Origin of the sequence: Leclercia sp. 29361, from assembly GCF_011290365.1 — a bacterium.
Taxonomy (GTDB): domain Bacteria; phylum Pseudomonadota; class Gammaproteobacteria; order Enterobacterales; family Enterobacteriaceae; genus Enterobacter; species Enterobacter tamurae.
In genome coordinates this window covers 402,081-517,423 of sequence record NZ_CP049786.1, presented here as the reverse complement: position 1 = coordinate 517,423, position 115,343 = coordinate 402,081, and the positions used below count along the sequence as shown (strand labels likewise).

Here is a 115,343-nt window from a genome sequence, read left to right as displayed (position 1 = left end):
CGCCGGTTTCAATCCAGCCGAGATTGCCGCGCATCACGAAGCGGTGACGATCGTAGAGGGTGCGGATCCAGGCGTTCTGCGCCTGCACTACCACAAAGTCCACATCCGAGCCCCAGGCGGTATTGGAGTAGTCCACCGAATAGCGTTGGGAATCACCCCAGGTCGGCATCAGCCCGCCACGGGAGCGGGTCCGGCTGATCATCACCCCCGGATAGAGCAGCATGGTGGTGTTGGTCACGTTGGCCTGGGTAAAGTGGTCGAGACTCCAGCGCAGGTTAATGGCACGCTGCCAGCCGCTGGAGAGATCCCAGTAGCGCGACACCGCGAGGGTCGTGGAGTCCGCTTCGGTATCGTTCAGATCGGTGCGCTTAAAGCCGCCCTGCACCAGGTAATACTGCTCGAGCGGGTTTTTCAGCAACGGCATTTTATAGCTGAAATCAAGCTGTTGCTCAGGGGCGGAGATACTGGCGTTGGTGGTCAGGCTGTGGCCCCAGGAGTTCATCCACGGCTTTTTCCACGTTGCCTTGACCCGCGGGCCGACGTCGGTGGAGTAACCCACCCCGGTCTCAATGGTGTTCTCGGTACGTGGCGACACCACGCCGTGCAGCGGCAGGACTTTGGTCTGCCGCGCTTTATCAAATTCCGGCGCCACCACCACCGAGTTAAACCAGCCGGTAGCCGACAGGCGGCGGTTGAGCTCGGCCAGATCTTTCGACTGGTAATAGTCGCCCTCTGTGAAGGGGATCAGATTCTGCAGGTACTCGTCGCGGATCTGCGACCCTTCAAAGGTGACGTCGCCAAAGCGGTAGCGTTCCCCGCTGTCGTAATCGATATCCCAGAACGCCTGATGCCGGTCGAGGGAGACGCCGAGCTGGCTTTTATTGAACTGGCTGTCGAAGTAGCCTTTGCGCAGCGCCACTTTCGTCAGATCTTTTTTGAAGCCGTCATAGTCGCTGTGATTGAGCACGGTGCCGTTCTTCGGGCGCGTACTCAACAGATCAAGGTAGTCATGATCCGTGCGCGCGCCGCCGCGCAGCACCACATCGGTACCGCCGATCAGCACCGGCTCACCCGGCTTGACGCGGGCAATCAGCACCTGCCGACCTTTGGCCGGAGGTGGACGCAGTTCGAAGTCGATAGTCGGTTCGTAGTAGCCGAGCGCTTTTAAACCGCCGCGGATAGCATCATCCACGCGGGCGCGGAAGCGACGGTCTGGCGTCACTTCGTCGCTCTCGATCGTGGAGAGCTGTGCGCGGACGTTTTTTTGCAGCGCGCCGGATAACCCCTCAACCTGCAGACGAACATTCGCCGCGTCGGCGATTCCGCTTGTCAGCAAGAGACTGACAAAACATAACTGGCGGATTTTTGGCACGTTTTCTCCTGAATATCCTTGTTTCCACCCCTGGAAGCAGATGAAGTGCCGCTCCGCAGCAGATCACGGCATAAAGCCCAAAACCCAATTTACGGGTTGAAAAATGGTTAAACACCCTAATATTTCTTATGTTTAAATCTAGACTCATTCACCGCATTTATTGTGTTCAATTAAACGCGTCGTGACAACCTTAACCCAAACATCACCTGCCCGGAGGTCACACCGTGAGTTTATTCGATAAAAAGCACCTTGTTGCTCAGGCGGAGGCATTGCCGGGACGTAACACCCCGATGCCCGTCGCCACCCTGCACGCCGTGAACGGTCACTCAATGACCAACGTCCCGGACGGCATGGCCATCGCCCTGTTCGCAATGGGCTGCTTCTGGGGCGTGGAGCGCCTGTTCTGGCAGCTGCCGGGCGTCTATAGCACCGCGGCGGGCTACACCGGCGGCTATACCCCTAACCCAACCTATCGCGAAGTCTGCTCCGGCCAGACCGGTCATGCCGAGGCGGTGCGCGTGGTGTATGACCCGAACGTCATCAGCTACGAACAGCTGTTACAGGTGTTCTGGGAAAATCACGATCCGGCGCAAGGTATGCGTCAGGGCAATGACCACGGCACCCAGTACCGCTCGGCGATCTATCCGCTGACCCCGGAACAGGATACCGCGGCCCGCGACAGCCTGGCACGCTTCCAGCAGGCGATGCTCGCTGCCAACGACGACCGTCAGGTGACCACCGAGATCGCCACCGCACTGCCGTTCTACTACGCGGAAGACGATCACCAGCAGTACCTGCACAAAAATCCGTACGGCTACTGCGGCATCGGTGGTATTGGCGTTTGCCTGCCGCCGCAGCTGGCATAACAATAAACCGGTTCTGCCTGTTTGCGGGCAGAACTGGCTCAAAAAGTGATCTCTGGCGACTTTACAGTTCGTTACGCTATACTAGCCGCTGAAATAACCGGCCTACCGCTTCGGACCGGTGTTCATAAACGCTACAACCCTGTATGACCAACTTCCCTCCGAGGATCTGGCGAGAAGCCGGATAAGATATGTTAAACAGTATTTTAGTAATACTTTGTCTGATAGCCGTCAGTGCATTTTTCTCAATTTCAGAAATTTCTCTGGCCGCATCCCGTAAAATCAAACTCAAACTGCTCGCCGATGATGGCGATATCAATGCTCAACGCGTGCTGAAAATGCAGGAAAACCCGGGGATGTTCTTCACCGTGGTGCAAATCGGCCTCAACGCGGTCGCCATTCTTGGCGGTATCGTCGGTGATGCGGCGTTTTCACCGGTGTTTTATAGCGTCTTCTCCCGCTACTTCTCCCCCGAACTCTCCGACCAGCTGAGCTTTATTCTCTCCTTCTCCCTGGTGACTGGCCTGTTCATTCTGTTTGCCGATTTGACCCCGAAACGCATCGGTATGATTGCGCCCGAAGCCGTGGCTTTGCGCATCATCAACCCGATGCGCTTCTGCCTGTATGTGTTCCGCCCGCTGGTGTGGTTCTTCAACGGCCTGGCGAACACTATCTTCCGCCTGTTCAAGCTGCCGATGGTGCGTAAAGACGACATCACCTCTGATGATGTCTACGCGGTGTTCGAAGCGGGTGCGCTGGCGGGTGTGCTGCGTAAGCAGGAGCATGAGCTGATCGAGAACGTGTTTGAACTGGAGTCGCGTACCGTGCCGTCGTCAATGACCGGCCGTGAGAACGTGATCTGGTTTGATCTGCACGAAGACGAGCAGAGTCTGAAGAACAAGGTGGCGGAACATCCGCACTCCAAGTTCCTGGTCTGTAATGAGGATATCGACCACATCATCGGTTACGTGGACTCCAAAGACCTGCTGAACCGCGTGCTGGCGAACCAGAGTCTGGCCCTGAACAGCGGCGTGCAGATCCGCAATACGCTGATTGTTCCGGATACCCTGACGCTCTCTGAAGCGCTGGAAAGTTTCAAAACCGCCGGGGAAGACTTCGCGGTGATCATGAACGAATACGCGCTGGTGGTAGGGATCATCACCCTCAATGACGTAATGACTACCCTGATGGGCGATCTGGTGGGTCAGGGTCTGGAAGAGCAGATTGTGGCCCGCGATGAGAACTCATGGCTGGTGGACGGCGGTACGCCGATTGACGACGTCATGCGCGTGCTGGATATCGACGAGTTCCCGCAGTCCGGCAACTACGAGACCATTGGCGGCTTTATGATGTTTATGCTGCGTAAGATCCCGAAACGCACCGACTCGGTGAAGTTCTCGGGCTACAAGTTCGAAGTGGTGGATATCGACAACTACCGCATCGACCAGCTGCTGGTGACGCGCATCGACAACAAGCCGACCGTGCTGGTGCCGAAACTGCCGGACGCCGAAGAGAACGCTTCGGCCTAAGCCAGAAACATCAACGGCTCCCTCTGGGAGCCGTTTTTTTTACAGCTTTATTACTGCATAGCACGTTGGTTAAGCCATCTCAGTTTGCAGACGCATAACCTGACGGTTGACTTCGGACATCACAGAAAAGTGCTGTTTATCCTTCACTTTCGGGACAAGGATTTTGCCCTTATCAAACTCAAAAGCGCCAACATCCTTGATATACAACCGTCCACGGAACAGGATTTTTACGTATTTCGCCACCTGAAGCGGATTGTAGCGTTGAAAAATTTTCATTCTATTATCTCCTGCGAATCATACGCTCTTGCGGCACCACAATCGGGCCGACTCTCTGGAGCGCAAATTTATTGCCCAATGACTATAGTCCAGAAAAACAGTGATACCCAGTCTGCATAAGTTTATTTACCTTTTGATGACAAATAATCAGAATATTCTTTGCAATGGTAACTTTCGGACAGTATAAGCCTTCGTTTTTGTGCAGATATGTGCGTTCCCCCTCACTCTGGCACCGGGATTGCGGGTAAATCGCCGCGATCGCACATATGATTAAAACGTCAGACCAAGTGGTCGGATCACCTGCTAAAAAAATAAGGAAACACCATGACCCTACGTAACATTCTGGCAACCGCCTGCCTGATGCTGCCACTGATGGCTTCCGCACACAGTTTTGAGAAGGGACAACGTGTGCCGCCGGTGGGCATCGCCGACCGGGGAGAATTGATCCTCGACAATAATGAGTTTAGCTACAAAAAATGGAATAGCGCGCAGCTCCCAGGCAAAGTGCGAGTTGTGCTGCATATTGCCGGTCGCTCATCGGCAAAAGAGAAAAACGCAACCTTAATTGAAGCGATCAAGTCGGCAAATTTACCTAAAGATCGCTACCAGACCACCACCATTGTGAACACCGATGATGCGATTCCGGGCTCCGCCATGTTTGTGCGTAGCAGCCTCGAGAGCAATAAAAAGCTCTATCCGTGGTCACAGATTATCGTCGACAGTAACGGCACGGCGCGCGGCGCATGGCAGCTGAAAGAGGAAAGTTCGGCGATTGCAGTGCTGGATAAAGAGGGTCGCATTCAGTGGGCGAAAGACGGGGCGCTGACCCAGGAAGAGGTGCAGCAGGTAACTACCCTGCTGCATAAGCTCGTCGGTCAGTAAAGCGAGACCCGGAAGCCGGGATTGAGGAAGGACTCACGCGGGGTATAGTCGAGCGGCTTGCCCTGCCAGTCGTGAACGTGCGCCCCCGCAGCGGCGGCAACGGCATGACCTGCCGCCGTATCCCAGACGTTGGTTGGCCCGAAACGGGGATAGAGTTGCGCCTGCCCTTCCGCCACCAGGCAGAACTTCAGCGAGGAGCCGATCGACGTCGTCTGATGCTCACCCAGCTGATGCAGGTACTCCTGCAGTTCGTTATCCGCGTGCGAGCGGCTGATCACCACCAGCGGTGGCCGGGCATCACGCACCTGAATCTGCTTGCGCACGCCGCACTCATCTTTCCACGCTTTGCCGTCGGCAGCGCTGTACATCACCTTCAGTACCGGGGCATAGACCACACCCAGCACCGCTTTGCCTTTCTCAATCAGGGCAATGTTCACGGTGAATTCACCATTACGTTTGATGAACTCCTTGGTGCCGTCCAGCGGGTCGACCAGCCAGTAACGCTGCCAGTGCTGGCGCTCTTCCCAGGGCTGAGGATCTTCTTCGGACAGCACCGGAATATCAGGCGTCAGCGCCTGCAAGCCCTGGAGGATCACCCCGTGCGCCGCGAGATCGGCGGCGGTCACCGGTGAGTCATCGATTTTTTGGATCACGTCCATCGGGATTTTGCCATCATAGACCTGCATAATGGCATCGCCCGCATCCCGTGCGAGCTGACAAATTTTATCTAACATTCTCCACCTCTTTGTTAACACAGTGGGTTTAACTCTTTGTTTTATTTATATCGCATTGTGAATAAATCCGCTATCTGTGAAGCAATTCCGGTTTCAGGGCACTTTTTTCTGGCAGGATTCACAATTCTGTAAGCAAAAAAATATAGATACATATTCTTTTGTGGCCTGGTTCAAAAAAAGGACTCCTCTGATGATTAAGTTTAGCGCAACGCTCCTGGCGACGCTGATTGCGGCGAGCGTACAGGCAGCGACGGTCGATCTCCGCATTCTGGAAACCACCGACCTGCACAGCAATATGATGGACTTCGACTACTACAAAGATGCGCCGACGGAAAAATTCGGCCTGGTGCGCACTGCCAGCCTGATTAATGCCGCTCGTAGCGAAGTGAAAAACAGCGTCCTGGTCGATAACGGAGACTTAATTCAGGGTAGTCCGCTTGGCGATTACATGGCGGCGAAAGGTCTGAAAAAGGGCGATATCCATCCGGTTTATAAGGCGCTGAACACCCTGGATTACGCGGTAGGTAACCTCGGTAACCACGAATTCAACTACGGGCTGGATTATCTGCACATGGCGCTCTCTGGGGCCAAATTCCCGTACGTTAACGCTAATATCATCGACGTTAAGACCAACAAACCGCTGTTTACGCCTTATCTGATCAAAGAGACCACCGTAGTCGATCAGGATGGAAAACCGCAGACCCTGAAGATCGGCTATATCGGCTTTGTGCCGCCGCAGATCATGACCTGGGATAAAGCCAACCTGAGCGGCAAAGTGACGGTTAACGACATTACCGAAACCGCCCGTCAGTATGTGCCGGAGATGCGCGAGAAAGGCGCCGATCTGGTGGTGGTGGTGGCGCACTCCGGTCTCTCTGCCGATCCGTATCAGGCGATGGCGGAAAACTCGGTCTATTACCTCAGCGAAGTGAAAGGCGTCGACGCCATTCTCTTCGGTCACGCCCACGCGGTGTTCCCGGGCAAAGATTTCGCCAATATCAAAGGGGCGGACATTGCCAAAGGGACGCTGAACGGCGTGCCGGCGGTGATGCCGGGCATGTGGGGCGATCACCTGGGGGTGGTCGATCTGGTGCTGAATAATGACGGCGGTAAATGGCAGGTGACGGAGTCGAAGGCCGAAGCGCGGCCGATTTACGATCTGGCCGCCAAAAAAGCGCTGGTGGGCGAGGATAAAAAGATCGTCGAGGTGCTGAAGCACGACCACGACGCCACCCGCGAGTTTGTCAGCAAACCGATCGGCAACGCTTCCGACAACATGTACAGCTACCTGTCGCTGGTGCAGGACGATCCTACCGTGCAGGTGGTGAACCTGGCGCAGAAAGCCTACGTGGAACGCTATATTCAGGGCGACCCGGACCTGGCGAAACTGCCGGTGCTCTCCGCCGCCGCGCCGTTTAAGGTGGGCGGACGCAAGAACGATCCGGCCAGCTATGTCGAAGTGGAGAAAGGCCAGCTGACCTTCCGTAACGCCGCCGATCTCTATCTCTATCCGAACACCCTGGTGGTGGTTAAAGCCACCGGCCAGGAGGTGAAGGAGTGGCTGGAGTGCTCAGCCGGGCAGTTCAACCAGATCGATACCAACAGCACTCAACCGCAGGCGCTGATCAACTGGGACGGGTTCCGCACCTATAACTTCGACGTCATCGACGGCGTGGAATACCAGATTGATGTCTCCCAGCCAGCGAAATATGACGGCGAGTGCCAGGTGGTGAATGCCCAGGCGGAGCGCATCAAGAACCTGACCTTCAACGGCAAGCCGATCGATCCAAAAGCGACCTTCCTGGTAGCCACCAATAACTACCGCGCCTACGGCGGCAAGTTTGCCGGGACCGGTGACAGTCACATCGCCTTCGCCTCCCCGGACGAGAACCGCTCGGTGCTGGCGGCGTGGATCGGTGAGCAGTCGAAAAAGGCAGGTGAAATCCACCCGGCAGCGGATAACAACTGGCGCCTGGCGCCGATCCACAGCAACGTGAAGCTGGATATTCGCTTTGAAACCGCGCCATCCGAAAAAGCGGCGGCGTTTATCAAAGAGAAAGCGCAGTATCCGATGCAGCAGGTAGCCACCGATGAGATCGGATTTGCGATTTATCAGGTGGATTTAAGCAAGTAGCAGCAAGTGCGGTTTTGTAGGCCGGGTAAGGCGCAGCCGCCACCCGGCAATTAAGCCGCACGCTCCCCCCGATTACTCATCACCTGCGGTAAATTCAGCTCAATCCAGTCGGCCAGCGCCGCCACCTTCTCGCTCACCTCTTCCCCCAGCGGCGTCAGGCTGTACTCCACGTGCGGAGGCACCACCGGGTACGACACGCGATTGATAAAGCCATCCTGTTCCAGAGCCTGCAGCGACTGGGCCAGCATCTTCTCGCTCACCCCGCCCATCTTGCGCCGCAGATCGCTAAAGCGATGGGTGCCCTGACGCAGTGCCACCAGGATCAGCACGCCCCAGCGGCTGGTGACATGCTTAAGCACATCCCGGGAAGGGCACTGCTCGGCAAAGAGATTGCCGTCGCGCAACTGCTCGCTGAGGGTTGGATTGGTCATTTAATACTTACCTTTTTGTACGTACTTACTAAAAGTTAGTTTGGGTGGTAGTGTGCCACAACATTCACACGAGACGAAGGATATTCATCATGATCGCGATTACCGGCGCTACCGGCCAGCTTGGCCAACTCGTTATTGAACAGCTGCTGAAAACCGTTCCGGCCAGCCAGCTGGTCGCCATTGTGCGTAACCCGGCGAAAGCTGACGCGCTGAGCCAGCAAGGGGTGATCGTCCGTCAGGCCGATTACACCGACCAGGCCGCCCTTACCGCCGCACTCGCGGGCGTGGATAAACTGCTGCTGATCTCCTCCAGTGAAGTGGGCCAGCGCGCGCCGCAGCATCAGAACGTGATTAACGCGGCAAAGGCGGCGGGGGTGAAATTTATCGCCTACACCAGCCTGCTGCATGCCGACACCTCACCGCTGGGGCTGCACGTGGAGCACGTCGACACCGAAAAAGCGCTGGCACAATCCGGCATTCCTTACGCCCTGCTGCGTAACGGCTGGTATACCGAAAACTACCTTGCCAGCGCCCCACCAGCGCTGGAGCACGGGGTATTCATCGGCTCTGCGGGTGAGGGCAAAATCGCCTCTGCTACTCGCGCCGACTATGCCGCCGCCGCGGCCCGGGTTATCAGCGAAGAGGGTCATGCCGGGAAAGTGTATGAGCTGGCGGGTGACCAGGCGTGGACGTTAAGCGACCTGGCTGCCGAACTCAGCCGCCAGAGCGGGAAAAACGTGGCGTACCAGAACCTGAGCGAGGCCGATTTTGCCGCCGCGCTGAAGGGCGTGGGCTTGCCGGCGGCCCTGGCGGATATGCTGGCCGACTCCGATGTGGGTGCCTCGAAAGGCGGTCTGTTTGATGACAGCCGCACCCTGAGCGCGCTGCTGGGTCGCCCGACCACGACGCTGGCCGAGAGCGTGAAAGGCATCCTGTAATTGTTAAAATGTGGTTAATTATTGTGGCATCCCCGCGGGTCATCTCTGATAATGAAATCTGACCCGCGAGGAGGCTCACCGTGCAAGGCGTACCCGAACAGTTCTTCGATGAGAGAGACAGCGCGCGCTTTCGCCATCTGGCGCAGCTGCCGGGCGTAGAGCTGTATCACGCCCATATCTCACGCTACGCCTTTGAGCCGCACACCCACGAGGCCTTCGGTATCGGCGCTATTGAAGCCGGTGCCGAGCGCTTTCGCTATCGCGGGACCCAGTACGTGGCCCCCGTCCATTCCGTTGTCACCATGAATCCCGATGAGCTGCATACCGGCGAGGCCGAGACCGCCGACGGCTGGCGCTACCGGATGATCTACCTCGAGCCAGATCTGCTGGAAGAGGTCACAGGCATTCGTCACTGGTGGTTTAGCGACGTGACCCGCCACGATCCGCTCCGTTCGCAGCAGATTGGTCAGCTGATCTATGGCCTGTGGCACACCGACGATCCGCTGGCGCAAAAAGGTCTGCTGCTGGATCTGATTGATACCTTCCAGCCGCTGGCGCGTCATGCTCCGGTATTGCCTGAAGGGGCGCATCGCTTCGAGCGCGTGCGCGACTATCTGCATGACAACTATATGCACTCCCTGACGCTTGATGAGCTGGCGCAGGTGGTGTCCCTCAGCCCGTACCATTTTCAGCGCCAGTTCAAGGCCCACTTTCACGTCACGCCCCATCAGATGCTGATGGCGATCCGCCTGTGGCGCGCCAAAGCCTTTCTTACGCAGGGCCTGCCAGCGGCAGAGGTGGCCGCCGCAACGGGTCTGACCGATCAGTCGCACCTGACCCGGGCGTTTACCCGTCGGTACGGCATCACTCCCGTGCGCTACCAGAAACAGGTCGCGAAGCGCTAATGCGCAATCTCATACAATACGCCCCCCTTCTGCCCTTCTACACTGCCAGCAGGTTTAGCGAAAATGGATACGAAAATGGTTAGCGGCGTGGTGTATGCCCTGCTTGCAGGGTTAATGTGGGGGCTGATTTTTGTCGGCCCGCTGATTGTGCCGGAGTACCCGGCGGCGTTGCAGTCGATGGGGCGCTATCTGGCGCTGGGGCTAATCGCCCTGCCGATCGCCTGGCTGGGCCGGGCGCGGTTACGCCAGCTTTCGCGCCAGGACTGGCTGACCGCCCTCGCGCTGACCATGATGGGCAACCTGATCTATTACATCTGCCTGGCGAGCGCCATCCAGCGCACCGGGGCACCCGTCTCGACGATGATCATCGGCACGCTGCCGGTGGTGATCCCGATGTTCGCCAATCTGCTCTACAGTCAGCGCGATGGCAAACTGGCATGGTCAAAGATGGTGCCCGGCCTGGTGGCGATTGCGCTGGGGCTGGCCTGCGTCAACATTGCCGAGCTGCGTCACGGCGTGGCCGGGGGCAGCGGCTGGCGCTATGTCTCGGGGATCCTGCTGGCGTCGGTGTCGGTGGTCTGCTGGGCGTGGTATGCCCTGCGTAATGCCCGCTGGCTGCGGGAAAATCCGGACAAACATCCGATGATGTGGGCCACCGCTCAGGCGTTGGTGACGCTGCCGGTGTCGCTGCTGGGCTATCTCGCCGCCTGCGCCTGGCTGAATGTGCAGCAGCCGGACTTTGCCCTGCCGCTGGGGCCACGGCCCTGGGTCTTTCTCGGGCTGATGGTGGTGATTGCTGTCTGCTGCTCGTGGGTGGGTGCGCTGTGCTGGAACGTCGCCAGCCAGAAATTACCGACGGTGATTTTAGGGCCGTTGATCGTTTTCGAAACCCTGGCCGGGCTGTTGTATACCTTTTTGATGCGCCAGAGCCTGCCGCCGCTGTTAACCGGGACGGGGATTGTGTTGCTGGTGGTGGGAGTGGTGATCGCGGTAAGTGCGAAGCCGGAAAAACCGGCAGTAGTGCCGGTTTCGTAGTTCCGTAGGCCGGGTAAGGCGAAGCCGCCACCCGGCATCTGTCAGCATTTGTAGGCCGGGTAAGCGTTAGCGCCACCCGGCATCTGTCAGAAGGTTTCCCAGTTAGCGTCCGTGGTCGCCAGCACCGGTTTTGCTTTTGCAGTATAGGTTTTCACGGGCGCCGCTTTGGCTGCCTGGCCGTGGACGATCTTAAACACCGCCACCGCCTCGTTCAGACGTGCCGCCTGCTCTTCCAGCGCCGCCGCTGCCGCTGCGGACTCCTCAACCAGCGAGGCGTTCTGCTGGGTCACACGATCCATCTCGGCGACCGCCTGGCCTACCTGATCAATCCCGCGGCTCTGCTCATCCGAGGCGGAAGCGATTTCGCCCATGATGTCGGTCACGCGGGTCACGGCGCTGACGATTTCCGCCATCGTCGCTCCGGCTTCATTCACCAGCGCGGAGCCCGCACTGACGCGCGCGCCGGAGTCGTCGATCAGGCCTTTGATCTCTTTCGCGGCCTGGGCGCTGCGCTGGGCCAGAGTACGTACTTCCCCGGCAACTACCGCAAACCCACGCCCCTGCTCGCCGGCACGTGCCGCTTCTACCGCCGCGTTCAGCGCCAGAATGTTGGTCTGGAAGGCAATGCCGTCAATCACGTTGGTGATCTGGGCAATCTTGCTGGAGCTGGTAGCGATCTCGTCCATGGTGCGCACTACGCCTTCAACCACGTTACCGCCTTTCTTCGCGGTAGAGGAAGCGTCCAGGGCCAGGCGTGACGCCTGACGAGCGTTATCGGCGTTCTGCTTCACGGTGGCCGTTAACTGCTCCATGCTGGCCGCCGTCTCTTCCAGAGAGGCCGCCTGCTGCTCGGTACGGGAAGAGAGATCGTTGCTGCCTGCGGAGATTTCACCGGCACCGGTGTAAATGGTATCCGCCCCATCGCGGACCACGCCTACGGTATTGGCCAGCGCCTTTTGCATCTCGTCAACATTGCGTGCCAGCATCGCCATTTCGTTCTGGCCGTGGGCATTGACCGGCTGGGTCAGGTCGCCGGCGGCAATAGCGCGAATATGGGCAATGACCTCATGCAGCGGCTTCAGCAGCACGTTGCGCATGGCGATCCAGCTGGCGACAATCACCGCCACCACAATCACCATAATGGATGAGAGGATCCACAGGATACGCTGGTAGTCATTCTCGTTATCGGTGATGCCCGCGCGGGTCAACTTCGCCTGCGCCTCACGCCATTCGCGGTATACCGCCTGCATCGCCACCTGCTTCTTCTCGGCATTCTGCTTGAACATATCGTCCAGCTTGCCCTCGGCCAGCAGCTCGTTCATTTTCGCCAGCGTGGTGTGGTAAGCGCGATACTGCTCTTCCAGCCGCTCCGCCAGCTTCTCATCCATGCCCGGTGTTTCCGGCAGGGCATAATATTTGTCGTAATGGCCCTGCGCCTCGGCCAACAGCGCTTTTGCGGCAGTGACCAGCTCACCCAGCTGCGTGCCGTTGATCTCGGTCGCCGTGCTGCTTTGCAGACGGAGCATGCCGCGGTTAAGGGTAACGCGCGCCTGGTTCAGGCTGATCCACGCGTCGGTAAACTCTGCCACGTTCTGGCTGGACAGCTGGGAGACGGTGAAATTGTCCTTATCATTATTCAGGGCATTGATAAAAACTGTCGCGGCGATGATTTGCATCAGTCCGAGCACCAGCAGTACCGAGACTAACAGGGTGATTACTTTAATCCGTTTAAACATTCTTAACCTTATGTGCAGGACATTGTCTGTGGAGGACATATCGGCAAAGCAGGCGTGTTATTTAACGTTTCGTGGTCTAACCACCCTGTTTTTCGGAAATAATTAAATCCTTTCAGCAAGTTAAAACATAAGAAAGTTTTTAGAATGGCCCGCTTTTTTACCCTCTGCTCCTAAAGGGTTATATCCTCGCCTTAAAGATGCATTTAAAATACATCTTATCAAATAACGATGAGGTAACGACCATGGCCTTCCGCGACCAACCTTTAGGCGAGCTGGCGCTCTCCATCCCACGCGCTTCTGCGCTGTTTCGTAAATACGATATGGATTACTGCTGCGGCGGTAAGCAAACCCTGGCGCGTGCGGCATCGCGTAAGGAACTGGATCTGGACCTCATCGAAGCTGAACTGGCGAAACTGGCTGAGCAGCCGCTGGAAAAAGACTGGCGCAGCGTGGCGCTGGGCGAAATCATCAATCACATTATCGTCCGCTACCATGACCGTCACCGCGAACAGCTGCCGGAACTAATCCTGCAGGCGACCAAAGTTGAACGCGTCCATGCGGAAAAAGCCTCTGTTCCGCGCGGCCTGGCGAAAAATCTGACCATGCTGCACGAAGAGCTATCCAGCCACATGATGAAAGAGGAGCAGATCCTGTTCCCGATGATTAAACAGGGGATGGGTAGTCAGGCGATGGGGCCTATCAGCGTGATGGAAAGCGAGCATGACGACGCGGGTGAACTGGTGGAGGTGATCAAACATATCACCAATAACGTCACCCCACCGGCGGATGCCTGCACCACCTGGCGCGCGATGTATAACGGGATTAACGAGATGATCGACGATCTGATGGAGCACATCAGCCTCGAGAATAACGTGCTGTTCCCGCGGGCGCTGGCCGGGGAATAAAAAAGCCGCTGCGGCCTGATGCCCTCACCCCGCCCCTCTCCCACAGGGAGAGGGAGAACACATAAAAAACGGCAACCGACGTTGCCGTTTTGCTTTTATCTTACGCCTGCCATTCTTTTCTTACCGATAAACAGCCAGCCCAGCCCCAGCGCAATAAACCACAGCGGCGTGACGATCAGCGCCTGACGGGTATCCTCTTCCAGGGTCAGCAGTACCAGCACAAACACGAAGAACGCCATGCAGACCCAGCACATCAGCTTGCCCAGCGGCATCTTGTAGATCGATTTTTCATGCAGGTGTGGACGCTTTTTGCGGTACACCAGGTACGAGCACAGGATGATGGTCCAGACGAACATGAAGAGGATCGCCGAGACGGTGGTGATCATGGTGAACGCACCAATCACGCTTGGATTCACGTAGAGCATCACCACGCCGCCCAGCAGGCAGATACAGGAGAAGGTCAGCCCTTTCGCCGGTACCGCACGCTTTGACAGCTTGGCGAACGCGCTCGGGGCCACGCCTTCCTGCGCCAGGCCGAACAGCATACGGCTGGTGGAGAACACGCCGCTGTTGGCCGACGAGGCTGCAGAGGTCAGCACCACGAAGTTAATCAGGCTCGCCGCAGCCGGCAGGCCAACCAGCACGAACAGTTCAACGAACGGGCTCTTGGTCGGTACGACGGAGCTCCACGGCGTGACGGACATAATAATGATCAACGCAAACACATAGAACATGATGATACGGACCGGAATGGAGTTGATCGCCCGCGGCAGGGATTTCTCCGGATCTTTGGTTTCTGCGGCAGTAGTACCTACCAGCTCAATCCCCACGAAGGCGAAGACTGCAATCTGGAAGCCGGCAAAGAATCCGCTCAGCCCTTTCGGGAACCAGCCGCCGTCATTCCACAGGTGGGAGAACGAGGCTTCAACGCCGGTCGGGGAGGTAAAGTGCGTCATTACCATCACCAGGCCGACCACAATCAGACCAACGATCGCGACGATTTTGATCATCGCGAACCAGAACTCCATCTCACCGAACATCTTCACGGTGGCGAGGTTCAGGCTCAGCAGCAGGACAATCACCGCCAGCGAGGCAACCCAGTCCGACAGCCCGGGGAACCAGAACTGCGCATAGGCGGTGATGGCAACCACGTCGGCCATCCCGGTGACTACCCAGCAGAACCAGTAGGTCCAGCCGGTGAAATACCCCGCCCACGGCCCGAGCAGGTCGGAGGCAAAGTCGCTGAAGGATTTGTATTCGAGATTCGAGAGCAGCAATTCTCCCATTGCACGCATCACGAAAAAGAGCATGAAGCCGATGATCATATAGACAAATATGATCGACGGCCCGGCAAGACTGATGGTTTTGCCTGACCCCATAAACAGCCCGGTGCCGATAGCACCGCCAATGGCGATAAGCTGAATATGACGGTTTGTAAGATTGCGCCGTAGCGACTGTTCAGACGATGCCTCTTCGTCGGCAACGACTTTTACCTGATCTACCATGTGATGTTTTCCTGTTGTTACTGCCTGTGTTGTTTAGGCTCTTCTGGCCCTTTATTACGTCGAAAAGCGACGGTCCGATTAAGGACTCATCGATATTAGGTAAGAATCGGCGGGATGAATACTCTGATTTAAATATTATGTTAATAATATGTTGAAAATTAGTGTCATGTCACTTAAGCAACGCAAAACAGCTCACAAAAATACACTTAATGCGATCATTTGCAAGATAATCTGTTGATTGGCGCGTAACTATAGGTTTTTTAACTGATTTCCCCTCCCCGGTCGGGGAGAGGAAAGAGAGCGGGATTACAGAATTTCCAGCAGCTCGACTTCAAACACCAGGGTGCTGAATGGCGGGATGGACGCGCCTGCGCCACGCTCGCCGTAGGCCAGGTTCTGAGGAATAGTCAGTTCCCATTTGGAGCCTACCGGCATCAGGGTCAGGGCTTCGATCCAGCCTGGGATCACGCCGTTGACCGGGAATTCAGCCGGTTCGCCGCGGGCAACGGAGCTGTCGAACACGGTGCCGTCGATCAGTTTACCGGTGTAGTGCACGCGAACGTGGTCGGTACGCGCCGGGATTGCGCCGTCACCCTGGTTGATCACGCGGAATTGCAGGCCGGTTTCGGTGCTGTTCACGCCTTCGCGCTCACGGTTCTCTTCGAGGAATTTCTCGCCTGCCGCAGCCATCTCTTCAAAACGCGCGCGACGCACGGAGTCAGCACGTTCGTGGATTTCGCGCAGCGCGCGGTGAACCACATCTACCGGAACAGCCGGGTGCTTACCTTCCAGTGCATCGGCGATACCCGCCACCAGCGCTTCTGGTAACAGACCCTGCAGACCTGATTCGCTCAGCTGCTGTCCTACCTGCAAACCAATACCGTAGCTTGCCTGCGCTTCGATTGTGTCAAAAGTCGGGGTGGTCATGGGATTTCCTTCCATCACATTTAAAGTAGCGGGCAGCATAACAGCCACCTTCCATCCGGTAAAACTTTGTCTTATGGAAAGATGACAAATTGCGATGAAACGGAAACAATAGAGACTATCTGGATTTTTCCCGAATGTGTGTCACGGAAGCCGGGTTTGCTACGCTCATCAGGCAGTTAGCGAACTATACTTCTCGGGACAGGAAAAAAGACGCGGAGCAGGAGGAGAGCCATGCCCGGGCCATTTGAACTAAAACCTACCCTGACGAAAATCTGGCATGCGCCAGACAACTTTCGCATCATGGACCCGCTGCCGCCCCTGCACCGCAGAGGCATTATCATCGGTGCGCTGATGGTTATCGTTGGTTTTCTGCTGCCAGGCGCTGAAGACAGCGCGACAACGCCTGTCCGGCGGGATGCCGAACTGGATTTCCGCTCGCAGACGCAGCCGCAACATGATACCCAGCCGATGCAGACGCAGCTGGTTTCCCCGACAAACGATCCGGGCCAGATGGCGCCGGTTGAGCCGGAGCCGATTCAGGAAGAGCAACCGCAGGAGCAGGCCGCCGCGCCTGTACAGTCGCAGCCGGTGCCGGGTATCGAACAGCAGTGGCGCTCTTACCGGGTAGAGTCCGGCAAAACCATGGCGCAGCTGTTCCGCGATCACAACCTGCCGCCGACGGATGTCTATGCGATGGCACAGGTTGAAGGTGCCGGTAAACCGCTGAGTAATCTGCAAAACGGTCAGATGGTGCAGATCCGCCAGAATGCGAGCGGCGTGGTGACCGGGCTGACCATTGACAGCGGCAATGGCCAGCAGGTGCTGTTTACCCGTCAGGCGGACGGCAGCTTCGTTCGCGCGAAATAGCCCTTTGCCCGGTGGCGTGATGCTTACCGGGCCTGTTTTCCACTCACTTTATTGACCCACCAGATCCCCGAGCAGACCAGCACCAGCGCCACGGCATATTTGATCTCGAGGATATTCTCCCCAAGGAAAATGGCGGAAAGCACGGTGCCGGCCACCGGCACTAAAAAGTTGAAGGGCGCAATCATGCTGACGCGGTTGTACTTCAGCAGCAAACTCCACAGCGCGAACGCCACCGACGAGAGCAGGGTCAGATAACCCAGGATTGCCGCCGCTTTGACGCTGGGGAGTGCCAGTGTCCCGCCGGTCATGTAGCCGCCCACCACCAGCATTACCCCACCGATCGCCAGCTGCCAGCCGGTCATCACCATCGGATCGACCGTCTGGGAAATACGTTTGCCGTACAACGTGGCGGCAGAGAGGATAAACGCCGCCAGCACCACAAAACCGTCACCGTTCCAGACAAAGTGGAAGTCCTGCAAGCCGCTGTTAAAGTTGACAATCATCACCCCGGCAAAACCGAGAATACATCCGAGAGCTTTGTTATAGCTGATCCTGTCGTTCTGATAGATGAAGTGCGCCAGCATGACGCTGAAGAAGGTGGCGGTGGCGTTCATGATCGACCCTTTGGCACCCGTCGTGTAAGCAAGGCCGATATAAAAGAAGGTGTACTGGATCGCCGTCTGCGTCAGGCCGAGGACCGTTAGCTGGCCAAACTGCCGTGGGCTGAGCCGACCAATCGGCTTGCGCTGGGCAAGGGCTAACAGCAGCAACAGCATGCCGGCAAACACAAAGCGATAACCGGCAAAGACCACTTTTGAGGGAATGTCGTTGGTGGCGATCTGAAAGAGTTCGTAGCCGCTCTTAATCGCGGGATAGGAGCTGCCCCATAACAAACAGCACAGCGTCGCGCAGGCGAAAACGATGTTTTTACGGGCAAAAATCGGCGTGGGGAGAACGGAGTCCATAGCAAATCTCGAAGATAAAATGGCGTTTCATTTTATTATCAGAGAATGCAACGGGAATAGCTACCCTGAAAGGCAAAAGGTGGGACAGGTCTCATTAAAAAGCAAAACGCCGGCACAAGGCCGGCGCTTCGACGTGGTGACGAGTAATTACTTACTCAGCAACAACGTTAACAACCAGTTTAGCGAAGACTTCGCTGTGAACCTGGAAGTCCACTTCGTGCTCACCGGTGGTACGCAGAACGCCGTTCGGCATACGAACTTCGCTCTTAGCCACTTTAACGCCAGCTGCAGTTACTGCATCAGCGATATCGCGGGTACCGATGGAACCGAACAGTTTACCTTCGTCGCCTGATTTAGACGCGATAGTAACGGTGCCCAGTGCGTTGATTTCTTCAGCGCGAGCGTTAGCAGCCGCCAGAACGTCAGCCAGTTTGGCTTCCAGTTCAGCACGACGTGCTTCGAAAAACTCTACGTTTTTCTTGGTAGCAGGAACAGCTTTACCCTGTGGAACCAGGAAGTTACGAGCGTAGCCCGCTTTAACGTTTACCTGATCACCCAGGCTGCCCAGGTTTGCTACTTTATCAAGCAGAATAACTTGCATTACCTTATCCTCTTAAAGTCGTATTAATGGACCGTGCCCGATTACTGATGACGATCAGTGTACGGCAGCAGGGACAGGTAGCGAGCGCGTTTGATAGCGCGAGCCAGCTGACGCTGGTATTTTGCACGAGTACCGGTGATACGGCTTGGGACAATCTTACCGCTTTCGGTGATGTAGTTTTTCAGCGTTGCGATATCTTTATAGTCGATCTCTTGAACGCCTTCCGCGGTGAAACGGCAGAACTTGCGACGACGGAAATAACGTGCCATATGGCTAGTCTCCAGAATCTATCAAATCAATCTGCTCGGCATGCAGAACCATTTTGCTCAGGCCGTTCTTTGCCTTGTGGCAAGAAATGAACCCCTGAACGATTACTGCGCTACCGACCGTTATACTGTGAGTAATGGCCTGGTTTTCGTGTCCGCTAATAATAACGGGCATTTGGCACCACGCCTGCCGGTGAAACCCGGCTTCCTCCTGCACTGAACGATGCTCAAGCACGAACTGGCAGTGAGGAATTCCTGATGGGCTGACCTTACGAAGGGGGGTCCTGCACACGGTACCGGACAACACCAGACGGTTGGTCATCAGAAATTACTCTTCAGAATCCCCAGCATCAGAATCATCTGCGGTTTCGTTTGCGAAATCATCGCGACGCTCACGGCGCTCGTCTTTCGCTTTAACCATCGGAGATGCTTCGGTCACTGCGTTTTTGGTACGCATAACCATGCTGCGGATAACGGCATCGTTGAAGCGGAAGTTAGTTTCCAGCTCATCGATCGCTTCCTGCGGCGCTTCAACGTTCAGCAGAACGTAGTGAGCTTTGTGCAGTTTGTTGATCGGATAAGCCAGCTGACGGCGGCCCCAGTCTTCCAGACGGTGGATCGTGCCTTCTGCTGCAGTGATTGCACCAGTGTAGCGCTCGATCATACCCGGAACCTGTTCGCTCTGGTCAGGATGGACCATAAAAACGATTTCGTAATGACGCATCGAATTGCTCCTTACGGATTATTCAGCCTCCTGTCTGGGTCAGCCGAGGCCCGGGGAGGCAAGGAACGTGTTAAAGGTCGGCCGAAAAATTGACGCGCCATAATACTTGCCCCCCCCTGGAAACTCAAGCGCATTGCATAAATAATTCGCACAAAGCGTAAAGCGCGTCTAAGTGGGTGATTTACCATTGCTCAGGGTCGATCGTGGCGTTTTTTTGAACAACAGCATCAGAAATGGTCGCCAATACCCGCCAGATAAGGGGTTACACTTTAATCAGACCCCTTCTGAGGACCAAACCCGAAGTGATTATCGTCGCACCGTAGTTTGTCGTGGAGCGCATATCATGAAAAAGATAAACCTTGCCATTCTGGCTGCGCTTTTGCTCAGTGCAAACGCGACAGCAGCGATTCAGGTTGACGGCCGACAGGCCAGAAATATGGATGACGTACAAAGTCTGGGCGTCATCTATATCAACCACAACTTCGCCACGGAAAGTGAAGCGACTGAAGCCATTAATGCAGAAGCCGATGCGCGGGATGCCCGCTACTATCACGTCATGCTCACCCGTGAACCGGGCAGCAACGGCAATATGCACGTCAGTGCAGATATCTACCGGTAATAATGCTTTGACGCTAGCACCAGGAAAGCCAACAACGAAAATATGTCATAGTCGAATTAGCCCCCTGCCCGGGGGCTTTTTTTATTTTTGCCCGTAATAGGCATTCGGGCCATGCTTGCGCATAAAGTGCTTGTTCATCAGGTAGCTGTCTATCGGTTGCAGGCGTGGGTTGATACCGCGGGCAATCCACGCCATTCTCGCCACCTCTTCCATCACCACGGCGTTATGCACCGCATCCTGGGCATCTTTACCCCAGGCAAAGGGGCCATGCTGGTAGACCACGATCCCTGGCGTGTGCAGCGGTTCACCCTCTCCCAACGTGTCGATGATCACCTTGCCGGTATTGAGCTCATACTCGCCCTGCACCTCCTCTTCGCTGAGCGCCCGCGTACAGGGGATATCACCAAAAAAGTAGTCTGCATGGGTGGTGCCCAGCGCCGGGATCGCCAGCCCCGCCTGTGCCCAGGCCGTGGCATGGGTGGAGTGGGTATGCACCACGCCGCCAAGGGAGGGATAACGCCGGTAGAGCGCCAGATGGGTGGCGGTATCGGACGAAGGCCGCCACTGGCCCTCCACCACCTTGCCGTCGAGATCCACTACCACCATATCTTCCACCCGCATGGTCTCATAGGCTACCCCGCTGGGTTTGATCGCCACCAGTCCGCGGCTCCGGTCTATTGCACTGACGTTTCCCCAGGTAAAGGTGACCAGGCCGTAACGTGGCAAATCCATGTTTGCTTCAAAGACCTGCTGTTTAAGCTGCTGCATTTTCGCCTCCCTTCAGCCCCGCCCGCGCCATCCGCGCCAGCACCCAGTCGCGGGCTTTCGCCACTTCGAGCAGCGGATCCTCTGCGGTTTCGCTCCACATCTCAATCAGGTAAGGCCCGCAGTACCCGCTGTGATTGAGGGTGGCGAAACAGGCTTCGAAATCCACCACGCCCGTGCCGAACGGCACGTTCTTGAATACCCCAGGCCGGGTGTCTTTGACGTGTACCGCCACGATATGGCCGATCCCCGCCTGCAGCTCCATAGGCACATCGTTATCCCACGCAGAGAGGTTGCCGATATCGGGATAGAGCTGGAACCACGGATTATTGAGGTAGTGGGCATAACCCAGCGCCTTGCTGATGGAGTTCATCAGCGGGTAGTCCATGATCTCCATCGCCAGCGTCACCTGGGCGCGGCTCGCCATCTCCACGCTCGCTTTCAGCCCCTCACGAAAGCGCCGCCGCGTTTCGTTGTTGGCCTGCTGGTAGTAAACGTCATAGCCCGCCAGCTGGATAACGCGGATCCCCACGTCCTGAGCAAAACGAATCGCTTTACGCATGATCGCCAGCCCCTGGGCTCGCACGGCGTCATCTTCACTGCCGAGCGGAAAGCGACGATGGGCGCTCAGGCACATAGAGGGGACACGCACTCCGGTTTCGGCCACCGCATTCACCAGCGCCAGGCGCTGCTCGCGGCTCCAGTCGAGGCGGGAGAGGCGCGCATCCGTCTCATCCACCGACATTTCGACGAAATCGAACCCCAGAGACTGAGCGAGTTTCAGCCGTTCGAGCCAGCACTCCCCGGCGGGGAGTGCCTTCTCATAGATGCCAAGCGGCACCTGCTTGCTTAACATAGCCGCTCCTTATCCCCACAGCTGGGCGATGGAACGTTTGAACTGGCGCGCCGCTTCCACCGGCGAGGCGGCATCACGAATACTGCGACCGGCAATAAAGACGTGAATCGGAATACCCGCGAACAGCGGCAGATCCTCCAGCGCCAGGCCGCCGGTGACGGTGACCTTAAAGCCCATCTCCGCCAGACGCTTAACGGCACTGATATCCGCGTCACCCCAGGCCACGCCTGCGGCCTGCGCATCGCGGCTGCGGTGATAGACCACCTGCTGAATGCCAGCCTCACGCCACTCTTCCGCCTGTTTCCAGGTCCAGAAGCCGGTAAGTTCGATCTGCACGTCGCCGTTAAACTCTTTCGCCACGTCCAGCGCGCCTTTCGCGGTGTTGATATCCGCGCAGCAGATCACTGTCACCCAGTCGGCGTTGGCTTCGAAGCACATCCGCGACAGGATTTTGCCCGCATCGGCAATCTTGGCATCTGCCAGCACAATTTTGTGGGGATAGAGCGCCTTCAGATCGCGTACGGCGCGCACGCCCTCCCCGACGCAGAGGATGGTGCCCACTTCGATGATGTCCACCTCTTCGGCGATCAGGCGGGTGGTTTCGTAAGCGTGGGCCAGAGCCTGGTTATCCAGCGCAACCTGCAACATTGGTAATGACATTTCAGTTCCCTCTTAGCGTGCCGCCGCAGTGGCGTTATCGATTAAATCCAGCACGTCCTGCTCGGTACGACAGGCGCGTAAACGGTCGAAATTGGCTTCGTCTTCAAACAGATTGACGATCTGCATGATGCCCACCTCCTGATGCGTGTTGGCATCAACGGCCGCCATAGTGATCAGAATATCGACCGGGTCGTTATCCTCATGGTTAAACACCAGCGGCGTTTTCAGGGTGACCAGTGCGAACCCTGTCTTTTTAACCCCCTCCTCCGGGCGGCCATGCGGCATCGCCAGCCCCGGCGCAATCACAAAGTACGGCCCAAATTGCTCAACGCCATCGAGAATGGCCTGGTAATAGCGCGGCTCAACCACATCAGCGTTAACCAGCAGATCAACGCTCAGCTTTACCGCCTCCTGCCAGGTGCTGGCCTCGGCCTGTAACAGGACGGAGTGGTTGTCTGCCAGCGAATCACGGAGTTTCATAGCGCCTCCTTACTTCACGTCTTGCGGGAAGTGTTCTTTGATCACATCCAGCAGTTTTGGGCCAAAATCCGCAGGCGACAGCATGTTGCGCACGCCCACCACATATTTATTGCCTGTGACGCTAATTTCCCCGGCGATATGGGTCGAGGCGATGATGATGTCCGCGCCGTTCAGTTCACTTTTGTATTCACCCACCGCGCAGCTGTTCACCGTGTGGTCAATGTTTGACTGGGTTAAAAACTGGTCCACTTTCATTTTCATGATCATGGAGCTTCCTTGTCCGTTGCCACATACAGCCAGAATACGTACGGTCATAGTCAAAACTCCTTAGTGAGCAGAAACTTCTGCTGTTTGTTTTTCCGCATCTTCTTCCGCCCGCAGCGAACGGCCAGCGAAGAACATATAAGCCAGGGCAATAAAAATAATGACGGCCATAAAGACAATGCCGAGGGAGGCGAAGCCCTGCATCATTGGCGGGGCCAGAATTGACCAGTCCGCCATGCCCATCCAGGCGCTCATGCCGGTGAGCTTGACCGCCCACACGCAACCGAAGATCTCAATCATCCCCATTACCAGGCAGATCTTGAGCGCCGCGCGCCAGCCGCCAAAATGGTTGGCAAAGACGCCAATGGTGGCGTTAGAGAAGAACATCGGGATAAAGCCAGGAATGATGAGGATGGAAGAGCCACAGCCCACCAGGATGCCCACCGCAATCAGCTGGCCGATGGTGCCCCACATAAAGCCCCAGACCACGGCGTTCGGCGCAAAGCTATAGATAGCCGCACAGTCGATCGCCAGCACCGCGCCGGGGATCAGACGCTGCGAGATGCCGTTGAAGGCTTCGGAGAGCTCGGCCACGAACATGCGTACGCCCTGGGTAATGATGAAAATCGCCACCGCGAAGGAGAAACCGGTTTGCAGGATGTAGATGGTCCAGTGAGTTTTCCCGGCCATCGCCTGAATCACATCGGTACCAAACGAGAGCAGAATCGCACCGAAGAAAATAGTCATCACGATCGCCGTCGAGACGATATTGTCGTGGAAAATATTGAGCCAGCCCGGCAGCTTGAGATCCTCCACGCTCTCCTCTTTCTTGCCGAGGTACGGCGCGACTTTATAGGCGATCCAGGAGGCGAACTGCTGCTGGTGGCCGATGGAGAAACCGCAACCGTCGGTCACGTCCTGGGTCGGCTTGAACATCATGTTGGAGGTGATCCCCCAGTAGAGCGACACCAGCACTGCCGTACAGATAATGGTGGTCCACATGGGATAACCGTAGATAAAGAAGAAGACGGCAATCAGCCCGGCCTGCTGGAACATGATGTGGCCGGTCAGCATGATGGTACGAATACCAGTAATACGGCGCAGCAGGACGTAAATGATGTTCAGCGCCAGCGCCAACAGCACGGCATATCCCACCCAGCTGTAGGCGTCGCCCATCCGTTCGATGGTCGCCATCATTGAAGCGTAGGTATCTGATATTGCGCCGTTAATGCCGTAAACCTCGGACATTTTGGCGACGACGGGTTTAAAGGTGCTGGTTAAAATGCCGGACCCCGCCTGGAGGAGCATGAAACCGATGATGGTTTTGATGGTGCCTTTGATAATGACGCTGACGCTCTTGCGTAGCAGGATGTAGCCCAGACACGTCACGATACCCAGCAGCAGCGGGGCATTAGTCATTACCTGATTAAAAAAGACGGTAAAGACGCTGTAGAGGATCTCCATAACACTCTCCGATAAAGGCAGTACGCTGCGTAATGCTCGTACAACAGGCCCCCACTCTAGTAATCACAAATAATCACCACAAGATTGTATTTGATTATTTGTGACGCATCACGCAAATTATTTCCCCTCATACTGTAATGACTTTTATTTCAATCTTTGAAATACCAATATAATTTTATATTTCAATAATTTGCAAAATAATTAGGTAACAATCATCAGCATTTATCACATCTGCAATGCGCTTTTAAAGGAAGCAAGGCTTCAAAATGTGCGTTGCAATGCTGATTTATTGGTGACAATATAAATCATATTGAATCATTAATTGATTATTTATGAGAATAAGAGGGAGTCTGGTAATGAGTAAAGTGCACACTATCACCCGAGAATCATGGATCCTCAGCACCTTCCCGGAATGGGGAACCTGGCTGAACGAAGAGATTGAACAAGAGCAGGTTGCGCCTGGCACCTTTGCCATGTGGTGGCTGGGCTGCACCGGAATCTGGTTGAAATCTCAAGGCGGCGCCAATGTCTGTGTCGATTTCTGGTGCGGGACCGGTAAGCAAAGCCACGGTAATCCGCTGATGAAGAAAGGGCATCAGATGCAGCGTATGGCGGGGGTGCAGAAGCTGCAGCCAAACCTACGCACCACGCCGTTTGTCCTCGATCCGTTCGGCATTCGTCAGATCGATGCCGTGCTGGCGACCCACGATCATAACGATCACATTGATGTGAATGTCGCCGCCGCCGTCATGCAAAACTGCGCGCCAGATGTGCCCTTTATCGGTCCGCAAACCTGCGTGGATATCTGGATGGGCTGGGGCGTGCCGAAAGAGCGCTGCATTGTAGTTAAGCCAGGCGATGTGGTGAAAATCAAAGATATTGAAATCCACGCCCTGGATGCATTTGACCGTACGGCGTTGATTACCCTGCCGGCAGACCAGAAGGCAGCTGGTGTGCTGCCGGACGGCATGGATGAGCGGGCGGTAAACTATCTGTTCAAAACCCCGGGCGGAACGCTGTACCACAGCGGCGACTCACATTACTCCAACTACTATGCCAAACATGGCAACGAGCATCATATCGACGTGGCGCTGGGATCTTATGGCGAGAACCCGCGCGGCATCACCGATAAGATGACCAGCGCCGATATTCTGCGCATGGCAGAAGCGCTCAATACCCAGGTGGTGATCCCGTTCCACCATGATATCTGGTCAAACTTCCAGGCCGATCCGCAGGAGATCCGCGTCCTGTGGGAGATGAAAAAAGATCGTCTGAAATATGGCTTTAAGCCGTTTATCTGGCAGGTGGGCGGCAAGTTTACCTGGCCGCTGGATAAAGACAATTTTGAGTATCACTACCCGCGCGGCTTTGACGACTGCTTTACCATTGAGCCAGATCTGCCGTTCAAATCATTCCTGTAATTACCTCTTTATCGCCAGGCGCAGCGCCTGGCGGTTCCATCTTTTACTTAGTAATTTCAGGCTATTTCAAATATCATCTTTTGAAATCAATTTATTTCGGAATAGCTCATGACAGAAGCACAGCGGCATCAAATTTTACTGGAACTCCTGGCACAAACGGGGTTTGTCACCGTGGAACAGGTGATTGCCCGGCTGGGCGTCTCACCCGCCACCGCGCGCCGGGATATCAATAAACTTGATGAGAGCGGGAAGCTGAAAAAAGTCCGTAACGGTGCCGAAGCCATTAGCCAACAGCGCCCGCGCTGGTCACCGATGAATATCCATCAGGCGCAGAATCACGACGAGAAAGTGCGCATAGCCCGGGCCGCCTCCCAGCTGGTAAATCCTGGTGAAAGCGTGGTGATCAACTGTGGTTCGACCGCCTTCCTGCTAGGCCGCGAAATGTGCGGCAAGCCGGTGCAGATCATTACCAACTACCTGCCGCTGGCCATCTACCTCATCGATCAAGAGCACGAAAGCGTGGTGATCATGGGCGGGCAGTACAACAAGAGCCAGTCCATCACCTTAAGCCCGCAGGACAGCGAGAACACGCTGTATGCCGGACACTGGATGTTTACCAGCGGGAAAGGGCTCACCGCCGAGGGGCTGTATAAGACCGATATGCTGACGGCGATGGCGGAGCAGAACATGCTGAACGTGGTCGGCAAGCTGGTGGTGCTGGTCGACAGCAGTAAAGTTGGCGAGCGTGCGGGTATGTTGTTTAGCCGCGCCGAGCAGATAGACCTGGTGATCACCGGTAAAGGTGCGGACCCACAGATCCTCCAGAAACTGGAAGATCAGGGGGTGAAGATCCTGCGCGTTTAAAGGTGCTGACGGAAAAACGCCACCGTGGCATCGAGGGCGGTCGGCGTGATGCGATGTTTGACTCCCGCCTCCCACAGGCAGGTCAGGTTCTTATCCAGCCCTTCCTGCTGCAGGGCCTGCTGCAAACGGAAGGTCTCCGCGGCGGGCACGACGTCATCCGCCTCCCCGTGCCACAGCAGCAGCGGCCGGTCGGCCAGACGGGGTAGCGCGGTTGTCACCTCCCAGTCGGCAAGCGGAGAGACCATCGCGTCAAATGTCTCAGGTTGCAGCGGCGGAAACAGCGTGCGGGCCAGGGAGGTAAAGTAGCCCGAGCCCATCAGGCTTGCCACGCATTTCACCTCCGGATGGCGCGCCATAATACCCAGCGCGGTCATCCCGCCCATCGAGGCACCGGCCACCGCAAGCCGTTCATCCGCCACCAGCCCGGCCTGATACAACCCATCCCTTAGCGCAGCAAACTCCGTGAGGTTGCCATGCAGGATTGGCCAGAACTGCCCCAGACGAGCCTGCTCATCCCCTGCAAAGCGTGCGCCATGATCCGGTGCATCCGGCATCACCACCCGAAAACCGGCCTGCGCCAGCGCTACCGCAAAATAGCTGTAGACCAGCTTTGATGAAGTAAAACCATGATAAAAAATAATAACCGGCAGCGGTTGAGATCGTTTTCCTGCCGGAACGGCGTGTACACTTTCATGGTCGCCAAAGTGCCGTATTTCAAGTTCAATCATCAAAAGGCCTCATGCTAAAGGGTGATTTAAAATGTTGAGAACTGGATTACGCTTTCGCACAATTTTCATTCGAAATTTACGCCACAGCTAACAATTTGGGAACATTCCCCCAATCCTAAATCAACAGAGTTCTACACTATGGCTATCAGGAAACGAGATATGGTTATGCGAAGGTTTGCTGCTTTATTGCTGATGCTGGTATTGGGCGGATGTAGCGTCCTGGAAGGCACGCCACAGCCTGCACCTCCGGTTGCCGACCACCCACAAGAAATTCGCCGTAATCAGACGGAAGGATTACAGCGGATGGGTACCGTCACCGCACTTGAGCGAGGCTCTCCCGCCGATGTGGAAGATGCCATTAAAGCAAAAGCCGTCGCCGCGAAAGCAGATTATTACGTCATCATCCTTATCGATGAAACTATCGTGACAGGACAATGGTACTCGCAGGCCATTTTATACCGTAAATAACGAGCGGTATTTAAACGACATTTACACTGCTTTGCGTCCATAGACGTTTTCCTGTCCACAATAAACTCCATGCCTGCGGCAATGGAAATGAGTTTATTAGCGAAGGATTGCCCGGCGGATACCGGGGACACGTAAAATGGAGCTGACGATGAAACGATCTCTTGCTTTGACCTCACTGTTACTCTCAGCCGGTCTGGTGAGTACTGCCGCACAGTCAGCCGAATTTGCCAGCGCTGATTGCGTGACGGGTTTGAATGAAATTGGACTGATTTCCGTGAATGATATCTCAGGGAGTCCGCAGGATGTGGAGCGCATGATTGCGCTAAAAGCAGATGAACAGGGAGCATCCTGGTATCGCATTATTACCATGCAGGAAGATAGCCATGTCAATCGCTGGCGGGTACAAGCCATTCTCTACGCCTGAAAAGCGCCCATAAAAAGCCACTAAAAAAGAGTGGCTTTTTAATATTTACAATTCTATTATCCTTGTCGCTACTACCTCGAGACAATACCGTAACATTTTGTTACATAAAGCTAATAAATGTTATCCCCGCTCTGCCGTTGAAAAGCGTTACCTTTTTAGCAATGAGCAATTTATGATCAACTTTTTTCGCCGTGCAGGTCTGGGCACCAAGCTATCGCTGCTTACCGGCTTGAGTGTTGCCACACTCTTTCTGCTGTTCACTTTTCTCCTGAGCTATAACACCAGTCAAAAACTCGAATCGCTGGCCATAGAAGATCTGCATAACCAGTCTACCGGCGTGGTAGATATGGTGCAGATGTTTAATACCAGCCTCACCGAAGAGGTAGAGAGCTATACCCGCCTGTTCACCACTTTTTTGCCGCAACCGCTGACCATTGACGCTAGCCAGACCCGCACCATTAACGGTCAGAACGTCCCGCTGCTGAAAGGCGGTGAGACGGAACTCCATGAGAACAACACCACGCCCGATGATTTTCTGAATCGTACCGGGGCCATCGCTACGCTGTTTGTCCGCAGCGGCGACGACTTTGTCCGCGTGGCAACCTCCCTGCGTAAAGAGAACGGCGACCGGGCCATCGGTACGGTACTGGATCACGCCAGCCCGGCCTGGGCGGTGGTCAGCAAAGGTGAGGTCTATCGCGGCCTCGCCCTGCTGTTCGGCAAACGCTATATCACCCAGTATCAACCGGTTAAGGATGCGGGCGGACAGGTGATCGCCATCATCTTCGTCGGGGTCGACATTACCCACTCGTGGAACGTCATGCGCGAGAAGATCCTCAGCCGCCGTCTGGGCGAGAGCGGCCACTTCTTTGTGCTGGACCGCAGTCATGGCAAAAATCACGGCCAGTACCTGTTCCATAGCGCAGAAGAGGGGCAGTTGCCGAAATGGGAGAACGACGTTCAGCAGCAGTTGCTGGCGGATAAATCCGGCACCCTGGAGCGCCAGAGCGCCGACGGTCGTACGCTGATTATGGCCTGGACACCGCTTCCGGGCTGGAACTGGACGATAGTGGGCGAGGTGGATAAATCCGTCCTGCTGGCCGACGTTACCAGCCTGCGCGATCGCTTCCTGCTGGCTGGCGTCGTCCTGTCCGCACTTTTCGCCATGCTGTTCGCATTTATTATCCGCCGCTGGCTTTCACGTCCGCTGCGCGATGTGATTGGTCTGGCAGAACAGTATGCCGCAGGCGATCTGCGCAACACCCTGCCTGCTACCCGTCAGGATGAGGTGGGTCAGCTGATCAATGCCATCAACGGCATTGGCGGCGGGCTGCAAAAAATCGTGCTGCAGGTGCGTGAAGCCGCAGGGGATATTCATCAGGGAACCAACGCCCTGGCGGCGGATACCGGTGAGATCTCTGAGCAGATCAACAAGCAGGCCAGCAGCGTGGAAGAGACCTCCGCCAGTATGGAGCAGTTGGCGGCCAGCGTGCAGCAGAATGCAGCCAATATGGAGCAGACCCAGCAGCTGGTAGGCGAAACCTCACGGGCAGTGCATCAGGGCGGGGAGACCGTCAGCAATGCTGTCGCTACCATGGATGATATTCGCGAAGCATCGAAACGTATCGAAGCCATTACGCGGGTGATTGAAGGTATCGCTTTCCAGACCAATATCCTGGCCCTGAACGCCGCCGTAGAAGCCGCCCGGGCGGGCGAGCACGGTAAAGGCTTTGCCGTGGTGGCTCAGGAAGTGCGCGCCCTGGCAGCGCGTAGCGCCAACGCGGTGAAGGAGATTGAGCAGCTGATTGGCGATACGCTCAGCAAGGTGAGCGAGGGCCACGCCCTGTCGGAGCAGACCCGGCATGCGATGGAGAGCATCATCGAGCACATCGACAATATCAACCAGCTGGTCACGGAGATTAACCATGCCTCCCGCGAGCAGTCGGCAGGTATCGGTCAGGTGAACCTGGCGATGACGCATATCGGCGAAGCGTCGCACATCAACGCCGATCGCGTCTCACGCAGCGAACAGACGGCACAGGTTCTGCGTGGAAAGGGTTCCCACCTGACCGATCTGGTCAGCCTGTTCCGCCTGTAAGAGTCAGGCTACACCGCCCGTGGCGCGCAGCAGCAGGTCGTCCTGGACCTGCTCGCTGAGCAGGGATCCTCCACGAGCGTCAAGCATTTCACGACACCAGGCCTGCGCCACCGGCGGTGACGCATGGCGCAACATCTGTGCCCCCGCGCCCAGCAGGAAGATCTGCCGGGCGATCTCCCTGCCCTGCGCCTCCTGGGGTTTACGCAGCTTCTGCTGTAACTGGCGCCAGCTGCGATCGAAGTGCCGATCCTGCCCCTTCACGCCGGCAAAATCCTCGGCCAGCAGATCCATCACCGCAGGCTGCTTCGCCAGCACCCGCAGCACGTCCAGCCCCATAATATTGCCCGAGCCTTCCCAGATGCTGTTGACCGGCATCTCCCGGTAGATACGCGGCAGCTCGCTCTCTTCGCAATAGCCGATACCACCCAACACCTCCATCGCTTCCGCGACGAACGGGATCCCGGCTTTACAAATCGCCAGTTTCGCGGCCGGGGTAAACAGCCGTGCCCACAGGGCGTCGTGCTCGTTATCCCGGCGATCCCAGGCCCGCGCCAGGCGGAACAGGAGCGCCGTTTGTCCCTCCAGCTGCAGCGCCATGCGACTTAACACATCGCGCATCAGCGGCTGATCGATCAGATTTTTGCCAAAGGTTTGCCGCTGGTGAGCATGATACAACGCCACCGAGAAGGCCCGGCGCATCAGGCCGTGACTGCCGAGCGCGCAGTCGAAGCGGGTCAGGCCGCCCATCTTCAGGATCTGGCGCACACCTTCCCCCTCTTCGCCCAGCAGCCAGCCGGTGGCCTCGAGAAACTCAGCTTCGCTGCTGGCGTTGGAGCGGTTGCCCAGCTTGTCTTTCAGACGCTCCAGATGGACGGCATTGCGCAGGCCGTCAGGCAGAAAACGGGGAACGAAGAAGCACGACAGGCCGCCCTTCGCCTGCGCCAGCACCAGATGCGCATCGCTTTGCGGCACCGAGAAAAACCACTTATGGCCCACCAGCCGGTAGCTGCCGTCGCCGCAGCGCTCTGCCCTGGTGGTGTTGCTGAGAACATCCGATCCGCCCTGCTTCTCCGTCATCCCCATGCCAATCAGCAGGCCGCGCTTCTGGTTGCCCGGCGTCAGATGGGAGTCATATCGGTCGCTAAGGAGCGGCGTCAGCCAGTCATGGAACATGCGCGGTAGCGCCTGCTGCAGCAGCGGCGTGGCGGCATGGGTCATGGTGATCGGGCAAAGCGTGCCGGCCTCCACCTGCGCATGCAGGATAAAACGCGCCGCGCGGGCCACGAAGGCTCCTTTTCGCGCCTCCTCTTCCCACGCCAGGTTATGCACCCGGTTAGCGCACAGCCCCTGCATCAGCAGGTGCCACGCGGGATGAAAACGCACATCGTCCAGCCGGGCACCGCTGGCGTCAAAGCGCAGCAGCTCGGGCGGATTGGCGTTCGCAAGGCGGCCCAGTTCCAGCGATTCTGCCGTACCCAGCTGCTGGCCAATACTGGCGAGCAGCTCTGCGTCCCAGTCAGCGCCTTCACGGCTGACCGCTTCACACAGGGCACGATCGGAAAGAAAAAGGTTGCTGTTGGTGAGTGGCGCAGGCTGATTAAAAACCGTGTGCGTCTGCCAGTGCATAATGTATCCCTCCTTCTATGGCAATGAGGTAATTATGGACAGACCGGGCAGACGCTGCACGGAAGCGGGCGCAAAATTTCGCCATCTCCAGGCGTGAATCTGGTCACAGATTGGGCGAATAATAAATTTCATATCGGCTTTTATAGTGAATAATTTATTCTTAACCTCATGGAGAGAATAACGATGCAATCCACTCAGCGGGCGCCGGATGCCCACAAGCGTGCATTAGTTGCAGGCTCAATCGGTAACTTTATCGAATGGTACGAATTTGCGGTGTACGGTTTTCTGGCCACCGTGATTGCAAAAAACTTTTTCCAGCTCAGCGGTGAGGCGGGGCTGACCAGCCTGATCCTCACCTACGCCTCGTTTGCTATCGCCTTTTTCTTCCGTCCATTAGGCGCCATCGTCTTCGGGCGGATCGGGGATCGTATCGGGCGTAAGCCCACCCTTATCATCGTATTGGTGATGATGACCCTGGCCACGGCGGCGATTGGTCTGGTACCGGTGTATGCCAGCATTGGTATTGCCGCCCCGCTGATCATCACCGGCCTGCGGATCCTGCAGGGGCTGTTCGCGGGTGGTGAGTATGGCGGCGCGGTATCGCTGATGACCGAGTTCGCCCCACGCGGCAAACGCGGGCTGTACGGCGCCTGGCAGTCCTTTACCGTTGCGCTGGGGCTGCTGGCCGGCGCGGGGATCGTGGCATTGCTCTCGGCCCTGCTGACGCCAGAAGCCCTGCATGACTGGGGCTGGCGCATCCCGTTCTTTATCGCCCTGCCGCTGGGGGCGGTCGCCCTGTGGCTGCGGGTGAGCATGGAAGAGACGCCGAGCTTCGTGAAGCAGCAAACCAAACCGGTAGTGGCGAAAGCCCGCACCAGCGACACGCTGAAAGCTATCGTGATGGGGATCGGCCGGGTGATGGTCTGGTCTGCCGCAGGTTATACCTATCTGGTGATCATGCCCGCCTACCTGCAGTCGGCCCTGCACACCGGCTTTAACCAGGCGCTACTGATAGCGGTGATCTCCAATATCGGTTTTGCGCTGACCATCATTCCCTCCGGGATGTTGAGCGATCGCATCGGCCGCCGCACGGTGATGGTGATTGCCGCCGTTCTGCTGCTGATCCTCGCCCTGCCGCTACTGAAAATCCTGCAGGCGGAGTCCAGCACCCTGGCAGTGAAAGCGATAGTGGTGCTGATTGCAGGTGGCCTGGTGGGGATGCTGGCAGGGCCAGGACCGGCCATGCTGTCAGAGATGTTCCCGACGCGGGTGCGCTATACCGGGCTGGGGCTGGCCTATTCGCTGTCGAATGCCATCTTCTCGGGCTGTGCGGGCTTAATTATTACCGGGCTGATAAAAGAGACGGGGAATCTGGATATTCCGGCCTATTACGTGATGGCGACGGCGGTGGTGAGTATTTTTGCGCTGATGACGTTAAGAAAGGATGACCATTTGCGGTCGCTGGAGGAGTGAGGTATGTGCCGGGTGGCGCTGCGCTTACCCGGCCTACGGTCCGTGCTTTTGTAGGCCGGGTAAGGCGAAGCCGCCACCCGGCACAACAGACTATCCTCTCTGGCGCACCGCTTCGAACAGGCAGATGCCGGTTGCCACGGAGACGTTCAGGGACGAGACGCTGCCCGCCATCGGAATGCTGATCAGCTCGTCGCAGTGCTCGCGGGTCAGACGGCGCATACCTTCACCTTCCGCGCCCATCACCAGTGCCAGACGGCCGGTCATTTTGCTCTGGAACAGAGTGTGATCTGCTTCACCGGCGGTGCCGACGATCCAGATATTCTCTTCCTGCAGTTGACGCATGGTGCGCGCCAGGTTGGTCACGCGGATCAGCGGCACGTTTTCCGCTGCGCCGCAGGCCACTTTTTTGGCCGTGGCGTTGAGCTGTGCAGAGCGATCTTTCGGCACGATCACCGCGTGAACACCCGCTGCATCGGCGCTACGCAGGCAGGCACCGAGGTTGTGCGGATCGGTCACGCCGTCGAGGATCAGGAAGAACGGGTTATCCAGGGTGGCGATGAGATCCGGCAGATCGTTTTCCTGATACTGGCGACCCGGCTTGACGCGGGCGATGATCCCCTGGTGCACCGCACCTTCGCTTTTCTCATCCAGATACTGGCGGTTCGCCAGCTGGATCACCACACCCTGCGCTTCCAGGGCGTGGATCAGCGGCATCAGGCGTTTGTCTTCACGCCCTTTCAGAATAAAGACTTCCTGAAAACGCTCCGGTGCGCGCTCCAGCAGGGCCTGCACCGCGTGGATGCCGTAAATCATTTCACTCATTGATGATTCTCATTAATTACTGTTCTCCTCTCCCGAAAGGGAGAGGATCAAGGTCAGGGAAAATTATTCCGCTACTTTTTTCTTCGCTGCGCGCTTCGCTTTGGTCGCGGCGGCGATTTTCTGGGTTTTGTCCGACGGCTTTTTCGCTGCTCTGGCTTCTTTCTTCGCGGCCTTCGGCTTCTGTTTTTTCTCGCCACGGAAGGCGCTGTCCGGCTCGAAGTTCACCTTCTTACCGGTCTGACGACGCTTGCCGCTGGTTTTGCCAGGCGCCCCTTTCTTCGCATGGTCGCGTGCGGTTTTACCCACGTTGCGCGGCGCACGTTCGCTGGAGATCAGGCTGAAATCGATCTTACGCTCGTCCATGTTGACCGCTTCAACCTTCACTTCCACGCGATCGCCCAGACGGTAAGTCTGGCCGCTGGATTCGCCGGTCAGACGCTGCCCAACCTGATCGTAACGGTAGTAGTCGTTATCCAGGGAGGAGACATGCACCAGGCCATCAATAAAGAGTTCATCAAGACGGACAAAGAAGCCAAAACCGGTGACGCTGGCAATCACGCCTTTAAACACGTTCCCGACCTGATCCAGCATGAAGTCACACTTCAGCCAGTCAGCGACGTCACGCGTGGCTTCATCCGCCCGGCGTTCCGCCATCGAACAGTGCTGGCCCAGCTGCAGCATCTCTTCCATGGAGTAGTGGTAACCCCCGGTTTCCGTGGTGTTGCCTTTATGACCCTGCTCCTGCGCCAGCAGATATTTAATAGCGCGGTGCAGGGAGAGGTCCGGGTAACGACGGATCGGCGAGGTAAAGTGGGCATAAGACTGCAATGCCAGGCCAAAGTGACCGCGGTTTTCCGGATCGTAAATCGCCTGCTTCATGGAGCGCAGCAGCATGGTTTGCAGCATTTCGGCGTCAGGGCGATCGGCGATGGATTCCAGCAGCTCGGCGTAATCGCGTGGCTCCGGCTTGTTACCGCCCGGCAGTTCAAGGCCCAGCTCCGCCAGTACGGTACGGAACGAGGTAATGGCTTCGGTGGTCGGTTTGTCGTGAATACGGAACAGCGCTGGCTCTTTGGCTTTCTCAACGAAGCGTGCCGCCGAGATGTTGGCCAGGATCATGCACTCTTCAATCAGCTTGTGGGCATCGTTACGCTGGGTCTGTTCGATCCGCTCGATGCGGCGCTCGGCGTTGAAGATGAACTTCGCCTCTTCGCTCTCAAAGGAGATCCCGCCGCGCTCTTCACGCGCCTGATCCAGCACTTTATAGAGGTTATGCAACTCTTCGATGTGCTTCACCAGCGGCGCATACTGTTCACGCAGATCCTGGTCACCCTGCAGCATGTGCCACACTTTGGTGTAGGTCAGGCGAGCATGTGAACTCATCACCGCTTCATAGAATTTGTAGCCGGTTAAACGCCCTTTGGTGGAGATGGTCATTTCACACACCATGCACAGACGGTCAACCTGCGGGTTGAGGGAGCACAAACCGTTGGAGAGCACTTCCGGCAGCATCGGCACGACCTGGGACGGGAAGTAGACCGAAGTGCCACGGTTGCGGGCTTCACCATCCAGCGGGGTACCTGTGCGGACGTAATAGCTCACATCCGCAATGGCCACCCACAGACGCCAGCCGCCGCCGCGTTTTTTCTCGCAGTAAACGGCGTCATCAAAGTCACGGGCGTCTTCGCCATCGATGGTGACCAGCGGCAGGCTACGCAGATCCACACGGCCCGCTTTCGCCGACTCCGGGACCTGCTCTTTCAGGCCTTCAACCTGCTCTTCAACCGCTTTTGGCCAGACGTACGGGATTTCGTGGGTGCGCAGCGCCATGTCCACGGCCATGCCGGTGCCCATGTTATCGCCCAGCACTTCGACAATCTTACCGATCGCTTTGGTACGGCGGGTCGGACGCTGGGTCAGTTCAACGACCACCACAAAGCCCATCCGCGCGCCCATCACCTCTTCCGGTGGAATAAGGATATCAAAGCTCAGACGGCTGTCGTCCGGCACCACAAAACCGACGCCGGCGTCGGTGAAGTAGCGGCCCACGATCTGGCTGGTTTTTGGCACCAGCACGCGTACCACGCGCGCCTCACGACGACCTTTACGGTCGGCACCCAGCGGCTGGGCCAGGATCTGGTCGCCGTGAATGCACATCTTCATCTGTTCAGAGGAGAGATAGAGATCGTCCTTACGGCCTTCGACGCGCAGGAAGCCGAAACCATCCCGGTGACCAATCACCATGCCTTTCAGCAGGTCGAGGCGTTCTGGCAGGGCATAGCACTGGCGGCGGGTAAAGACCAGTTGTCCGTCGCGCTCCATGGCGCGCAGACGACGGCGAAGGGCTTCAATTTGCTCTTCGCCTTCAATGTTTAATTCAACGGCAAGTTCTTCACGATTAGCGGGTTTTTCGCGTTTGGTTAAGTGTTCAATGATGAACTCGCGGCTTGGGATAGGATTAGCGTATTTTTCAGCTTCGCGTTCCTGGAAAGGATCTTGTGACATAGCGGTTCCTCCGTTGTCATCTCCGGTGGAAATTTTCTTCATTCCACCAGCAATAATTTATACAGCGGTTGATTCTCTTCAACCAAATCGGCCAGCGTGTAGTTATCCAGCTCCATGAGAAAACTTTGCACGGCCTTTGAAAGCGCCTGTTTCAGACGACAGGCGGGCGTAATGTGGCAGAACGCGCTGCTACAGTTCACCAGAGTTAATGGCTCCAGTTCGCGTACCACATCACCAACACGAATACTCTGTGCCGGTTTACCGAGGCGAATGCCGCCATTTTTCCCGCGGACGGCAGCAACGTATCCGGCACGGCTAAGTTGATTGATTATTTTGACCATATGATTACGGGACACGCCGTACACCTCTGTCACCTCAGAGATACTGGTCATCTTCCCTTCAGGTAACGACGCCATGTAGATCAGCGCGCGTAATCCGTAATCGGTGAAACTTGTTAACTGCACATCAACCTCAGGAAAAGGGTAAATCGCGGTATATCCGCAGAGATATTCATTAATGATGATAAACCAGCCAGATAGTTGGCGGCTAATTTATTTGAACTGAAAGGCGGGAAGGAGAAAGAAAAGGCCGGATGCGCGTTGCTTATCCGGCCTACGATGGAGGTCTGTAGGCCCGGCAAGCTCAGCGCCGCCGGGCAAAACCATCATTATGCGTCGAACGGGTCGCGCAGAATCATCGTTTCACTACGGTCCGGGCCGGTAGAGATAATATCAATCGGCACACCGGTCAGTTCTTCAATGCGCTGGATATAATCCAGTGCCGCCTGTGGCAGGCCGCTACGCTCTTTCACACCGAAGGTGGTTTCAGACCAGCCTGGCATGGTTTCGTAGATCGGCTCGATGCCCTGCCAGTCGTCAGCTGCCAGCGGAGTGGTAGTCACTTCGCGGCCATCCGGCATACGGTAGGCAACACAGATTTTCACTTCTTTCAGGCCGTCCAGGACGTCCAGTTTGGTCAGGCAGAAGCCAGACAGGGAGTTGATCTGCACCGCACGGCGCACAGCAACTGCATCAAGCCAGCCGGTACGACGACGACGACCGGTGGTCGCGCCAAACTCGTTACCCTGCTTGCAGAGGAACTCGCCGGTTTCATCAAACAGCTCGGTCGGGAACGGACCTGCACCCACGCGAGTGGAGTAAGCTTTGATGATACCCAGAACGTAATCCACATAACGTGGGCCCAGGCCAGAGCCGGTTGCCACGCCACCTGCGGTGGTGTTAGAGGAGGTGACGTACGGATAGGTACCGTGGTCGATATCCAGCAGCGTACCCTGCGCACCTTCAAACATGACGAAATCGCCACGCTTGCGCGCCTGGTCCAGCAGATCGGACACATCAACAACCATACCGGTCAGGATGTCGGCAACGGCCATTACATCGTCCAGTACTTTCTGGTAGTCAACCGCGTCAACTTTGTAGAAGTTCACCAGCTGGAAGTTGTGATATTCCATCACTTCTTTCAGTTTTTCAGCAAAGGTAGCTTTGTCGAACAGATCGCCAACGCGCAGACCGCGACGGGCAACTTTATCTTCGTAAGCCGGGCCGATACCACGACCGGTAGTACCGATCGCTTTCGCGCCGCGCGCTTTTTCACGTGCCAGGTCCAGCGCAACGTGGTAGTCGAGGATCAGCGGGCAGGCTTCAGAGAGCAGCAGACGTTCGCGAACCGGGATGCCACGGTCTTCCAGGCCTTTCATCTCTTTCATCAGCGCAGCAGGAGACAGCACAACACCGTTACCGATGATGCTGGTCACATTGTCACGAAGAATGCCTGATGGAATAAGATGGAGGACGGTTTTTTCACCGTTGATTACGAGAGTATGGCCCGCGTTGTGACCACCCTGATAGCGTACAACAAATTTAGCACGTTCAGTCAGAAGATCGACGATCTTCCCTTTACCTTCGTCACCCCATTGGGTGCCCAGTACGACGACGTTGTTACCCATTTTCAAAATCACCGATTGCTTAAAAATGGATTCTACCATCGGTTTTGATGATGTTCAGCTTTTTTTGTATACAAATTTCGTCGAACTTGCCGGGTTCATCACCAATTAATCGATTACCTCAATATGTTGTGTGAAGAGCCGTTTTTCATCACAAGCGATGCGGCGCTATCAGCGATTACACTGGTTGGAATGACAAACGCCTTTATAGCATCTTCAGAATTTGGGCCCCAGAGTCACAAAAAAATGGCGCCCCGAGAGGCGCCATTGTCGTCTTCAAGCCGTAAAATTAGCGGCTTGTCGCCGGTGATTTCATGTAGCGGAAGAAATCGCTATCCGGGCTGAGCACCATCACATCCTGATTGCTCTGGAAGCTGCTTTCATAGGCACGCAGACTACGGATAAAGGCATAGAAGTCTGGATCCTGGCTGAACGCGTCGGCGAACAGTTTCGCGGCTTCGGCATCACCTTCACCACGCTGGATACGACCCTGACGCTCAGCTTCTGCCAACGTTTTAGTCACTTCATAGTCTGCGGTTGCACGCAGCTTCTCAGCCTCTTCCTGACCCTGTGAACGATGGCGACGGGCTACCGCTTCACGCTCAGCGCGCATACGGTTGTAAATCGCTTCGGACACTTCGGTCGGCAGGTTGATCTGCTTAATACGTACATCAACCACTTCGATACCTAACGCAGCCATACTGTTCGGGTTGATCACCGGCACTTTGCCGTTGGTTTCAGCCTGAACACGTTCAGCCGCTTTGGCGATCGCGTCGTCAGCCGCTGGCGTGGTCACTTCATCTTCCGTGCCCGCAGAGCCGGAGTTCAGGGCATCACGTACTTCCAGGGTCAGACGACCACGGGAGTCGGTAACGATGTCTTTCACATCCAGACGACCAATTTCAGAACGCAGACGGTCAGAGAACTTACGTTTCAGCAGCACTTCGGCCTGGGAGACGTCACCGCCGCCGGTCGCCAGGTAGTAACGACTGAAATCGCTGATGCGCCACTTGATGTAAGAGTCGACAATCAGGTCTTTCTTCTCTTTGGTCACGAAGCGATCGGCCTGGTTATCCATGGTCTGGATACGGGCATCCAGGGTTTTAACCGATTCGATCATCGGGATCTTAAAGTGCAGACCCGGCTCGTAAACCAGCGGTTTGTTTTCGCTGTCACGCAGAACTTTGCCAAAACGCAGGGTAATACCGCGCTCGCCCTCTTTAACTACAAAAATAGAGGTATAAAGCACGACCAGCACGATGATGATGATCGCAATAACTGACTTACGCATCGTTATTCCCCCTGACGCTGGTTGTCGTTACGCTGCGCGTTGGCGCGGCGTTGGTCCATGATGTCACCATCGCTTGAAGAAGAGGTGGTATTGGCTCTGGTGTTACCAGTCGACGCTGGCGGCAGACGCAACAGCTCATTCGCTCCGCTGTTATTGGCCTTTGCACCACTCGCATTTCCGCCTTTCAGCATCTGATCCAGCGGCAGAACCATCAGGTTGCCATTTTTGCTGTCATTCACCAGCACCTTACGGGTGTGGCTCAGCACTTTTTCCATGGTCTCGATATAGAGACGCTCACGGGTAATTTCCGGTGCGGCTTTATATTCAGGCAGCAGTCTCGCAAAACGCGCCACTTCACCCTGAGCTTCGAGAACGGTCTGAGTCTTATAGGCGCGCGCTTCTTCGAGAATACGCTGTGCCTGACCGTTTGCACGCGGCTGGACTTCGTTGATGTACGCTTCCGCTTCACGGATGTACTGCTGTTCGTTTTCACGGGCAGCAATCGCATCATCAAATGCCGCTTTCACCTCTTCCGGCGGACGAGCAGCCTGGAAGTTGACGTCCAGCAGGGTGATACCCATGTTGTACGGACGAATGGTCTCTTCCAGCTCGCGCTGGGTATCGCTACGAATAACGGTACGACCTTCGGTCAGAATGCGGTCCATGGTGTATTTGCCGATTACGCCGCGCAGGGCGCTGTCGGTAGCCTGACGCAGACTGTCGTCCGCGCTGGTCACGCTAAACAGGTAGTGCTGCGGATCGGTGACACGGTACTGCACGTTCATCTCAACGCGGACGACGTTCTCATCGGACGTCAGCATTACGCCGGACGCCGCCAGTTCACGTACCGACTCAACGTTAACGGCGCGCACGTTATCAACGAAGGTAGGTTTCCAGTTCAGGCCTGGCTCAACCAGATGGCTGAACTTACCAAAACGGGTGACAACACCGCGCTCGGCTTCTTTGATGGTGTAGAACCCGCTGGCAGCCCAGATAATTACCGCTGCAGCCGCAACAATAGTCACCACGCGACCGCCCATATGAGGACGCGGCCCCTGGCCAGTACCGCCGCCAGTGCCTTTACCACCGCCAAGACCGCCCAGCTTTTTACTCAGCTTGCGGAAGATATCATCCAGATCGGGTGGCCCCTGCTCGCGACCACCTTTGTTGCCATTTCCCCCGGAGTTGCCGCCTTGATTATTGCTGCTCCCCCACGGGTCGCGGTCTTGTCCGTTATTACCGGGCTGATTCCACGCCATGTATGTGCTCCATATTTGTTATGCGGTGATATACCTTCAAACGCCTGGCATGCCGGAGCATCCATTGCGATTCGGGTATCCCAAAGGGCAAAAACCTTCAGGCATCTCCTATCCGGTCAGACGACGTAGTCGACCAGCGCAGGTTCTTGTTTACAGAGGCGACGCCAGTCAACGATCGGCATACGCACTTGCAACCCCACGCTGCCGTCATCCTCCATCCACTCTTTTTCTATCGCCTGAAGCTGATAAAAACGGCTGCGCAGTCGGCCTTCCTCGGGGGGTAGACGCAGCGTGTGCTGAGCCACTTCACCGGAAAGACGTTCTGTTAAGGCCTGGAAAAGCAGTGGTACACCAACACCGGTCTGGGCAGAAAGCCAGACCCGAATCGGTATGTTCTCTTCATCCCTGTCGATACGCGGCTCAAAGCCATCCAGCATATCGATTTTGTTCATCACCAGCAGCGTTGGGATCTCGTGCGCATCAATCTCTTCCAGCACGATATTCACTGCATCGATGTTTTCCTGCAGGCGGACATCCGCAGCGTCAATGACGTGCAACAGCAGCGTCGCCTGACGGGTCTCCTGCAGGGTGGCTTTAAATGCGGCCACCAGGTCGTGCGGCAGATGACGGATAAACCCAACGGTATCCGCCAGCACGGTTTCACCGACGTCCGTCACATCAATACGGCGCAGCGTCGGATCCAGGGTCGCAAACAGCTGGTCTGCGGCATACACCTGGGCCTCAGTGATCTGGTTAAACAGGGTGGATTTACCGGCGTTGGTATAACCGACCAGCGACACCGTTGGAATGTCTGCTTTCTGTCGGGAGCGGCGCCCCTGCTCACGTTGCTTCTCAACTTTTTCAAGTCGTGAGAGGATCTGGGTTATACGGACACGCAGCAAGCGACGGTCGGTTTCGAGCTGAGTTTCACCCGGGCCACGCAAACCAATCCCGCCTTTCTGTCTTTCAAGGTGTGTCCAGCCGCGCACCAGGCGCGTTGCCAGATGGCGCAACTGCGCCAGCTCGACCTGCAGTTTCCCTTCATGGGTACGTGCACGTTGAGCAAAAATGTCCAGAATCAAACCCGTTCGATCGATAACGCGACATTCGCACAGACGTTCCAGGTTGCGTTCCTGGGCCGGTGTCAGGGCGTGATCAAAAAGCACGACTGATGCGCCAGTCGCTTTAACGGCATCCGCAATCTCTACTGCTTTACCTTCACCAACAAAATACTTTGGGTGCGGCGCTTTACGGCTACCGGTAATCACCTGCATTGCTTCGACACCGGCGGAAGAGACCAGAGCTTCAAACTCCTGGAGATCTTCCATATCTTTGTCTTGCGAAAAATAGATGTGTACCAGCACCGCCTGCTCACCGGCATCATAACGGTCAAACAAGCGTAAACCTCTCAAAAAAGATCAGCGGGGAACGCAGAAAATCTGGCTCCCCGATATGGAAATAACAGCCAGTAACCTTATTCGGTTTCTTCACTGTCCTGCGCAGGCGCAGAAGAACCCTGCGCGTTGCTGCCATGATGGTAGTTACTGGAACCGCCGCCAGCGTTATTGCTGTGATGAGATACTGGACGAGACGGAACAACAGTAGAAATCGCGTGCTTGTAGACCATCTGGCTGACCGTGTTTTTCAACAGGATCACGAACTGATCGAAAGACTCAATTTGACCTTGCAGCTTAATACCATTCACCAAATAAATAGAAACTGGAACACGTTCACGACGCAGTGCGTTCAAGAACGGATCTTGTAAAGATTGCCCCTTAGCCATTCTATCTTTTCCTTATATGCTTGTTTTGTACTTAGAACCTTGCGATTCTGAAAAATTGCGCACGATACGACTTAATTGTACACATTCAGTCTGCGATATCACCAACAACCTGTAATAGATCATGTAACGCCTGTTGGGGCTTTTCACTGTCTAACCAGTGAATACCATCCCAACCGCGCAACCAGGTCATCTGGCGTTTCGCCAACTGTCTCGTGGCGCAAATACCTCGATAAACCATTTCATCATGTGAAATTTCACCTTCAATGTATGACCACATCTGGCGATAACCCACACAACGAATGGAAGGCATGTCCGTATGCAAATCTCCACGGGCAAATAGCGCCCGCACTTCTGCTTCAAAATCTGAAGCTAACATCTGATGAAAACGCTGCTCAATTCGCTGATGGAGCAGTTCACGGCTCGCCGGGGCGATGGCGAACTGATGCACCTGATACGGGAGAGCCTCTCCTGACGTTTGCGTCAGTTCCGTTAAAGTTTTACCCGAAATGAAAAAAACTTCCAGTGCCCGGGAAAGCCTTTGCGGATCATTTGGATGAATACGTGCTGCGGCAACCGGATCGATCTCAGCCAGTTGCTCATGCAGCGCACCCCATCCCTGCTCTGCCGCCTGTTGCTCAATCTTTGCTCTAACCGCAGGGTCTGCCGATGGCAACGGCGATAACCCTTCCAGTAAGGCTTTGAAATAGAGCATGGTTCCACCCACTAACAGGGGAATACGCCCTGCTGCGGTGATCTCTGCCATCTGCGCCAGCGCATCGCGACGAAAATCTGCCGCCGAATAGGCCTGCGCCGGGTCAAGAATATCCAGTAATCGGTGCGGTGCCGCGCGTAACTCGTCTGCGTTAGGCTTTGCCGTACCAATATCCATCCCCTGATAAATAAGGGCGGAATCAACGCTAATCAACTCTACTGGCAAAACTTTACGTAACTCAATGGCTAACGCGGTTTTACCGGAGGCCGTTGGCCCCATCAAAAATATCGCCTTAGGCAGGCTGGTATTACTCAAGTCACTCATTTTTCAGGGCGTTCTTAGCCGTTTGTAGATCTACAGGTTGCAATAAACCACCCGGCGGCGCTTTTACCAGCTGCGGGCAGAGGCGTTCGACCTCCGCCAGCACCGTAATCGCCTGCGCCATACTCCACGTCGAATGTTCGCTGGCCAACTGGCGGGCGATCCACTGCGCGGTGTTGGCGGCATCAAACGTCGTCTGTTGCGCCAGGTAGCCTATCAGTTCAGGAATCAAGTTTTGTAAATTTTGTTGGCGTAAGGGTAAAGGCACCGCCCGAAGCGTGACATGGTGCGCTTCGGTTACTACCTCGATGCCCATTTCAGCCAGCGCCGTTTGATAACGCTGGATGATCTGCGTCTCTTGCGCCGAGATTTTTATCCGCACCGGGATCAGCAGCGGCTGGGCGCAGGCCTGCTGTGGACCAGGTGCAAGCTGCGCCTGTTTTAACCAGCGCTCGGCTACCGGCAGGGACAACAGCGCCAGCTGGCCGTCACGCTCCAGCAGGGCCGCATCCGGTGATACGATGGTCAGTACCCGACCAAAACTCTGGCTATGCCCTACCAGCGTAGAGGTTGCAGGTGCGACATCTTCTGTTTTCTGGGCAGGCGCCGGGGTATCGAGCAAGGTGCGATAGACCGCCCCTGCCTGCTTCTGGTAGCCCGGCTGGGCATGGGGATAACTGGCGCCAGACGCGCGAGGGGCTGAGCCGCCGGATGCAAAGCGCGGAGCGGCAGGTTCACGGGCGACAGCCGGTTCAGCAAACTGGTTTTTGCCCGCCGCAACGCGGTTTTCCGGAATCGGCCGCGGGGCAGGCTCCACGTTACTCAACGGCAGGGTAGGATCGGCCTGCTGCTGCAATACGCTCAGCACGCCCTGGTAGATAAAGTCATGCACCAGCCGCGACTGATGAAAACGCACTTCATGCTTCGCCGGATGGACATTCACATCCACCTGATGCGGGTCGATCTCCAGATACAGCACAAAAGCGGGCTGCTCTCCGGCACCGAGTTTATCCTCGCACGCCTGGCGGATGGCATGGTTGATCAGGCGGTCGCGCATCATGCGCCCGTTCACGTAGCAATACTGGATCTCCGCAAACGCCGCACTGCTGGCTTTTGGATCGGCCACCCAGCCGCGCAGAGTCAGATCGCCATGCTGCCACTCAATAGCCAGCGCCTGTTCCAGAAACGGCGTACCGCAAATGGTGCCCAGCCGACGCTCTTTCTGCCCGCCCTGCGCCACGGCGCGGTACTGGCGCATCATCTTGCCGTTATGGCTCAGGTTGATGGTGACATCGAAACGCGCCAGCGCGATGCGGCGAATAATCTCGTCGATATGACCGAATTCGGTTTTCTCGGTGCGCATAAACTTGCGCCGTGCGGGGGTGTTGTAGAACAGGTCCAGCACTTCCAGCGTGGTGCCCACCGGATGAGCTGCGGGTTTGACCGTCACGTCCATATCCCGGCCTTCGGCGTAGGCCTGCCAGGCTTCCGGCTGTTCTGCGGTGCGGGAGGTGAGCGTTAAGCGGGAGACGGAGCTGATACTGGCCAGCGCTTCGCCGCGAAAACCGAGGCTGATAATGGCTTCGAGGTCGTCGAGGGAGGCGATTTTGCTGGTGGCGTGACGAGCCAGCGCCAGGGCCAGCTCCTCTTTTTTGATACCGCAGCCGTTATCACGGATGCGGATGAGTTTCGCGCCGCCGCGTTCAATATCAATGTCGATGCGGGTCGCGCCCGCATCAAGACTGTTTTCCACCAGCTCTTTCACGACCGACGCAGGGCGTTCTACCACCTCACCGGCGGCGATTTGGTTCGCAAGCTGCGGCGGCAGAACCTGAATCGGCATGAAATCTCCTTAGTTGGTCGAGGTCGACTCGCCCGGTAATACGGCGCTGGCGGTCTGCCCCGCGCCACCCTGCGGTGCAGACTGGAGCGGATGCGAATCAAAATACTTGCGCAGGCCTTTATAAATCGCCTCGGCAATCTGCTGCTGGTAGCTGTCGCTGCCCAGCAGGCGCTCTTCACCGTGATTACTGATAAAGCCCGTTTCCACCAGAATGGACGGGATATCCGGCGAACGCAGCACGCCCAGGCTGGCATGTTCCGGGCGGCGTTTGTGCAGAGAACCGACACTTTGCAGCTGATTCAGGACGTTAGTCGCCACATCATACCCGACACGCTGGGAATGGCCGAACTGTAAATCCAGTACCGCCTGGCTCAGGTAGGGATCCGACTGGCTGTTCGCCAGTACGTCGCCTGCCCCGCCTAACAGCTCGGATTGCTTTTCATGTTCCTCAAGCCAGTTTGCCATTTCGCTGTTAGCACGACGGTTGGAAAGCACCCATACGGATGCTCCCGTCGCGTTGCGGTTGGGAGCCGCATCGGCATGCACAGAGACGAGGAAGTTAGCGTTCTGCTGGCGCGCCACGTCAGACCGGCCCATGACCGAGATAAAATAATCGCCGTCGCGGGTTAACACGCCTTTAAACATCGGGTCGTCATTCAGTAAGGTCCGCAGCTTACGGGCGATGGCGATGGTCACGTTCTTCTCACGCGTCCCGCCCGGCCCGATGGCGCCAGGATCATCGCCACCGTGTCCGGCATCAATCGCAATAATGACTTTGTCGCCGGTTGTCTGGCGCGCCTGGGCTGCCGGACGCGTCACCGTGTTGCTACTGGTAACGCTGGTAATCCGATCGCTGCCGGTTTTAAACGGATTGCGGGCCGGCTCTGACGGGCGCTGTGCCACAACAGGCGCTTCCACCCGCTTCGCTACTACCGGCGGTGGCGGCGGAGGCGGCGGTGCATCGGCATTGATGGTGAAGATCACCATATAGTTGGCGCCGTTCTGCTGCTTCACCGCCCGGGTCTTACCGTTCTGCGTTAAATCGACCACCAGACGCAGGGACTGATCGTCTTTCGGCGTACCGGAACGAATGCGGTGCACCAGGTTATTGCCGCTGAACTGCAGCGGTAATCCTTTGATAACGCCGGTCTGTTTAATATCCAGCGCGACGCTGCGCTTATCGTCCTGCGAAAACGCATACTCTGGATCGCCCATAAAGCTGAAGGTGATCCTGGCCTGATTGTCGCCGTTTGAGACCTGAATATCGGACAGCGTTGCCGCCCCGGCCTGGGCACAAAACAGCACCGTTGCAGCCATCAACCAACTTTTAACGCGATTAATCATCCCGTTATCTCTTCTTTTAACCGGCTAACCGCGCCAGTATGGAGTTACCTGATGCGGAGACAGCAGTGACGCGGGCTTCACGCCCTTGCGCCTGATACTCCAGGTGAATTTCAACATCCGGGTCAGGCAAGACGCCTGTTCCCTGCTGCGGCCACTCTACGAGGCAAATAGCATCGTTGGCGAAATAGTCACGGATCCCCATAAATTCCAGCTCTTCAGGGTCGGCAAGGCGATAGAGATCGAAGTGGTACACCATCAGGTTGTCGAGCGTGTAGGGCTCAACCAGCGTATAGGTCGGGCTTTTCACGTTTCCCTGATGCCCCAGCGCCTGTAAGAAGCCCCGGCTAAAGGTGGTCTTACCCGCGCCAAGGTCGCCATACAGATAAATGACGGTTGCGCCCTCGCAGGCCTGCGCCACGCGCTGGCCGAGATCTAAAGTTGCCTGTTCGTCGGGTAAAGGGATCACTCGATTAATCATTTTCTACGTCAATTATTTCCGGGTTAACAACACGCCGCAGCGTGTCAAAAAGATCGGTTGCCAGCATACCGCGCGTGCCATACTGGTCAGCCAGCCGATCGGCGGCTGCACCGTGGGCGACGCAGCCTGCGCAGGCTGCATCATAAAGCGCCAGTTTCTGTCCGAGCAACGCCCCGATAATACCGGAAAGCACATCGCCCATACCGCCGCTCGCCATGCCGGCATTGCCGACATCAATGATACCTGCAAAGCCGCCCTCGCTGGCGACGATGGTGCCAGCGCCTTTCAGCACCACCACACCACCGTAACGTTTTACCAGACGCTGGGCAGAATGTAAGCGATCACTTTCAATTTCTGCAACGCTGCAGTTAAGCAGGCGCGCGGCCTCACCGGGGTGCGGCGTCAGGATGCGATTGTGACGTTTATCCGGATTGATTGCCAGAAGGTTCAGCGCGTCAGCGTCCCACAGCATGGCGTGCCGAAAGCTCTCAACCTTACGTAACGCCTCTTTACCCCACGGCTCCTGACCCAGACCGGGGCCAATCACCGCCACATCGGCCCACTGCAGGCTCTCGTCCAGCGCCTCGGCTGTCAGTTCGTGCACCATCAGCTCAGGCCGGGCGGTGACAATGGGGGCTATATTTTCGCGGCGGGTCAGGACGCGCACCAGCCCTGCTCCCGTCCGTAACGCCGCTTCGCCGGCCATGCGGATAGCACCTGCGGTGCCGTGGTCGCCGCCGATAATCACCAGACGCCCGTGATCGCCTTTATGAGAGGTGGGACGGCGCGGTGGAAGCCAGTGTGCCAGCTGCGCGGCATCAAAGCGACTGAGTGCCGTCTCTTGCCCGGCGAGCCAGCCCTCCAGCCCGAGGGCGTTATGGTGCAACGCCCCGACGACATCACGCGCTTTCCCGGTCAGCAGGCCGGGTTTAAGAGCGATAAAGGTCACCGTATGGTCGGCGTGGATCACTTCACCGGGCGTGGTGCCGGTCTGCGCGTTCAGCCCGGAGGGGACATCCAGCGAGACGACGGGGGCCGGATGCTGGTTGGCCTGCGTGATTAATCTGGCAACCTGATTGCGTGGCGCGCTGCGTAAACCGGTTCCCAGCAGACCATCGACTATCAGATCGACGCCTTCGGGCCAGACCGACTTCGCGGCATGGATAACGCCTGCCGCCTCCAGCCAGGTTTCCCGCGCTTTTGTCGCCTCTTCGGGGAGGGGTTTATCGCTCTCCAGCGCCAGCAGCGTGACGGTAATGCCTGCGGCGAGCGCCAGTCGGGCCACCACATAGCCATCGCCGCCGTTGTTGCCATGGCCGCACAGGATCAACCAGTGTTTGCTCTGCGGGTAAGCCGTGCGGGCAACGGCAAAAGCCGCCTCGCCTGCGCGCTGCATCAGCTCATAAAGGGTCATGCCGATGCTGTCTGCCGCCTCTTTTTCGATGCGACGTAGCGCCTCCGCTGGCCAGACAGAGTGTGGTATACTTGCGGGGTTTTTCTTCACAGTATGGTCCGTCATGTCACAGCCCCTCGATCTCAATCAGTTAGCGCAAAACATTAAACAGTGGGGCGCTGAGCTTGGTTTTCAACACGTGGGTATCACCGATACCGATCTCTCTGCCAGTGAGCCAAAACTCCAGGCATGGCTGGATAATCAATACCACGGCGAAATGGAGTGGATGGCGCGTCACGGCATGATGCGCGCCCGTCCGCATGAACTGTTGCCGGGAACCCTGCGCGTGATCAGCGTGCGTATGAATTATCTTCCCGCCCGGGCAGCCTTTGCCAGTACGCTGAAAGACCCCACGCTGGGGTACGTCAGCCGTTATGCCCTCGGACGTGATTATCATAAACTGCTGCGTAACCGACTCAAAAAGCTCGGGGAAATGATCCAGCAGCAGTGCGCCACGCTGAATTTTAGACCCTTTGTCGATTCCGCGCCTGTTCTTGAACGCCCGTTGGCTGAAAAAGCAGGGCTTGGCTGGACAGGTAAGCACTCACTTATCCTCAGCCGCGATGCTGGCTCCTTCTTCTTCCTCGGTGAATTACTGATTGACCTCCCTTTACCGGTGGATAAACCGGTCGAAGACGGCTGCGGACGCTGTGTGGCCTGCATGACCATCTGCCCCACCGGGGCCATCGTTGAGCCTTACACCGTCGATGCCCGCCGCTGCATCTCCTACCTGACCATCGAACTTGAAGGGGCCATCCCGGAAGAGTTTCGGCCGTTAATTGGCAACCGCATATACGGCTGCGATGACTGCCAGCTGATCTGCCCGTGGAACCGTTATTCACAGTTAACGGAGGAGGACGACTTCAGCCCGCGTAAGGCTCTGCACGCGCCGCCGCTTCTGGAGCTGTTTGCCTGGAGCGAAGCCTGGTTTCTGAAGGTGACGGAGGGATCGGCTATTCGCCGCATCGGGCATCTGCGCTGGCTGCGAAATATTGCGGTCGCGCTGGGAAATGCCCCCTGGGACGAAGCCAATATTCAGGCCCTGGAAAGTCGCAGAGGTGAGCACCCACTTCTTGATGAGCACATAGAGTGGGCGGTTGCGCAGCAAATCGCCAAACGAAACGCCTGCGCTGTAGAGGTACAATTACCGCAGAAAATCAGGCTGGTACGGGTGGTCGAAAAAGGGCTACCACGCGATGCATGATGTTTCCACAGGCTGTGAATAAAATTTAAAAGCCAGAGTTAGTCCGGGCCCGGCTGCAGGTCAAGTGATCGGCTTAACATTTTGAAATGAAATTTTCTTTATTATTTTCAACGCATTATAAAGTTACTATTCATCAGGCGAAGTATTTGGCTATTCGCTGAAAAATGGCAAAGCTGTGGATAAGTCTGTTAAGAAGAGTTTGTCAGAAATGAAACAAATCATCCCCGGCGGGGCTTGCCGCTGTGGATATCTGGAAGAGGAGTAAAAAATTTGGAGCGGGAAACGAGACTCGAACTCGCGACCCCGACCTTGGCAAGGTCGTGCTCTACCAACTGAGCTATTCCCGCTTGGGTGGTGCGTATCTTGCGATACCTTTCAAATTTTGGAGCGGGAAACGAGACTCGAACTCGCGACCCCGACCTTGGCAAGGTCGTGCTCTACCAACTGAGCTATTCCCGCTTAATCTTTGTCTTTCAAGCCGCCACTGCGTTGGCTGCCTTCACTCACCTTAGTCACTTACTCTAGTAAGCTCCCAAGGATTCGTTCAGTTGCCGCCTTGTTGCAACTTGAAATCCTGCGATTGGTGGTCTTACTGCGCAGCGAAAGATTTGGAGCGGGAAACGAGACTCGAACTCGCGACCCCGACCTTGGCAAGGTCGTGCTCTACCAACTGAGCTATTCCCGCAAAATCTGTGCTGTCGTAACGATGAATTCTCTGTCGTTACGGGAGGCGCATTATACGAGAAATCCTTTCTGCTGCAACCCCCCCAAAAGCGATTTTTTATAAATTAAGTTCAAGTGCTGCAATATTCGTCACATTGCGCATTTTTAAATCGTTTTAGCGATTTAGACCCGACAAGCGCTGCCCGCCGGGCCTGCCGCTTACAATTTAATAAAATGTTCGCGGTAGTAAGCCAGCTCCGCCACCGACTCGCGGATATCGTCCATCGCCTGGTGAGTGCCCTGCTTCTTAAAGCCGTCCAGCATCTCCGGCTTCCAGCGACGGGCCAGCTCTTTCAGGGTGCTGACATCGAGATAACGGTAGTGGAAGTACGCTTCCAGCTCCGGCATGTACTTAAACAGGAAACGGCGATCCTGACCGATGCTGTTACCGCAGATCGGTGACTTGCCCTGTGGCACCCACTGCTTGAGGAACTCAATTGTGGCCAGCTCGGCTTCACGATCCCCCAGCGTACTGGCTTTAACACGTTCCACCAGCCCGCTGCCGGTATGGGTGCGCACGTTCCAGTCATCCATCAGCGCCAGCTGCTCGTCGGACTGATGCACGGCAATGGTCGGCCCTTCCGCCAGCACATTCAGGTTCGCGTCGGTCACCAGCGTGGCGATCTCAATAATGCGATCGCGCTCGGGATCCAGTCCGGTCATCTCCAGATCGATCCAAATCAGATTGTTTTCATCTGCACTCATGTTATTTTCCACCCTTCTCGTATAACCGGCCGTGGCAGGTTAACTAGTATTAATTAGTGTGTATCATAGAGGTTTTGCCCAATATGGGCGACCAGGAGCCAGCACGATTGAGTAAAAATAAACTCTCCAAAGGGCAACAGCGCCGCGTGAAAGCCAATCACCAGCGCCGTCTTAAAACCACTTCGGAGAAGGTCGATTACGACGACAACCTGTTTGGCGAACCCGCTGAAGGCGTGGTGATTAGCCGCTTCGGTATGCATGCTGATGTGGAATCGGGCGATGGCGACGTTCACCGCTGCAATATCCGTCGCACCATCCGCTCGCTGGTCACCGGTGACCGCGTGGTCTGGCGTCCGGGTAAAGCCGCTGCAGAAGGCGTGACGGTGAAAGGCATCGTTGAAGCCGTGCATGAGCGCACGTCGGTATTGACGCGCCCCGACTTCTACGACGGCGTAAAACCCATTGCCGCCAACATCAATCAGATCGTGATTGTCTCTGCGATCCTGCCTGAACTGTCACTGAATATTATCGACCGTTATCTCGTCGCCTGTGAAACCCTCGAGGTTGAGCCGCTGATTGTCCTGAACAAAATCGATCTGCTCGACGACGAAGGCATGGACTTCGTTAATGAGCAGATGGATATCTACCGCAAAATTGGCTATCGCGTGCTGATGGTCTCAAGCCGGAAGCAGGATGGCCTGAAGCCGCTCGAAGAGGCATTGACCGATCGCATCAGCATTTTTGCCGGTCAGTCCGGCGTGGGCAAATCCAGCCTGCTGAACAACCTGCTTGGTCTGCCGCAGGAGATCCTGACCAACGATGTCTCTGACAACTCCGGTCTGGGTCAGCACACCACCACCGCCTCGCGCCTGTATCACTTCCCGCATGGCGGCGACGTGATCGACTCCCCTGGGGTGCGTGAATTTGGTCTGTGGCATCTCGAGCCCGATCAAATCTTTAACGGCTTTGTCGAATTCCTCGACTATTTAGGCGCGTGTAAATACCGTGACTGTAAACACGATAACGACCCTGGCTGTGCCATTCGTGCAGCGGTCGAAAGCGGTGAAATTGCGGAAACCCGTTTTGCAAACTATCACCATATTCTCGAAAGCATGGCGCAGGTAAAAACGCGTAAAAGCTTTTCTGAATCTGATGACTGACAACTAAGCTAAGCGTCGCTAAAATCGTCCCCTTTTTTCAGGTTCCGGCTCTCCTGCAGCCGGATCAGGAACGACAAAACAATGGCCTGGAGGCTACCTTGTTAAACTCATTTAAACTTTCGCTTCAATACATTCTGCCGAAACTGTGGCTCACTCGCCTGGCGGGCTGGGGCGCGAGCAAACGAGCGGGCTGGCTGACTAAGCTGGTGATCGATCTGTTCGTGAAATACTACAAGGTCGACATGAAAGAGGCGCAGAAGCCGGATACCGCCAGCTACCGCACCTTCAACGATTTCTTTGTGCGTGCCCTGCGTGATGAAGTGCGTCCGCTGAATACCGACCCGAACGTGCTGGTAATGCCTGCTGACGGCGTGATCAGCCAGCTGGGCGCGATCGAAAACGACAAAATCCTGCAGGCCAAAGGCCATAACTACAGCCTGGAAGCCCTGCTGGCAGGTAACTACCTGATGGCGGACCTGTTCCGCAATGGCTCCTTTGCCACCACCTACCTGTCGCCACGCGACTATCACCGCGTGCATATGCCGTGCAACGGCATTCTGCGGGAGATGATCTACGTTCCGGGCGATCTGTTCTCGGTAAACCATCTGACTGCGCAAAACGTGCCGAACCTTTTTGCCCGTAACGAGCGCGTTATCTGCCTGTTCGATACCGAGTTTGGCCCAATGGCGCAGATTCTGGTGGGTGCCACCATTGTCGGCAGCATTGAGACCGTCTGGGCGGGCACCGTTACGCCACCGCGCGAAGGCGTGATCAAACGCTGGACCTGGCCTGAAGGTGAAAACGAAGGCTCCGTGGCGCTGCTGAAGGGCCAGGAGATGGGCCGCTTCAAGCTCGGCTCCACCGTCATCAACCTGTTTGCCCCGGGTAAAGTGAAGCTGGTTGAGCAGCTCGAAAGCCTGTCGGTCACCAAACTCGGCCAGCCGCTGGCGGTGTCGACGGAAACCTTCGTGACACCGGACGCAGAGCCTGCCCCGCTGTCCGACGAAGAGATTGCCGCCGAACTCGAAGCCAGCCCGCTGGTTGATGACAAAAAAGACGAAAGCTAAGTAAAGGTAAACTGACGTGCGCCTGATTATCACTTTGCTGATGGCCTGGTGCCTCAGTACGGGGGCGTACGCCGCTACGGCCCCCGACAGCAAACAAATCTCACAGGAACTGGAGCAGGCGAAGGCGGCAAAACCCGCCCAGCCGGAAACCGTTGAGGCTCTCGAGGCTGCGCTGAACGCGCTTGAGGAGCGTAAAGGCTCCCTTGAGCGTGCCACGCAGTATCAGCAGGTCATCGATAACTTCCCCAAACTGTCACAAACCCTGCGCGCGCAGCTGAACGATCTGCGTGAAGAGCCGCGCCAGGTCCCTGCGGGCATGACCTCTGACACCCTGAATCAGGAGATCCTCCAGGTCAGCAGCCAGTTACTGGAAAAAACCCGTCAGGCGCAGCAGGAGCAGGAGCGCGCCCGCGACATCGCTGACTCCCTGACCCAACTGCCTCAGCAACAAACCGATGCCCGCCGTCAGCTCAATGAGGTTGAACGCCGGGCCGGGGCGCAAACCGGCAATACCGCCCTCAGCCAGGCTCAAACTCTGGGCATCCAGGCGGAATCCGCGAGGTTAAAAGCGCTGGTGGATGAACTGGAGCTGGCGCAGTTGTCGGCCAACAATCGCCAGGAGCTGGCGCGTATGCGCTCTGAGCTGGCGAAAAAGCAGAGCGAGCAGCTGGATGCTTATCTCCAGGCGCTGCGCAATCAACTCAACAGCCAGCGCCAGCAAGAAGCTGAGCGGGCGCTGGAGAGCACCGAACTGCTGGCAGAGAACAGCGAGAACCTACCCGCCGGGATCGTCGAGCAGTTTAAGGTCAACCGCGAGCTCTCTGCCGCGCTGAACCAGCAGGCCCAGCGTATGGATCTGGTGGCCTCCCAGCAACGCCAGGCGACCAATCAAACCCTGCAGGTGCGTCAGGCGCTGAATACGCTACGCGAACAGTCGCAGTGGCTCGGTTCGTCAAACCTGCTTGGTGAAGCCCTGCGCGCCCAGGTTGCCCGCCTGCCCGAAATGCCAAAACCTCAGCAGCTTGATACTGAAATGGCGCAGCTGCGTGTGCAGCGTCTGCGCTTTGAAGATCAACTCAACAAGCAGCCGCAGCTGCGCCAGATCCATCAGCCCGACGGCAAAGCGCTCACCGCCGAGCAGAACCGCATTCTGGAAGCCCAGCTGCGCACGCAGCGTGAATTACTCAATTCACTGTTGCAGGGCGGCGATACGCTGCTGCTTGAGCTGACCAAACTGAAGGTCTCCAACAGCCAGCTGGAAGATGCGTTAAAAGAGGTTAACGAGGCAACGCACCGCTACCTGTTCTGGACCTCGGACGTGCGGCCGATCTCCTTCTCCTGGCCGATTGATATTGTTCAGGATCTGCGGCGTTTAATTTCGCTGGATACCTTCAGCCAGTTAGGCAAAGCCAGCGTGATGATGCTCACCAGCAAGGAGACGATTTTCCCGCTGCTGGGCGCGCTGATTCTGGTTGGGTTCAGCATTTACTCCCGCCGACACTTCACCCGCTTCCTCGATCGCTCCAGCGCGCGCGTCGGTAAGGTGACCCAGGACCATTTCTGGCTCACGCTGCGCACGGTCTTCTGGTCGATTCTGGTCGCCTCGCCGCTGCCGGTGCTGTGGATGACCCTCGGCTATGGCCTCCGGGAAGCCTGGCCTTATCCGCTGGCGGTGGCCATTGGCTACGGGGTGACGGCCACCGTACCGCTGCTGTGGGTGGTGATGATCTGCGCCACCTTCGCCCGACCGAATGGCCTGTTTGTCGCCCACTTTGGCTGGCCGCGTAACCGCGTGGCGCGGGCGATGCGCTACTACCTGATGAGCATCGGGCTGATTGTGCCGCTGATCATGGCGTTGATCATGTTTGATAACCTCAACGACCGGGAGTTTTCCGGCTCGCTCGGCCGGCTGTGCTTTATCCTGATTTGTGGTGCGCTGGCGGTGGTGACGCTGAGCCTGAAGAAGGCCGGGATCCCGCTCTATCTCGACAAAGAGGGCAGCGGCGATAACATGGTCAACCATATGCTGTGGAATTTGCTGCTCAGCGCCCCGCTGGCGGCGATTCTGGCGGCGGCGGTCGGCTATCTGGCCACCGCCCAGGCGCTGCTGGCGCGTCTTGAAACCTCGGTGGCGATCTGGTTCCTGCTGCTGGTGGTCTACCACGTTATCCGTCGCTGGATGCTGATTCAGCGTCGTCGTCTGGCCTTCGACCGGGCGAAAAACCGCCGGGCCGAAATCCTCGCCCAGCGTGCGCGTGGCGAAGAAGAGCCACCTCACATGCTCAGCACGGAAGGCACGGTAGAAGTCGATGAAACCGAGCTGGATCTGGATGCCATCAGTACCCAGTCCCTGCGTCTGGTCCGCTCCATCCTGATGCTGGTCGCCCTGCTGTCTGTCATTGTGCTGTGGTCGGAAATTCATTCAGCGTTTGGCTTCCTGGAGAACATCACTCTCTGGGATGTGACCTCGACGGTTCAGGGCGTGGAGAGTCTGGAGCCGATTACGCTCGGGGCGGTGCTGATAGCCATTCTGGTGTTCATCATCACCACCCAGCTGATCCGTAACTTCCCGGCGCTGCTGGAGCTGGCCCTGTTACAGCATCTGGATTTAACGCCGGGCACCGGCTACGCCATTACCACCATCACCAAATACTTGCTGATGGTGTTTGGCGGGCTGGTGGGCTTCTCAATGATCGGCATTGAGTGGTCGAAGTTGCAGTGGCTGGTAGCCGCACTCGGGGTCGGGCTCGGTTTTGGCTTGCAGGAGATCTTTGCCAACTTTATCTCGGGTCTGATCATCCTGTTTGAAAAGCCGATCCGTATTGGCGATACCGTAACGATCCGCGATCTGACCGGCAGCATTACGAAGATTAACACCCGCGCCACCACCATCAGCGACTGGGACCGTAAAGAGATCATCGTTCCTAACAAGGCGTTTATCACCGAGCAGTTTATTAACTGGTCGCTGTCGGACTCCGTGACGCGTGTGGTGCTGACCGTTCCGGCCCCGTCGGATGCCAATAGCGAAGAGGTGACGCAAATTCTCTATACCGCGGCCGAGCGCTGTTCGCTGGTGATCAGCACGCCGGAGCCGGAAGTGTTCCTGGTGGATTTACAGCAGGGGATCCAGATTTTCGAACTGCGTATTTACGCGGCCGAGATGGGCCATCGTATGCCGCTGCGCCATGAGATCCACCAGCTGATTCTGGCGGGCTTCCGTGAGCACGGTATCGATATGCCGTTCCCACCGTTCCAGATGCGTCTGGAAACGCTGGACGGGCGTAAGACGGGAAGAACCTTGACGTCGGCGGCGAAGTCGCGCCCGGCGGGGAGTTTGTAATCAGGAGGGGGGCGGTCTGATGCCCTCACCCCAACCCTCTCCCACAGGGAGAGGGAGAACAACCAAACCGTCAGGCGCGGTCTACGGTAAACGCAATCACATCACCCAACTGCTCAGCGCCCAGCGCCAGCATCACCAGACGATCAACCCCCAGCGCCACGCCGGAGCAGTCCGGCAAGCCGGCTTTTAACGCGCCCAGCAGATTGTGGTCGATAGGCTGCTGCGGCAGGCCGCGCGCGGCGCGCTTGCGGTTATCCTGATCGAAACGCTGCTGCTGTTCACGGGCATCCGTCAGTTCGTGGAAACCATTCGCCAGCTCAATACCTTTAAAGTAGACCTCGAAACGCTCCGCCACGCGGTGATCTTCGGTGCTGATCTGGGCCAGTGACGCCTGGCTTGCCGGGAAATGATAGACAAAGGTCGGGCGATCTTTGCCAATCTGCGGCTCAACGCCAAAGGTAAAGAGCAGCTGCAGCAGCGTGTCGCGATCTTCTTCAGTATCGGCAACATTGCTGAGATCCAGTTTTGCCGCCGCTTCACGTAGCTGGGTTTTGTCCGCAGAGAGCGGATCAATCTCCAGATGACGCTGGAAAACCTGCTGATAAGAGAGGGTTTCGGCCTCCGGGCACTCCAGGACCTGCTGCAGCAGATCGTCCACCTCATTCATCAGGCGATACATATCATAGTGCGGGCGGTACCACTCCAGCATGGTGAATTCCGGGTTGTGATGACGCCCCATCTCTTCATTGCGGAAACTGCGGCACAGCTGATATACCGGCCCACATCCCGCCGCCAGCAGGCGCTTCATGTGGTATTCCGGGCTGGTCATCAGGTAGAGATTCATTCCCTGGGAGTGACCAGGACCAACAAAACGGGTTTCAAACGGCACCAGATGAATATCCGTTACCGTTGCCTGGCTCATGCAGGGCGTTTCCACCTCCAGCACACCGCGATCGGCAAAGAAGCGGCGAATCTCCGCCATAATTGCTGCGCGTTTTAACAGATTGGGGATGGATGCGCTCGGCTGCCAGGTGGCCGTTTCGCTCATGAGAATTTCTCCGATTTCAGACAAGGGGACGAAGTCTACTCGTAACCCATGGCGGAGACAAATTTTGCACAGTCAATTTTGTGGTTTTCATAACTCCCAATAATTTCGTGACGTGATTCATCAATTGCAATGATACATCCAGCGAAAGAACCGCAAAAAAATCGAACACGTCAAATTTCCCTTTCTTTCCTGGGGCTATACTGCGTTACCCATAAAGGAGCAGTGGAATCGCTTTCGCATTTGCCCTCCCCGGCCGTGCACTACCTTAGGGTAGGTGAGGTGCGAAATATCAAAAATCTGGAGGAATGTCGTGCATACCTTTCAAGCCGATCTTGCCATTATTGGCGCAGGCGGAGCGGGATTACGCGCAGCGATTGCTGCAGCCCAGGCTAACCCAAACGCTAAAATTGCCCTGATTTCAAAAGTCTACCCGATGCGCAGCCATACGGTCGCCGCTGAAGGGGGGTCCGCTGCCGTCGCGCAGGATCATGACAGCTTTGATTATCACTTTCACGACACCGTAGCCGGTGGTGACTGGCTTTGTGAGCAGGATGTCGTTGATTATTTCGTGCATCATTGCCCGACGGAGATGACCCAGCTTGAGCAGTGGGGTTGCCCGTGGAGTCGCCGTGAAGACGGCAGCGTCAACGTGCGTCGCTTCGGCGGCATGAAGATTGAGCGTACCTGGTTTGCCGCCGATAAGACCGGCTTCCATATGCTCCACACCCTGTTCCAGACCTCGCTGCAGTTCCCCCAGATCCAACGCTTCGACGAACATTTCGTCCTCGACATTCTGGTTGATGACGGCCAGGCCCGCGGTCTGGTGGCGATGAACATGATGGAAGGGACGCTGGTCCAGATCCGCGCCAATGCCGTGGTGATGGCGACCGGCGGTGCCGGACGTGTTTACCGCTATAACACCAATGGCGGCATCGTGACCGGCGACGGGATGGGCATGGCGCTGCAGCACGGCGTTCCGCTGCGTGACATGGAATTCGTCCAGTATCACCCGACCGGCCTGCCGGGTTCCGGCATTCTAATGACGGAAGGCTGCCGCGGTGAAGGCGGGATTCTGGTCAATAAAGATGGCTATCGCTATCTGCAGGATTACGGCATGGGTCCGGAAACCCCGCTGGGTGAGCCGAAGAACAAATATATGGAGCTCGGCCCGCGGGATAAAGTCTCTCAGGCCTTCTGGCATGAGTGGCGCAAAGGTAACACCATCCCCACCCCACGCGGCGATGTGGTCTATCTCGACCTGCGCCACTTGGGCGAGAAGAAACTGCTGGAACGTCTGCCGTTCATCTGTGAACTGGCAAAAGCTTATGTCGGCGTCGATCCGGTTAAAGATCCAATCCCGGTACGTCCAACCGCGCACTACACCATGGGCGGTATCGAAACCGATCAGCAGTGCGAAACCCGTATCAAAGGCCTGTTTGCGGTGGGCGAATGCTCCTCCGTTGGTCTGCATGGCGCTAACCGCCTGGGTTCTAACTCGCTGGCCGAACTGGTGGTGTTTGGCCGTCTCGCGGGTGAGCAGGCGATGGCGCGTGCCGCGACGGCCGGCACCGCTAACGGTGCTGCGCTCGATGCGCAGGTTGCCGATGTTGAGCAGCGCCTGAAAAACCTGGTGAATCAGGAAGGCAGTGAGAACTGGGCGAAGATCCGCGATGAGATGGGGCTGTCCATGGAAGAAGGCTGCGGTATTTACCGTACGCCGGAGCTGATGCAGAAAACCGTCGACAAGCTGGCTGAGCTGCAGGAGCGCTTCAAGCGTGTGCGTGTCACTGACACCTCCAGCGTCTTCAACACCGATCTGCTCTACACCATTGAGCTGGGACACGGACTGAACGTTGCCGAATGTATGGCGCACTCCGCCCTGGCGCGTAAAGAGTCGCGCGGTGCCCATCAGCGGCTGGACGAAGGCTGCACGGAGCGTGACGACGTCAACTTCCTCAAGCATACCCTGGCTTATCGCGACGCGGACGGCACCACCCGTCTGGACTACAGCGACGTGAAGATCACCACGCTGGCACCGGCGAAACGCGTTTACGGTGCAGAAGCGGAAGCAGCCGAGAAGAAGGAGACGACCAATGGCTGAGATGCAAACTCTGAAAGTCGAAGTGGTGCGCTACAACCCGGAAGTGGACAGCGCGCCGCACAGCACCTTCTATGAAGTGCCTTACGATGAGCAGACCTCGCTGCTGGACGCGCTGGGCTACATCAAAGACAACCTGGCGCCGGACCTGAGCTACCGCTGGTCCTGCCGGATGGCGATCTGCGGCTCCTGCGGCATGATGGTCAACAAGGTGCCTAAGCTGGCCTGTAAGACCTTCCTGCGTGAATACCCGAAAGGGATGAAGGTCGAAGCCCTGGCTAACTTCCCGATTGAGCGCGATCTGGTGGTCGACATGACCCACTTTATCGAAAGCCTGGAAGCCATTAAGCCGTACATCATTGGCAACCCGCGTACGCCGGATCAGGGGCCGAACAAGCAGACCCCGGCGCAGATGGCCAAGTATCACCAGTTCTCCGGCTGCATCAACTGTGGCCTGTGCTATGCCGCCTGCCCGCAGTTTGGCCTGAATCCGGAGTTTATCGGCCCGGCCGCCATTACCCTCGCGCATCGCTATAACGAAGACAGCCGCGACCACGGCAAGAAAGAACGTATGGCGCAGCTGAACGGCCAGAACGGCGTCTGGACCTGTACCTTTGTCGGCTACTGCTCGGAAGTCTGTCCGAAGCACGTCGACCCGGCCGCCGCGATCCAACAGGGCAAAGTAGAAAGCTCGAAAGACTTTCTTATCGCCACCCTGAAACCACGCTAAGGAGTGCATGATGACGACTAAACGCAAAGCCTATGTGCGGCCGATGCCGTCCACCTGGTGGAAAAATCTGCCGTTTTATCGCTTCTATATGCTGCGTGAAGGCACGGCGGTTCCGGCGGTATGGTTCAGCATCGAACTGATGTACGGCCTGTTTGCCCTGAAGCACGGTCCGGAAACCTGGGCCGGTTTCGTCGGGTTCCTGCAGAACCCGATTGTGGTGATCCTGAATATCATCGTGCTGGCGGCAGCGCTGTTGCATACCAAAACCTGGTTTGAGCTGGCGCCGAAAGCGGCAAATATTATCGTCAAAAACGAAAAACTGGGGCCAGAGCCGATCATCAAAGGACTTTGGGCGGTGACTGCGGTCGTGACCGTGATAATTCTTGGCGTAGCCCTGTTCTGGTAAGGAGACCACTGTGATTAATCCAACTCCAAAACGTTCTGACGAGCCCGTCTTCTGGGGCCTCTTTGGGGCAGGCGGCATGTGGTGCGCCATTATCGCGCCGGTCATTATTCTGCTGGTAGGCATTATGCTGCCGCTGGGGCTCTACCCCGGCGATGCGCTGAGCTACGAGCGGGTCCTGGCTTTTGCTCACAGCATTATTGGGCGGGTATTCATCTTCCTGATGATTGTTCTGCCGCTGTGGTGTGGTCTGCACCGTATTCATCACGCCATGCACGACCTGAAGATCCACGTCCCTAACGGGAAATGGGTGTTCTACGGTCTGGCTGCCATTCTGAGCGTGGTCACGCTGGTTGCCGTTGTCTTTATGTGATCCTCCCCCGCTCTCCTGCCTGCCGGCGGGAGAGCAAAATTCCAGACAGGTTCTACACTTATCAAAAATCCTGTAAGGAAATGCCTATGCGCATCCTGCCCGTCATCGCCGCCGTTGCCGCTGCATTTCTGGTTGTTGCCTGTAGCGCTCCCACCCCGCCCCAGGGCGTGACTGTCGTCCGGCCCTTCAACGCCCAACAGTTCATGGGCACCTGGTATGAAATCGCCCGTTTTGACCATCGCTTTGAACGTGCCCTGCAAAAGGTAACGGCCAATTACAGCCTGATGAGCGACGGCGGGATCCAGGTTATTAACCGGGGCTACAATCCTGAGCGCGGCATGTGGCAAAAAGTGACGGGGAAGGCGTACTTTACCGGCGCGTCTGACACCGCCGCGCTGAAAGTCTCTTTTATCGGTCCTTTTTATGGCGGCTATAACGTGATTGCGCTGGATAGGGATTACCAGCATGCGCTGGTGTGCGGGCCTAATCGTGACTACCTGTGGATCCTCGCCCGCACACCGACGATTTCAGATGAGATGAAACAGCGGTTACTGGCTTCTGCCACCCGTCAGGGCTTTGATATCAGCCAGCTGGTCTGGATTGAACAGCCCCATTAATGGGTGCTGAGCTTCAACCCAATAATGCCCGCGACAATCAATGCGAGGCTGGCGATACGCGCCAGGCTCGCAGACTCACCCAGCAGTAAAATGCCGGTAATGGCCGCGCCTACTGCACCAATCCCCGTCCACACCGCATAAGCCGTCCCTACAGGCAGCGAACGCATCGCCCACGAGAGCAGCACAATGCTCACTATCATCGCAGAAACGGTAATAATGCTGGGAGTGAGACGCGTAAACCCGTGGGTGTATTTCAGGCCAATGGCCCAAACCACTTCGAGTAAACCGGCAATAAAGAGAATAATCCAGGGCATACAGGCTCCTTAACTTAAACAACAGTTGGGGCCGTCCCCGATGAGAGAAGCGCTTACAGGTCGTCCCGTAAGGCAGGTGAACGATTTATTGTGAAGAGCATGAATTCATTTTTCAACTGCTTTGTTTCAGGCATCACTTCAGCGGCTGAAAGCAAGAAATAGACGTAATTAGCAACGAAATTCCTTCATTTATAACTCATCCGACTTCTTTACTATGAGCTACTTCCTGAAAGCAGGAAGCGACAACACTTTGCCGATTGCGAAAAACAAATGTTCAAAATTCTTTTGATTGACCGGTGTCATTACACCCGCATGGGCCTGGAAATTTGGATCAATCATTCAGGGCTGTTCCCCTCCCCCGTTTTGGTGACGGGCCTCAACAATCTCTTTCTGGCCAGGGAGCATATCCTGCAATGGAAACCGACGCTGGTGATTGCAGATTTGCAGGGGTTTACGTCAGATATTCAGCATATCCAGCAGCTCTCTTCTCTGATGAGCGCCAGTGAAACCGTGCCTTTTGTTTTGCTGCAATCAGATGAGCAACCTGAAACCTCGGCCTTTATGAACACCTTTCCTCTGTGGGCATCGTTGGCCAAAAAGACCTCGCTGGAGGTTCTGGCGCAAACCATTAATGAGGTATTGGCCTCACAGGAAATCAGTGAACCTGCGGTGGTCGCGACGCCATTGCTGACGCGTCAGGAAGAGAAAGTGTTAACGCTATGGATGGACGGGGCCAGCAACCAGAAGATTGCCAGTAAGCTGAGCATTCACGGAAAGACGGTATACACCTACAAGCGCAATATACGGATGAAATTGCACATGGATACGCGGTACTCGCCGTTTTTATCGCTGCCCTGACAGGTAAAACTGAGGGTACGGCGACGTATTCAGCCCCGTACCGCCCAAGATTACTGCTGTGCTTTAGTTGCCGCACCAGAGATCGCGCTACCGCCAGTGGAGATATCCTCACCGACGCCGCGAGTGGTATTACAGGCAGTTAGTACTGACGAAAGCACCAGAACAGAAAAGATCGCTACAAATGTTTTCTTAAGCATAATGTCTTCCTTTTTTAGCCAAAGTTATTGTGTACAGCAACATAAGCATAGCCAGGATCCCGGCGAGTGACGGAAAAGGAAGAATTTTTAGGAAAAGTAGAAAGAATCAGGAGGCGGCGCGCGAAATAGCGTGACCCAGACTTTTAATGTCTTCCCCGACGCCACGGGCTGTGTTGCATCCGGAAAGCAGAGAACTGGCAAGAACCATCAGCAGTAAAATTTTGATTGTGTGCTGCATCGTCCATGAACCTTCTTTAGGGTGATAAGGCGCAGCAGAACACTGCGCCTTCCGTCCCGGAGTGAATTACTTCACGCGAGAAACGTATTCACCAGAGCGGGTATCTACTTTGATGATTTCGCCAGTCTGGACGAACAGTGGAACTTTAACCACTGCACCGGTAGACAGCTTGGCTGGCTTACCGCCAGTACCTGCGGTGTCGCCTTTCAGACCTGGATCGGTTTCAACGATTTCCAGTTCAACGAAGTTTGGTGGGGTCACAGCGATAGGCTGGCCGTTCCACAGGGTTACGATGCACTCCGCCTGATCCAGCAGCCATTTAGCGCTATCACCCACGGCTTTCTCGTCAGCAGACAGCTGCTCAAAAGTGGAGTTGTTCATGAAGTGGTAGAATTCACCGTCGTTGTAGAGGTAGGTCAGGTTCATATCAACAACGTCTGCGCCTTCAGCGGAGTCGGTGGATTTGAAGGTTTTCTCTACACGGGTACCGGTCAGCAGGCGACGCAGCTTAACGCGTGCGAATGCCTGACCTTTACCTGGTTTAACGAATTCGCTGGCTTCAACCGCGTACGGTTCGCCGTCCATCATGATTTTAAGACCGGCACGAAAATCGTTGCTATAGTAAGTCGCCATAAGGCCCTCTGAAATTGTTAACTGGTAGCTAAGCCACAAAATGGCGCATATTGTAACCCTAAACACCCCATCCAGAGAAGATTGGTTATTGCAACTTGCAGATGTAATCACCAGTCCTGATGAACTGCTGCGTCTTTTAAATCTGGACGCTGATGAAAAACTCCTCGCCGGACGTGATGCGAAACGCCTGTTTGCCCTGCGTGTTCCGCGTGCTTTTGTGGCTCGTATGGAAAAAGGTAATCCTGACGATCCGCTTTTAAAACAGGTACTCACCGCGCAGGATGAGTTTATCGCTGCCCCCGGTTTTAGCACCGATCCCCTCGAAGAACAGAACAGCGTAGTACCCGGTTTACTCCACAAGTACCGCAATCGCGCGTTACTGCTGGTTAAGGGTGGCTGCGCGGTAAATTGTCGATATTGCTTCCGACGTCACTTCCCGTACGCCGACAATCAGGGTAACAAGCGCAACTGGCAAGCGGCGCTCGACTATATTGCCGATCATCCTGAGCTGGATGAGATTATCTTTTCCGGCGGCGATCCTTTGATGGCGAAAGATCACGAGCTGGACTGGCTTATCACCCAGCTGGAAGCGATCCCGCATATCAAGCGATTACGCATTCATAGCCGTTTACCGATTGTGATCCCGGCGCGTATTACCGACGCGCTCAGCGCACGGCTGGCGCGAACGTCGCTGCAAATCTTGCTGGTTAACCATATTAATCACGCCAATGAGATAGATGCGGACTTCCGCGCGGCAATGACGCGTCTGCGGCAGGCCGGGGTGACGTTGCTGAATCAGAGTGTGTTGCTGCGCGGGGTGAACGATAACGCCCAAACGCTCGCTAACCTGAGCAACGCGCTTTTCGATGCGGGCGTGATGCCCTATTACGTTCATGTGTTGGACAGAGTTCAGGGTGCAGCACACTTTATGGTCGAAGATGATGAAGCCCGGGCGATTATGCGCGAACTGTTAACCCTGGTTTCTGGTTATATGGTGCCTAAACTGGCGCGTGAGATTGGTGGCGAACCGAGCAAGACACCGCTGGATTTGGGATTGAAGCAGAAATCATAGACGTTGGTGAGTTATTCATTATCACCGGTTGAATGATGCGTGCAGCCGGTGATGAATAATCATCTCAGTGAGTTAAGATTAAAACTAAAACATAATGACATTAATTATAAAAATAATTATTTCAATCAATAATATAAGCACAAGTAAAAAGGCCATCCAGTCAGGGATAGCACGCATATTCATTCGCCCTGGCACAGCTGTCGACGTGTTAGTTGAGTCCGTCTCTCTTATTGCTGGTGAAAGTGGGATTGCCGTCGATAAGCATGACTGATGGGCCAGCGTGCTAGTTTCCTCTGCGTCACTCTTCTCAATAATTTTAATCACCACGTCAGAAGATAACGTGAACCCTTTTCGCCTTACGGTAACGACAATATCCTCCTGCAGCCCGGCTTTTTTTAATGATTTACGCAACAGTGAAATATTCTGATAGAACGTATTATGAGAAACAACAATTCCTTTTGCCCCCCACACATGTTCCAGAAAATCTTCACGAGAAACAACATGCCCCTGTCGTTCAACCAGCAGCTGCAGGCAGCGTGCAGTGGGTATATTAAGCAGGATCGCTTCTTCATTTTTGATAAGTGGGATAAGCTCACTATCATTCACGTTAAAAATAACAGCATCATTAATAATTGCATTTTTAAATATCATATAACTTTTCCAGTCTTCCTTAACTGCATGAAGTTATTATTAATTCCGAGTATTTCTTGCACAGAAATTAAAATATTCGTCCATATGAACAAAAGAGGACCTTATCGATATGAACAGAGAAATAGTAAAATTTCACATATGAAAGTCCGTATTCAGACTGGAGAATAAAGCGCAAGAGCGCTATGCTATGCAACACTTTTTTCCTAAATTTTGGGTTAACATTCATTTAATCGAAGATGTAACGACATCAGAATCTACCATATGAAAACATAATAAATATTTATAATATCAAAGCAAAGCATATATAATTCTACCTCCCCCCCGAATGCATATCAGTTATGAATGTATAGCTGAGCATTTTCTTATTTTATTACCCAAGTAATTGCTCTCTTTTATCGTTCTGTTCTAAGCTCCACGTCTGGCTTTAATGCCTGTAAGACAACTAACAGGAATCAGTTATAGACGTATGGAGGCCGTGTTTCATATCGATATGGACTTTTGTGAAATTTTTATACTCAGCATGCCTCAGCTCTGCAAAAAATACTTTTTCTACAGAAGCGACCATTGCATTGTTTCCGTACATGGAATCCCGTTATTAGTCTGCATACATGAACGTTGACTGAACTGATATCTTTAAATAATGTTGGATATCCACGTTTTCCTTATCATTTAATAAGTGGTATTACATGTTAAAGAATATTTATCGCAAGGAAGCGATCGAATATAAGCGACTCCATTGGAAGGGTAAGGCATTATTACTGGCAGGCATGCCCGCCTGGATAATTACGTCGCTGTCGCTGATGTTCCTTACTGCACTAGTAGCAGCTATGGTTTTTTGTACCTTCACCCAGCGCGTTGATGTTACTGGTGAGGTTATCACGCTACCGCATTCAGTAAATGTCTATGCTCCTCAACAGGGCTTCGTCGTCACGCAATATGTTAAAGTGGGCGATATCGTCACGAAGGGACAAGACTTATATGAAATAGATGTTTCTCGTTCAACATCCACCGGAAACGTGAGCGATGCGCAAATTGAAGTGATTAATGAAAAGATCATCAATGCGAAAAGCATCATTGAAAAGCTCATTTATAATAAAGCAGAAACGACAGCATCACTTGAAGAACAAAGAAAAACAGTCAGCAAATCATTGACAGAAACAAACCAGATGCTGAAAAACACGCAATCTGGTTTAAAGAAAATGCACGACAACCTGACAAGCTATGACAAGTATCTGAAAGACGGCCTGATTACCAAAGATCAGTATAACTATCAGCACTCGCTTTATTTCCAGCAACAAAGTGCATATCAGTCATTAGTTAGTCAGAAAATGCAGTTAGAATCGCAGATCACCCAAATCAATAGCGATCGGGTGACCAAGGCTGCGGATTTTGACAATCAGATATCCAGTCAAAATAATCAAATTAATGATTATAAAAATCAACTTGTTGAAACCAATGCCAGCGGCAATGCTATCATTAAAGCGACCACAGAAGGCAAAATTGAATCTTTAGCTGTCACCAAAGGCCAAATGGTTGATAAGGGTAGCAGTCTGGCGCAAATCAAACCAATTGGTAACGTTGAATATTATCTTGTGTTATGGCTCCCTAATAATACGATCCCTTATGTCAAAATTGGGGATACCATTAATATTCGCTATGATGCGTTCCCGGCAGATAAGTTTGGCCAGTTCCCAGGCAAGGTCTTATCGATATCATCGGTCCCGGCTTCACGCCAGGAGATGTCAGAATACACAAATGCTAACGTTGGAGTTAACCAACAAGAACTTGCTTTATATAAAACGATAGTGAAAATAAAAGACAAAGCATTTAAGTATAATGGCAAAGATCTTCACTTATCGAATGGGTTAAAAGCCCAGGCTATTGTCTTCCTGGAAGAAAGGCCCCTGTATATGTGGATGTTTACTCCTTTCTATAAAATTTATCATAGCCTGAGCGGGCCGATAAATGAATAACGAATTATTTGCAACCATCATCGCAAAGATTAACTTCTCAATGCGTAAAAAAACGCCCGTCATCCTGCAATCTGAAGCGGCAGAATGTGGTATTACTTGTCTGGCCATGGTTTGTGGTTTCTATGGTCTGGATATTGATCTGTTCAACTTCCGTCAACGCTATGGCAGTGCTTCTCACGGCGTATCTTTGCTTTCTTTAAGCAAAACAGCTGAAAACGCTGGATTAAAATGCCGCGCACTTTCGCTTGATTTGGATGAAATAAGGCAACTTAAATTGCCTTGTATTCTTCACTGGGGCATGAACCACTACGTCGTACTTACTAAAGTACGCAAGTCGAGTTTCGTGATAAACGATCCGGCGATGGGAAAACGTATTATTGGCATGCAGGAGATGTCCAATAACTTCACAGGCGTTGCGCTTGAGCTCTGGCCTGACCAAAATTTCCAGCAGGAGAAGGCAAAATCTCGTCTTCGCCTGCTGGATCTCATGCGCAATATTGTTGGTCTGAAATCCGTTTTAGTGAAGATTTTTGCTTTCTCAGTGGTCGTAGAAGCCATCGGATTGCTATTACCTATTGGTACGCAACTGGTGACAGACCATGTCATCATGGCGCACGATCAAAGCCTGCTGTCGGTAATTTGTATTGGTTTGGTGTTCTTTACTCTGTTCCGGACTTTCATCAGCATGTTGCGCGCCTGGACTTCACTGAAATTGAATACATTAACCAATATTCAATGGAAGACGACGCTATTCGAGCATTTGACAAAATTACCGTTGTCATTCTTTGAAAAACGTCACTTAGGGGATATTCAGTCGCGTTTTTCATCGCTTGATACTATTCGCTCAACTTTTACCAATAGCATCGTCACCGGCATCATTGACTCGATCATGACCATTGGCCTGCTTATTATGTTGACGCTATATGGCGGTTGGCTTGTATGGGTCGTTGTGGGCTTTACGCTATGTTACGCCATCATGCGCCTGGCAACATATCGCTTCTATCGCCGTGTTTCAGAAGAGCAGGTCATAAAAGGGGCGCGCTCCAGTTCACACTTTATGGAGTCGCTTTACGGTATTTCGACCATCAAAGCGTTGAATTTGAGAGAAAGACGTTCTCAGCACTGGCTAAATATTAATATCGACGCCTGTAACGCAGGAATTAAGCAAACCCGATTCGATATGATGTTTGGCGGTATCAATACCTTCATCTCATCCATTGATCAGGTTGTTGTGCTTTGGCTCGGTGCCATTATGGTTATTGATAACAGTATGACGCTGGGGATGTTTATGGCGTTTAATGCCTATCGTGGCCAATTCTCACAGCGTGCATCCAGCTTGATTGATCTTGTGATGCAGCTGCGCATGTTGTCACTACATAATGAACGCTTGTCAGAAATCGTGTTCAGCGAACCCGAAAAAGAGTTAGCGACACGTCGGGTCTTTCCGGAGAATGCAGGTGTCAGGCTTGAGGTTAAGAACCTGAGCTACCAATATGATCCCTTCTCTCAGCCCATCTTTTCAAACATGAATATTGTTGTTGAGCCTGGGGAGTCTGTCGCATTAATCGGTCCATCCGGTGTCGGAAAAACCACGCTGTTAAAAGTCATGTGCGGGTTGCTTTCACCCACAACAGGCGACGTGTTGGCCGATCAACTTGATATCCAAAAAATTGGCCTGAACAATTATCGCCTGGGCACCGCCTGCGTTCTGCAAGAAGACAGGCTATTTTCAGGCTCGATCAGCGATAACATCTGCGGTTTTGAAGATAACGCGGAGAGTGACTTTATTATTGAATGTGCCCGTCGTTGCAATATACATGATGAAATCATGAAAATGCCAATGGGCTACGAGACGATGGTCGGTGAGCTGGGATTAGGCATTTCCGGTGGGCAAAAACAGCGCATACTGATTGCCCGCGCGCTTTATCGTAAGCCCAGCATTCTTTTCATGGATGAAGCAACCAGCCATCTGGACCTCAGTAACGAATCCGCCATTAACCAGGCCATTTCCGATCTGAGCATCACCAGAATTATCGTTGCGCATCGGCCATCAACTATCGCATCCGCTGATCGGATTATCGACTTGTCCCAACGCAATATAACGGCTTTAGCGTAAGAGTATAAAGGAGCGCCTCATGCAAGGAACAATGAAAGGTTTCAATACCGCAGTAATTAAAAACGGCGAAGAGTTATTTGCTTTAGCCTTGAAAATCAAAAAGCAAGACGATCGGTGCCAACTTTATTATCTGCAGCCCGTGGTTCTCTTCGATCTGTTGCAAATTCTACTGAGCAGACTCGCAAAAATCACCCAGCGGGCCACAATCGAGGGAGAGAGTTACCAAAGTAACCTGATGGCAAGCAGCGAAGCGCTTGTCACCAATATTCCACAAATCGATATGACTGAACTGCAGCAACCGGATTCAGCAAGACGCATTGCCTCATTAACGTTAAAACCGGGTGATACTCATTTCTCGATAATTGCTGTTTTGCAAAATGAAAGCATCGAAGTATTGACGTTGGATGATACGCAGGTTGGGATGATGCTGGTTGGCATTCAACAAGCCCTGCACAATTCAGGTGATGAAAAGTTATTAACCCATATAAATTCATATCTCGATCATCTCGTTCTGTATGCCACAGACATGACAGGCATACCACGGATTGATTACCAGCAATTTGAATATCCGGAGTGGAAGCACACTCTCTTCTCGCACCATCTGGCGGTGCTGTACTGTTTCGCTACCGAACAAGGAGAGAAGATTCTGTCAGGTGCCGTAATTAAGACCAGCGTTGAGCATCGCTCTGAACGTGAAGTTAGCATTGCCCGCTTACTGGCGGAAAGATGCCCTAAACTCAAAGCTTTTAGCGATAAATACCCAATGACGCAAGTGATGACCCGAGTGATCCCAGCCCCACAGGGCAAAATAGCCTCCCTGGACGATTGTTTATTACCATTGCGTACATTCTGCCAGGAGATGCAAATGAATCAGGGTTCCTCTACCCTTCAGTAGATCATTAATCACATCGACAATATTTAATGCGATAAGGTTGTTTTACCTCGTTCACAAGGTAGAACAACCTTTTTTATCAAAATGATGTCTGAAGAACTCTCAGTTCGGACATTTGTAGACTTGCCCGTTCATTTCGCTATCAGTTGGGACAAAGCTGGACAACAGACCTTCTGTCGGGCTGCTAACGCCATAGATAACGTTCCCGCCCATTGCTGCGGCCTGGTTACGAAGATCGTTAGCGGCTCCACGCATGGAGCCACCTTCAGCACCATGCTGCCCAGAAAGCCAGTTTCCTTGCTTACCGGTTGCGGTCCCTACTAACTGACATTCTGCCCCAGGCTTATCTTCTGAGAAGCGTACTTTCTGGCCATCAGCACTCAGTTCGTTGCTGTGGCTGCAACCCACCAGCAGTAGCGCTGCAACTACTGTTCCTGCCAGATATTTCTTCTGCATGTTTTCCCCATAATCAATGAGCTGGACACCCCAGTCCAGATACCCTTTTATACTAAAAAGACGAGCAAAAGAACATCACAGGATCACCTCTGATCGATAAAGCCCCGAAGTTCAATGCGGGTCGGGTAGGAAAAGGAACTTAAAATGACTTCATCACCACTCTATTCCTCCTGTTACGTTATTCTCGTAATATGAATTGGAATATTTTATGCGATATTATTAGGGCGCTACTAAATAACTAGCAAGGTTAAACAGCATCTTAGTAATTATTCATGCTTTTTTTATACTCCCCTTTAGATAATTCAGTCAACATTGAGCGCTTCACATTCTTTCAACAATAAATCAGATGTAATTCATTAAAGCCACACTCTTTTCCCACGTTAAATTAGCCGTCGGTAATCCTCTCATCTGCACTCTGGCAGAGTTGAGTTGAGCACTGAAAAGTATAAAGTCGCATTCCTTAACCGCCGACTTTTTGCTTTAACGTAAGTAAATACCTTTAAAGACCAGAAAATTTAAAACAAAAGGATTGTTTAAATGAAAAAAAATATTCTCGCAGCATTGATCGCTACTGGCAGCCTGATTGCGTTTAATGCAAGCGCTAATGACGGAACCGTAAACTTTGTTGGCGACATTACCGATGGCGCTTGTACTGTTGACGTACAAAACTCCGGCGCAAAAACCGGTAATGTCACTTTAGGTTCCGTACCAAAATCTGCGTTTACCGGTACCGGTTCTACTGCAGGTGGTAACTCTGGTCTGGCTGCAATTAACGTCTCTCTGTCTGGTTGCCCAACCACCAAAACTAACGCCTATGTGACCTTCGACGGTGACTATTTCGGCGGCAGCAACGATTACCTGCAGCTGACTAGCTATGGCACAACGGGTATTGCGAAAGGTGTTGCTGTAAAACTGCTGGACTCTAGCGGCAACCACCTGAAACTGGGTCAAAGATCAGCGGCCATTCCACTGACTGCTGGTGCTGCTAACGTTGCCTTCAAAGCAACCTATGCTCAGGTTGAAAGCACTATTGCTGCAGGTACTGCAAACGCCGTTGCAACTCTGCTGGTATCTTATTAATGATAAGAGCCTCTCATTTCGGTGAGAGGCTTTCTATTTAAATAGTGGTGCACAATGCGATTAATTTCTCAATTATCAATAATTCTCCCTCTGTTTCTGATCTCCGCTTTCGCTTCTGCGGGAGTCCAGATAGGAACGACACGCATCGTTTTTATCGAAGGGAAAAAAGAAGCCAGTGTCTCCCTCGATAATCTGGACAGTACACCCTATCTTATTAAATCCTGGGCCGAGAACGATAAAATTGCAGGTTCTCATTTCCTGGTGACACCGCCACTGTTCCGTCTGGAAGGTAAGCAAAAAAATGTGGTCCGTATTTTTAAAGTTGATGGTGCACTCCCGGCAGATCGTGAATCACTGTTTTTCTTTAACACGACGGCTATCCCGGCCAGTACGGAAGATACCAGTCGCAATACGCTGCAGATCGCTGTCAGAACGAAGCTTAAACTTATTTTCCGACCAAAGGCATTAAAAGATGATATACCAGTCAATTATGCGGGAAAACTGACCTGGCAAAAGAAGAACAATACTATAACCGTAAGTAATCCATCGCCCTATTACATTAACTTTATGAGTGTAACGGTAAATAACATTCCAGTTGAATTAAAAGAAATGAACTATGTTGCGCCTTTTTCATCGGCAACATACGAATTAAATAACGCTAAGATGGGTAGTGGAAAAATCGAATGGATAGCGATTAACGACTTTGGCGGTCAAAGCAATACCTTTCAGAGTACGTTTTAACTCCAGATAATAATATATTAAAAAATAGAATACACCGGGGTCAAGGGAATGATGACGAAATTTAGACTATCTCCATGTTTTTTAGCTTTACTCGGCATAGGCTTATTAAGCTCTTCAACCGTATCGTTTTCTCGTGAATTTTTCAATCCGGCGTTTCTGACCAACATGAATGGTTCAGACAAGAATCCCGATCTGTCTGTCTTTGAAACCGAGAATTCCCAAGGCCCTGGAAAATACAGGATCGATATCATCATCAATGATGCGACACTTGAAACAACAGATATTGATTTTTTTTCAATAGCTGATAAAAGTGCTGACTATTTGAATGAGAACGATCCAGCAACAAATCTTTATCCTTGTTTTTCAGCACAAAGATTAGCGGGCTATGGTATCCGCACGCGCGCTATTCCCACGCTAAAAACCGACAGCAATGGTTGCGTCATTATTAAATCAATACCTGATGCAACAGTTGATTTTAACTTCAACTTGCAAAAAATCATACTCAGCATCCCGCAAGCCGCCATTTCTACAGTAGCTCGCGGATATGTCGCCCCTGAAAGGTTTGATCAGGGAATTAATGCTTTATTTTTGAATTACCATTATAACGGAAATAATAGTTACTCACGTAATAATGACATAGAAGATCAACAAACGCATAGTGTTAATTTATTACCAGGGTTAAATTTTGGGCCATGGCGCCTGAGAAACTTCACTACCTGGAATAAAAGTGACAGCAATAAAGATAACAGTGGACGTTGGGATACTGTCTATACGTATCTTGAGCGCAATATCATCGCGCTGAGAAGCAACTTAACATTAGGTGAAAGTTCATCTGAATCGGATGTATACGACAGCGTGCCTTTTCGGGGTCTCCAACTCGCTTCAGATGATTTCATGGATCCTGAAAGTACTCAGGGCTATGCCCCTGTTGTACGTGGTATCGCAAAAGGTAACGCGAAAGTCGTTATCAAGCAAAACGGTTACGTTATTTATCAATCTTTTGTACCACCTGGTGCGTTTGAGATCACTGACCTCTATTCCACTGGTGGCAACGGCGACTTGAATGTCACCATTGAAGAAGCCGATGGCAGTCAACAGAATTATGTTGTGGCCTATGCCTCGCTGCCCGTGTTGCGCCGTGAAGGCAACTTAAAATACGGCCTTACAACCGGGCAATATCGTTCATCGGATAGTAGCGTTGACTACACGCCGTTTACTCAGGCAACGGCCAGCTATGGTTTAGCGCTTAACACCACAGCTTATGGCGGTGCCCAGCTGGCATCAAAGTATCAATCCATCGTTATGGGTCTGGGTAAAAACCTGGGTGAATTTGGTGCGGTCTCGCTGGATTTAACGCAGGCCTGGTCAACTAAAAAAGATGAAGATAAAAATTCAGGGCAGTCCCTGCGTGTTCGCTACAGTAAAAACCTGAACGATGTCGGCACCAACATTTCTATTGCGGGTTATCGCTATTCAACAAGTGGCTTTAGCACCCTGTCAGAAGTGATGGAAACCTATCGCGATGACTACCGTATCTATACATCCGATCGCGTTAAAAACCGCACTGAGATTACTGTCAGTCAAAGTCTTGGCGATGATTTAGGCTATGTGAACATCGGCGGCGTGATGGAAGATTACTGGAACGAACGTCGCCGTAACAACACGCTCAATATCGGTTATAGCAACAGCTGGAAAGGAATTACCTACAACCTTAACTATTCGCACAACCGTAGCTCCAACGATAACGCTGGAAATGGGCGCCATTACGCAACCGATAAATTGTTCTCGCTCAATGTGAACGTTCCATTGGAACGTTGGTTATCCAATACCTGGGCGACGTACGGATTAAATACCAGCTCCCCGGGCTCAACCAGCAACAGTGTGGGCATTTCCGGTATTGCGCTTGAAGATCATAACCTGAACTGGAACATGCAGCAGCAGTATGACAACCGTGAATCTGGTAGTGGTAACGCTGGTCTTGATTATAAAGGCACTTATGGGGAGGTTTTCGGCAGCTATAACTACGATAAAAACTGGCAGCGTGTGAACTACGGTGCAAGCGGCAGCATCATCGCACATGCCGATGGTATTACTGCGGGCCAATCTATCAGCGATACCACAGCCTTGGTTAAGGCACCTGGCGCAGAAGGCACCCGGGTCTCTGGTAATACAGGCGTCAAAACTGACTTCCGTGGTTATGCCGTTGTGCCTAACGTCAGCATGTATCGTCAAAACGACGTGGTTCTTGATACCGAAACTATGCCAGATGATGTGGAACTGGATACCACAACGGCAACGGTAATTCCTACCCGCGGCGCTATTGTTCTGGCTGAATATATTGGTAAAAAAGGTATTCGTGCGATGCTGCAGCTGGTTGATGGTCAGAATAATTACATTCCGTTTGGTGCAATCGTGACGAACATGAATGGTGTAAATGCCAGTGAGAATAGCAGTATTGTTAGTGATAACGGTCAAGTCTTTATGACTGGTCTGCCGCAATCCGGTTCACTGATCGTGAAATGGGGCAAAAAGGCGACGCAGGCGTGTAGTGCAGCGTACCAATTCCCGGATACCGATAACAGCATCGGTATTAAACAGACGAAGCTGACCTGTCGCTAATACTTTAAAAGGATTTTGCTATGACGAAATATTTACTCGCTTTTGGGACTGTTTTTTTAGGAATTTGTAGCCAGGAGGTTTTTGCAGATGCAACAGGTTGCATCGTTCTTGATGGAAAAACGTATAACGTTAACCTGACCTCCATGCCAATCGATCCGGATGTAGCTGTAGGAACGGTCCTTTATACGGAGCGCCTTGATACAACAGGGCCAAAAATTACTTGCCCCATTAATTCCTCCCGAGGAAAATACAGCTCGAAAATGCTGGGTAATTTTACCACCGTTACGGGTACTAACACTTACGGTAATATTTATGCAACTGGGATCACTGGCATCGGGATTCAGATTCGTGACCTTATGCAATCGGCCAAAGGCATTCCCTACTCAACCAGTATGACCCCGAATGAATTACTTGGCTGGGGAACTGATAAAAAAACAATAGTCAGTTTTATAAAAACGGGCCCAATAGGTACTGGTAAAAGTAAAACAGGGCAAGCTGCTCAGTTCCAGGTTGATAGCTGGATTCTTGCCAAAATCGCCGTCAACGTTTCATTTAGCTGGATAACAAAAAGTTGCGTCGCCGAGCCAAATTCGCGAATTCAAAATATTCAACTTGGTAAACCTTCAGCTAAATCATTTACGTCGATTGGCAGTACGTCGGATGATAAGTCTTTCTCCGTAAAGCTTAAATGCAAAGAAGATGCTGTACCTGTATATGTTTCCTTTGAACCAAGTACTGGAAGTAGCGGAACAGGCCTATTAAATATTGACTCCAACGTTGATGGTGCAGCTAGCGGCATAGCCGTTGAAATTTTAAATGGCGGGGACAGAACACCATTAGCATTCGATACTGATAAAAAATATCACACTGCTGTTGAACAAACGATAGAGATCCCGCTTATTGCCCGTTATAAAAGAACCGGAACAGTGATTCCTGGTACAGCCAATGCCGCAATGACTTTCACAATCAACCAGTATTAATTTAGCTTGCATTAAGTATAAATAACATTTGGAGCGCTATTGTCGGATCTAATAATAGAATATAATTAACCTCATAAAGCAGAAAACTGCAAACAACCATATAACATTAATATGCTGTATGCATGCTTTATTCTTATGAGTTTATTAATCAACAGAGATTATTATCCGTAATTAAAATTATATATCAACATTCATCCAGGTAATGATTATCTGATGAAAGTAATCGTTTCAACATAGTATAGGAAATTATATGAAAGAGTTATCTGTATTTGAAATGGAATCCATTGCAGGTGCCTACAGCTGGGACTTCTCTTCCGTTGGCTCCGCCCTGGGAAGTATCGTTTCAAACGGATTCGAGTGTGTTACATCCGCACTGGTATTGGGAGCAGCTTCTGCTAACTACGGCAGCATGATCGGGGGTTCTCATGGTGGGGATGGCGGTGGTCTGCTGGGCTTCGGCGTCATCGGTATGGCTATCGGTGGTGCCTGGGGTGTGGCAGTAGGCGCAATCACTGGCGCAATTCAGGGCGCAATGTTGGGCTGGGAAGCCTCATCCAAGGTTGCCATGGATTGTTACGCGGGAATCATCAACGGTACGACTGGTATTTATTAATCGCGTAGTTAAAGAAATACTCGTTAAAGTTAGAAATTAACTAACAAGCTATACGCTTATATTAAGGGAATATGATGAAAGAATTATCTATTGTAGAAATGGAATCCATTGCAGGTGCCTACAGCTGGGACTTCTCTTCCGTTGGCTCCGCCCTGGGAAGTATCGTTTCAAACGGATTCGAGTGTGTTGCATCCGCACTGGTATTGGCAGGAGCTTCTGCTAACTACGGCAGCATGATCGGGGGTTCTCATGGTGGGGATGGCGGCGGTCTGCTGGGCTTCGGTGTCATCGGTATGGCTATCGGTGGTGCCTGGGGTGTGGCAGTAGGCGCTATAACCGGTGCAATTCAGGGCGCAATGTTGGGCTGGGATGCTTCATACAAGGTTGCTATGGATGGTTATGCGGGAATCATCAACGGTACGATTGGTATTTATTAACCGAATGTAAGTTTCAACTATTCTAAGCACACTTTTTAGTGTGCTTTTTTATTCCTGCATATACGCAGAACCAGCAATAAAGGGATCTGATATCTTCAATATTAGAAAGAGATGTAAAAGAAAAACCCCCGATCATTTCTGACCGGGGGTTTATTCATTTCTGCGAGGTGCAGAACAACATGATTACATCATGCCGCCCATGCCACCCATGCCGCCCATACCACCAGCAGCACCTAAATCAGGCGCGTCACCTTTTGGCAGGTCAGTAACCATGCACTCGGTGGTGATCATCAGGCCAGCAACAGAGGCCGCGTACTGCAGAGCAGAACGGGTCACTTTAGTTGGGTCCAGGATACCGAAGTCGATCATGTTGCCGTATTCTTCGGTAGCAGCGTTGTAACCGTAGTTACCTTCGCCAGCTTTCACCATGTTCGCTACAACAGATGGCTCTTCACCAGCGTTGGAAACGATCTGACGCAGTGGAGCTTCCATTGCGCGCAGCGCAACTTTGATACCCACGTTCTGGTCTTCGTTCTGAGCGGTCAGGCCAGTCAGTTTCGCTGCAACGCGAACCAGAGCAACACCACCACCGGCAACCACGCCTTCTTCTACCGCAGCACGGGTCGCGTGCAGGGCATCGTCAACGCGTGCTTTCTTCTCTTTCATCTCAACTTCGGTAGCTGCACCGACTTTGATAACTGCCACGCCGCCTGCCAGTTTCGCTACGCGCTCCTGCAGTTTTTCACGGTCGTAGTCAGAGGTCGCTTCTTCGATCTGCTTACGGATCTGAGTAACACGGCCCTGGATTGCATCTTCTTCACCCACGCCATCGATGATGGTGGTGGTGTCTTTGTTGATAACAACGCGTTTTGCCTGACCCAGATCTTCCAGCGTCGCTTTCTCCAGCTCCATACCGATCTCTTCAGAGATAACGGTACCGCCAGTCAGGGTTGCGATATCCTGCAGCATCGCTTTACGACGATCGCCGAAGCCAGGTGCTTTAACCGCAGCCACTTTCACGATGCCACGCATGGTGTTAACCACCAGGGTCGCCAGCGCTTCGCCTTCAACGTCTTCAGCGATGATAACCAGCGGCTTACCTGCTTTCGCAACGGCTTCCAGCACTGGCAGCATTTCGCGGATGTTGGAGATTTTTTTGTCAGCCAGCAGGATGAACGGGCTTTCCAGCTCAACAGCACCAGTTTCTGGCTTGTTGATGAAGTATGGGGACAGGTAACCGCGGTCGAACTGCATACCTTCAACCACGTCCAGTTCGTCTTCCAGACCAGTACCGTCTTCAACGGTGATCACGCCTTCTTTACCGACTTTATCCATCGCTTCAGCGATCAGTTTACCTACGGTTTCGTCGGAGTTAGCGGAGATGGTACCAACCTGAGCAATGGCTTTAGAGTCAGAGCACGGTACGGACAGTGCTTTCAGCTCTTCAACTGCAGCAATAACCGCTTTGTCGATACCACGTTTCAGATCCATCGGGTTCATACCCGCAGCTACAGCTTTCAGGCCTTCAGTGATGATCGCCTGCGCCAGTACGGTTGCAGTAGTGGTGCCGTCGCCTGCAGCGTCGTTCGCTTTAGAGGCAACTTCTTTCACCATCTGGGCACCCATGTTTTCGAACTTGTCTTCCAGCTCGATTTCACGCGCTACGGAAACGCCATCTTTGGTGATGGTCGGCGCGCCGAAGGATTTGTCCAGAACCACGTTACGGCCTTTCGGGCCCAGGGTCACTTTAACTGCGTCTGCCAGTACGTTTACGCCGCGCAGCATTTTCACACGAGCGTCGTTACCGAATTTTACGTCTTTAGCTGCCATTTTAATCTTTCCCTTAAATTCGTATGTTCAGTGTCGTTCGCGGATTACGCTTCAACAATTGCCAGAATGTCGCTTTCGGACATGATCAACACTTCTTCATTGTCGATCTTCTCGGACTTCACACCGTAGCCATCGTTGAAAATGACGATGTCACCAACTTTAACGTCCAGAGGCTGCACATTTCCGTTTTCCAGAATGCGACCCTTACCGACAGCGATGATTTCGCCACGAGTTGATTTTGCTGCTGCAGAACCGGTCAGAACGATGCCGCCAGCAGATTTGGTTTCAACTTCTTTACGTTTGACGATCACACGATCATGTAACGGACGAATACTCATTGATAGCTCTCCTTTGAGAAAGTCATTATCAGTTATGGGTGACGCCGGGCCGTAAGCGGTTTTCCGGCTAGTGCCCTGAGAGATGGGGATGGGGTTTTACCCCTTCAAGGGGTAGTCGAAAAAAAATTTGTGAAAGTGTTACCATCGCCTCTCTTTTGACAGGGGCAGGACAACGGAATGAGTGGACTCAAACAGGAGCTGGGACTCGCGCAGGGTGTTGGCTTACTTTCAACCTCTTTATTGGGCACGGGGGTATTTGCCGTGCCGGCGCTGGCAGCCCTGGTCGCGGGTGATAACAGCCTCTGGGCATGGCCGGTGCTCATTGTGCTGGTGTTCCCGGTGGCGATTGTATTTGCCATTCTCGGGCGGCACTTCCCGAGTGCCGGTGGGGTAGCGCATTTTGTCGGGATGGCGTTTGGCCCACGCCTGCAGCGCGTCACCGGCTGGTTATTCCTCTCCGTGATCCCGGTGGGCTTGCCTGCCGCCCTGCATATTGCGACAGGTTTTGGCCAGGCGCTGTTTGGCTGGCATGATGCGCAGCTGTTGCTGGCCGAGCTGGGTACGCTGGCGATTGTCTGGTGGGTCGGCTCACGCGGGGCCAGCTCCAGCGCTAACCTGCAAACCCTGGTGGCGGTGCTAATCGTAGCGCTGATTGCCGCCATCTGGTGGGCGGGCGATATTCAGGTCACAGAGATCCCCTTCCCGGCGATAAGCGATATCGACCATTCGCAGCTTTTTGCTGCTCTTTCCGTCATGTTCTGGTGTTTTGTCGGCCTGGAGGCCTTTGCGCACCTGGCATCGGAGTTTAAACAGCCGGAACGCGATTTCCCGCGGGCGTTGATGATCGGCCTGCTGCTGGCGGGCACGGTCTACTGGGCCTGTACCGTACTGGTCCTTCGCTTCACCGCCTATGGGGCCGATATGGCAGCCGCGGCCTCGCTGCCGGGCATTGTGGTGCAGCTGTTTGGTGTGAAGGCGCTGTGGGTCGCCTGCGTCATTGGCTATCTCGCCTGCTTCGCCAGCCTGAATATTTACATCCAGAGCTTTGCCCGACTGGTGTGGTCCCAGGCACTGTATAAACCCGAAAGCCGCCTCGCACGTCTGTCCAGACGTCAGTTACCCCTGAACGCCCTGAATGCGGTGCTGGGCTGCTGCGTGTTAAGCACGCTGGCGATCTACTGGCTGGATATCAATCTCGATGCGCTAATCGTCTATGCCAACGGCATCTTCATCATGATCTATCTGCTGTGCATGCTGGCGGGATGTCGACTGCTGAAAGGCCGCTATAAAGCGCTGGCCGTTGTCGGTGGGGTGCTCTGTTTACTGCTGCTGGCGATGGTGGGATGGAAGAGTCTGTACGCCATTCTGATGCTGGCGGGGCTGTGGCTGTTGTTGCCTAAGCGTGGTGCCATCTGACTGCCGGATGGCGCTGTGCTTATCCGGGCTACGGTTTCGTAGGCCCGGCAAGCGCAGCGCCGCCGGGCAACTCCTGTTAACGATCGTCTTTATGATCCAGACGGTCGCGCTGGTCATCCTTACGCTGATACTCCCCGTCAAACGTCTCTCCGTTACCTGGGCCAGTAGTGAATCCACCCCCCGGCATCCGGTTAAAACGTAAATGCGGCATCAGTTTCAGCGTCAGGAGTTTTTGCACTGGCGGGAAGAGCAGCAGCAAGCCGAGGAAGTCGGTGAAAAACCCAGGAATAATCAGCAAGATACCGCCAATAATCAGCGATACGCTTTTGATCATCTCTGCCGCCGGGCTCTCGCCAGCAGCCATCTTCTGCTGCATTAACAGGAAGTTTTTGAAACCCTGATTGCGCACCAGCGACATGCCAATGACCGAAGTGAAAATCACCAGGATCAGCGTCAGCAGGACGCCAAGCACATGGGCGACCTGAATAAAAATAGAAATCTCTATGTAAACATAGAGAAAGATTGCAGCTAACGGTATCCAGCGCACTGGCTTCTCCTGTGTGGCAGACGCCGTTAAGGCCCCTGTCGGTATCAATTTGCGATTCGCGTCTGTAAGAAATGGAGGCGGTTAGTCAAAATTCAATCGGTTTGCACGGATATTTTTTCTGGAAATATTCAAGCGGTGATTCATTTCACAGATTGATAAATATCATGTAACAGGGTCCATAATAAGTGATCCAGGTTACGGCATTTCGCTATCATCAGCATATCATTCCGGGTATCTGGCCGATTCAGGGGATAATCGTCGGTCAGAAAATAGACATAACCACAGATGTACTGTGTGTTTAGTACAATCAATCGGCAGCTTGAAAAGAAGGTTCACATGTTAAACAACATTCGTATCGAAGAAGACTTGTTGGGTACCAGGGAAGTTCCAGCGGATGCCTACTATGGTGTTCACACTCTGAGAGCGATTGAAAACTTCTACATCAGCAACAGCAAAATCAGCGACATCCCTGAGTTTGTGCGTGGCATGGTGATGGTGAAGAAAGCCGCAGCTATGGCAAACAAAGAGCTGCAAACCATTCCGAAAAGCATCGCCAATACTATTATCGCCGCCTGCGATGAAGTGCTGAACAACGGCAAGTGCATGGATCAATTCCCGGTCGACGTCTATCAGGGCGGCGCGGGTACATCGGTGAACATGAATACCAACGAGGTACTGGCCAACATCGGCCTCGAGCTGATGGGCCACCAGAAAGGTGAGTACCAGTACCTGAACCCGAACGATCACGTCAATAAATGCCAGTCTACCAACGACGCCTACCCGACCGGTTTCCGTATCGCCGTCTACGCCTCGGTGGTGAAGCTGGTGGATGCCATTAACCAGCTGGGCGAAGGCTTCCAGAACAAAGCTGTCGAATTCCAGGATATCCTGAAAATGGGCCGCACCCAGCTGCAGGACGCGGTGCCGATGACCCTCGGCCAGGAGTTCCACGCGTTTAACGTGCTGCTGAACGAAGAAACCCGCAACCTGATGCGCACCTCTGAACTGCTGCTGGAGGTAAACCTCGGCGCAACGGCCATTGGTACACGTCTGAACACCCCGGATGGCTATCAGCAGCTGGCGGTGCAGAAGCTGGCCGAAGTCTCCAACCTGGCGGTTGTACCGGCAGAAGATCTGATCGAAGCGACCTCCGACTGCGGCGCTTACGTGATGGTGCACAGCGCGCTGAAACGTCTGGCGGTGAAGCTCTCCAAAATCTGTAACGACCTGCGCCTGCTCTCTTCAGGTCCACGTGCGGGTCTGAACGAAATCAACCTGCCGGAACTGCAGGCGGGCTCGTCTATCATGCCAGCCAAAGTGAACCCGGTAGTGCCAGAAGTAGTAAACCAGGTGTGCTTCAAAGTCATCGGGAACGACATTACCGTCACCATGGCTTCAGAAGCGGGTCAGCTGCAGCTGAACGTGATGGAGCCGGTGATTGGCCAGGCGATGTTTGAGTCGATTCACATTCTGACCAACGCCTGCTACAACCTGCTGGAGAAATGCATCAACGGCATCACCGCCAACAAAGCGGTATGTGAAAGCTACGTCTATAACTCCATCGGCATCGTCACCTACCTCAACCCGTTCATCGGTCACCACAACGGTGATATCGTCGGTAAAATCTGCGCCGAAACCGGGAAGAGCGTGCGAGAGGTCGTACTTGAGCGTGGCTTGCTGACAGAAGCCGAGCTGGATGATATCTTCTCGGCTCAGAACCTAATGCACCCGGCCTATAAAGCAAAAAGATACACGGATGAAAGTGAACAATAACAGTTCAGGTTAAACTTCATGAAGGCACGTCACTTGACGTGCCTTTTTTGTTTTTAGGCGTTACCAAAACACAACAATTCAATATCAACTTGTTAATAAGCAAGGTAGGCACTCATGTTTGGAGCAGAACTCGTCGTCGTCCTGTTGGCGATATACTTAGGGGCAAGGCTCGGGGGGATTGGCATCGGTTTCGCCGGTGGTCTTGGCGTACTTGTACTTACTCTCTTTTTTCAAATTAAACCCGGCGCTATTCCGTTCGACGTTATTGAGATCATCATGGCGGTTATCGCCGCTATCGCCGCCATGCAGGTTGCGGGGGGTATGGACTACCTGGTGAGCCTGGCGGAGCGTATGCTGCGCCGCCATCCGAAATACATTACCTTCCTTGCGCCGCTGGTCACCTGGTTTATGACCATTCTGGCCGGGACCGGCCATACCGCGTTCTCCACCCTGCCGGTGATTACCGAAGTGGCGAAAGAGCAGGGCATCCGTCCATCCCGTCCGCTCTCCATCGCCGTTGTCGCGTCACAGATTGCCATCACCGCCTCGCCGATTTCCGCGGCGGTGGTGTTCTTTGCCGGTATTCTGGAGCCGATGGGCGTGAGCTACCTGACGCTGCTGTCGATCTGTATTCCGGTCACCCTGATTGCGGTGATGATCACCGCGGTATTCTGTAACTTCCTTGGCGCCGAGCTGAAAGACGATCCGGTCTATCAGGAACGTCTGGCGAAAGGCGAAGTGAAGCTGCGCGGCAGCCAGGCCTTTGTCCTGAAGCCACACGCTAAACGCTCCGTGCTGCTGTTCCTGATCGGGATTATCGCGGTGATGTTCTACGCCACCGCCATCAGCGATACCGTAGGGCTGATTCAGAACCCGGTCCTGCCGCGTAACGAAGCGATCGTGGTGTTCATGCTGACCATCGCCACGCTGATTAGCATCACCTGTAAAATCGACACCAGCGAAGTGCTCAACGCCAGCACCTTTAAATCCGGTATGAGCGCCTGCGTGTGCGTACTGGGTGTGGCCTGGCTGGGCGACACCTTCGTCAAAGCCCATATCACCGATATCCAGACCGTCGCCGGCGATCTGCTGCATAACTATCCGTGGCTGCTGGCGGTGGTGCTGTTCTTTGCCGCGACCCTGCTCTACTCCCAGGCGGCGACCACCAAGGCGCTGATGCCTGCGGCCCTGATGCTGGGCGTCTCTCCGCTGACGGCGATTGCCTCATTTGCTGCGGTTTCCGCGCTGTTCGTGCTGCCAACCTACCCGACCCTGCTGGCTGCGGTTGAGATGGATGACACCGGCTCCACCCGTATCGGTAAGTACGTGTTTAACCACGCCTTCCTGATCCCGGGCGTGATTGCCATTACCCTGTGCGTGGTCCTTGGCTTCATCATCGGCGGGATTGTGCTGTAAACCGCTTTTGGTTGTAAAAAGAGTTAAAGTCGGGCCGCTTAGCGGCCCGATTCATTAATGAGCAGCAGCCGGTCGTGATATAGTGATTTTTTTCGCGATACCGAGGTCGACTTGTGAATACGCCCGACACTGTTGTTGTTCTGTGTACCGCTCCCGATGAAGCTACCGCTCAGGATCTTGCCGCCAAAGTGCTGGCAGATAAGCTCGCAGCCTGCGTGACCATCCTCCCCGGCGCCACCTCCCTCTACTACTGGGAAGGCAAGCTGGAACAGGAGTACGAAGTGCAGATGCTGCTTAAATCCAGCGTGGCCCATCAGCAGGCGCTCCTCGACTGCCTCAAATCCCATCATCCTTACCAGACACCGGAACTGCTGGTTTTGCCAGTGCTCCACGGCGATAACGACTATCTCTCATGGCTCAACGCTTCCTTACGCTGATCCTGCTGCTGTGCAGCACGTCAGTCTTTGCCGGGTTGTTTGATGCACCCGGCCGCTCGAACTTTACGCCTGCCGATCAGGCTTTTGTCTTCGATTTTCAGCAAAACCAACACGAACTGAATCTCAACTGGAATGTGAAGGAGGGATACTACCTCTATCGCAAGCAGATTAGCATCACGCCCGCTCAGGCGCAGGTCGGCGCCCTTCAGCTGCCCGCCGGGGCGGCGCACGAAGATGAATTCTACGGCAAAAGTGAAATCTACCGGGGCCAGCTGTCGGTGCCCGTCGCCGTCGCGCAGGCGGATAAAGGCGCGACCCTGACGGTGACTTATCAAGGCTGTGCCGACGCCGGTCTCTGCTACCCGCCGGAAACCAAAGTTATTCCCCTCAGCGAAGTGAAAGCGGCCGCCGTCCCTGCGGTTTCCCCTCTCCCCTCAGAGGAGAAGGCCAGCGCAGGAGGCGAACTGCCCTTCTCCGCTTTCTGGGCGTTGTTGATCGGCATCGGTATTGCCTTCACGCCGTGCGTGTTGCCCATGTATCCGCTGATCTCCGGCATCGTGCTCGGCGGTCAACAGCGACTCTCCACCGGCCGCGCGCTGCTGCTGGCATTTATCTACATACAGGGGATGGCGCTCACCTATACCGCGCTCGGGCTGGTGGTCGCGGCCGCCGGGCTGCAGTTCCAGGCCGCGCTCCAGCACCCTTACGTGCTTATCGGCCTGTCGGTGGTCTTTATCCTGCTGGCGCTGTCGATGTTTGGCCTGTTCAGCCTTCAGCTGCCCTCCTCCCTGCAAACCCGCTTAACGCTGATGAGCAATCGCCAGCAGGGCGGCTCTGTGGGCGGCGTATTTGCCATGGGGGCCATTGCCGGGCTGATCTGCTCGCCCTGCACCACCGCCCCGCTCAGCGCGATCCTGCTCTATATCGCCCAGAGCGGGAATATGTGGCTCGGCGGCGGCACGCTGTATCTCTACGCCCTCGGGATGGGTCTGCCGCTGATGCTGGTGACGGTATTTGGCAACCGCCTGCTGCCGAAGAGCGGCCCCTGGATGGAGACGGTAAAAACCGCGTTTGGTTTTGTTATTCTGGCGCTGCCGGTGTTCCTGCTTGAACGGGTGATCGGCGATGTCTGGGGCCTTCGTCTGTGGGCGATGCTGGGCGTCGCCTTCTTTGGCTGGGCCTTTATCAGCAGCTTAAACGCCCGCAAGCCGTGGATCCGGGTGGTGCAGATCCTGCTCCTGGCCGCCGCGCTGGTCAGCGTGCGACCGCTGCAGGACTGGGCCTTTGGTGCCCCCGCCGCCCAAAGCCAGGCGCATCTGAATTTCACGCCGATCGAAAATATCGACGCGTTACATCAGGCGCTGGCCAAAGCCGAGGGGAAACCGGTGATGCTCGACCTCTACGCCGACTGGTGCGTCGCCTGCAAAGAGTTCGAAAAATACACCTTCAGCGATCCGCAGGTGCAAAACGCCCTGAAAGATACTGTTCTGCTGCAGGCCAACGTTACGGCGAACGGCCCGCAGGATAAGGCCCTGCTAAAAGCGCTCAATGTGCTCGGTCTGCCCACTATCTTGTTTTTCAACGCACAAGGTGAAGAGCAGCCTGCACAGCGAGTGACAGGTTTTATGGATGCCGCATCGTTCAGTGCGCATTTGCGCGATCGCCAACCGTAAACGACACTTCAGATGGGAAAGTACGAAAGTAAACGGAGGAGAAAACCGTGCAACGTGAAGATGTTCTGGGCGCAACCCTGCAATTGCTTGAAATTCAAGGGATAGCCAGCACCTCGCTGGAGATGGTTGCCGAGCGCGTGAATTATCCTCTGGATGAACTACGTCGTTTCTGGCCCGATAAAGAGGCGCTGCTGTACGATTCTCTGCGCTATCTCAGCCAGCAGGTTGATACCTGGCGCAGACAATTGATGCTCAACACCGAGCTTTCGGCAGAGCAAAAATTACTGGCGCGCTACTCTGCGCTTACCGAATGCGTGCGTAATCATCGCTATCCGGGCTGCCTGTTTATTGCCGCCTGTACCTTTTTCCCGGATCCGGGACACCCGATCCACCAGCTTGCCGACCAGCAAAAACGCGCCTCGCATGACTTTACGCATGAGCTGCTGACCACGCTGGAAGTGGACGATCCGGCGATGGTGGCAAAGCAGATGGATCTGATCATGGAAGGGTGCCTCAGCCGGATGCTGGTGAACCGCAGCCAGGCCGATGTCGATACGGCACAGCGTCTGGCGGAAGATATTCTGCACTTCGCGCAGTGCCGCAAAGGTGGGGCGCTGACTTAAGCCAGCATCCCCGCCCAGGCAGAAATGAAGAGACACAGCGCCATCAGGCGCTGAAAACGCACCATCGCCGCCGCGGTCCGAAACAGCCTGTTCACCGCCTGCCCCAGCCATGCCCAACACAGCAGGCAGGCAACGGAGATCAGCAGAAACCAGAGCGCCATCAGGGCGATATCCCGTAACGCATGCTCTCCCGCCGGGGCAAACAGGCTGACCACCGCCAGCGCCATCATCCAGGTTTTAGGGTTGATCACCTGCAATAACGCCGCCGCGCGCGCGGTAAAGTGGGTATGCGTTGCGCCGGACAGGTTTGCCGCGGGCGCACAAAACAGCTGCCAGCTCATCCAGCTTAACCACAGCACGCCAGCCCAGCTCATCACCTGCCGCACCAGCGGATACTGGCGCAGCACCTCACCCGCCCCGGCTCCCGAAATCAGCACAATGGCGCTGGCCGCCACGCAGGCGCTCACCAGCGCAGGTAGGGTCGCCTTTACCCCATAATGCTGGCTGTTGGTCAGAATAAGGATATTGGTGGGCCCCGGCGTTATCGAGGCAACAAAAGCAAACAACAGAAACGGCATCAGATTCACAGGTGACTCCTTATTATAAGAGCCCTGACAGTGCCGCTATTTTCTGGAAACGTCTGGAAGGTTTGTGCACAACCGACGGTAGTGGGCAGGTGTGATCCGGTAAGCCCGCTGGAACCAGCGGCCTAAATGGCTTTGGTCGGCAAACCCCAGCGCCGCCGCCACGTCCACGGGCAGATCCCCGCGCGCCAGAAACTGCCGCGCTTTCGCCAGCCGCAGCTGAATCAGCCAGGCATGGGGCGCCAGGTGGAACTCGCGCTTGAAGCAGCGGGTGAGCGTGAAGCGATCGGTGCCGGTCTCCCGGGCCATGTCTGAGAGACCAATATTGTCGCCCAGATGGGCATAGAGATAGTCCCGCGCCCGGTGCGCCACTGCCGCGCTCTGCAACTGTGAGGGTAATTTTTTGCGCCAGTGACAGTGGGAGGTGAGCTGCGCCAGCAGATTATCCATCGTGCTTTGCTGGACGATCTTCATCTCGTCATTGTGCAGCGTCGCAAAGGTATCGCCAATGGTGCGCACCAGCTGCGGCTCGCGAGTCAGGGTTTGCTTAAAATGCAGGGAGTAGCTGCCGGGCGTGGAATCATACAGGCCATGCAGGGTGTCAGTGAGCCAGCGCTCGTCGAGATAGAACGTCAGATAGGTGAAGCCGCCCGCAACCGGCGCGTCGCCGTCGTGGATCTCGCCTGGTTCAAGCAGGAACGCATCCCCCGGATGGCTACGGTGGCGCTCCCGGCGGCAATGGAACTGCTGGGTGCCGCTGAGGGTGATCCCCACCAGATAGCTGTCGTGCCAGTGCGGATCGTAGGCGTGCCCTTCAAAGTGCGCCTTAATGGTTTCAATTCCCGTATCTGCATGCTGTCGCAGCTCAAGCCAGTCGTTCACTGTCGCGCCCCCTTTTTCGCTGTCAGCATTGCCCGGGTTTACCTCTGTGTCTGGAAGATTTGTGCAAAATCGCCGCGCAAACCGACAGATTGCCGCAAACTTAAGCAGTTGAACAGCTTTTCCCGAAATAAGGTTGACGACCGTACGTGATTGCGGTTTAATGCGCCCCGTTGCCCGGATAGCTCAGTCGGTAGAGCAGGGGATTGAAAATCCCCGTGTCCTTGGTTCGATTCCGAGTCCGGGCACCAAATTCATACCAACGGACCTCCACGGAGGTCCGTTTTTGCATTCTAAGCCCTCAAAAATCAACACTTCTACAATCCCTTAACTCCACCCAACTCAATCAACTTCAACCCGCATCAAGTCCCTTGTGAGGGTACAACTGAGGGTATAGTCTGATTCGATAAAATTTATACCCCTTTTACTATCAGGAGATACCGCCAATGGCGCTCACTGACGCTAAAATCCGTGCAGCTAAACCGGATGAAAAACCTTATAAACTTGCCGACAGCGGCAACATGTTTTTGCTTGTTCACCCTAACGGTTCCCGCTACTGGCGGCTCCGCTACCGGTTTCTGGGCAAAGAGAAAACGCTCGCTCTGGGTGTTTACCCTGAAGTCTCGTTATCAGAAGCAAGGGAAAAACGCGATGCGGCAAGGAAGCAGATAGCTGAGGGAACTGACCCGTGCGAACAGAAACGTATCAAAAAGTCTGTACCCGAAACAGCTCAGACATTTGAAGGCATCGCAAGACAGTGGCATAAGAGCAATAAAAAATGGTCTGCCTCACATAGTGAGAAGATACTGAAAAGCCTCGAAACTCATGTGTTTCCCTTCATCGGCTCACGCGATATTACCTCACTCAGGACGCCAGATTTGCTTATCCCCGTTAAAGCAGCCGAAGCCAGAGAGATATACGAGATAGCCGCCCGCCTTCAGCAACGTATCACTGCAATCATGCGCTATGCTGCCCAGTCCGGCATCATCAGCTATAACCCCGCTGTCGATATGACTGGTGCATTAACAACAGTGAAACGACAGCACCGCCCCGCCCTGGCCCTCAACCGCATTTCAGAACTCCTTGAACGCCTGGATACATACCGGGGTCAGCCTCTGACACGGCTGGCAACAAAACTCACCCTGCTTATCTTCATCCGTTCCAGTGAACTCCGTTTCGCCAGATGGTCTGAGATCGACTTCGAAAAAGCCATGTGGACGATCCCTCCGGAGCGGAAACCTATTGACGGGGTCAAGTACTCGCATCGTGGCTCCAAAATGCGGACAGAACATCTGGTACCACTCTCTACTCAGGCGCTGGATATTCTGAAGCAGATCCACACTATCAGTGGAGAGCATGAACTGATTTTCACCGGCGACCATAATCCATGGAAACCCATGAGTGAAAATACGGTAAATAACGCACTGCGGCTTATGGGTTACGATACGAAGGTCGAGGTCTGTGGCCACGGCTTCCGGACAATGGCCTGCAGTTCATTGATTGAATCAGGATTATGGTCGAGAGATGCGGTTGAACGTCAGATGAGCCATCAGGAGCGTAATGGCGTACGGGCGGCTTACATTCACAAGGCGGAGTTTCTGGATGAACGAAGACTGATGCTGCAATGGTGGGGGGATTTTATCGACGCAAACATTCACGAGGTTGTTTCTCCTTTTGACTACGCCAGAGTCAATAATCCACTGAGATAATCAGGATTTCACTTATAAGCCCCGTAATCAGCCATCCAGCCTTTACGGTTGGCTGGCTTCACCTTCTGGATTTTTTTTTGTAAAGACTGACGGCAAACCGTACGAAACAGAATCAGATAAATACCCGGCTTTCCATTAACCATTTAACCAATTAAATTAAAACAACAAACATATAATGTTACATTTACAGAATTTTATAATTTAGTAAAATTTGTAAATTGTGCAGTATCTGATATCAATCCAGAGGCTACTGACCATGAAGATCCCCGTTTATCTGAAACATAAACCTGTCATTACTGTCGAAAATTATGATCGTATTGATGGTCCATACGCTGACGACAGTGATGCCAAAGGCCTGTCAGTCGGCATCGCGCAGTGGAATTCCCCCGGCTGGACAGAGTTGTCAGCTAAAGTCTGGCGCAATACCGGAGAAAAATGGTCAAGGCAGTCAGAAGAACTTCCTCTGCACAGGGTGATAGACCTTGCAACCCTAGTCTGTATCGTGATGGATTACAGCAGGAATGGGCGTCTGTCTTCTGATGATGATTTTCCGGTCAGTCGGGCGGGAGATAACCCGGACCTGGAACATCACACGGAACTAATGAAAAAAGAGCTGAAGCAGAATCACAGATATCTGGATGAGAGTCTTAAACGACTTGCTGTCGAATTAAAAAGGGCCGGCTACTGACCGTTGTGGAAGCATCCGGCTGGTTAAACACCTTCCCGGTTGTCATCAAATATTGGTAAGATGTGAGTTTCCCCCACAGGTTAGGAGGTAAAATGACCCCAAGGCTGCCGTTTGCGTTTGCTGTATTTCTGGGCTCATATTTGCCACTTAGTATGATCCTGCTCATTCAGGATTTTGATGACAGTAAATATAAAAGGCATCTTTGCTTTGATTTATTGACATCTGACTCCTGTAACCTGCCGTTTAAGGAACCATTACTGTCCGTCAGTTTATTTCTCATCTGCCTGGTATGTTTTCTTCTTTCATGGCTTATATTAAAACTGGCTAAAAGCGATGAGCAAAAAATCAGGATTCTGGAAGTAAAGTATACGCCGTCAGACCTGATGAACTATGTTCTCCCTTACATTGTTTCGTTCATGAGCATTAATTACCAGGAGACCAACAAATTTTTGGGGTTTATTGTATTTCTTCTCTGGCTCTTCTGGCTGTCTTATAAGACCGGACAAATAATACTTAACCCTATACTTATCGTATTCAACTGGAAAATGTATGAAGTAACTTATCGACATCCAGGTAGCAAAAAGACACACTCAGGTGTGGTATTATCAAACCTGAGTATTTCCCCTGATTCTGATTACGAATATCAGACAATACAGTCTGTCATTATTATTAGTGGAGATAAGGATGAAACTTAAAGAATTACAGGATTTTGATATCCAGAGTGCAACACTTTCTGTCTGGGTGTTCAGGAAACAGACAGTAAAAAGTAACTCGGTATACAGGGGGAAATGGATCACTGTTGTTCCTGAACTCAAAACTGAACTGACGGAATTTATTTGTGCTGAAAGAGGAAAATACACGGAGACTATTGAGTATTCACTGCTGGCCCAGAACAATGAAGCCAGCCTGATGCTGATTGGTTCCGGAGAAACCTCTGCGGTTGCAATTACAGCACTATCTGCGGACCAGACACAGGCCAGAAAAGTAAAAGAAATCAAAGAACTGGCGAACTGTGATTTTTACTCTGTGAAACTGGTGTCCGGAGATACTGTACTACATTGTGTCAAAAAAACAGATCCATCATGGGCAACGAAAAAACAATCCGGATTACGATCTGTTGTTTTCAAAAACAATAAATTAAAAATAGATGACACCCCTCGTTTTAACATAGCAAAAGATTTTGATTTTTATATTCTTGGTGACAATGTTTTCATCAAAAACAAAAAAACGTTTGAATCCCTTCTGAGTTATAAAAAAGCTCACCTTACTAACTTTAACGATCTCGTTGATGAACCAGAATTCAGTCAGCTCTTTACCGATGCCGAGCCACTAAAAAGATATGTCGGAACAAACGCAATGCAGCTAAGAAGAGCATCGGCCATAAAAGAAAAAGGATTCTATAAGTTACCGGAGTTTATGGCAAGCCTCAGGGAACATGCCTCGCGGTTCCGGCTGAATCTTCAGTTTGATGAACAGGGCAGGATTATTGCCAGTGATGCCTGCTGTGCCGATATATTTCAGGCCCTGCTTGACCATCGCCTGCAGTCACACTTTGCCGCACATATCTACGATGTTCCGAATGCGTCACCAATTCAGTAAAAAAGTCAGGGATGAATTTTCCATCATCCCTGATTCAATACCTGCTAAATCAACCCCCACCTCATTTTTCTGCGGATATATCAGTTATAATACCTGTCTCAGCCTCACGGAATCCTTCCTGTATAATTCTTTTATATCTGGCCAGTGCCCTATCCCTGCGTTCTTCTTTACTCAATGTGGGAACGCCATAATGAATAACATCGCCATCAAACCGGAAATCTTCCAGGTCTTTCCAGGCAAATTGAGTCCAGAAAGTAACGACAGAACCATGGACAACCCCCACCTCTCCCAGGGTCTTTTTAAGAGGGACTTTTTTGCCATCAAAGACCAAAGAATGATTAAGCGATACCTGAATGTTTTCGTCTGAAAATGTCGCTGGTTTCGGAAGGCGGAAAAAATTCCGCAGAATGTTGATTACATCTCCCGCAGTAAAGCTCCCCGCCACAGGGATCCGAAACACGGAATCCTGTCGACTGGAATACAAAAAAATATCAAAAGGTGAATCTTCCAGTTGTTGCCGGAGCTCTTCGGTATAGCGTACTGAAAAGGTATTACTAATGGCTGAAACAAATCTGTTTTGAGGAACATCGAGAAGCTTTCTGAAATTACGTTCAACGTCAAGGGGATGCTTTTCACACAGAGACAACCATACCGATTCGCTCATGACATCAATGTCAGGCAGGACCTCTTTCAGCCTCTTTTCCGCCCCCCCGGTAACAGGGACGTTGACGCACAAAACATACTTTTCCCAGCCCAGCACATGCCGGGCCGCTTTGGCTGATATGACTGACTCAATAGCTTTTGTAACATTGAAATCACCAGCCTTACCGGATTCCACACACTTGCACTGATAAGCTATTCGGGCGGAGGGATACCAGAGATCAATCCCCTGCTCAGGAGGATTTCGGACATAAATTTCACTGGTACCATGCTGAAGATTCAGCAACTTACAACAAAAATGCTCCCAGACATCCGGAAAATTATGCTTTTCAGGAACACAGAGGAATGGTGGATACAGGCGATAATGTGTGCTCATTAGTCAGAAGACCCTGGGTAAAAAGAATATCGACCCATGGTCTATCATGAACAGCACTGAACTGACAACTCTCCCCCCTGAAAAACACCGTTATTCGGCGATCCAGCGAAATGTTATCAGCCGTACTTCGGTAATGTTATTAGGCGGTCTCTGTGAGTGGTAATACGCAATAGGTGTTTTCATAAGAAATGCCACTGCCATTTTTTTAATTTTCACATCTCAGACTTAAAAAATCCCCCTACAAGAAAATAGAATTATATTTAAAGTGATAATTAAACAAGCAGGTATCATCATAACCAATGAGGCCTGCCTATTTTTACTCCGATCACCTGCGTATTTTCATGAACGGAGATCACCCAATAACATCCATCGAGATCGGGTAATAACATTTGAGCAGATCGCTGAATAACATCGATGGAGATCACTTTTGACTCACTTTGTTATTCGGTGATCTCCATCAATGTTATTGGAACTTCACAGGTGTGTTGATCTGTATCTTTTGCCATTCCGGTGAAGGATACCTATGCCGACAGCTCCAATCTCTATGAGAAAACTCAAAGAAATACTTAGACTTAAATATGGTGCCGGACTCAGCCATCGTCAGATTGGCCGGAGTCTGGCGATCTCACCTTCTGTCGTATCCCGCTACGCCAATCGGGCGGCTCAGCTTGGTATTAAACAGTGGCCGTTGCCCGCAGAATGGGATGATGCAGCGCTAATGCATACGTTCCTTCAAACGCAGGTGAAGATGAAGAAACACTCCCTGCCAGACTGGGCTACGGTATACAAAGAGCTGCGTAATAAATGCGTGACGCTTCAACTGCTCTGGGAAGAGTACGGAGAACGCAATCCTGGCGGCTCTTACAGTTATAACCATTATTGCCGGATGTATCGCGAATGGCTGAAAACCACCTCGCCATCAATGCGCCAGGTCCATAAAGCTGGCGAAAAACTCTTCGTTGATTACTGTGGGCCAACCGTTGACATTACCAACCCTGATACCGGGGAAATAAGAACCGCGCAGATCATCGTGGCCGTTCTCGGGGCGTCAAGTTACACATGGGCAGAGGCCACCTGGTCCCAGCAGCTTGAGGACTGGGTTATGAGCCATGTTCGTTGCTTCCGGTGGCTTGACGGTGTTCCTGAGCTTGTTGTTCCGGACAATCTGAAAAGCGCCACGTCACGGGCCTGTAAATATGATCCTGACGTTAATCCAACCTACCAGCAGATGCTTGAGCACTACAATGTTGCCGTGATACCAGCGCGGCCGCGTAAACCAAAAGATAAAGCCAAAGCAGAAGTGGGCGTTCAGATCGTCGAACGCAGGATCCTGGCCCGGCTCCGTCACCAGGTCTTCTTCTCGCTTGCTGAGCTGAACCACTGTATCCGTACGCTGGTAACCGGGCTCAACGAACGTCCCTTCAAAAAACTGCCGGGCAATCGCCGTGAGGCCTTCGAAAGGCTGGACAAAACTGTGCTCAGGCCATTACCGGTGCAGCAGTGGCGCTACCGGCACATCAAAAAAGCGAAGGTGAATATCGATTATCACGTGGAATATGAACAGCATCACTACTCAGTCCCCCATCAGCACGTCGGTAAAACTGTGGAGCTTCATGCCTTCGACAACCAGCTTGAAGTCTGGTCTGACGGGCAGATGATCGCCAGTCACCCGCGGCGTCTTCATCCGGGCAACAGTACGGCAGCAGAACATATGCCGGAGCGCCATCGTCATCATCAGCAGTGGACGCCAGAGCGGCTGAAAAGCTGGGCGGCCGGTGTGGGCTCCGACACCTTCACGTGGGTCAGCGAGCGTCTGGCTGAAAAAGCGCATCCGGAACAGGCCTATCGCCTGTGTCTGGGGCTGCTGAGCCTGACGCGTGAATATCCTTCTGAGCGCGTCAATAACAGCTGTCGGCTGGCCAATGCAGAGGGATTAACCCGGCTGAAGCAGATAAAGTCGATCCTGAAGAATAACCGCGACCTGGTTCCGGCGGACAAAGATCTGCACCCGTCCCAGGAGCTTCCTCAGGAACATGAAAACATCCGTGGCCCACGCCACTTCCACTGAAACAAGGGATCCGATAATGCCACATACGCTGATGAAACAGCTGACAGAAATGAAACTGACGGGAATGGCGGCCGCGCTGTCCTCACAGATGTAGCAACCCGGCACTTACGAAGAGCTCTCCTTCAGGGAAAGACTGGCGTTGCTGGTCACGCGCGAATCACTCGAAAGGGATCAGCGTAAACAGAAACGTCTGCTACAAAAAGCCCGCCTGAGGCTTGAAGCCTCGGTCCAGGACATCGACTACCAGCCAGCGAGAAACCTAGAACGTTCTCGGATCGCTCAGCTAAGCCAGAACGAATGGGTGGTCAGGGGGCAGAACCTGCTGATAACCGGCCCCTGCGGTTGCGGCAAAACCTATGTGGGCTGCGCCCTTGGCAACAACGCCTGCCAGCAGGGTTACAGCGTACAGTACTGGAGACTGAACCGGTTGCTGGTTGAACTGACGCACAGCCGCGCAGACGGTAGTTACCGAAAGCAGCTGGCTCAGCTGTCAAAAACGCAGCTGCTTATCCTGGATGACTGGGGCCTTGAGCCGTTGCTGCCAGCGCAGCGTAACGATCTGCTGGAACTGATGGATGGCAGATACGGAAAGAACGCCACGGTGATGATAAGCCAGCTGCCAACGGATGAGTGGTATGGCTGCGTTGGCGATAACACGCTGGCAGACGCGATCCTTGATCGTCTGATGCATAACTCCCACCGGCTGGAAATGAAGGGTGAGTCGATGAGAAAACGACTGGCACAGGTTGACTGAAAGTGAACGGTCGGTGTAATAAAAAGAAGTTAGGGCGCGTTAGGGAATAACGCGTTCACGTTCCTCCGGAATAACCGTTCAACTTCGCCAGAATACGCACGCGTACTTAATCAGTAGCCATAACATCATAAACCCTCACTAATCCTGTAAGTTAACTTGCCCTGCACCGACCTATCTCCCCAGCGCAATCCCGGTTTCGCGGTGTCTGTTACGGCCGTATTTTCTCATTTCTCGTCAGCCACGGTGAGGCTCTTTCAAGAGCTGGGTTGTATGAAAACGACAAAAACACAGCCGACAATAATTTACAAAATAACTTGTTGACCCTGTATTTACCACAGGGTTTTTAATACACATCAACAGGTGAGACGGCGATGACGCCGGTATCACCAGATGACCAGATAACCCAAGGAATATGACCATGAAAAACATCAAACTGCTTGCTGCTGCCGGTATGCTCTCCGTAGTTTCTTTCTCCGGCTTCGCCCAGTCCGTCAGCGTTACTGCTGACACCCTGAACAACGCGGAAGCGAAAATTGCCGCTATCGCCCAGGAATCCGGTGCTTCGTCCTACCGCATCACCAGTGCTGACCAGAAAAACGTTGCCCGCGTGACTGCAGTACTTGATAAGTAATCCGGGACGGTATTACCCTGAACCTGAGCAGTAAACGCGTGAGATGGTCGCAGAGGGAACTGCCGGACTGACTGCCACTATAGTGGGGGTCACCTCCGGTTCCGCCGGCGACCTCACATGCGGACACACCCTCCAGGACAACCCTATCCCTGTTGTCCGTTTTCCTTGATGACTGTTTTAGTCAGGTTACCCCCAGGTAGCCTTTTTTTTGTCCTTATCCCACCAGAAAAAACAGCGTAAGGGTGTTGACCCTGTATGAACCACAGGGTTTTTAATACACATTAACAGGTGAAACGGCGATATCTGATGAAGAGGAATATACAGATGAAAAAATTTAGCGTGACTGCAGTACTGATTCTGAATGGCATGCTCTCATCCGGAGCTATGGCAACCTCGTTCCTGCCGGAAACTTGCTCGGATATGGACATCTCTGTCCGGACAGACTATGTCAACCATGAAGACGTGAGCCACGTCTTTGACTGTCAGCCAGTGATCTGATGTAAAAAAACGGTCGGATTAATTTTCCTTTTAAGTGCGTTAGTGCCTTTGAATTTTTTTCGGGTCCAGAACTTCACCGCGGTCAGACCCAGCGGGAGCCCTGATGTCGTCACTGCCAGGCTCGAATGCATCAGGATCCCACAATTGACACCTGCATCATTCCCCGTCTTGATTAGGTGTGATTGCCTGCAAATCCTACTGCATCAGGGTTATCCCGGTGGTAGCCAAATGTTGTGGTGTCCTGAAGCAGTAGAATCTTCTCACCTTGCAGCGCATATATCCTTTGACTGGTAGCCTCGGAATGTCCCTGCAGCAGGTGCTGCTCATCAATCCTGTCACTGGAAAGGAACCGGTAAGCGGCTTTTGTTGCTGCATTATCCTGGCAGGCAAAAGGGAGGCTGTTGCCCATCCCCCGCCAGAGTTTTTGCATGAGACTTTTAAAACGACTGGCACGGCGGCGATCGCTAAAGACAGAAGAATTAATTTCCTCATCGAGCCATGAAAGCGAAGTCTGTTCCTGATTAATCATTCAACCATCCCTGAAAGTAATTTAGCTGATTATCATAATGATTACCTTAATATAATTGTGGGTAGTTGCAAGTCTCGCTGGACGCTTACAATTAACCCAATTCGCTTGATACATCAGATTGATTCCCTCCCTGAAAACAGTGCCGGTCTAAACGGAAGTCTCCTGTCTTACAACCAGCAGAAACACGGTGCATAGGGCCAATCCATGGTATAAGCAGTCAGTCTGAAAAAAAGTCTTGACCCTGTAGCCACTTCATGGTTTTTGATATGAAATGGATTCGTACTTAGTGCAGCGGTAAACAAATACCTCATTATTTTCTGCCATTTTCCCTTCGTGTTACCGCGTATATTGATATCAGGCAAGCTAAAGGAATTACCTGAATGAGAATAGTTACACTCGTAATATCTGCTGTAGCTTTGATGCCGGGAGTTACAGTCCCTAATGCGATAGCCGGTTTTATTGAAGACAGTAAGGCCAATCTCACACTCCGCAATTTCTATATTAATACAGATAATCGCAGTGGGGACGGGTTCAGTAAACAGGAAGAATGGGGACAGGGGTTCATCCTCAATTACGATTCAGGTTATACTGAAGGGCCAGTGGGATTCGGACTGAGCACTCTGGGGCTACTGGGCATCAGACTTGACGGAGGAGGTAAAGCAGGCTCACCGGCGTCAGGTCGGCAACCCGGTACAGTATTTCCGCTAGACAATGATGGCAGAGCGGTTCATCAGTTCGGTAGCCTGGGGGTTACCGGCAGGGCAAAAATATCTGATACGGAACTCCGTTATGGAACGCTTCAGCCCAAAAATCCCGTCGTTATATACAACGATGCCCGCCTTTTGCCCATGACATATCAGGGAGGACAAATATCATCAACAGATATCGACGATCTGAGTCTGACCGGCGGCGTTCTCACACATACAAAAGGACGTAACTCCACAGATATGCGCGGAATGTCCATTGCCGGAGCCAATGGAAGTGGTCCCACTTCACGGAGCAGTAATCGTTTTTATTTCGCCGGTGGTGACTATACTCTTATGAAAGACATGACTCTCTCATACTATTACGGTGAGCTGGATAATTTTTACAGGCAAAACTATATCGGACTGGCACATAACCTGAAAATCGTTTCCGGGAACCTGAAATCAGATATTCGTATATTCATCAGCGATGCAGACGGAAAGAACGGAAGTGCTGCAGGACGGAGTGCCGGATATGTAAGTACTGGTTATTACGGAAATAATCGCACAAAGGGAGAAGTGGACAACAATGTTTATAGCGGTCAGTTGACATGGTCTTCTGGAAGTCACAGTGTGAGCAGTGGTTATCAGTGGCTGACGGGGAAAAGTGACTTTCCATATCTGAATCGTGGTGATGGAGAAGGAACAAGCACCTGGTTAATTACTGATGCACAATTGCTAAAATTCAGCAGGGCGGGGGAGCGAACCTGGCTGGCACGGTACGCCTATAATTTTGCTGATGCAGGGCTCAAAGGGCTGAATCTAAGTATCCTCTATCTGAACGCCGATAATATTGATACCGGGGATGGGCGAAAGGGGGAATGGGAACGGGATATTGCCCTGAGTTATACTATCCCCGAGGGAATACTTAACGGACTTGGCATCTCCGTAAAAAATGCCACAATGCGCAGCGCTCTGCCTGACACAAGTAGAAAAGGCTCTGCTGGACAGCGTGACCAGGATGAAACCCGGGTTACAGTCAGTTATACCCTTCCTCTTCTCTGATATAGTGTTTCCGGTCTTTTGTGCTGTTGAGCAGGACAGACCGGAATGACGTTCGCAGGCAGCAGAAAATTTATATCTGGCTGTCAGTCCAGTAGTTATTTCTGTCCCGGTTCTCCACTCAGGTCCGACTTAAAACATATCGTTTTTACTGCCATTTAAATAAAGAGTAGCCTTGCATGTCATTATTATCAGTTTTAAAGTATCCGGATCCCAAATTGAAGATCATTGCAATGCCCGTCGAACATATTTCACCGATAACCCGGCAATTTATTAAGGATATGATTACCACTATGTACGGTACATCCAGTGTAGGTTTAACAGCAACCCAGGTTGGTGTTCACCAAAGGATTGCTGTAATTGATGTCCCTGAATCGCTGGTGCAACCAATAGTATTAATTAATCCGGTAATTGCTGAGAGTAAGGAAGAAAAAAATATCACGGAGGAAAAATGTCTTTCTATACCAGGAACCAGTCGTTTTGTATACCGTGCAGAGAAAATAAATGTCACCGCTCTTGATGCTTTTGGGAATACAATAAATTTTAGTGCAAGTGGTACTCTCTCGATCTGTATACAGCATATGATAGACCATATGAACGGAATTCTATTAACTAAGAGCCTATCTCAATAGGACTTTATTCCAGACGATAAGACCACAGGCAAAATGCAACATAGCCTCGTAATTTTCGGCCTTCTTTTTCCATCGGGTCAGAACCCGGCGAAAGCGATTCATCCAGCTATGAGTCCTCTCAACGCCCCAGAGAGGGGCTTTGAAGTCCCTGTTTTTAGTGGCGTCAGACTCCTCTTTACGGGACTGAATATGTGGCTCGTAACGGCGACTCTGCAGATACGTTTTCAGCCATCCAGCTTCGTAACCTTTGTCCAGACAGAGCCTGAGTTTCCACCCGGATGCCCCGTCTGAAGGGCATCGAGCGTATCCGCAACCAGTTTGATGTCGTGCGTGTTCGCTGCTGCGACGACCAGCGACAGAGGAAGCCCCCTGGCGTCCGTCAGCAGGCTGCGCTTTACGCCTTGTTTCCCTCTGTCCTTAGGATTGCGACCTGTTTTTTTGTTCCTGACAGCGGCGATTTGGTCATACAACCGTCCATCGACAACCAGGACCAGTCAATGCTGTCCAGATGCTCGCAGGCAAGCAAACCGTTCTGCCAGAAGCGCTCAAAGATGCCTGAATCGTGCCACTCCTTAAAGCGCCGGTGTGCAGGACTCGATGAACATATCCCGGTGGCGTTCAGACAACCAGTCCTGAGGAAGAAGAATATGGCATCCATGGCAGCGCGGTTATCAACGCGTTTCCGGTATGTATCGAGTGGATGGCTGGTTTTGTGCTCAGGGATACCCGGTCATTTTTTTAGGCTCGATGCAGAAAAACAATGAAGTTTCAATTTTATCATTGCAAGCCTTTCATTCACTAAAACTCTTCGGCCAATCCGAAACTGGTGACTGTAGTAATTTCTTACAGGCTAAAACTTGCAGTAACTTGAAGGTAAGGGGGAGGATGATAAAAATTCATGAAGATCGCACTGAAATAATTCATTAAATCGGTTATTGAGTTGGATTGGCGCAAAATAATTAAAAATGTCTTTAAAACATAGCGTTATCCATTGAATAACATCAGACCACTAAAATGGCCTGATGTAAAGGATGCTAATACCTATCTCAGGCATCAATAGTGATATCACCGGCAGGAATACACTGGCATGTCAAACATGCACCCTCATCAGAGGGTTCCACACCATTCAGATGCTGCACGTTCCCGGCAATCACCTTAGTTGAACAGCTTTCACATTGTCCAACACGACAACCACTAGGCATTTTAATCCCAAGTTTTTCTCCAAAATTCAGCAGAGTACCTTTATCCGTGGTCCAGGTCTCTTCTCTTCCTGATTTTGCAAAAATTACTTTATGACGTAATGAGGGATCATTATTTATTTTTGTCGGAGAACGAAATATCTCGTAGAAAATAGCAAATGCAGGTACACCTCTCTCCTGAAGCCCTCGGGATATCGCATCCATCATAGGCTGCGGACCACACATGTAATAACGAGCATTATTCTCAATAAGATATGCCTCGACATCTCCCGCACCAACATAACCAGCTCTATCATAATCCAATCCTGGAATATCACAGTCGAGGGGCTGGTTGTAGATATTAATTACTTTAAGCCTGTCAATAGACGCATTTAGCTCCGCAATTCTTTTCTTAAACGCATGTAGCCTACTATTTTGATTAGCATAGAAAAGCCAGATTTCCGGACCTTCCGCTTGGGGGTTAATAGACTCCAGATAGGAAATGAATGGAGTAATTCCAATACCGCCAGCAAATATTACGACAGGCTGGACGGCATTGAGCGGGACAATGAAATTCCCCCCAGGAGGCGTAAGTTCAACATCCTTGCCTATCTGCAAATGCGTGTTTATGTAGGATGACATTATTCCTTCTACATATTCACCTTTCTCATCAGTCGCTTTCTGATGACGGACAGAAATGGAATAGGTTTTACGGTCATGAACAAACGCAGGGCCTGTCAGCGAATACGCCCGGGTAACGATCTCTTCAGAATCGCTCATCGGACAACAGCTAACAGTGATATGCTGGCCCGGTTCATAATCAGGTAAGTAGCCTTCACTATTCGATTGGAAGGTAACTGTCGTAACATTATCTGCTTCTTTTTTCAGTTCAATGACTTTGAATGTTTTACGACCTTCCCAGGGGCGTCTTATCAGCTCAAAATCATTCAAGCGGCGAATGCGGCAGCGGAATGAACGCAAAGGTAAAGCACCGCTGACTGGATCATAGCTATCACCGCTGATTAAGCTATTGTAATTGCTACTGTACTCACCTTTAACCGGGTATGAAGGTTTGCCAAAATCAGGACAAGACTGCCACCACCCAAACTCAGCAATTACAGTTTCATGAGAGAGTTTGGCTTCCACTTTTGCTCTAAATCGAGCAAGACCTGCTCTCGTTTCAATTTCTACCCAATCCCCCGTCTTGATACCTTCTTCGTCAGCCAGAGCTGCCGAAATGTCTACCGTTGGATAAGGTGCTTTTTTTCGTAGGCTAGTCAGGCTTCGATGTTGGCTATGACAGAAGAATCCGCTTTTAACGGATGTCAGCATTAGTGGATAATCAGGATCGTTGCGCTGGTATTCTTGCGGCTGTACATACTCAGGTAAAGGATTGTAACCATAGCGATGAAGGATCTCAGAGTAAAACTCTGCACGTTTTGTTTCTGTATTGAAACCTGCCAGATATCCGCTATTTGGGTCTCTGAAAGCATATTTTCTGACTTTATGCTCAAGCGGGATATCGTAACCTTCTGGCTTATTTCTGAGCATCTCAACAGTCAAACCTAATGGTTCTAGTTGATAATTCCAGGCTGCCTCAATATTGCCGTCGAAGAACGCTTCATTCATTCCTAACCGGCATGCAAGATCGAAAACAATCTCAAGGTCGGAACGGCTTTCACCGCGCGGAGAGACCATTTTTTTTCTCAACTGAATGTGGTCCTGAGCAGCAGCACTACTTTCAAACCCGGTTCTTAGGCCTTCGCGCTCCCAGGCAGTGTTTACTGGCAGAAGGATATCAGCATACTTTGATGTAGGCGTTTCAAACAAATCTACATGGGCATAAAACTCAAGTGCCTCAAGCGCCTGTTGTCCGAGAGAAGTATCACTTTGTGAAAGTAATATGTTGGCACCAAAGCCAATTAACCCGCGAATTTTATAGGGTGTACCTTCTAATACTGAATGCCAGATATCCTGAGAATGAACCCAACCTTGTGAAGGCGGCCCGATAGGCCTTTCTTCAAGACCTAATGCTTTATCCCATTGTGATTTTGGCATCAGTGTCGGTGAATTAACCACATTCACCGGGTGGCTGGCATAGATTCGATTACATCCTTCCTGATCGAAACAACCGGTTAAAGCATACAGTGTCGCAATCGCACGTTCTGTTTGGGTGGCATTAGTGTGTTGTGCCACTCCAGACCAGCTGTGGTAGGCGATTTTCTTGGCCCCGGCAATCAAACTCGCAGCGGCTTCAATTGATGCAACAGATACCCCGGTGATACGGCTTACGTTTTCTGGGTCATAATTAGCCAACATATCTTTAAAAGATGAAAACGCCGTTTGGCAGGAAATTTTTGCACCATCAGCTATTGCAACTTCAACATTACCCTCAAGTGCAGCTGTAGGCGTCAGCGTTTCTTCAGTTCGAGTCTCGGAATCGATAAATGTGACTTGCTGGTTGTGTTCGTCCCAAACTGTATAGCGATTACTGATGGCAAGTGGGTTAATATCTTTTTCCCGAAGAAAATAACCATTATCATTTCGAACCAACAAAGGACCATTAGTCCAGTTTCGAACAAACTCATGATTAAACAGGTTTCTTTCTACCAGGAGATGGCTTAACCCCAAAGCTAATGCACCGTCAGTCCCAGGATTGACATCAAGCCAGGCATTTGCTTCTTTCGCTAAAGGTGTCGGGCGAGGATCCACGACGATCAGTTTTGCACCGTTATTTCGACCAGTACCAATCGCACTAGCCTGGGCAAGCCAAGTATTCGCGGGGTTATGCCCCCAAAGAAGGATAAGATCGGCATGGGAATAGTCAGCAACAGGGATGCCGCAGCCAAAGGTCCATCGATGTGCAACGTCTTTATGCCAGTTACATATTTCAGTTCCATAGCTGGTGTTTGGGCTGCCATAGATACGAACAAATCGCTCTAACCATTCAATTGCATCGCTGAGGGGGGTACCGCTTGGGCTCGTAAAACCGAAAGCGACAGATTCAGCTCCGTTCTCTCGTTTAAATTTTTCCAGTTGTCCGGCTATCGTTGACATAGCCTCTTCCCAACTTATACGTTTCCAGCCCGGGTTCTCGGCACCTTTAGGATGGGTTCTCTTCATCGGGTACAGAATTCTATTTGCGCTGTCCACCAGCTCAGGTGCCGCTTTGCCCTTCATACACATGGCCTTACCATTAGGATGTTCAGGGTTGGCCCGTACCTTGATCAGGTGGTCATTTGCTACTTCATTCAACGTCCCGCAACGCGAACGGCAAAGTGTGCAATATCCGGGAATAATATCTGACATTGTAAACCTCACTACTAAAAACAGTTAATATATTTTAAAAACCACATTGCTTTCTTTTCACCCAAGAATTACTAACCCAATTAATGTTAATATCATCTTGTTTTGTGGGCGTAATTTCAGTTGAAATTACTGTCATATATGGGTAGCGGCTAAGTAATTTCAGGGCCAGAATCTGATTCCTGCAAACCGTTAACATCTGCAAGATACAGTGCACGCAAAATAGGGCATTCAGGCTTATCATCCCCTGCACAGCAATCAGAAAGCGTTGTAAGTATTGATGCCATACGCTGAAATTCTTGAATTTTTACAGTCAACTCGCGGATGTGTGACTCGACTAATTTTTTCACATCAGCGCTTTGGCGCGAATGGTTACCCCAAAGACAGAGAAGTTCTCCTGTTTGCGCCAGAGAGAAACCTAACTCCCGACATCGGCGTATAAAATGCAATTTGTACACATCAATATCGCTGTACATCCGATACCCGGCTGCAGTTCTTGCAACTTCCGGTATTAATCCCGCCTCTTCGTAATAGCGGATCATTTTGGCGGAAACTCCGGATAACCGGGCAGCATCACCAATGTTCATCCTTACCTCCCAAAATGTATTCTGTTAATATCAGATCCAGTTTCAAATGACGTCGTTTCTGACACTCTTACCTTGCATACGTAGTGATACGGTTACCGTTTGGCTCATCAAGACTTAGTCGATATCCAGCCTAGACCTTCCCGTGGTGGTAAGGTCAAGAAAAAAATCATCAAGATAAGCTGTGTAAAAAACCAGATGTGACGAACATACTCATATCCCTTATGACCACATACTTAATGACTCAAAACACTCTTCTTTGGGTTTAGAAAGGATGGTTTCTCTAGTGGCATCATTTTTATATTCACCAACACTCACTAATTCCCATGATTCGACATCATTCAACAGTGCAAGCATCAACTTATTATTTAATGCATGCCCTGACTTATAAGCATGGTAGGCGCCAATAATATTATGGCCTGATACAAAGAGGTCTCCAATCGCATCCAGTGTTTTATGTCGCACAAGTTCGTTATTAAATCGCAGACCTTCCGGATTCAGAACGCTATATTCATCAAGCCCTATCGCATTGTTCAAACTTGCCCCTAACCCAAGACCTTTTTGTTGTAGAAGTTCTACATCACGAACAAATCCGAAAGTTCTGGCATCAGCAATCTCGCTAATATAGTTTTCTTTCGACACTTCAATATTTAATCTATTAGTCTCAGCAGAAATCAAGGGATGCTTAAAATCAATCATAAAATCGATCGAGAACTTTGAGTCTGGATGCAAAAGAGCCCATTTGTCGCCATCTTTTACGGAAACCGTTTTTTTTATCAGAAGATATTTTTTTAGCGCACACTGCTCTATCAAACCAGCGTGCATTATTGAGTCTATGAATCCTCTGGCACTCCCATCGAGAATGGGAAGTTCTGGAGCATCGAGCTCCACCAGGAGGTTATCAAGCCCCATGCTGGACACCGCAGAAAGGAAATGCTCGATTGTTGAAACTCGAACTCCCTGAGGGTTGATAATGCTTGTTGCCAGCATAGTGTCATGAATCTGATCGGCACGGAGCTGAATATCAACAACAGGAGTTACATCTGTTCTACGGAACCGTATGCCACTATCGGCACCAGCAGGCATGATTTTCATGTTAACGGTTTTACCGCTATGCAAGCCAATACCGTTTAATTCAACAATATTCTTGATAGTTTTTTGCTTGATCATGGAGACCTCTATTTGCTCTAGCGACTCGGCAGAACGTCCGCAACAAGGCTCCATTGATGATTCCCCCTATTGCTCTGTTCATCGTCCTCGCTACTCTCGACTTGGTTCCATTAAAAACCATGAAGTTGATATAGGGTCAAGCTTTTATACGATATACACATCAAGCATCTTGCATGAGTCGCACTGACTGACCCGGGTTAGTTACCATCATATTCTTTATGGTTGAGACCATACGGAAATCAGTGAATTAATAATATTTATTCATCCAAAACACAAATGGTTTTAAGAAAGCCTAATCCCCTTCATGTAAAATCATTCAAGATAGTCAAGTATGTTTTTTATATTGTCAATTAAGGCAACATGCAGGTCAGGGTCATCACATTCATCTGAATGGCAATAGGAAATATGTTGAAGTATAATTCTTTTTTTGAATTCTCTAACTGTACACTCCAACTCATACACCGACCGTACGATATCAATACAAGGTTCATCATCGATTAAAAAATCCTGCATTTTATTATAGTTATCAGCCAGCTCTTCTATCATAGAAATTAATACGGGGTCATTAACTAACATTGGCATATCTCTCCTCATCGTCTGAAAGTAAAGATGGACACAGCGCTGATAAATTCCAATCCCCTTGCTTGCGGTACCGACCGGGAGGAAGATGAAACTTGTTTTTAAAAGCTCTCGTGAAAGTTTGTTGCGAATTAAAACCATACTGAAGTGCAATGTCCAGGACTGTTCTGGAAGTCAATTTCAGATCAATCGCAGCACATGATAATCGACGAGCACGAACATATTCTCCCAGCGCAACACCGGTCGCCTGTTTAAACAAACGTTGAAAATGCCATCGTGAATAACCAGACTTATCAGCAATGAATTCTACTGGCAAGGTTGTATTCAATGAACTTTCAACCCATTTCAAAATATCTTTGACAACACTTTCAGAATATTTCCTGGTGTCCATCATCTCCCCCTCAAACCATATTCTATGAATATGTTCAAACCAGAATACGGTCTCTGAGTCTGTCGTCCATGAAGAACTCAGAGACCCAACTCTTTATTTTCGTAATAACCTCAGGCCATTTGCCACAACCAGAAGACTGGCACCAACATCAGCAAATACAGCCATCCACATAGTTCCCATTCCCATGAGCGTGAGTACAAGGAATACGGCTTTAATACCTAGAGCGAGGCTGATATTTTGCACGAGTAAGCTGTACGTTTGTCGGGATAATTTTACAAAGGCTGGGATTTTACGCAGGTCATCATCCATTAAGGCTACATCTGCAGTTTCAATCGCCGTATCAGTACCCATTGCGCCCATAGCAAAACCGATATCTGCTGCAGCCAGAGCCGGTGCATCATTGATACCATCACCAACCATCCCAGTGATTCCAATCCGTGAATGCTCTTCAACTGCACGATGTTTATCTTCTGGCAATTGATTCCCTCGAGCCTCATCGATTCCAACCTGAGATGCGATTGCTTTAGCTGTATGTGGGTTATCACCAGTCAGCATAATAGTTTTAACGCCAAGTTCATGAAGTTGTTCAATCGCTTCACGGCTGCTGTTTTTAACAGTATCAGCAACAGCGAACAACCCAAGCACTTGCTTACCATCATTGAGTAAAATAACTGTTTTACCTTGGCTTTCCAGCCTTTGTACTGTTGCTTTAATCTCTGATGGACAATTAAAGTGTTCTTCAGTCAAACGCAGGTTACCAAGGTAAAAATCCTTACCTGTAATCGCGCCATGCACACCTCGCCCAACAATCGCTTCAAAGCTGTCAACATCCTGCTTTTTCAAATCAGCAGAAGCATTCACAATTGCCAGTGAAACAGGGTGATCAGAGTAACTAGCGAGACTAGCTGCAGTAGTACGAACTTCACGCTCGCTCCACCCATTGAACACCATTACGTCGGTTTGTACTGGTTTCCCATGGGTAATAGTTCCTGTTTTATCCAGCGCAAGGGCTTTTAGCTTACGTCCCTGCTCAAGATAAACACCGCCTTTAATGAGAATCCCTTTGCGAGCAGCTGCAGTAAGTCCACTAACAATCGTTACTGGCGTAGAAATAACCAGGGCACATGGACACGCAATGACAAGCATAACTAAAGCTTTATAGATCCATTCCTGCCATGTTCCTGCCCCAAACAATGGTGGCAATACAGCAACCGCAACAGCAATACCCATAACGACTGGGGTATAAATCTGGGAAAAGCGGTCAACAAAACGTTGTGTAGCTGCTTTGGCGCCTTGCGCCTGCTCAACGGCATGAATGATGCGAGCAAGGGTTGTATTATTTGCAGCTGCAGTGACTTTATATTCAAAAGAGCCTGACTGATTTATTGTTCCAGCAAATACAGCATCGCCCGCAATTTTATCGACAGGCATACTTTCACCTGTAATTGGAGCCTGGTTAATGGTGGTTTGGCCTTTGACGATTTCTCCGTCGAGACCAATTCGTTCACCTGGTTTTACCCTGACAATACTGCCCAGTTGTACGCTACTGGCGTCAACTTCCTGCCATGTTCCATCAGCTTGTTGGACCATTGCAGTTTCAGGAGTCAGGTTCATCAGGGAACCTATTGCATTTCTGGCTCTATCAAGTGATTTGGCTTCTATCAGCTCGGCAATGGTGAATAACACCATAACCATCGCCGCTTCTGGCCACTGCCCAAGGACCAAAGCCCCAGTAACGGCAATACTCATTAGTGCATTGATATTCAAGTTGCCATTGCGAATCGAAATCCAACCTTTTTTGTAGGTTGTCAGACCGCAAGAAAGCACTGCTATCAAAGCCAACCCGGCTTCGAGCCAGTCAGGCATATCAGCCCAGTGCATCACTTCGGCTGCAAGAGCAGCTACGCCAGCAAGAGCTAATGGCCACCAGGGCTTTTTTTTCTCCTGGGTATTTTTCTTGCCGCTAGTATTATCAGAGACTTCTGGCGCGAATCCCAACGAGCGAATTGCAGCCATGATAGCTTCAAGCGAATCCGGTGTATGGGTTACAGTCAAAACACGCTGCATCAGGTTGAAATCAAGCTCTTTAACAGCGCTCATTCCACCCAGTTTCTTTTTGATAAGATTTTCTTCAACAGGACAATCCATCTGCATAATGCGAATTTCTGTCCGTAATCCACCAGCCACAACCTGCGAGCCCCCCAGGCTACTCAATTGTTCTGGAGCAGCGGAGCAACAATCCCCCCCATGGCCGTGATCGTGGCCTTCATGAGAATGCTCTTGCGCGGTATGAGCATGGTTACATCCCTTATGATTATGCTCATCATGCGAATGCCCTTCGCCGCCATGGCTATGGGCATCATGATTATGGCCTTCATGGTTATGACCTTCATGGTTATGACCTTCATGGGAATGATCATCACTGCATTTCTTGTGATTATGAGCCTGCTGATCATGTGCATGATCATTTGCTTTATGTGATTCACCAGTATTCTTAACCCGGAGTCCTGTCCCTAAATTGAACGTTTCACAGCAACTAGCCGCTTCGTCTCCTGCAGGGTTTTTGCTATTTTTTACACCACCACTCATTTTCATTGCCTCATCTGTTAACTATACTGACGATTAAAGACCCTAATCTAACTACAGGGTCAAGCGCATAAGGGGGGATGCATGAAAATTGGTGAATTGGCCCGTAAGGCGGGTTGTCCGGTGGAAACTATTCGGTACTATGAGAAAGAAGGATTACTTCAGGCTCCATTAAGAGATATTGAAAATAACTATCGCCGTTACAACAATACTCATCTGGAAAAGTTATTATTTATCCGACGCTGCCGCTCTCTTGATATGACCCATGAGGAAATACGTGCATTGCTACTGGCAATGAATAATCACGGTAAAGACTGTGGCCCCATTGATGCAATAATCAGTGCCCATCTCACTCATGTTCAGCATCGTATTAAAGAATTAATAGCCCTGGAAATACAACTCAAAGAACTTAATAACTATTGCAGCTCAGACCGGAGCGTGGACGAATGCGGGATAGTACAGAAATTGACTGCTGATGAAGAGAATGGTGATCTTCCTTTAACCGTACCAACTGACCACTTGGGGGGGGGGCATTAGTGGTGTGCGCTTATAAGTTGATTAGACTGATGGCGTAACACAAGCCCATACAGCTTTGTGTTACGCCATCTTGCCCTTAAAATAAGGGGTCAGGCTTTTTCCATTTCGTTACCACGAGAACGACGTTGCACTGCCCCTTCTCTCTTACCGGGATGGCTTTTAGCGTCAGCGGTCATTAATGTCTGGAGTATTGGGCATTCAACTCGCTCATCCCCAGCACAGCTTTTGATCAGAGCTCTGAGTGTATCTGCCATTCGTCGCATATTTTCCATACGTCGCTCTAAATCATCCATATGCTCTTGTGCCAGACGTTTAACATCGGCGCTCTGGCGAGATTTGTCATTCCATAACTTGAGCAAATCGGCTATCTCTTCAAGAGAAAAACCAAGATCGCGCGCACTGCGGATAAAAATCAGACGATGGACATCATTGGGTGCATAATCACGGTAGCCCGCTTCGGTACGGCCAGTAGCAGGAATCAGACCAATTTGCTCGTAATAGCGAATCATCTTTGCGGAGATTCCTGATTCGTTCGATGCTTTACCAATGTTCATAGCTCCCCTTTTCTTAGTGCTCAGAGTCTTCTGCCAGCGGAGGCTGGAACCGACGCAAACGAAGTGCGTTGCCCAGGACAAATACACTGGATAGCGCCATCGCGCCTGCAGCAAAGATTGGTGAAAGCAGCAATCCATAGGCAGGGTACAGCAGGCCTGCTGCTACAGGGATCAATGCGGCATTATAACCAAACGCCCAAAAAAGATTTTGCCTGATGTTACCTATGGTTGCCTTAGACAATCCAATAGCATTAGGCACACCCTGTAGGTTGCCGGACATTAAGACAACATCAGCAGATTCCACCGCTATATCGGTACCTGTACCAATTGCAAGCCCAATATCTGCCACGGCTAAAGCTGGGGCATCATTAATGCCATCACCAACATAAGCGACCTTACCGTAAGACTCCTTCAACCGACGAACTGCTTCAATTTTCCCTTCTGGCAACACTTCGGCAACCACTTCATCAATACCAAGCTGTCTCGCAATCGCATTTGCTGTATTGGCATTGTCACCGGTAATCATTGCGACTTTGAGCCCCAGTTGGTGCAATGCATTTATGGCAATCGGCGTACTTGATTTAATAGGGTCAGCGACTGCGATAATGGCAGCCAGACGTCCATCAATAGCAACATAGAGTGGCGATTTTCCTTCGTTTCCAAGGCGTATCGCAGTCTTTGAAAAATACTCGATATCCAAGCCTAACTCACGCATAAATCGATCGGCCCCGACCTCTACGCGCTCTCCGTCTACGGTAGCCCTGACGCCCATCCCAGTAATTGAATCAAACTCAGTCAACGCTGGCAGCGATATCTCTTTTCCTAGAGCAGCTTCAACGATAGCGCGGGCAATAGGATGTTCCGAACGTGATTCAACAGCGGCAACTTTTGCTAATACTAAGTCAAGCTCAAACCCTTCGGCCAACTCCAGGTCTGTCATTACTGGGCGCCCTTCAGTCAAAGTACCTGTTTTGTCTACAGCGACAACCCTGGCATCTTTAAGCAACTGCAGAGCTTCTCCCTTACGGAACAAGATCCCCATTTCTGCACCACGCCCAGTACCTACCATGATAGAGGTTGGGGTAGCCAATCCCATTGCACATGGGCAGGCAATGATCAATACAGCCACGGCATTAACCAGTGCGAAAGACAGGGCCGGTGATGGCCCAAATGTTAACCAGGCAAGGAAAGTTAACAACGCTGCCAGCATCACCACAGGAACAAACCATAATGTCACCTTATCGACCACGGCTTGTATAGGTAGTTTAGAGCCCTGGGCTTGCTCTACCATTCTGATTATTTGTGACAACATCGTCTGGCCACCAACGGCTGTTGCACGCAACCTCAATGCTCCTTTCTGGTTAACAGTCCCGCCAACCATTAAGCTTCCGGGAACTTTCTCTACGGGGATAGGCTCCCCCGTTATCATCGATTCATCGACAAAACTTGTTCCTTCACTCACCTCACCATCAACAGGTATCCGCTCACCTGGTCGAACTTCGATAATGTCATCAAGGGCTACATCACTAATGGGAATATCGATGACAATGCCGTTACGCAGCACATGCGCCTCTTTGGCCTGCAATCCAACCAAACGCTTGATAGCCTCAGACGTTCGACCTTTAGCCCGCGCCTCCATAAATCGTCCTAAAAGAATAAGAGCGACGATTACCGCAGCAGCTTCGTAATACACATTGACGGTACCTTGAGGCAAAAGACCTGGAGCAAAGGTCGCAACCATTGAATAACCGAACGCAGCGAGAGTCCCGACGGAGACGAGAGAGTTCATGTCTGGGCCAAGTCTTAATAACGCGGGAATACCTTTCAGGTAAAAGCGCCGCCCCGGAATAGCCAACACCAGCAATGTTAATACAAACTGGAGATACCAGCTTTCCTGGAGCCCAATGGTATCCATTATCCATTGATGCATTCCCGGTATCACATGCGACCCCATTTCCAGAATAAATACTGGTAACGCAAGTACGGTCGCCAGAACTAAATCTTTCTTCAACGCAACCTTTTCAGCATCTTTTTTTTCTGCGGCACTATCATTATTCTGGCTTTGGTTATCAACCAGGCTGGCTTCATAACCGATTTTTTCGATAGCAGTTATGAGGTCATCAGCTCCAGCGGTTC

108 protein-coding genes, 4 tRNA genes and 2 pseudogenes (2 of these 114 cut by a window edge) are annotated in these 115,343 nt (G+C 52.8%); 54 read left to right on the top strand and 60 right to left on the bottom strand.

The genetic code is table 11. The annotated features are described in order from the left end of the window. Window positions 1-1,372, bottom strand: the 5' portion of a protein-coding gene (gene tamA, locus G7090_RS02480; protein WP_166181408.1) for an autotransporter assembly complex protein TamA. The gene continues 362 nt to the left of window position 1, outside the view; 1,372 of the gene's 1,734 nt are visible here — the first part of the coding sequence; it begins with the start codon at window positions 1,370-1,372; its stop codon lies off the left edge, out of view. A gap of 224 nt (window positions 1,373-1,596) precedes the next feature. Between tamA and msrA the strand changes: the two genes are divergently transcribed. Together msrA and G7090_RS02470 are read left to right on the top strand one after the other, a co-directional pair. Next, on the top strand, window positions 1,597-2,238 hold the full coding sequence (gene msrA, locus G7090_RS02475; RefSeq protein ID WP_106994076.1) for a peptide-methionine (S)-S-oxide reductase MsrA: 642 nt from the start codon (window positions 1,597-1,599) through the stop codon (window positions 2,236-2,238). Window positions 2,239-2,426: 188 nt separating this feature from the next. Then, window positions 2,427-3,764: a hemolysin family protein gene (locus G7090_RS02470; RefSeq protein WP_106994075.1), complete on the top strand. Its 1,338-nt coding sequence runs from the start codon at window positions 2,427-2,429 to the stop codon at window positions 3,762-3,764. A 69-nt stretch (window positions 3,765-3,833) separates the two neighbouring features. On the opposite strand, the gene G7090_RS02465 is transcribed toward G7090_RS02470, so the two are convergent. Continuing rightward, window positions 3,834-4,040, bottom strand: a complete 207-nt coding sequence (locus tag G7090_RS02465) for a DUF1107 domain-containing protein (RefSeq protein ID WP_032616223.1) — start codon at window positions 4,038-4,040, stop codon at window positions 3,834-3,836. Window positions 4,041-4,364: 324 nt separating this feature from the next. On the opposite strand from G7090_RS02465, the gene G7090_RS02460 reads away from it, so the two are divergent. Further along, window positions 4,365-4,922 (top strand): YtfJ family protein, encoded by a 558-nt coding sequence (locus G7090_RS02460; protein ID WP_166181407.1) that lies wholly within the window; start codon window positions 4,365-4,367, stop codon window positions 4,920-4,922. Here the strand turns inward: G7090_RS02460 and cysQ are convergent. Then, window positions 4,916-5,656 (bottom strand): 3'(2'),5'-bisphosphate nucleotidase CysQ, encoded by a 741-nt coding sequence (cysQ, locus tag G7090_RS02455; protein WP_166181406.1) that lies wholly within the window; start codon window positions 5,654-5,656, stop codon window positions 4,916-4,918. The genes G7090_RS02460 and cysQ overlap by 7 nt on opposite strands. 190 nt (window positions 5,657-5,846) lie before the next feature. Here cysQ and G7090_RS02450 point away from each other — a divergent pair, with 190 nt between their 5' ends. Beyond that, complete coding sequence (locus tag G7090_RS02450) at window positions 5,847-7,790, top strand: bifunctional 2',3'-cyclic-nucleotide 2'-phosphodiesterase/3'-nucleotidase (RefSeq protein WP_166181405.1); 1,944 nt, start codon at window positions 5,847-5,849, stop codon at window positions 7,788-7,790. A gap of 50 nt (window positions 7,791-7,840) precedes the next feature. Here the strand turns inward: G7090_RS02450 and G7090_RS02445 are convergent, their stop codons facing one another. Continuing rightward, window positions 7,841-8,221: a helix-turn-helix domain-containing protein gene (locus tag G7090_RS02445; protein WP_106994071.1), complete on the bottom strand. Its 381-nt coding sequence runs from the start codon at window positions 8,219-8,221 to the stop codon at window positions 7,841-7,843. A gap of 89 nt (window positions 8,222-8,310) precedes the next feature. Here G7090_RS02445 and G7090_RS02440 point away from each other — a divergent pair, with 89 nt between their 5' ends. The 3 genes from G7090_RS02440 (at window position 8,311) to G7090_RS02430 (ending at window position 11,099) form a co-directional block, all read left to right on the top strand. Continuing rightward, window positions 8,311-9,159, top strand: coding sequence for an SDR family oxidoreductase (locus G7090_RS02440; protein WP_166181404.1), 849 nt, complete (start codon window positions 8,311-8,313; stop codon window positions 9,157-9,159). 80 nt (window positions 9,160-9,239) lie between these two features. Continuing rightward, window positions 9,240-10,064, top strand: coding sequence for an AraC family transcriptional regulator (locus G7090_RS02435; RefSeq protein WP_166181403.1), 825 nt, complete (start codon window positions 9,240-9,242; stop codon window positions 10,062-10,064). Window positions 10,065-10,139: 75 nt separating this feature from the next. Then, complete coding sequence (locus tag G7090_RS02430; protein ID WP_166185061.1) at window positions 10,140-11,099, top strand: DMT family transporter; 960 nt, start codon at window positions 10,140-10,142, stop codon at window positions 11,097-11,099. 86 nt (window positions 11,100-11,185) lie between these two features. On the opposite strand, the gene G7090_RS02425 is transcribed toward G7090_RS02430, so the two are convergent. After that, window positions 11,186-12,835 carry a methyl-accepting chemotaxis protein gene (locus G7090_RS02425; protein WP_106994068.1) on the bottom strand — a complete coding sequence of 550 codons (1,650 nt, stop codon included), beginning with the start codon at window positions 12,833-12,835 and terminating at the stop codon, window positions 11,186-11,188. Window positions 12,836-13,077: 242 nt separating this feature from the next. On the opposite strand from G7090_RS02425, the gene ytfE reads away from it, so the two are divergent. Continuing rightward, a complete protein-coding gene (gene ytfE / locus G7090_RS02420; protein WP_106994067.1) occupies window positions 13,078-13,740 on the top strand; it encodes an iron-sulfur cluster repair protein YtfE in 663 nt (220 codons plus the stop codon). 95 nt (window positions 13,741-13,835) lie between these two features. Here ytfE and cycA read toward each other — a convergent pair whose 3' ends face one another. Together cycA and fklB are read right to left on the bottom strand one after the other, a co-directional pair. Continuing rightward, on the bottom strand, window positions 13,836-15,245 hold the full coding sequence (gene cycA, locus G7090_RS02415) for a D-serine/D-alanine/glycine transporter (protein WP_166181402.1): 1,410 nt from the start codon (window positions 15,243-15,245) through the stop codon (window positions 13,836-13,838). Between the two features lie 306 nt (window positions 15,246-15,551). Continuing rightward, on the bottom strand, window positions 15,552-16,172 hold the full coding sequence (gene fklB, locus G7090_RS02410; protein ID WP_032616205.1) for an FKBP-type peptidyl-prolyl cis-trans isomerase: 621 nt from the start codon (window positions 16,170-16,172) through the stop codon (window positions 15,552-15,554). Between the two features lie 231 nt (window positions 16,173-16,403). Here fklB and G7090_RS02405 point away from each other — a divergent pair, with 231 nt between their 5' ends. Next, the gene (locus G7090_RS02405) at window positions 16,404-17,039 is read left to right on the top strand and encodes an OapA family protein (RefSeq protein WP_166181401.1); all 636 of its coding nucleotides are present in this window, start codon (window positions 16,404-16,406) and stop codon (window positions 17,037-17,039) included. Between the two features lie 23 nt (window positions 17,040-17,062). Here the strand turns inward: G7090_RS02405 and G7090_RS02400 are convergent, their stop codons facing one another. The 5 genes from G7090_RS02400 to rpsF form a co-directional block, all read right to left on the bottom strand. Then, window positions 17,063-18,004 carry a DMT family transporter gene (locus G7090_RS02400; RefSeq protein ID WP_166181400.1) on the bottom strand — a complete coding sequence of 314 codons (942 nt, stop codon included), beginning with the start codon at window positions 18,002-18,004 and terminating at the stop codon, window positions 17,063-17,065. 151 nt (window positions 18,005-18,155) lie between these two features. Then, window positions 18,156-18,605 (bottom strand): 50S ribosomal protein L9, encoded by a 450-nt coding sequence (gene rplI / locus G7090_RS02395; RefSeq protein ID WP_032616202.1) that lies wholly within the window; start codon window positions 18,603-18,605, stop codon window positions 18,156-18,158. 41 nt (window positions 18,606-18,646) lie between these two features. Beyond that, window positions 18,647-18,874, bottom strand: coding sequence for a 30S ribosomal protein S18 (gene rpsR / locus G7090_RS02390; RefSeq protein WP_000135199.1), 228 nt, complete (start codon window positions 18,872-18,874; stop codon window positions 18,647-18,649). Window positions 18,875-18,878: 4 nt separating this feature from the next. Further along, complete coding sequence (gene priB / locus G7090_RS02385) at window positions 18,879-19,193, bottom strand: primosomal replication protein N (RefSeq protein WP_014068638.1); 315 nt, start codon at window positions 19,191-19,193, stop codon at window positions 18,879-18,881. A 6-nt stretch (window positions 19,194-19,199) separates the two neighbouring features. Continuing rightward, window positions 19,200-19,595, bottom strand: a complete 396-nt coding sequence (rpsF, locus tag G7090_RS02380; protein ID WP_011915632.1) for a 30S ribosomal protein S6 — start codon at window positions 19,593-19,595, stop codon at window positions 19,200-19,202. A 343-nt stretch (window positions 19,596-19,938) separates the two neighbouring features. Between rpsF and yjfY the strand changes: the two genes are divergently transcribed. Then, the gene (gene yjfY, locus G7090_RS02375; RefSeq protein WP_032616201.1) at window positions 19,939-20,214 is read left to right on the top strand and encodes a DUF1471 family protein YjfY; all 276 of its coding nucleotides are present in this window, start codon (window positions 19,939-19,941) and stop codon (window positions 20,212-20,214) included. A gap of 81 nt (window positions 20,215-20,295) precedes the next feature. Here yjfY and G7090_RS02370 read toward each other — a convergent pair whose 3' ends face one another. From G7090_RS02370 to ulaA, 6 genes are read right to left on the bottom strand one after another with little or no spacing between them, the layout of a single operon-like run. After that, the gene (locus G7090_RS02370; protein WP_166181399.1) at window positions 20,296-20,982 is read right to left on the bottom strand and encodes an L-ribulose-5-phosphate 4-epimerase; all 687 of its coding nucleotides are present in this window, start codon (window positions 20,980-20,982) and stop codon (window positions 20,296-20,298) included. Continuing rightward, a complete protein-coding gene (locus G7090_RS02365) occupies window positions 20,969-21,835 on the bottom strand; it encodes an L-ribulose-5-phosphate 3-epimerase (RefSeq protein WP_166181398.1) in 867 nt (288 codons plus the stop codon). The genes G7090_RS02370 and G7090_RS02365 overlap by 14 nt, the downstream gene beginning before the upstream one ends. Before the next feature lie 9 nt (window positions 21,836-21,844). Beyond that, entirely contained in the window at window positions 21,845-22,495 is a 651-nt protein-coding gene (locus G7090_RS02360) for a 3-keto-L-gulonate-6-phosphate decarboxylase UlaD (protein WP_166181397.1), read from the bottom strand. A gap of 12 nt (window positions 22,496-22,507) precedes the next feature. Further along, a complete protein-coding gene (ulaC, locus tag G7090_RS02355; protein ID WP_166181396.1) occupies window positions 22,508-22,975 on the bottom strand; it encodes a PTS ascorbate transporter subunit IIA in 468 nt (155 codons plus the stop codon). Between the two features lie 9 nt (window positions 22,976-22,984). Then, window positions 22,985-23,290 carry a PTS ascorbate transporter subunit IIB gene (gene ulaB, locus G7090_RS02350; RefSeq protein ID WP_106994059.1) on the bottom strand — a complete coding sequence of 102 codons (306 nt, stop codon included), beginning with the start codon at window positions 23,288-23,290 and terminating at the stop codon, window positions 22,985-22,987. A 12-nt stretch (window positions 23,291-23,302) separates the two neighbouring features. Continuing rightward, a complete protein-coding gene (gene ulaA, locus G7090_RS02345; protein WP_166181395.1) occupies window positions 23,303-24,703 on the bottom strand; it encodes a PTS ascorbate transporter subunit IIC in 1,401 nt (466 codons plus the stop codon). Between the two features lie 356 nt (window positions 24,704-25,059). Here ulaA and ulaG point away from each other — a divergent pair, with 356 nt between their 5' ends. Together ulaG and ulaR are read left to right on the top strand one after the other, a co-directional pair. Then, window positions 25,060-26,124, top strand: coding sequence for an L-ascorbate 6-phosphate lactonase (gene ulaG / locus G7090_RS02340; RefSeq protein WP_106994057.1), 1,065 nt, complete (start codon window positions 25,060-25,062; stop codon window positions 26,122-26,124). A 108-nt stretch (window positions 26,125-26,232) separates the two neighbouring features. After that, window positions 26,233-26,988: an HTH-type transcriptional regulator UlaR gene (ulaR, locus tag G7090_RS02335; RefSeq protein ID WP_166181394.1), complete on the top strand. Its 756-nt coding sequence runs from the start codon at window positions 26,233-26,235 to the stop codon at window positions 26,986-26,988. Here ulaR and yjfP read toward each other — a convergent pair. Next, window positions 26,985-27,716 carry an esterase gene (yjfP, locus tag G7090_RS02330; protein ID WP_106994055.1) on the bottom strand — a complete coding sequence of 244 codons (732 nt, stop codon included), beginning with the start codon at window positions 27,714-27,716 and terminating at the stop codon, window positions 26,985-26,987. The two genes, ulaR and yjfP, sit on opposite strands and share 4 nt — an antisense overlap. 138 nt (window positions 27,717-27,854) lie before the next feature. Between yjfP and bsmA the strand changes: the two genes are divergently transcribed. The 3 genes from bsmA to G7090_RS02315 all read left to right on the top strand — a co-directional run bounded on the left by bsmA (window position 27,855) and on the right by G7090_RS02315 (window position 30,706). Then, entirely contained in the window at window positions 27,855-28,184 is a 330-nt protein-coding gene (bsmA, locus tag G7090_RS02325; protein WP_166181393.1) for a biofilm peroxide resistance protein BsmA, read from the top strand. A 136-nt stretch (window positions 28,185-28,320) separates the two neighbouring features. Then, entirely contained in the window at window positions 28,321-28,608 is a 288-nt protein-coding gene (gene yjfN / locus G7090_RS02320; RefSeq protein ID WP_106994053.1) for a DUF1471 family protease activator YjfN, read from the top strand. Window positions 28,609-28,780: 172 nt separating this feature from the next. Then, on the top strand, window positions 28,781-30,706 hold the full coding sequence (locus G7090_RS02315) for a methyl-accepting chemotaxis protein (RefSeq protein WP_166181392.1): 1,926 nt from the start codon (window positions 28,781-28,783) through the stop codon (window positions 30,704-30,706). 3 nt (window positions 30,707-30,709) lie between these two features. Here G7090_RS02315 and G7090_RS02310 read toward each other — a convergent pair whose 3' ends face one another. Continuing rightward, window positions 30,710-32,332, bottom strand: coding sequence for an isovaleryl-CoA dehydrogenase (locus tag G7090_RS02310; protein WP_166181391.1), 1,623 nt, complete (start codon window positions 32,330-32,332; stop codon window positions 30,710-30,712). A 183-nt stretch (window positions 32,333-32,515) separates the two neighbouring features. On the opposite strand from G7090_RS02310, the gene G7090_RS02305 reads away from it, so the two are divergent. Then, window positions 32,516-33,805: an MFS transporter gene (locus tag G7090_RS02305; protein ID WP_166181390.1), complete on the top strand. Its 1,290-nt coding sequence runs from the start codon at window positions 32,516-32,518 to the stop codon at window positions 33,803-33,805. Between the two features lie 90 nt (window positions 33,806-33,895). On the opposite strand, the gene rlmB is transcribed toward G7090_RS02305, so the two are convergent. From rlmB to nnr, 13 genes are all read right to left on the bottom strand, one after another. Next, window positions 33,896-34,627, bottom strand: coding sequence for a 23S rRNA (guanosine(2251)-2'-O)-methyltransferase RlmB (gene rlmB / locus G7090_RS02300; protein WP_166181389.1), 732 nt, complete (start codon window positions 34,625-34,627; stop codon window positions 33,896-33,898). 63 nt (window positions 34,628-34,690) lie between these two features. After that, window positions 34,691-37,132, bottom strand: coding sequence for a ribonuclease R (gene rnr, locus G7090_RS02295; RefSeq protein WP_166181388.1), 2,442 nt, complete (start codon window positions 37,130-37,132; stop codon window positions 34,691-34,693). 38 nt (window positions 37,133-37,170) lie between these two features. Next, window positions 37,171-37,596, bottom strand: a complete 426-nt coding sequence (gene nsrR / locus G7090_RS02290; protein ID WP_166181387.1) for a nitric oxide-sensing transcriptional repressor NsrR — start codon at window positions 37,594-37,596, stop codon at window positions 37,171-37,173. A 203-nt stretch (window positions 37,597-37,799) separates the two neighbouring features. Beyond that, the gene (locus tag G7090_RS02285; RefSeq protein ID WP_166181386.1) at window positions 37,800-39,098 is read right to left on the bottom strand and encodes an adenylosuccinate synthase; all 1,299 of its coding nucleotides are present in this window, start codon (window positions 39,096-39,098) and stop codon (window positions 37,800-37,802) included. Between the two features lie 286 nt (window positions 39,099-39,384). Continuing rightward, window positions 39,385-40,386, bottom strand: a complete 1,002-nt coding sequence (gene hflC / locus G7090_RS02280) for a protease modulator HflC (RefSeq protein WP_166181385.1) — start codon at window positions 40,384-40,386, stop codon at window positions 39,385-39,387. A gap of 2 nt (window positions 40,387-40,388) precedes the next feature. After that, on the bottom strand, window positions 40,389-41,645 hold the full coding sequence (gene hflK / locus G7090_RS02275) for an FtsH protease activity modulator HflK (RefSeq protein WP_106994045.1): 1,257 nt from the start codon (window positions 41,643-41,645) through the stop codon (window positions 40,389-40,391). A gap of 116 nt (window positions 41,646-41,761) precedes the next feature. Beyond that, window positions 41,762-43,042 (bottom strand): ribosome rescue GTPase HflX, encoded by a 1,281-nt coding sequence (gene hflX / locus G7090_RS02270; protein ID WP_166181384.1) that lies wholly within the window; start codon window positions 43,040-43,042, stop codon window positions 41,762-41,764. Window positions 43,043-43,119: 77 nt separating this feature from the next. Further along, on the bottom strand, window positions 43,120-43,428 hold the full coding sequence (gene hfq, locus G7090_RS02265) for an RNA chaperone Hfq (RefSeq protein ID WP_032616179.1): 309 nt from the start codon (window positions 43,426-43,428) through the stop codon (window positions 43,120-43,122). Window positions 43,429-43,513: 85 nt separating this feature from the next. Further along, window positions 43,514-44,464, bottom strand: a complete 951-nt coding sequence (gene miaA / locus G7090_RS02260; RefSeq protein WP_166181383.1) for a tRNA (adenosine(37)-N6)-dimethylallyltransferase MiaA — start codon at window positions 44,462-44,464, stop codon at window positions 43,514-43,516. Then, complete coding sequence (gene mutL, locus G7090_RS02255) at window positions 44,457-46,304, bottom strand: DNA mismatch repair endonuclease MutL (RefSeq protein ID WP_166181382.1); 1,848 nt, start codon at window positions 46,302-46,304, stop codon at window positions 44,457-44,459. The genes miaA and mutL overlap by 8 nt, the downstream gene beginning before the upstream one ends. A gap of 9 nt (window positions 46,305-46,313) precedes the next feature. Beyond that, window positions 46,314-47,648 (bottom strand): N-acetylmuramoyl-L-alanine amidase AmiB, encoded by a 1,335-nt coding sequence (gene amiB / locus G7090_RS02250; RefSeq protein ID WP_166181381.1) that lies wholly within the window; start codon window positions 47,646-47,648, stop codon window positions 46,314-46,316. 16 nt (window positions 47,649-47,664) lie between these two features. Then, window positions 47,665-48,126 (bottom strand): tRNA (adenosine(37)-N6)-threonylcarbamoyltransferase complex ATPase subunit type 1 TsaE, encoded by a 462-nt coding sequence (gene tsaE / locus G7090_RS02245; protein ID WP_106994040.1) that lies wholly within the window; start codon window positions 48,124-48,126, stop codon window positions 47,665-47,667. Beyond that, window positions 48,119-49,645, bottom strand: a complete 1,527-nt coding sequence (nnr, locus tag G7090_RS02240) for a bifunctional ADP-dependent NAD(P)H-hydrate dehydratase/NAD(P)H-hydrate epimerase (RefSeq protein WP_166181380.1) — start codon at window positions 49,643-49,645, stop codon at window positions 48,119-48,121. The genes tsaE and nnr overlap by 8 nt, the downstream gene beginning before the upstream one ends. On the opposite strand from nnr, the gene queG reads away from it, so the two are divergent. Then, window positions 49,644-50,783: a tRNA epoxyqueuosine(34) reductase QueG gene (gene queG, locus G7090_RS02235; RefSeq protein ID WP_106994038.1), complete on the top strand. Its 1,140-nt coding sequence runs from the start codon at window positions 49,644-49,646 to the stop codon at window positions 50,781-50,783. The two genes, nnr and queG, sit on opposite strands and share 2 nt — an antisense overlap. A gap of 271 nt (window positions 50,784-51,054) precedes the next feature. Here queG and G7090_RS02230 read toward each other — a convergent pair. The 4 genes from G7090_RS02230 to orn form a co-directional block, all read right to left on the bottom strand. Continuing rightward, window positions 51,055-51,130, bottom strand: a tRNA-Gly gene (locus G7090_RS02230). 36 nt (window positions 51,131-51,166) lie between these two features. Beyond that, a tRNA-Gly gene (locus G7090_RS02225) sits at window positions 51,167-51,242 on the bottom strand. 150 nt (window positions 51,243-51,392) lie between these two features. Further along, window positions 51,393-51,468, bottom strand: a tRNA-Gly gene (locus tag G7090_RS02220). A 197-nt stretch (window positions 51,469-51,665) separates the two neighbouring features. Beyond that, window positions 51,666-52,211, bottom strand: coding sequence for an oligoribonuclease (gene orn, locus G7090_RS02215; RefSeq protein WP_106994037.1), 546 nt, complete (start codon window positions 52,209-52,211; stop codon window positions 51,666-51,668). A 107-nt stretch (window positions 52,212-52,318) separates the two neighbouring features. On the opposite strand from orn, the gene rsgA reads away from it, so the two are divergent. From rsgA to mscM, 3 genes are all read left to right on the top strand, one after another. After that, window positions 52,319-53,371, top strand: a complete 1,053-nt coding sequence (rsgA, locus tag G7090_RS02210) for a small ribosomal subunit biogenesis GTPase RsgA (RefSeq protein WP_207630092.1) — start codon at window positions 52,319-52,321, stop codon at window positions 53,369-53,371. Window positions 53,372-53,469: 98 nt separating this feature from the next. After that, window positions 53,470-54,438: an archaetidylserine decarboxylase gene (asd, locus tag G7090_RS02205; protein WP_166181378.1), complete on the top strand. Its 969-nt coding sequence runs from the start codon at window positions 53,470-53,472 to the stop codon at window positions 54,436-54,438. 16 nt (window positions 54,439-54,454) lie between these two features. Then, window positions 54,455-57,778 carry a miniconductance mechanosensitive channel MscM gene (gene mscM, locus G7090_RS02200; protein WP_166181377.1) on the top strand — a complete coding sequence of 1,108 codons (3,324 nt, stop codon included), beginning with the start codon at window positions 54,455-54,457 and terminating at the stop codon, window positions 57,776-57,778. Window positions 57,779-57,848: 70 nt separating this feature from the next. Here mscM and epmA read toward each other — a convergent pair whose 3' ends face one another. After that, window positions 57,849-58,826, bottom strand: coding sequence for an elongation factor P--(R)-beta-lysine ligase (gene epmA / locus G7090_RS02195; RefSeq protein ID WP_166181376.1), 978 nt, complete (start codon window positions 58,824-58,826; stop codon window positions 57,849-57,851). 310 nt (window positions 58,827-59,136) lie between these two features. On the opposite strand from epmA, the gene frdA reads away from it, so the two are divergent. The 5 genes from frdA (at window position 59,137) to blc (ending at window position 63,047) form a co-directional block, all read left to right on the top strand. Further along, window positions 59,137-60,927, top strand: coding sequence for a fumarate reductase (quinol) flavoprotein subunit (gene frdA, locus G7090_RS02190; RefSeq protein ID WP_106994032.1), 1,791 nt, complete (start codon window positions 59,137-59,139; stop codon window positions 60,925-60,927). After that, window positions 60,920-61,654, top strand: coding sequence for a succinate dehydrogenase/fumarate reductase iron-sulfur subunit (locus G7090_RS02185; RefSeq protein WP_039028428.1), 735 nt, complete (start codon window positions 60,920-60,922; stop codon window positions 61,652-61,654). The genes frdA and G7090_RS02185 overlap by 8 nt, the downstream gene beginning before the upstream one ends. A gap of 10 nt (window positions 61,655-61,664) precedes the next feature. Continuing rightward, window positions 61,665-62,060 (top strand): fumarate reductase subunit FrdC, encoded by a 396-nt coding sequence (gene frdC, locus G7090_RS02180; protein ID WP_166185057.1) that lies wholly within the window; start codon window positions 61,665-61,667, stop codon window positions 62,058-62,060. Between the two features lie 10 nt (window positions 62,061-62,070). Next, entirely contained in the window at window positions 62,071-62,430 is a 360-nt protein-coding gene (gene frdD / locus G7090_RS02175; protein ID WP_106994029.1) for a fumarate reductase subunit FrdD, read from the top strand. An 86-nt stretch (window positions 62,431-62,516) separates the two neighbouring features. Beyond that, the gene (gene blc / locus G7090_RS02170; protein ID WP_166181375.1) at window positions 62,517-63,047 is read left to right on the top strand and encodes an outer membrane lipoprotein Blc; all 531 of its coding nucleotides are present in this window, start codon (window positions 62,517-62,519) and stop codon (window positions 63,045-63,047) included. Here the strand turns inward: blc and sugE are convergent. Continuing rightward, complete coding sequence (gene sugE / locus G7090_RS02165) at window positions 63,044-63,361, bottom strand: quaternary ammonium compound efflux SMR transporter SugE (protein ID WP_106994027.1); 318 nt, start codon at window positions 63,359-63,361, stop codon at window positions 63,044-63,046. The genes blc and sugE overlap by 4 nt on opposite strands. Window positions 63,362-63,631: 270 nt before the next feature. On the opposite strand from sugE, the gene G7090_RS02160 reads away from it, so the two are divergent. Next, the gene (locus G7090_RS02160) at window positions 63,632-64,219 is read left to right on the top strand and encodes a LuxR C-terminal-related transcriptional regulator (protein ID WP_166181374.1); all 588 of its coding nucleotides are present in this window, start codon (window positions 63,632-63,634) and stop codon (window positions 64,217-64,219) included. A 50-nt stretch (window positions 64,220-64,269) separates the two neighbouring features. On the opposite strand, the gene ecnB is transcribed toward G7090_RS02160, so the two are convergent. The 3 genes from ecnB to efp all read right to left on the bottom strand — a co-directional run bounded on the left by ecnB (window position 64,270) and on the right by efp (window position 65,287). Further along, window positions 64,270-64,416 carry a lipoprotein toxin entericidin B gene (ecnB, locus tag G7090_RS02155; protein WP_106994025.1) on the bottom strand — a complete coding sequence of 49 codons (147 nt, stop codon included), beginning with the start codon at window positions 64,414-64,416 and terminating at the stop codon, window positions 64,270-64,272. 106 nt (window positions 64,417-64,522) lie between these two features. Next, window positions 64,523-64,654 carry an entericidin A/B family lipoprotein gene (locus G7090_RS02150; protein ID WP_106994024.1) on the bottom strand — a complete coding sequence of 44 codons (132 nt, stop codon included), beginning with the start codon at window positions 64,652-64,654 and terminating at the stop codon, window positions 64,523-64,525. A 66-nt stretch (window positions 64,655-64,720) separates the two neighbouring features. Then, the gene (gene efp, locus G7090_RS02145; RefSeq protein WP_032616155.1) at window positions 64,721-65,287 is read right to left on the bottom strand and encodes an elongation factor P; all 567 of its coding nucleotides are present in this window, start codon (window positions 65,285-65,287) and stop codon (window positions 64,721-64,723) included. Window positions 65,288-65,327: 40 nt separating this feature from the next. Here efp and epmB point away from each other — a divergent pair, with 40 nt between their 5' ends. Beyond that, on the top strand, window positions 65,328-66,359 hold the full coding sequence (gene epmB / locus G7090_RS02140; protein WP_166181373.1) for an EF-P beta-lysylation protein EpmB: 1,032 nt from the start codon (window positions 65,328-65,330) through the stop codon (window positions 66,357-66,359). Between the two features lie 84 nt (window positions 66,360-66,443). Here the strand turns inward: epmB and G7090_RS02135 are convergent, their stop codons facing one another. Next, a complete protein-coding gene (locus G7090_RS02135) occupies window positions 66,444-67,010 on the bottom strand; it encodes a winged helix-turn-helix domain-containing protein (RefSeq protein WP_166181372.1) in 567 nt (188 codons plus the stop codon). Window positions 67,011-67,696: 686 nt separating this feature from the next. On the opposite strand from G7090_RS02135, the gene G7090_RS02130 reads away from it, so the two are divergent. From G7090_RS02130 to yjeJ, 3 genes are read left to right on the top strand one after another with little or no spacing between them, the layout of a single operon-like run. Further along, window positions 67,697-68,983, top strand: a complete 1,287-nt coding sequence (locus G7090_RS02130) for an HlyD family secretion protein (RefSeq protein WP_166181371.1) — start codon at window positions 67,697-67,699, stop codon at window positions 68,981-68,983. After that, complete coding sequence (locus tag G7090_RS02125) at window positions 68,976-71,099, top strand: peptidase domain-containing ABC transporter (protein WP_166181370.1); 2,124 nt, start codon at window positions 68,976-68,978, stop codon at window positions 71,097-71,099. Before G7090_RS02130 ends, G7090_RS02125 begins: the two co-directional genes overlap by 8 nt. A gap of 19 nt (window positions 71,100-71,118) precedes the next feature. Next, on the top strand, window positions 71,119-71,994 hold the full coding sequence (yjeJ, locus tag G7090_RS02120) for a YjeJ family protein (RefSeq protein ID WP_166181369.1): 876 nt from the start codon (window positions 71,119-71,121) through the stop codon (window positions 71,992-71,994). A 99-nt stretch (window positions 71,995-72,093) separates the two neighbouring features. On the opposite strand, the gene G7090_RS02115 is transcribed toward yjeJ, so the two are convergent. Then, complete coding sequence (locus G7090_RS02115) at window positions 72,094-72,447, bottom strand: DUF4156 domain-containing protein (RefSeq protein ID WP_166181368.1); 354 nt, start codon at window positions 72,445-72,447, stop codon at window positions 72,094-72,096. A gap of 537 nt (window positions 72,448-72,984) precedes the next feature. On the opposite strand from G7090_RS02115, the gene G7090_RS02110 reads away from it, so the two are divergent. From G7090_RS02110 to G7090_RS02085, 6 genes are all read left to right on the top strand, one after another. Continuing rightward, window positions 72,985-73,527 (top strand): fimbrial protein, encoded by a 543-nt coding sequence (locus G7090_RS02110; protein ID WP_166181367.1) that lies wholly within the window; start codon window positions 72,985-72,987, stop codon window positions 73,525-73,527. Window positions 73,528-73,581: 54 nt separating this feature from the next. Next, entirely contained in the window at window positions 73,582-74,268 is a 687-nt protein-coding gene (locus tag G7090_RS02105; protein WP_166181366.1) for a molecular chaperone, read from the top strand. Between the two features lie 48 nt (window positions 74,269-74,316). Then, window positions 74,317-76,887: a fimbria/pilus outer membrane usher protein gene (locus G7090_RS02100; RefSeq protein ID WP_166181365.1), complete on the top strand. Its 2,571-nt coding sequence runs from the start codon at window positions 74,317-74,319 to the stop codon at window positions 76,885-76,887. A gap of 20 nt (window positions 76,888-76,907) precedes the next feature. Continuing rightward, window positions 76,908-77,867 (top strand): fimbrial protein, encoded by a 960-nt coding sequence (locus G7090_RS02095; protein WP_166181364.1) that lies wholly within the window; start codon window positions 76,908-76,910, stop codon window positions 77,865-77,867. A 250-nt stretch (window positions 77,868-78,117) separates the two neighbouring features. Then, window positions 78,118-78,480 (top strand): hypothetical protein, encoded by a 363-nt coding sequence (locus tag G7090_RS02090; RefSeq protein ID WP_166181363.1) that lies wholly within the window; start codon window positions 78,118-78,120, stop codon window positions 78,478-78,480. 71 nt (window positions 78,481-78,551) lie between these two features. Beyond that, on the top strand, window positions 78,552-78,917 hold the full coding sequence (locus tag G7090_RS02085) for a hypothetical protein (RefSeq protein ID WP_371811775.1): 366 nt from the start codon (window positions 78,552-78,554) through the stop codon (window positions 78,915-78,917). 183 nt (window positions 78,918-79,100) lie between these two features. Here G7090_RS02085 and groL read toward each other — a convergent pair whose 3' ends face one another. After that, on the bottom strand, window positions 79,101-80,747 hold the full coding sequence (groL, locus tag G7090_RS02080; protein WP_106994021.1) for a chaperonin GroEL: 1,647 nt from the start codon (window positions 80,745-80,747) through the stop codon (window positions 79,101-79,103). 44 nt (window positions 80,748-80,791) lie between these two features. Then, a complete protein-coding gene (locus G7090_RS02075) occupies window positions 80,792-81,085 on the bottom strand; it encodes a co-chaperone GroES (protein ID WP_032616151.1) in 294 nt (97 codons plus the stop codon). Between the two features lie 177 nt (window positions 81,086-81,262). Here G7090_RS02075 and yjeH point away from each other — a divergent pair, with 177 nt between their 5' ends. After that, a complete protein-coding gene (gene yjeH / locus G7090_RS02070) occupies window positions 81,263-82,501 on the top strand; it encodes an L-methionine/branched-chain amino acid transporter (protein ID WP_166181362.1) in 1,239 nt (412 codons plus the stop codon). Between the two features lie 76 nt (window positions 82,502-82,577). On the opposite strand, the gene G7090_RS02065 is transcribed toward yjeH, so the two are convergent. Beyond that, complete coding sequence (locus tag G7090_RS02065; RefSeq protein ID WP_166181361.1) at window positions 82,578-83,048, bottom strand: FxsA family protein; 471 nt, start codon at window positions 83,046-83,048, stop codon at window positions 82,578-82,580. A gap of 336 nt (window positions 83,049-83,384) precedes the next feature. On the opposite strand from G7090_RS02065, the gene aspA reads away from it, so the two are divergent. The 5 genes from aspA to G7090_RS02040 all read left to right on the top strand — a co-directional run bounded on the left by aspA (window position 83,385) and on the right by G7090_RS02040 (window position 88,970). Next, a complete protein-coding gene (gene aspA, locus G7090_RS02060; protein ID WP_106994018.1) occupies window positions 83,385-84,821 on the top strand; it encodes an aspartate ammonia-lyase in 1,437 nt (478 codons plus the stop codon). Between the two features lie 114 nt (window positions 84,822-84,935). Beyond that, window positions 84,936-86,237, top strand: coding sequence for an anaerobic C4-dicarboxylate transporter (locus tag G7090_RS02055; protein ID WP_166181360.1), 1,302 nt, complete (start codon window positions 84,936-84,938; stop codon window positions 86,235-86,237). 113 nt (window positions 86,238-86,350) lie between these two features. Next, window positions 86,351-86,674 (top strand): divalent cation tolerance protein CutA, encoded by a 324-nt coding sequence (gene cutA, locus G7090_RS02050; RefSeq protein ID WP_106994016.1) that lies wholly within the window; start codon window positions 86,351-86,353, stop codon window positions 86,672-86,674. Beyond that, window positions 86,650-88,347: a protein-disulfide reductase DsbD gene (locus tag G7090_RS02045; RefSeq protein ID WP_166181359.1), complete on the top strand. Its 1,698-nt coding sequence runs from the start codon at window positions 86,650-86,652 to the stop codon at window positions 88,345-88,347. The genes cutA and G7090_RS02045 overlap by 25 nt, the downstream gene beginning before the upstream one ends. Window positions 88,348-88,394: 47 nt before the next feature. After that, a complete protein-coding gene (locus tag G7090_RS02040; RefSeq protein ID WP_106994014.1) occupies window positions 88,395-88,970 on the top strand; it encodes a transcriptional regulator in 576 nt (191 codons plus the stop codon). Here the strand turns inward: G7090_RS02040 and G7090_RS02035 are convergent. Both G7090_RS02035 and G7090_RS02030 read right to left on the bottom strand, forming a co-directional pair. Continuing rightward, window positions 88,967-89,557 carry a LysE family translocator gene (locus G7090_RS02035; protein WP_106994013.1) on the bottom strand — a complete coding sequence of 197 codons (591 nt, stop codon included), beginning with the start codon at window positions 89,555-89,557 and terminating at the stop codon, window positions 88,967-88,969. The genes G7090_RS02040 and G7090_RS02035 overlap by 4 nt on opposite strands. A gap of 36 nt (window positions 89,558-89,593) precedes the next feature. Next, on the bottom strand, window positions 89,594-90,436 hold the full coding sequence (locus tag G7090_RS02030) for an AraC family transcriptional regulator (RefSeq protein WP_166181358.1): 843 nt from the start codon (window positions 90,434-90,436) through the stop codon (window positions 89,594-89,596). A gap of 172 nt (window positions 90,437-90,608) precedes the next feature. Here G7090_RS02030 and G7090_RS02025 point away from each other — a divergent pair. The 5 genes from G7090_RS02025 to G7090_RS02005 all read left to right on the top strand — a co-directional run bounded on the left by G7090_RS02025 (window position 90,609) and on the right by G7090_RS02005 (window position 94,429). Then, a tRNA-Phe gene (locus G7090_RS02025) sits at window positions 90,609-90,684 on the top strand. A gap of 195 nt (window positions 90,685-90,879) precedes the next feature. Then, complete coding sequence (locus tag G7090_RS02020) at window positions 90,880-92,142, top strand: integrase arm-type DNA-binding domain-containing protein (RefSeq protein WP_023336677.1); 1,263 nt, start codon at window positions 90,880-90,882, stop codon at window positions 92,140-92,142. A gap of 256 nt (window positions 92,143-92,398) precedes the next feature. Continuing rightward, window positions 92,399-92,830 carry a DUF6530 family protein gene (locus tag G7090_RS02015; protein ID WP_005123253.1) on the top strand — a complete coding sequence of 144 codons (432 nt, stop codon included), beginning with the start codon at window positions 92,399-92,401 and terminating at the stop codon, window positions 92,828-92,830. A 92-nt stretch (window positions 92,831-92,922) separates the two neighbouring features. Then, window positions 92,923-93,525, top strand: a complete 603-nt coding sequence (locus tag G7090_RS02010) for a hypothetical protein (RefSeq protein WP_023336676.1) — start codon at window positions 92,923-92,925, stop codon at window positions 93,523-93,525. Further along, a complete protein-coding gene (locus tag G7090_RS02005) occupies window positions 93,515-94,429 on the top strand; it encodes a Kiwa anti-phage protein KwaB-like domain-containing protein (RefSeq protein WP_023336675.1) in 915 nt (304 codons plus the stop codon). Before G7090_RS02010 ends, G7090_RS02005 begins: the two co-directional genes overlap by 11 nt. 61 nt (window positions 94,430-94,490) lie before the next feature. Here G7090_RS02005 and G7090_RS02000 read toward each other — a convergent pair whose 3' ends face one another. Further along, window positions 94,491-95,465 carry a hypothetical protein gene (locus G7090_RS02000; protein ID WP_023336674.1) on the bottom strand — a complete coding sequence of 325 codons (975 nt, stop codon included), beginning with the start codon at window positions 95,463-95,465 and terminating at the stop codon, window positions 94,491-94,493. Between the two features lie 523 nt (window positions 95,466-95,988). On the opposite strand from G7090_RS02000, the gene istA reads away from it, so the two are divergent. The 4 genes and pseudogenes from istA to G7090_RS01980 all read left to right on the top strand — a co-directional run bounded on the left by istA (window position 95,989) and on the right by G7090_RS01980 (window position 99,416). Further along, window positions 95,989-97,533: an IS21 family transposase gene (gene istA / locus G7090_RS01995; RefSeq protein ID WP_023336673.1), complete on the top strand. Its 1,545-nt coding sequence runs from the start codon at window positions 95,989-95,991 to the stop codon at window positions 97,531-97,533. A 16-nt stretch (window positions 97,534-97,549) separates the two neighbouring features. Then, window positions 97,550-98,287: pseudogene (gene istB, locus G7090_RS01990) on the top strand (IS21-like element helper ATPase IstB). A 418-nt stretch (window positions 98,288-98,705) separates the two neighbouring features. Beyond that, window positions 98,706-98,918, top strand: a complete 213-nt coding sequence (locus G7090_RS01985) for a DUF1471 domain-containing protein (protein WP_016154425.1) — start codon at window positions 98,706-98,708, stop codon at window positions 98,916-98,918. 324 nt (window positions 98,919-99,242) lie between these two features. Next, complete coding sequence (locus tag G7090_RS01980) at window positions 99,243-99,416, top strand: hypothetical protein (RefSeq protein WP_023336671.1); 174 nt, start codon at window positions 99,243-99,245, stop codon at window positions 99,414-99,416. Between the two features lie 172 nt (window positions 99,417-99,588). Here the strand turns inward: G7090_RS01980 and G7090_RS01975 are convergent, their stop codons facing one another. Further along, window positions 99,589-99,945, bottom strand: a complete 357-nt coding sequence (locus G7090_RS01975) for a transposase DNA-binding-containing protein (RefSeq protein WP_016154428.1) — start codon at window positions 99,943-99,945, stop codon at window positions 99,589-99,591. A gap of 380 nt (window positions 99,946-100,325) precedes the next feature. On the opposite strand from G7090_RS01975, the gene G7090_RS01970 reads away from it, so the two are divergent. Both G7090_RS01970 and def read left to right on the top strand, forming a co-directional pair. Continuing rightward, complete coding sequence (locus G7090_RS01970) at window positions 100,326-101,693, top strand: OprD family outer membrane porin (protein WP_023336670.1); 1,368 nt, start codon at window positions 100,326-100,328, stop codon at window positions 101,691-101,693. 176 nt (window positions 101,694-101,869) lie between these two features. Continuing rightward, window positions 101,870-102,322 carry a peptide deformylase gene (gene def, locus G7090_RS01965; RefSeq protein WP_016154430.1) on the top strand — a complete coding sequence of 151 codons (453 nt, stop codon included), beginning with the start codon at window positions 101,870-101,872 and terminating at the stop codon, window positions 102,320-102,322. On the opposite strand, the pseudogene G7090_RS01960 reads toward def, so the two are convergent. From G7090_RS01960 to G7090_RS01930, 7 genes and pseudogenes are all read right to left on the bottom strand, one after another. Further along, window positions 102,311-103,046, bottom strand: a pseudogene (locus G7090_RS01960) (IS5 family transposase). The gene def and the pseudogene G7090_RS01960 sit on opposite strands and share 12 nt — an antisense overlap. A 322-nt stretch (window positions 103,047-103,368) precedes the next feature. Next, entirely contained in the window at window positions 103,369-106,809 is a 3,441-nt protein-coding gene (locus G7090_RS01955) for a molybdopterin-dependent oxidoreductase (RefSeq protein WP_023336668.1), read from the bottom strand. Between the two features lie 149 nt (window positions 106,810-106,958). Further along, window positions 106,959-107,393, bottom strand: a complete 435-nt coding sequence (gene cueR, locus G7090_RS01950; protein WP_023336667.1) for a Cu(I)-responsive transcriptional regulator — start codon at window positions 107,391-107,393, stop codon at window positions 106,959-106,961. A gap of 219 nt (window positions 107,394-107,612) precedes the next feature. Next, window positions 107,613-108,560 (bottom strand): UDP-3-O-acyl-N-acetylglucosamine deacetylase, encoded by a 948-nt coding sequence (gene lpxC, locus G7090_RS01945; RefSeq protein WP_023302364.1) that lies wholly within the window; start codon window positions 108,558-108,560, stop codon window positions 107,613-107,615. Between the two features lie 312 nt (window positions 108,561-108,872). Beyond that, complete coding sequence (locus G7090_RS01940) at window positions 108,873-109,142, bottom strand: hypothetical protein (RefSeq protein ID WP_224788372.1); 270 nt, start codon at window positions 109,140-109,142, stop codon at window positions 108,873-108,875. After that, a complete protein-coding gene (locus tag G7090_RS01935) occupies window positions 109,126-109,533 on the bottom strand; it encodes a helix-turn-helix domain-containing protein (protein ID WP_080396553.1) in 408 nt (135 codons plus the stop codon). The genes G7090_RS01940 and G7090_RS01935 overlap by 17 nt, the downstream gene beginning before the upstream one ends. Window positions 109,534-109,623: 90 nt before the next feature. Next, the gene (locus G7090_RS01930; protein WP_023336665.1) at window positions 109,624-112,119 is read right to left on the bottom strand and encodes a heavy metal translocating P-type ATPase; all 2,496 of its coding nucleotides are present in this window, start codon (window positions 112,117-112,119) and stop codon (window positions 109,624-109,626) included. Between the two features lie 81 nt (window positions 112,120-112,200). On the opposite strand from G7090_RS01930, the gene G7090_RS01925 reads away from it, so the two are divergent. Next, complete coding sequence (locus G7090_RS01925; RefSeq protein WP_023336664.1) at window positions 112,201-112,653, top strand: Cd(II)/Pb(II)-responsive transcriptional regulator; 453 nt, start codon at window positions 112,201-112,203, stop codon at window positions 112,651-112,653. An 89-nt stretch (window positions 112,654-112,742) separates the two neighbouring features. Here G7090_RS01925 and cueR (G7090_RS01920) read toward each other — a convergent pair whose 3' ends face one another. Next, window positions 112,743-113,207, bottom strand: coding sequence for a Cu(I)-responsive transcriptional regulator (gene cueR, locus G7090_RS01920; RefSeq protein ID WP_016154433.1), 465 nt, complete (start codon window positions 113,205-113,207; stop codon window positions 112,743-112,745). A 13-nt stretch (window positions 113,208-113,220) separates the two neighbouring features. Beyond that, window positions 113,221-115,343 carry the 3' portion of a heavy metal translocating P-type ATPase gene (locus G7090_RS01915; protein ID WP_166181357.1) on the bottom strand. Its footprint extends 373 nt past the window's final position, so the window shows 2,123 of its 2,496 coding nt (coding positions 374-2,496); its start codon lies off the right edge, out of view; its stop codon occupies window positions 113,221-113,223.

Bases quoted from the DNA above. Each gene is read 5' to 3' on its own strand.
- ytfE (WP_106994067.1), top strand. From the start codon at position 13,078: ATGGCCTTCCGCGACCAACCTTTAGGCGAGCTGGCGCTCTCCATCCCA.
- yjfP (WP_106994055.1), bottom strand. From the start codon at position 27,716: ATGATTGAACTTGAAATACGGCACTTTGGCGACCATGAAAGTGTACAC.
- G7090_RS02045 (WP_166181359.1), top strand. From the start codon at position 86,650: ATGGCTCAACGCTTCCTTACGCTGATCCTGCTGCTGTGCAGCACGTCA.
- yjfY (WP_032616201.1), top strand. From the start codon at position 19,939: ATGAAAAAGATAAACCTTGCCATTCTGGCTGCGCTTTTGCTCAGTGCA.
- ulaR (WP_166181394.1), top strand. From the start codon at position 26,233: ATGACAGAAGCACAGCGGCATCAAATTTTACTGGAACTCCTGGCACAA.
- epmA (WP_166181376.1), bottom strand. From the start codon at position 58,826: ATGAGCGAAACGGCCACCTGGCAGCCGAGCGCATCCATCCCCAATCTG.
- sugE (WP_106994027.1), bottom strand. From the start codon at position 63,361: ATGCCCTGGATTATTCTCTTTATTGCCGGTTTACTCGAAGTGGTTTGG.
- nnr (WP_166181380.1), bottom strand. From the start codon at position 49,645: ATGACGGACCATACTGTGAAGAAAAACCCCGCAAGTATACCACACTCT.
- G7090_RS02310 (WP_166181391.1), bottom strand. From the start codon at position 32,332: ATGCACTGGCAGACGCACACGGTTTTTAATCAGCCTGCGCCACTCACC.
- G7090_RS02370 (WP_166181399.1), bottom strand. From the start codon at position 20,982: ATGCAGCAGCTTAAACAGCAGGTCTTTGAAGCAAACATGGATTTGCCA.
- G7090_RS02005 (WP_023336675.1), top strand. From the start codon at position 93,515: ATGAAACTTAAAGAATTACAGGATTTTGATATCCAGAGTGCAACACTT.
- priB (WP_014068638.1), bottom strand. From the start codon at position 19,193: ATGACCAACCGTCTGGTGTTGTCCGGTACCGTGTGCAGGACCCCCCTT.
- hflK (WP_106994045.1), bottom strand. From the start codon at position 41,645: ATGGCGTGGAATCAGCCCGGTAATAACGGACAAGACCGCGACCCGTGG.
- G7090_RS01985 (WP_016154425.1), top strand. From the start codon at position 98,706: ATGAAAAACATCAAACTGCTTGCTGCTGCCGGTATGCTCTCCGTAGTT.
- G7090_RS02010 (WP_023336676.1), top strand. From the start codon at position 92,923: ATGACCCCAAGGCTGCCGTTTGCGTTTGCTGTATTTCTGGGCTCATAT.
- G7090_RS02285 (WP_166181386.1), bottom strand. From the start codon at position 39,098: ATGGGTAACAACGTCGTCGTACTGGGCACCCAATGGGGTGACGAAGGT.
- G7090_RS01975 (WP_016154428.1), bottom strand. From the start codon at position 99,945: ATGATTAATCAGGAACAGACTTCGCTTTCATGGCTCGATGAGGAAATT.
- G7090_RS02055 (WP_166181360.1), top strand. From the start codon at position 84,936: ATGTTTGGAGCAGAACTCGTCGTCGTCCTGTTGGCGATATACTTAGGG.
- G7090_RS02365 (WP_166181398.1), bottom strand. From the start codon at position 21,835: ATGTTAAGCAAGCAGGTGCCGCTTGGCATCTATGAGAAGGCACTCCCC.
- def (WP_016154430.1), top strand. From the start codon at position 101,870: ATGTCATTATTATCAGTTTTAAAGTATCCGGATCCCAAATTGAAGATC.
- G7090_RS02400 (WP_166181400.1), bottom strand. From the start codon at position 18,004: ATGGACTCCGTTCTCCCCACGCCGATTTTTGCCCGTAAAAACATCGTT.
- G7090_RS02125 (WP_166181370.1), top strand. From the start codon at position 68,976: ATGAATAACGAATTATTTGCAACCATCATCGCAAAGATTAACTTCTCA.
- G7090_RS02460 (WP_166181407.1), top strand. From the start codon at position 4,365: ATGACCCTACGTAACATTCTGGCAACCGCCTGCCTGATGCTGCCACTG.
- rpsF (WP_011915632.1), bottom strand. From the start codon at position 19,595: ATGCGTCATTACGAAATCGTTTTTATGGTCCATCCTGACCAGAGCGAA.
- amiB (WP_166181381.1), bottom strand. From the start codon at position 47,648: ATGATTAATCGCGTTAAAAGTTGGTTGATGGCTGCAACGGTGCTGTTT.
- queG (WP_106994038.1), top strand. From the start codon at position 49,644: ATGTCACAGCCCCTCGATCTCAATCAGTTAGCGCAAAACATTAAACAG.
- blc (WP_166181375.1), top strand. From the start codon at position 62,517: ATGCGCATCCTGCCCGTCATCGCCGCCGTTGCCGCTGCATTTCTGGTT.
- ulaC (WP_166181396.1), bottom strand. From the start codon at position 22,975: ATGAAACTCCGTGATTCGCTGGCAGACAACCACTCCGTCCTGTTACAG.
- yjeH (WP_166181362.1), top strand. From the start codon at position 81,263: ATGAGTGGACTCAAACAGGAGCTGGGACTCGCGCAGGGTGTTGGCTTA.
- orn (WP_106994037.1), bottom strand. From the start codon at position 52,211: ATGAGTGCAGATGAAAACAATCTGATTTGGATCGATCTGGAGATGACC.
- yjeJ (WP_166181369.1), top strand. From the start codon at position 71,119: ATGCAAGGAACAATGAAAGGTTTCAATACCGCAGTAATTAAAAACGGC.
- G7090_RS02425 (WP_106994068.1), bottom strand. From the start codon at position 12,835: ATGTTTAAACGGATTAAAGTAATCACCCTGTTAGTCTCGGTACTGCTG.
- lpxC (WP_023302364.1), bottom strand. From the start codon at position 108,560: ATGATCAAGCAAAAAACTATCAAGAATATTGTTGAATTAAACGGTATT.
- efp (WP_032616155.1), bottom strand. From the start codon at position 65,287: ATGGCGACTTACTATAGCAACGATTTTCGTGCCGGTCTTAAAATCATG.
- ulaA (WP_166181395.1), bottom strand. From the start codon at position 24,703: ATGGAGATCCTCTACAGCGTCTTTACCGTCTTTTTTAATCAGGTAATG.
- G7090_RS01940 (WP_224788372.1), bottom strand. From the start codon at position 109,142: ATGCCAATGTTAGTTAATGACCCCGTATTAATTTCTATGATAGAAGAG.
- miaA (WP_166181383.1), bottom strand. From the start codon at position 44,464: ATGAGTGACTTGAGTAATACCAGCCTGCCTAAGGCGATATTTTTGATG.
- aspA (WP_106994018.1), top strand. From the start codon at position 83,385: ATGTTAAACAACATTCGTATCGAAGAAGACTTGTTGGGTACCAGGGAA.
- hfq (WP_032616179.1), bottom strand. From the start codon at position 43,428: ATGGCTAAGGGGCAATCTTTACAAGATCCGTTCTTGAACGCACTGCGT.
- istA (WP_023336673.1), top strand. From the start codon at position 95,989: ATGCCGACAGCTCCAATCTCTATGAGAAAACTCAAAGAAATACTTAGA.
- frdC (WP_166185057.1), top strand. From the start codon at position 61,665: ATGACGACTAAACGCAAAGCCTATGTGCGGCCGATGCCGTCCACCTGG.
- fklB (WP_032616205.1), bottom strand. From the start codon at position 16,172: ATGACCACCCCGACTTTTGACACAATCGAAGCGCAGGCAAGCTACGGT.
- G7090_RS02445 (WP_106994071.1), bottom strand. From the start codon at position 8,221: ATGACCAATCCAACCCTCAGCGAGCAGTTGCGCGACGGCAATCTCTTT.
- G7090_RS02440 (WP_166181404.1), top strand. From the start codon at position 8,311: ATGATCGCGATTACCGGCGCTACCGGCCAGCTTGGCCAACTCGTTATT.
- hflC (WP_166181385.1), bottom strand. From the start codon at position 40,386: ATGCGTAAGTCAGTTATTGCGATCATCATCATCGTGCTGGTCGTGCTT.
- G7090_RS02015 (WP_005123253.1), top strand. From the start codon at position 92,399: ATGAAGATCCCCGTTTATCTGAAACATAAACCTGTCATTACTGTCGAA.
- G7090_RS02130 (WP_166181371.1), top strand. From the start codon at position 67,697: ATGTTAAAGAATATTTATCGCAAGGAAGCGATCGAATATAAGCGACTC.
- G7090_RS02470 (WP_106994075.1), top strand. From the start codon at position 2,427: ATGTTAAACAGTATTTTAGTAATACTTTGTCTGATAGCCGTCAGTGCA.
- ulaB (WP_106994059.1), bottom strand. From the start codon at position 23,290: ATGACCGTACGTATTCTGGCTGTATGTGGCAACGGACAAGGAAGCTCC.
- G7090_RS02360 (WP_166181397.1), bottom strand. From the start codon at position 22,495: ATGTCATTACCAATGTTGCAGGTTGCGCTGGATAACCAGGCTCTGGCC.
- yjfN (WP_106994053.1), top strand. From the start codon at position 28,321: ATGGAGCTGACGATGAAACGATCTCTTGCTTTGACCTCACTGTTACTC.
- G7090_RS02135 (WP_166181372.1), bottom strand. From the start codon at position 67,010: ATGATATTTAAAAATGCAATTATTAATGATGCTGTTATTTTTAACGTG.
- cueR (WP_023336667.1), bottom strand. From the start codon at position 107,393: ATGAACATTGGTGATGCTGCCCGGTTATCCGGAGTTTCCGCCAAAATG.
- G7090_RS02085 (WP_371811775.1), top strand. From the start codon at position 78,552: ATGATGAAAGAATTATCTATTGTAGAAATGGAATCCATTGCAGGTGCC.
- rplI (WP_032616202.1), bottom strand. From the start codon at position 18,605: ATGCAAGTTATTCTGCTTGATAAAGTAGCAAACCTGGGCAGCCTGGGT.
- G7090_RS02020 (WP_023336677.1), top strand. From the start codon at position 90,880: ATGGCGCTCACTGACGCTAAAATCCGTGCAGCTAAACCGGATGAAAAA.
- G7090_RS02095 (WP_166181364.1), top strand. From the start codon at position 76,908: ATGACGAAATATTTACTCGCTTTTGGGACTGTTTTTTTAGGAATTTGT.
- rpsR (WP_000135199.1), bottom strand. From the start codon at position 18,874: ATGGCACGTTATTTCCGTCGTCGCAAGTTCTGCCGTTTCACCGCGGAA.
- epmB (WP_166181373.1), top strand. From the start codon at position 65,328: ATGGCGCATATTGTAACCCTAAACACCCCATCCAGAGAAGATTGGTTA.
- cysQ (WP_166181406.1), bottom strand. From the start codon at position 5,656: ATGTTAGATAAAATTTGTCAGCTCGCACGGGATGCGGGCGATGCCATT.
- G7090_RS02105 (WP_166181366.1), top strand. From the start codon at position 73,582: ATGCGATTAATTTCTCAATTATCAATAATTCTCCCTCTGTTTCTGATC.
- G7090_RS02115 (WP_166181368.1), bottom strand. From the start codon at position 72,447: ATGCAGAAGAAATATCTGGCAGGAACAGTAGTTGCAGCGCTACTGCTG.
- bsmA (WP_166181393.1), top strand. From the start codon at position 27,855: ATGGCTATCAGGAAACGAGATATGGTTATGCGAAGGTTTGCTGCTTTA.
- G7090_RS02185 (WP_039028428.1), top strand. From the start codon at position 60,920: ATGGCTGAGATGCAAACTCTGAAAGTCGAAGTGGTGCGCTACAACCCG.
- G7090_RS02000 (WP_023336674.1), bottom strand. From the start codon at position 95,465: ATGAGCACACATTATCGCCTGTATCCACCATTCCTCTGTGTTCCTGAA.
- G7090_RS01955 (WP_023336668.1), bottom strand. From the start codon at position 106,809: ATGTCAGATATTATTCCCGGATATTGCACACTTTGCCGTTCGCGTTGC.
- groL (WP_106994021.1), bottom strand. From the start codon at position 80,747: ATGGCAGCTAAAGACGTAAAATTCGGTAACGACGCTCGTGTGAAAATG.
- G7090_RS02075 (WP_032616151.1), bottom strand. From the start codon at position 81,085: ATGAGTATTCGTCCGTTACATGATCGTGTGATCGTCAAACGTAAAGAA.
- G7090_RS01930 (WP_023336665.1), bottom strand. From the start codon at position 112,119: ATGAGTGGTGGTGTAAAAAATAGCAAAAACCCTGCAGGAGACGAAGCG.
- G7090_RS01935 (WP_080396553.1), bottom strand. From the start codon at position 109,533: ATGATGGACACCAGGAAATATTCTGAAAGTGTTGTCAAAGATATTTTG.
- G7090_RS02305 (WP_166181390.1), top strand. From the start codon at position 32,516: ATGCAATCCACTCAGCGGGCGCCGGATGCCCACAAGCGTGCATTAGTT.
- G7090_RS02110 (WP_166181367.1), top strand. From the start codon at position 72,985: ATGAAAAAAAATATTCTCGCAGCATTGATCGCTACTGGCAGCCTGATT.
- G7090_RS01970 (WP_023336670.1), top strand. From the start codon at position 100,326: ATGAGAATAGTTACACTCGTAATATCTGCTGTAGCTTTGATGCCGGGA.
- G7090_RS02090 (WP_166181363.1), top strand. From the start codon at position 78,118: ATGAAAGAGTTATCTGTATTTGAAATGGAATCCATTGCAGGTGCCTAC.
- tsaE (WP_106994040.1), bottom strand. From the start codon at position 48,126: ATGATTAATCGAGTGATCCCTTTACCCGACGAACAGGCAACTTTAGAT.
- G7090_RS02315 (WP_166181392.1), top strand. From the start codon at position 28,781: ATGATCAACTTTTTTCGCCGTGCAGGTCTGGGCACCAAGCTATCGCTG.
- G7090_RS02405 (WP_166181401.1), top strand. From the start codon at position 16,404: ATGCCCGGGCCATTTGAACTAAAACCTACCCTGACGAAAATCTGGCAT.
- G7090_RS02430 (WP_166185061.1), top strand. From the start codon at position 10,140: ATGGTTAGCGGCGTGGTGTATGCCCTGCTTGCAGGGTTAATGTGGGGG.
- G7090_RS02465 (WP_032616223.1), bottom strand. From the start codon at position 4,040: ATGAAAATTTTTCAACGCTACAATCCGCTTCAGGTGGCGAAATACGTA.
- G7090_RS01925 (WP_023336664.1), top strand. From the start codon at position 112,201: ATGAAAATTGGTGAATTGGCCCGTAAGGCGGGTTGTCCGGTGGAAACT.
- cueR (WP_016154433.1), bottom strand. From the start codon at position 113,207: ATGAACATTGGTAAAGCATCGAACGAATCAGGAATCTCCGCAAAGATG.
- mutL (WP_166181382.1), bottom strand. From the start codon at position 46,304: ATGCCGATTCAGGTTCTGCCGCCGCAGCTTGCGAACCAAATCGCCGCC.
- ulaG (WP_106994057.1), top strand. From the start codon at position 25,060: ATGAGTAAAGTGCACACTATCACCCGAGAATCATGGATCCTCAGCACC.
- G7090_RS02100 (WP_166181365.1), top strand. From the start codon at position 74,317: ATGATGACGAAATTTAGACTATCTCCATGTTTTTTAGCTTTACTCGGC.
- G7090_RS01980 (WP_023336671.1), top strand. From the start codon at position 99,243: ATGAAAAAATTTAGCGTGACTGCAGTACTGATTCTGAATGGCATGCTC.
- cycA (WP_166181402.1), bottom strand. From the start codon at position 15,245: ATGGTAGATCAGGTAAAAGTCGTTGCCGACGAAGAGGCATCGTCTGAA.
- rlmB (WP_166181389.1), bottom strand. From the start codon at position 34,627: ATGAGTGAAATGATTTACGGCATCCACGCGGTGCAGGCCCTGCTGGAG.
- rnr (WP_166181388.1), bottom strand. From the start codon at position 37,132: ATGTCACAAGATCCTTTCCAGGAACGCGAAGCTGAAAAATACGCTAAT.
- G7090_RS02450 (WP_166181405.1), top strand. From the start codon at position 5,847: ATGATTAAGTTTAGCGCAACGCTCCTGGCGACGCTGATTGCGGCGAGC.
- G7090_RS02160 (WP_166181374.1), top strand. From the start codon at position 63,632: ATGTTCAAAATTCTTTTGATTGACCGGTGTCATTACACCCGCATGGGC.
- G7090_RS02150 (WP_106994024.1), bottom strand. From the start codon at position 64,654: ATGCAGCACACAATCAAAATTTTACTGCTGATGGTTCTTGCCAGTTCT.
- ecnB (WP_106994025.1), bottom strand. From the start codon at position 64,416: ATGCTTAAGAAAACATTTGTAGCGATCTTTTCTGTTCTGGTGCTTTCG.